The sequence below is a fragment of the Tistrella arctica genome (assembly GCF_039630945.1).
In the GTDB taxonomy this organism is placed as follows: Bacteria; Pseudomonadota; Alphaproteobacteria; order Tistrellales; family Tistrellaceae; genus Tistrella; species Tistrella bauzanensis.
The window spans coordinates 1-115,343 of record NZ_JBBKTV010000004.1; the positions used below are offsets into that span (position 1 = coordinate 1).

101 protein-coding genes and 1 pseudogene (1 of these 102 running past the window's edge) are annotated in these 115,343 nt (G+C 67.0%); 63 read left to right on the forward strand and 39 right to left on the reverse strand.

Annotated elements, in window-relative coordinates:
* The first annotated feature begins 248 nt into the window (after positions 1-248).
* The 3 genes from WG924_RS09645 to WG924_RS09655 are packed head-to-tail and all read left to right on the forward strand — an operon-like array spanning position 249 to position 1,173.
* Positions 249-503, forward strand: coding sequence for a type II toxin-antitoxin system Phd/YefM family antitoxin (locus tag WG924_RS09645; RefSeq protein ID WP_345932817.1), 255 nt, complete (start codon positions 249-251; stop codon positions 501-503).
* Positions 500-958, forward strand: coding sequence for a type II toxin-antitoxin system VapC family toxin (locus WG924_RS09650; protein WP_345932818.1), 459 nt, complete (start codon positions 500-502; stop codon positions 956-958). The genes WG924_RS09645 and WG924_RS09650 overlap by 4 nt, the downstream gene beginning before the upstream one ends.
* Positions 955-1,173 (forward strand): antitoxin of toxin-antitoxin stability system, encoded by a 219-nt coding sequence (locus tag WG924_RS09655; protein ID WP_345932819.1) that lies wholly within the window; start codon positions 955-957, stop codon positions 1,171-1,173. Before WG924_RS09650 ends, WG924_RS09655 begins: the two co-directional genes overlap by 4 nt.
* An 18-nt stretch (positions 1,174-1,191) precedes the next feature.
* Here WG924_RS09655 and WG924_RS09660 read toward each other — a convergent pair whose 3' ends face one another.
* The 6 genes from WG924_RS09660 to WG924_RS09685 form a co-directional block, all read right to left on the reverse strand.
* Positions 1,192-4,836, reverse strand: a complete 3,645-nt coding sequence (locus WG924_RS09660; protein WP_345932820.1) for a hypothetical protein — start codon at positions 4,834-4,836, stop codon at positions 1,192-1,194.
* Positions 4,837-4,848: 12 nt separating this feature from the next.
* Entirely contained in the window at positions 4,849-9,549 is a 4,701-nt protein-coding gene (locus tag WG924_RS09665; protein ID WP_345932821.1) for a hypothetical protein, read from the reverse strand.
* 279 nt (positions 9,550-9,828) lie between these two features.
* Positions 9,829-10,545, reverse strand: a complete 717-nt coding sequence (locus tag WG924_RS09670; protein ID WP_345932822.1) for a TetR/AcrR family transcriptional regulator — start codon at positions 10,543-10,545, stop codon at positions 9,829-9,831.
* A gap of 137 nt (positions 10,546-10,682) precedes the next feature.
* Entirely contained in the window at positions 10,683-11,900 is a 1,218-nt protein-coding gene (locus tag WG924_RS09675) for an ABC transporter substrate-binding protein (protein ID WP_345932823.1), read from the reverse strand.
* Between the two features lie 111 nt (positions 11,901-12,011).
* Complete coding sequence (locus WG924_RS09680; protein ID WP_345932824.1) at positions 12,012-15,410, reverse strand: acetyl-CoA carboxylase family protein; 3,399 nt, start codon at positions 15,408-15,410, stop codon at positions 12,012-12,014.
* A gap of 3 nt (positions 15,411-15,413) precedes the next feature.
* Positions 15,414-17,081, reverse strand: a complete 1,668-nt coding sequence (locus WG924_RS09685; RefSeq protein ID WP_345932825.1) for an AMP-binding protein — start codon at positions 17,079-17,081, stop codon at positions 15,414-15,416.
* A gap of 275 nt (positions 17,082-17,356) precedes the next feature.
* On the opposite strand from WG924_RS09685, the gene WG924_RS09690 reads away from it, so the two are divergent.
* The 4 genes from WG924_RS09690 (at position 17,357) to WG924_RS09705 (ending at position 23,911) form a co-directional block, all read left to right on the forward strand.
* Positions 17,357-20,662, forward strand: coding sequence for a DUF4114 domain-containing protein (locus WG924_RS09690; protein ID WP_345932826.1), 3,306 nt, complete (start codon positions 17,357-17,359; stop codon positions 20,660-20,662).
* A 281-nt stretch (positions 20,663-20,943) separates the two neighbouring features.
* Complete coding sequence (locus tag WG924_RS09695; RefSeq protein ID WP_345932827.1) at positions 20,944-22,074, forward strand: CaiB/BaiF CoA transferase family protein; 1,131 nt, start codon at positions 20,944-20,946, stop codon at positions 22,072-22,074.
* A gap of 104 nt (positions 22,075-22,178) precedes the next feature.
* Positions 22,179-23,090, forward strand: coding sequence for a restriction endonuclease (locus tag WG924_RS09700; protein ID WP_345932828.1), 912 nt, complete (start codon positions 22,179-22,181; stop codon positions 23,088-23,090).
* Between the two features lie 266 nt (positions 23,091-23,356).
* Positions 23,357-23,911: a hypothetical protein gene (locus tag WG924_RS09705; protein ID WP_345932829.1), complete on the forward strand. Its 555-nt coding sequence runs from the start codon at positions 23,357-23,359 to the stop codon at positions 23,909-23,911.
* Positions 23,912-23,932: 21 nt separating this feature from the next.
* On the opposite strand, the gene WG924_RS09710 is transcribed toward WG924_RS09705, so the two are convergent.
* Positions 23,933-24,631, reverse strand: a complete 699-nt coding sequence (locus tag WG924_RS09710; RefSeq protein WP_345932830.1) for a fumarylacetoacetate hydrolase family protein — start codon at positions 24,629-24,631, stop codon at positions 23,933-23,935.
* A gap of 99 nt (positions 24,632-24,730) precedes the next feature.
* Here WG924_RS09710 and WG924_RS09715 point away from each other — a divergent pair, with 99 nt between their 5' ends.
* Positions 24,731-25,534 carry an IclR family transcriptional regulator gene (locus tag WG924_RS09715; protein ID WP_345932831.1) on the forward strand — a complete coding sequence of 268 codons (804 nt, stop codon included), beginning with the start codon at positions 24,731-24,733 and terminating at the stop codon, positions 25,532-25,534.
* Here WG924_RS09715 and WG924_RS09720 read toward each other — a convergent pair.
* A complete protein-coding gene (locus WG924_RS09720) occupies positions 25,494-26,762 on the reverse strand; it encodes an NAD(P)/FAD-dependent oxidoreductase (protein ID WP_345932832.1) in 1,269 nt (422 codons plus the stop codon). The two genes, WG924_RS09715 and WG924_RS09720, sit on opposite strands and share 41 nt — an antisense overlap.
* Positions 26,763-26,912: 150 nt before the next feature.
* On the opposite strand from WG924_RS09720, the gene WG924_RS09725 reads away from it, so the two are divergent.
* The 6 genes from WG924_RS09725 to WG924_RS09750 all read left to right on the forward strand — a co-directional run bounded on the left by WG924_RS09725 (position 26,913) and on the right by WG924_RS09750 (position 32,172).
* Positions 26,913-28,157: an aromatic ring-hydroxylating dioxygenase subunit alpha gene (locus WG924_RS09725; protein WP_345932833.1), complete on the forward strand. Its 1,245-nt coding sequence runs from the start codon at positions 26,913-26,915 to the stop codon at positions 28,155-28,157.
* 2 nt (positions 28,158-28,159) lie between these two features.
* Complete coding sequence (locus tag WG924_RS09730; protein ID WP_188580926.1) at positions 28,160-28,648, forward strand: aromatic-ring-hydroxylating dioxygenase subunit beta; 489 nt, start codon at positions 28,160-28,162, stop codon at positions 28,646-28,648.
* A 41-nt stretch (positions 28,649-28,689) separates the two neighbouring features.
* On the forward strand, positions 28,690-29,043 hold the full coding sequence (locus tag WG924_RS09735) for a non-heme iron oxygenase ferredoxin subunit (protein ID WP_345932834.1): 354 nt from the start codon (positions 28,690-28,692) through the stop codon (positions 29,041-29,043).
* Positions 29,040-30,092 carry a gentisate 1,2-dioxygenase gene (gtdA, locus tag WG924_RS09740; RefSeq protein WP_345932835.1) on the forward strand — a complete coding sequence of 351 codons (1,053 nt, stop codon included), beginning with the start codon at positions 29,040-29,042 and terminating at the stop codon, positions 30,090-30,092. The genes WG924_RS09735 and gtdA overlap by 4 nt, the downstream gene beginning before the upstream one ends.
* A gap of 109 nt (positions 30,093-30,201) precedes the next feature.
* Complete coding sequence (locus WG924_RS09745; protein ID WP_345932836.1) at positions 30,202-31,554, forward strand: MFS transporter; 1,353 nt, start codon at positions 30,202-30,204, stop codon at positions 31,552-31,554.
* A 189-nt stretch (positions 31,555-31,743) separates the two neighbouring features.
* On the forward strand, positions 31,744-32,172 hold the full coding sequence (locus WG924_RS09750) for a VOC family protein (RefSeq protein WP_345932837.1): 429 nt from the start codon (positions 31,744-31,746) through the stop codon (positions 32,170-32,172).
* A 9-nt stretch (positions 32,173-32,181) separates the two neighbouring features.
* Here the strand turns inward: WG924_RS09750 and WG924_RS09755 are convergent, their stop codons facing one another.
* Positions 32,182-33,228: an AraC family transcriptional regulator gene (locus WG924_RS09755; protein ID WP_345932838.1), complete on the reverse strand. Its 1,047-nt coding sequence runs from the start codon at positions 33,226-33,228 to the stop codon at positions 32,182-32,184.
* A gap of 339 nt (positions 33,229-33,567) precedes the next feature.
* Here WG924_RS09755 and WG924_RS09760 point away from each other — a divergent pair, with 339 nt between their 5' ends.
* The 10 genes from WG924_RS09760 to WG924_RS09805 all read left to right on the forward strand — a co-directional run bounded on the left by WG924_RS09760 (position 33,568) and on the right by WG924_RS09805 (position 44,416).
* Positions 33,568-34,749 carry an ABC transporter substrate-binding protein gene (locus WG924_RS09760; RefSeq protein ID WP_345932839.1) on the forward strand — a complete coding sequence of 394 codons (1,182 nt, stop codon included), beginning with the start codon at positions 33,568-33,570 and terminating at the stop codon, positions 34,747-34,749.
* A gap of 73 nt (positions 34,750-34,822) precedes the next feature.
* On the forward strand, positions 34,823-35,680 hold the full coding sequence (locus WG924_RS09765) for a branched-chain amino acid ABC transporter permease (protein ID WP_345932840.1): 858 nt from the start codon (positions 34,823-34,825) through the stop codon (positions 35,678-35,680).
* Entirely contained in the window at positions 35,677-36,633 is a 957-nt protein-coding gene (locus WG924_RS09770; protein WP_345932841.1) for a branched-chain amino acid ABC transporter permease, read from the forward strand. Before WG924_RS09765 ends, WG924_RS09770 begins: the two co-directional genes overlap by 4 nt.
* Positions 36,630-37,379: an ABC transporter ATP-binding protein gene (locus tag WG924_RS09775; RefSeq protein ID WP_345932842.1), complete on the forward strand. Its 750-nt coding sequence runs from the start codon at positions 36,630-36,632 to the stop codon at positions 37,377-37,379. Before WG924_RS09770 ends, WG924_RS09775 begins: the two co-directional genes overlap by 4 nt.
* Positions 37,376-38,077: an ABC transporter ATP-binding protein gene (locus WG924_RS09780; protein ID WP_345932843.1), complete on the forward strand. Its 702-nt coding sequence runs from the start codon at positions 37,376-37,378 to the stop codon at positions 38,075-38,077. The genes WG924_RS09775 and WG924_RS09780 overlap by 4 nt, the downstream gene beginning before the upstream one ends.
* A gap of 9 nt (positions 38,078-38,086) precedes the next feature.
* Entirely contained in the window at positions 38,087-39,319 is a 1,233-nt protein-coding gene (locus WG924_RS09785; RefSeq protein WP_345932844.1) for a thiolase family protein, read from the forward strand.
* Positions 39,320-39,328: 9 nt separating this feature from the next.
* Positions 39,329-40,879, forward strand: coding sequence for an AMP-binding protein (locus WG924_RS09790; protein ID WP_345932845.1), 1,551 nt, complete (start codon positions 39,329-39,331; stop codon positions 40,877-40,879).
* A 9-nt stretch (positions 40,880-40,888) separates the two neighbouring features.
* Positions 40,889-42,412: a class I adenylate-forming enzyme family protein gene (locus tag WG924_RS09795; protein WP_345932846.1), complete on the forward strand. Its 1,524-nt coding sequence runs from the start codon at positions 40,889-40,891 to the stop codon at positions 42,410-42,412.
* Between the two features lie 16 nt (positions 42,413-42,428).
* On the forward strand, positions 42,429-43,610 hold the full coding sequence (locus WG924_RS09800; protein ID WP_345932847.1) for a lipid-transfer protein: 1,182 nt from the start codon (positions 42,429-42,431) through the stop codon (positions 43,608-43,610).
* A gap of 20 nt (positions 43,611-43,630) precedes the next feature.
* The gene (locus tag WG924_RS09805) at positions 43,631-44,416 is read left to right on the forward strand and encodes an SDR family NAD(P)-dependent oxidoreductase (protein ID WP_345932848.1); all 786 of its coding nucleotides are present in this window, start codon (positions 43,631-43,633) and stop codon (positions 44,414-44,416) included.
* Between the two features lie 75 nt (positions 44,417-44,491).
* Here the strand turns inward: WG924_RS09805 and WG924_RS09810 are convergent, their stop codons facing one another.
* The 7 genes from WG924_RS09810 to WG924_RS09840 form a co-directional block, all read right to left on the reverse strand.
* Positions 44,492-45,985: an amidase gene (locus tag WG924_RS09810; protein WP_345932849.1), complete on the reverse strand. Its 1,494-nt coding sequence runs from the start codon at positions 45,983-45,985 to the stop codon at positions 44,492-44,494.
* 64 nt (positions 45,986-46,049) lie between these two features.
* Positions 46,050-46,742, reverse strand: a complete 693-nt coding sequence (locus tag WG924_RS09815) for an ABC transporter ATP-binding protein (protein ID WP_345932850.1) — start codon at positions 46,740-46,742, stop codon at positions 46,050-46,052.
* On the reverse strand, positions 46,736-47,506 hold the full coding sequence (locus WG924_RS09820; protein ID WP_345932851.1) for an ABC transporter ATP-binding protein: 771 nt from the start codon (positions 47,504-47,506) through the stop codon (positions 46,736-46,738). The genes WG924_RS09815 and WG924_RS09820 overlap by 7 nt, the downstream gene beginning before the upstream one ends.
* Positions 47,503-48,525, reverse strand: coding sequence for a branched-chain amino acid ABC transporter permease (locus WG924_RS09825; protein WP_345932852.1), 1,023 nt, complete (start codon positions 48,523-48,525; stop codon positions 47,503-47,505). Before WG924_RS09825 ends, WG924_RS09820 begins: the two co-directional genes overlap by 4 nt.
* Before the next feature lie 4 nt (positions 48,526-48,529).
* Entirely contained in the window at positions 48,530-49,390 is an 861-nt protein-coding gene (locus WG924_RS09830) for a branched-chain amino acid ABC transporter permease (protein WP_345932853.1), read from the reverse strand.
* Positions 49,391-49,487: 97 nt separating this feature from the next.
* Positions 49,488-50,693 carry an ABC transporter substrate-binding protein gene (locus WG924_RS09835; RefSeq protein WP_345933238.1) on the reverse strand — a complete coding sequence of 402 codons (1,206 nt, stop codon included), beginning with the start codon at positions 50,691-50,693 and terminating at the stop codon, positions 49,488-49,490.
* Between the two features lie 170 nt (positions 50,694-50,863).
* Complete coding sequence (locus WG924_RS09840; RefSeq protein WP_345932854.1) at positions 50,864-51,652, reverse strand: FadR/GntR family transcriptional regulator; 789 nt, start codon at positions 51,650-51,652, stop codon at positions 50,864-50,866.
* 167 nt (positions 51,653-51,819) lie between these two features.
* Between WG924_RS09840 and WG924_RS09845 the strand changes: the two genes are divergently transcribed.
* From WG924_RS09845 to WG924_RS09865, 5 genes are all read left to right on the forward strand, one after another.
* Complete coding sequence (locus WG924_RS09845; RefSeq protein WP_188580907.1) at positions 51,820-52,008, forward strand: DUF3008 family protein; 189 nt, start codon at positions 51,820-51,822, stop codon at positions 52,006-52,008.
* A 38-nt stretch (positions 52,009-52,046) separates the two neighbouring features.
* Positions 52,047-52,232: a hypothetical protein gene (locus WG924_RS09850; RefSeq protein WP_345932855.1), complete on the forward strand. Its 186-nt coding sequence runs from the start codon at positions 52,047-52,049 to the stop codon at positions 52,230-52,232.
* 65 nt (positions 52,233-52,297) lie between these two features.
* Complete coding sequence (locus tag WG924_RS09855; protein WP_345932856.1) at positions 52,298-52,516, forward strand: hypothetical protein; 219 nt, start codon at positions 52,298-52,300, stop codon at positions 52,514-52,516.
* 39 nt (positions 52,517-52,555) lie between these two features.
* Positions 52,556-52,804 carry a hypothetical protein gene (locus tag WG924_RS09860; RefSeq protein WP_345932857.1) on the forward strand — a complete coding sequence of 83 codons (249 nt, stop codon included), beginning with the start codon at positions 52,556-52,558 and terminating at the stop codon, positions 52,802-52,804.
* On the forward strand, positions 52,801-53,313 hold the full coding sequence (locus WG924_RS09865) for a CinA family protein (protein WP_345932858.1): 513 nt from the start codon (positions 52,801-52,803) through the stop codon (positions 53,311-53,313). Before WG924_RS09860 ends, WG924_RS09865 begins: the two co-directional genes overlap by 4 nt.
* 36 nt (positions 53,314-53,349) lie before the next feature.
* On the opposite strand, the gene WG924_RS09870 is transcribed toward WG924_RS09865, so the two are convergent.
* The 5 genes from WG924_RS09870 to WG924_RS09890 all read right to left on the reverse strand — a co-directional run bounded on the left by WG924_RS09870 (position 53,350) and on the right by WG924_RS09890 (position 57,551).
* Complete coding sequence (locus tag WG924_RS09870; RefSeq protein ID WP_345932859.1) at positions 53,350-54,192, reverse strand: metal ABC transporter permease; 843 nt, start codon at positions 54,190-54,192, stop codon at positions 53,350-53,352.
* The gene (locus tag WG924_RS09875) at positions 54,189-55,064 is read right to left on the reverse strand and encodes a metal ABC transporter permease (protein WP_345932860.1); all 876 of its coding nucleotides are present in this window, start codon (positions 55,062-55,064) and stop codon (positions 54,189-54,191) included. The genes WG924_RS09870 and WG924_RS09875 overlap by 4 nt, the downstream gene beginning before the upstream one ends.
* Positions 55,058-56,056: a manganese/iron ABC transporter ATP-binding protein gene (locus tag WG924_RS09880; RefSeq protein ID WP_345932861.1), complete on the reverse strand. Its 999-nt coding sequence runs from the start codon at positions 56,054-56,056 to the stop codon at positions 55,058-55,060. Before WG924_RS09880 ends, WG924_RS09875 begins: the two co-directional genes overlap by 7 nt.
* Entirely contained in the window at positions 56,053-56,976 is a 924-nt protein-coding gene (locus WG924_RS09885) for a metal ABC transporter substrate-binding protein (RefSeq protein ID WP_345932862.1), read from the reverse strand. The genes WG924_RS09880 and WG924_RS09885 overlap by 4 nt, the downstream gene beginning before the upstream one ends.
* Positions 56,977-57,164: 188 nt before the next feature.
* Complete coding sequence (locus WG924_RS09890; RefSeq protein WP_345932863.1) at positions 57,165-57,551, reverse strand: winged helix-turn-helix transcriptional regulator; 387 nt, start codon at positions 57,549-57,551, stop codon at positions 57,165-57,167.
* A 127-nt stretch (positions 57,552-57,678) separates the two neighbouring features.
* On the opposite strand from WG924_RS09890, the gene WG924_RS09895 reads away from it, so the two are divergent.
* From WG924_RS09895 to WG924_RS09925, 7 genes are all read left to right on the forward strand, one after another.
* The gene (locus tag WG924_RS09895; RefSeq protein ID WP_345932864.1) at positions 57,679-58,512 is read left to right on the forward strand and encodes an enoyl-CoA hydratase/isomerase family protein; all 834 of its coding nucleotides are present in this window, start codon (positions 57,679-57,681) and stop codon (positions 58,510-58,512) included.
* A 144-nt stretch (positions 58,513-58,656) separates the two neighbouring features.
* Entirely contained in the window at positions 58,657-59,550 is an 894-nt protein-coding gene (locus WG924_RS09900; RefSeq protein ID WP_345932865.1) for a helix-turn-helix domain-containing protein, read from the forward strand.
* A gap of 268 nt (positions 59,551-59,818) precedes the next feature.
* A complete protein-coding gene (locus WG924_RS09905; protein WP_372044703.1) occupies positions 59,819-61,936 on the forward strand; it encodes a TonB-dependent siderophore receptor in 2,118 nt (705 codons plus the stop codon).
* A 10-nt stretch (positions 61,937-61,946) separates the two neighbouring features.
* On the forward strand, positions 61,947-62,732 hold the full coding sequence (locus tag WG924_RS09910; protein WP_345932867.1) for an ABC transporter ATP-binding protein: 786 nt from the start codon (positions 61,947-61,949) through the stop codon (positions 62,730-62,732).
* A complete protein-coding gene (locus WG924_RS09915; protein WP_345932868.1) occupies positions 62,722-63,651 on the forward strand; it encodes an ABC transporter substrate-binding protein in 930 nt (309 codons plus the stop codon). The genes WG924_RS09910 and WG924_RS09915 overlap by 11 nt, the downstream gene beginning before the upstream one ends.
* A complete protein-coding gene (gene fhuB / locus WG924_RS09920) occupies positions 63,644-65,617 on the forward strand; it encodes a Fe(3+)-hydroxamate ABC transporter permease FhuB (protein ID WP_345932869.1) in 1,974 nt (657 codons plus the stop codon). The genes WG924_RS09915 and fhuB overlap by 8 nt, the downstream gene beginning before the upstream one ends.
* Positions 65,618-65,691: 74 nt before the next feature.
* Positions 65,692-67,425 carry an ABC transporter ATP-binding protein gene (locus WG924_RS09925; RefSeq protein ID WP_345932870.1) on the forward strand — a complete coding sequence of 578 codons (1,734 nt, stop codon included), beginning with the start codon at positions 65,692-65,694 and terminating at the stop codon, positions 67,423-67,425.
* On the opposite strand, the pseudogene WG924_RS09930 reads toward WG924_RS09925, so the two are convergent.
* A pseudogene (locus WG924_RS09930) lies at positions 67,389-68,340 on the reverse strand (DMT family transporter). The gene WG924_RS09925 and the pseudogene WG924_RS09930 overlap by 37 nt on opposite strands.
* Positions 68,341-68,572: 232 nt before the next feature.
* Positions 68,573-69,052, reverse strand: a complete 480-nt coding sequence (locus WG924_RS09935) for a MarR family winged helix-turn-helix transcriptional regulator (RefSeq protein WP_345932871.1) — start codon at positions 69,050-69,052, stop codon at positions 68,573-68,575.
* A gap of 97 nt (positions 69,053-69,149) precedes the next feature.
* Here WG924_RS09935 and WG924_RS09940 point away from each other — a divergent pair, with 97 nt between their 5' ends.
* Positions 69,150-70,634 (forward strand): FAD-dependent oxidoreductase, encoded by a 1,485-nt coding sequence (locus WG924_RS09940; protein WP_345932872.1) that lies wholly within the window; start codon positions 69,150-69,152, stop codon positions 70,632-70,634.
* On the opposite strand, the gene WG924_RS09945 is transcribed toward WG924_RS09940, so the two are convergent.
* A complete protein-coding gene (locus WG924_RS09945; protein ID WP_345933239.1) occupies positions 70,565-71,449 on the reverse strand; it encodes an AraC family transcriptional regulator in 885 nt (294 codons plus the stop codon). The two genes, WG924_RS09940 and WG924_RS09945, sit on opposite strands and share 70 nt — an antisense overlap.
* Positions 71,450-71,578: 129 nt before the next feature.
* On the opposite strand from WG924_RS09945, the gene WG924_RS09950 reads away from it, so the two are divergent.
* Positions 71,579-72,301 (forward strand): hypothetical protein, encoded by a 723-nt coding sequence (locus WG924_RS09950; protein ID WP_345932873.1) that lies wholly within the window; start codon positions 71,579-71,581, stop codon positions 72,299-72,301.
* A gap of 28 nt (positions 72,302-72,329) precedes the next feature.
* Here WG924_RS09950 and WG924_RS09955 read toward each other — a convergent pair whose 3' ends face one another.
* Complete coding sequence (locus WG924_RS09955; protein WP_345932874.1) at positions 72,330-73,007, reverse strand: FMN-binding negative transcriptional regulator; 678 nt, start codon at positions 73,005-73,007, stop codon at positions 72,330-72,332.
* A 113-nt stretch (positions 73,008-73,120) separates the two neighbouring features.
* On the opposite strand from WG924_RS09955, the gene WG924_RS09960 reads away from it, so the two are divergent.
* The 3 genes from WG924_RS09960 to WG924_RS09970 all read left to right on the forward strand — a co-directional run bounded on the left by WG924_RS09960 (position 73,121) and on the right by WG924_RS09970 (position 76,301).
* Positions 73,121-74,116, forward strand: a complete 996-nt coding sequence (locus WG924_RS09960; protein ID WP_345932875.1) for an alpha/beta hydrolase — start codon at positions 73,121-73,123, stop codon at positions 74,114-74,116.
* Positions 74,117-74,211: 95 nt separating this feature from the next.
* Positions 74,212-74,937, forward strand: a complete 726-nt coding sequence (locus WG924_RS09965; protein WP_345932876.1) for a response regulator — start codon at positions 74,212-74,214, stop codon at positions 74,935-74,937.
* A 44-nt stretch (positions 74,938-74,981) separates the two neighbouring features.
* Positions 74,982-76,301 (forward strand): ATP-binding protein, encoded by a 1,320-nt coding sequence (locus WG924_RS09970; RefSeq protein ID WP_345932877.1) that lies wholly within the window; start codon positions 74,982-74,984, stop codon positions 76,299-76,301.
* Positions 76,302-76,349: 48 nt separating this feature from the next.
* Here WG924_RS09970 and WG924_RS09975 read toward each other — a convergent pair whose 3' ends face one another.
* On the reverse strand, positions 76,350-77,504 hold the full coding sequence (locus tag WG924_RS09975; RefSeq protein ID WP_345932878.1) for a fumarylacetoacetate hydrolase family protein: 1,155 nt from the start codon (positions 77,502-77,504) through the stop codon (positions 76,350-76,352).
* A 192-nt stretch (positions 77,505-77,696) separates the two neighbouring features.
* On the reverse strand, positions 77,697-78,602 hold the full coding sequence (locus WG924_RS09980; protein ID WP_345932879.1) for a LysR family transcriptional regulator: 906 nt from the start codon (positions 78,600-78,602) through the stop codon (positions 77,697-77,699).
* Between the two features lie 159 nt (positions 78,603-78,761).
* On the opposite strand from WG924_RS09980, the gene WG924_RS09985 reads away from it, so the two are divergent.
* On the forward strand, positions 78,762-79,475 hold the full coding sequence (locus WG924_RS09985; protein WP_372044689.1) for an SDR family oxidoreductase: 714 nt from the start codon (positions 78,762-78,764) through the stop codon (positions 79,473-79,475).
* 52 nt (positions 79,476-79,527) lie between these two features.
* On the opposite strand, the gene WG924_RS09990 is transcribed toward WG924_RS09985, so the two are convergent.
* A complete protein-coding gene (locus tag WG924_RS09990) occupies positions 79,528-80,559 on the reverse strand; it encodes a LysR family transcriptional regulator (RefSeq protein WP_345932881.1) in 1,032 nt (343 codons plus the stop codon).
* A 253-nt stretch (positions 80,560-80,812) separates the two neighbouring features.
* Between WG924_RS09990 and chvE the strand changes: the two genes are divergently transcribed.
* The 20 genes from chvE to WG924_RS10090 all read left to right on the forward strand — a co-directional run bounded on the left by chvE (position 80,813) and on the right by WG924_RS10090 (position 105,417).
* Positions 80,813-81,856 carry a multiple monosaccharide ABC transporter substrate-binding protein gene (chvE, locus tag WG924_RS09995; protein WP_345933240.1) on the forward strand — a complete coding sequence of 348 codons (1,044 nt, stop codon included), beginning with the start codon at positions 80,813-80,815 and terminating at the stop codon, positions 81,854-81,856.
* A 51-nt stretch (positions 81,857-81,907) separates the two neighbouring features.
* On the forward strand, positions 81,908-83,518 hold the full coding sequence (gene mmsA, locus WG924_RS10000; protein ID WP_345932882.1) for a multiple monosaccharide ABC transporter ATP-binding protein: 1,611 nt from the start codon (positions 81,908-81,910) through the stop codon (positions 83,516-83,518).
* 10 nt (positions 83,519-83,528) lie between these two features.
* Positions 83,529-84,767 carry a multiple monosaccharide ABC transporter permease gene (gene mmsB / locus WG924_RS10005; protein WP_372044702.1) on the forward strand — a complete coding sequence of 413 codons (1,239 nt, stop codon included), beginning with the start codon at positions 83,529-83,531 and terminating at the stop codon, positions 84,765-84,767.
* A gap of 13 nt (positions 84,768-84,780) precedes the next feature.
* Positions 84,781-85,797, forward strand: a complete 1,017-nt coding sequence (araD1, locus tag WG924_RS10010) for an AraD1 family protein (protein ID WP_345932884.1) — start codon at positions 84,781-84,783, stop codon at positions 85,795-85,797.
* A gap of 64 nt (positions 85,798-85,861) precedes the next feature.
* On the forward strand, positions 85,862-87,604 hold the full coding sequence (gene araD, locus WG924_RS10015) for an L-arabinonate dehydratase (RefSeq protein ID WP_345932885.1): 1,743 nt from the start codon (positions 85,862-85,864) through the stop codon (positions 87,602-87,604).
* Between the two features lie 45 nt (positions 87,605-87,649).
* The gene (locus WG924_RS10020; RefSeq protein WP_345932886.1) at positions 87,650-88,621 is read left to right on the forward strand and encodes a Gfo/Idh/MocA family protein; all 972 of its coding nucleotides are present in this window, start codon (positions 87,650-87,652) and stop codon (positions 88,619-88,621) included.
* A 241-nt stretch (positions 88,622-88,862) separates the two neighbouring features.
* A complete protein-coding gene (locus tag WG924_RS10025; protein ID WP_345932887.1) occupies positions 88,863-89,198 on the forward strand; it encodes a hypothetical protein in 336 nt (111 codons plus the stop codon).
* A gap of 15 nt (positions 89,199-89,213) precedes the next feature.
* Positions 89,214-91,736 (forward strand): leucine--tRNA ligase, encoded by a 2,523-nt coding sequence (gene leuS, locus WG924_RS10030; protein ID WP_345932888.1) that lies wholly within the window; start codon positions 89,214-89,216, stop codon positions 91,734-91,736.
* Positions 91,723-92,247, forward strand: a complete 525-nt coding sequence (locus WG924_RS10035; protein WP_345932889.1) for a class-II aminoacyl-tRNA synthetase family protein — start codon at positions 91,723-91,725, stop codon at positions 92,245-92,247. The genes leuS and WG924_RS10035 overlap by 14 nt, the downstream gene beginning before the upstream one ends.
* Before the next feature lie 3 nt (positions 92,248-92,250).
* Complete coding sequence (locus tag WG924_RS10040) at positions 92,251-93,453, forward strand: hypothetical protein (RefSeq protein ID WP_345932890.1); 1,203 nt, start codon at positions 92,251-92,253, stop codon at positions 93,451-93,453.
* Between the two features lie 18 nt (positions 93,454-93,471).
* Positions 93,472-94,182, forward strand: coding sequence for an SDR family NAD(P)-dependent oxidoreductase (locus WG924_RS10045; protein WP_345932891.1), 711 nt, complete (start codon positions 93,472-93,474; stop codon positions 94,180-94,182).
* 59 nt (positions 94,183-94,241) lie between these two features.
* Positions 94,242-95,027, forward strand: a complete 786-nt coding sequence (locus WG924_RS10050) for a class I SAM-dependent methyltransferase (RefSeq protein ID WP_345932892.1) — start codon at positions 94,242-94,244, stop codon at positions 95,025-95,027.
* Positions 95,024-96,007, forward strand: a complete 984-nt coding sequence (locus tag WG924_RS10055; RefSeq protein ID WP_345932893.1) for an amidohydrolase family protein — start codon at positions 95,024-95,026, stop codon at positions 96,005-96,007. Before WG924_RS10050 ends, WG924_RS10055 begins: the two co-directional genes overlap by 4 nt.
* The gene (locus WG924_RS10060) at positions 96,004-97,128 is read left to right on the forward strand and encodes a S66 peptidase family protein (protein ID WP_345932894.1); all 1,125 of its coding nucleotides are present in this window, start codon (positions 96,004-96,006) and stop codon (positions 97,126-97,128) included. The genes WG924_RS10055 and WG924_RS10060 overlap by 4 nt, the downstream gene beginning before the upstream one ends.
* Positions 97,125-99,287, forward strand: coding sequence for a radical SAM protein (locus WG924_RS10065; RefSeq protein ID WP_345932895.1), 2,163 nt, complete (start codon positions 97,125-97,127; stop codon positions 99,285-99,287). Before WG924_RS10060 ends, WG924_RS10065 begins: the two co-directional genes overlap by 4 nt.
* A gap of 4 nt (positions 99,288-99,291) precedes the next feature.
* On the forward strand, positions 99,292-100,503 hold the full coding sequence (locus tag WG924_RS10070; RefSeq protein ID WP_345932896.1) for a DUF455 family protein: 1,212 nt from the start codon (positions 99,292-99,294) through the stop codon (positions 100,501-100,503).
* A complete protein-coding gene (locus tag WG924_RS10075; RefSeq protein ID WP_345932897.1) occupies positions 100,500-101,069 on the forward strand; it encodes a nucleotidyltransferase family protein in 570 nt (189 codons plus the stop codon). Before WG924_RS10070 ends, WG924_RS10075 begins: the two co-directional genes overlap by 4 nt.
* A gap of 104 nt (positions 101,070-101,173) precedes the next feature.
* The gene (locus tag WG924_RS10080) at positions 101,174-102,340 is read left to right on the forward strand and encodes a tyrosine-type recombinase/integrase (RefSeq protein ID WP_345932898.1); all 1,167 of its coding nucleotides are present in this window, start codon (positions 101,174-101,176) and stop codon (positions 102,338-102,340) included.
* Positions 102,341-102,525: 185 nt separating this feature from the next.
* On the forward strand, positions 102,526-103,662 hold the full coding sequence (locus tag WG924_RS10085; protein ID WP_345932899.1) for a tetratricopeptide repeat protein: 1,137 nt from the start codon (positions 102,526-102,528) through the stop codon (positions 103,660-103,662).
* A gap of 69 nt (positions 103,663-103,731) precedes the next feature.
* The gene (locus tag WG924_RS10090) at positions 103,732-105,417 is read left to right on the forward strand and encodes an AMP-binding protein (RefSeq protein WP_345932900.1); all 1,686 of its coding nucleotides are present in this window, start codon (positions 103,732-103,734) and stop codon (positions 105,415-105,417) included.
* Positions 105,418-105,445: 28 nt separating this feature from the next.
* Here the strand turns inward: WG924_RS10090 and WG924_RS10095 are convergent, their stop codons facing one another.
* Positions 105,446-106,066, reverse strand: a complete 621-nt coding sequence (locus WG924_RS10095; protein WP_345932901.1) for a glutathione S-transferase family protein — start codon at positions 106,064-106,066, stop codon at positions 105,446-105,448.
* A gap of 154 nt (positions 106,067-106,220) precedes the next feature.
* Positions 106,221-107,447: an NAD(P)/FAD-dependent oxidoreductase gene (locus tag WG924_RS10100; protein WP_345932902.1), complete on the reverse strand. Its 1,227-nt coding sequence runs from the start codon at positions 107,445-107,447 to the stop codon at positions 106,221-106,223.
* 117 nt (positions 107,448-107,564) lie between these two features.
* Between WG924_RS10100 and WG924_RS10105 the strand changes: the two genes are divergently transcribed.
* A complete protein-coding gene (locus tag WG924_RS10105) occupies positions 107,565-108,224 on the forward strand; it encodes a TetR/AcrR family transcriptional regulator (RefSeq protein ID WP_345932903.1) in 660 nt (219 codons plus the stop codon).
* Here WG924_RS10105 and dmpG read toward each other — a convergent pair.
* From dmpG to WG924_RS10150, 9 genes are all read right to left on the reverse strand, one after another.
* Positions 108,215-109,303, reverse strand: a complete 1,089-nt coding sequence (gene dmpG / locus WG924_RS10110) for a 4-hydroxy-2-oxovalerate aldolase (protein ID WP_345932904.1) — start codon at positions 109,301-109,303, stop codon at positions 108,215-108,217. The genes WG924_RS10105 and dmpG overlap by 10 nt on opposite strands.
* Before the next feature lie 3 nt (positions 109,304-109,306).
* A complete protein-coding gene (locus tag WG924_RS10115) occupies positions 109,307-110,251 on the reverse strand; it encodes an acetaldehyde dehydrogenase (acetylating) (protein WP_345932905.1) in 945 nt (314 codons plus the stop codon).
* Positions 110,252-110,255: 4 nt separating this feature from the next.
* A complete protein-coding gene (locus WG924_RS10120; RefSeq protein ID WP_345932906.1) occupies positions 110,256-111,047 on the reverse strand; it encodes a 2-keto-4-pentenoate hydratase in 792 nt (263 codons plus the stop codon).
* On the reverse strand, positions 111,044-112,066 hold the full coding sequence (locus WG924_RS10125) for an NAD(P)H-dependent flavin oxidoreductase (RefSeq protein WP_345932907.1): 1,023 nt from the start codon (positions 112,064-112,066) through the stop codon (positions 111,044-111,046). The genes WG924_RS10120 and WG924_RS10125 overlap by 4 nt, the downstream gene beginning before the upstream one ends.
* 38 nt (positions 112,067-112,104) lie before the next feature.
* The gene (hcaB, locus tag WG924_RS10130) at positions 112,105-112,911 is read right to left on the reverse strand and encodes a 3-(cis-5,6-dihydroxycyclohexa-1,3-dien-1-yl)propanoate dehydrogenase (RefSeq protein ID WP_345932908.1); all 807 of its coding nucleotides are present in this window, start codon (positions 112,909-112,911) and stop codon (positions 112,105-112,107) included.
* A 17-nt stretch (positions 112,912-112,928) separates the two neighbouring features.
* The gene (locus WG924_RS10135; protein WP_345932909.1) at positions 112,929-113,489 is read right to left on the reverse strand and encodes a 3-phenylpropionate/cinnamic acid dioxygenase subunit beta; all 561 of its coding nucleotides are present in this window, start codon (positions 113,487-113,489) and stop codon (positions 112,929-112,931) included.
* A gap of 11 nt (positions 113,490-113,500) precedes the next feature.
* Entirely contained in the window at positions 113,501-114,889 is a 1,389-nt protein-coding gene (locus WG924_RS10140; RefSeq protein ID WP_345932910.1) for an aromatic ring-hydroxylating oxygenase subunit alpha, read from the reverse strand.
* Positions 114,890-114,968: 79 nt separating this feature from the next.
* Positions 114,969-115,292 (reverse strand): Rieske (2Fe-2S) protein, encoded by a 324-nt coding sequence (locus WG924_RS10145; protein WP_345932911.1) that lies wholly within the window; start codon positions 115,290-115,292, stop codon positions 114,969-114,971.
* 16 nt (positions 115,293-115,308) lie between these two features.
* Positions 115,309-115,343, reverse strand: partial view of a DODA-type extradiol aromatic ring-opening family dioxygenase gene (locus WG924_RS10150; protein ID WP_345932912.1) — the 3' end only. Its footprint extends 793 nt past the window's final position; the window shows 35 of its 828 coding nt (coding positions 794-828); its start codon lies beyond the right edge, outside the window; its stop codon occupies positions 115,309-115,311.

Genomic DNA, 115,343 nt, shown 5'->3' on the forward strand with positions numbered 1-115,343 from the left:
TTGGACAAAGTTTGGCGACTTCATCCTAACCCACTTCCGAGGGCGGCATGGCCACACCCGATCCCGGCATGCCGGGATCGGGTGTGGCGACAACTGTCAGGTAAATACCGTCACATCACAGGTGGGGGATGGTGGGACCGCACTGTGGTGTCCACGGAACGGCCATTCTGCGGCCGGCGACAGAGTTGCATTTCTCGTCTTGAGTAGTAACATACCTATATAATAATCGTCGTTTTATAGAGGCACGCATGACCATCACGACCCTGTCCAGTAGAGAGCTGAATCAGGACGTCACCCGTGCCAAGAAGGCGGCCAGGAATGGCCCTGTCTTCATCACGGATCGCGGTCGGGTGGCGCATGTTCTGTTGACCATCGAGGCGTACCAGAAGCTTACCGGGCAACGCCGCAACATCGCAGATGCACTCGCAATGCCGGGGGTTGCCGACATCGATTTTGATCCACCGCGCGTGACGATCGGCGCGACGCCGGCCGATCTCTCATGATGTATGTCGTCGATACCAACGTGGTGTCCGAACTGCGAAAGGTCCGGCCTGGCAAAGCCGATCCGAATGTCGCAGCGTGGTCCGAAACCGTTGATGCGGCTGACCTGTTTGTATCGGCCATCACCATCATGGAGCTTGAACTCGGCGTCCTTCTGCTTGAACGGAAAGACGCGGGGCAAGGGACCGTCATGCGGTCGTGGTTGGAGCGGTATGTCTTGCCCGAATTCTCAACCCGGACACTGCCTGTCGATACAGCCGTGGCGCAGCGATGTGCCCGGCTGCACGTCCCAGACAGGCGTGGCGAACGTGACGCATTGATCGCGGCAACGGCCCTTGTGCATGGCATGGCGGTCGTCACCCGCAACGTCGCAGACTTTCAGCCGACGGGTGCCACCATCATCGATCCCTGGCAGCCGGGGCCAGATCTATGTCAAACAAAGCGGTTTTCACGATGACGCTGGAACCGGAGCTGCGTGACATGTTCATGGCCGAAGCGGCCGCCGATGATCGGCCGGCGGCACGGAATTACGACGAATTTGTGCGCCGCAAGGTGGCGGTCGCGCGCAGGCAGCGCGATGCCGGCCTGCACGTCTCCAATGATGAGGTGGAAGCCGATGCGGCCGCGCGCCGTGCGGATCTGCTCCGTCGCATTGGCGAGGCCGGCGTGTGACAACCGGCGGCATACGCCCTACACGTCCGGCGGGCAGCAATCGCCGTCGATGGCGATGAGCGGGGAGCTGCGCAGGATGCGGACCTCGCCCAGATCGCCGGCCAGCGGGTCGGTGAAGGCGCCGTTCGGTTCGGGCAGCAGTTCCACCGCCAGCGCCGTCAGCGGGGTTGCGGGGTCGAAGCCGATCTCGTCGAGCCGGGCGGTGATATCGGCGGTGGACCAGACGGCGCGGCCGACCGGCGGCCGGATGCTCCGCCGGCCATGGGATGGGCGGTCGATCACCGGCTGGGCGCGCCGCATGTCGATCTGGATATTGCGCCAACTCGCGCCATCGGCCTGCATCACCCGGCCATAGAGCACGAACCAGATATCGGTGTTGGGCTGCGCCATCCGGATCAGGCGTCCGCCAAGAACCGGGGTGGCATAGCCGGCCTGAAGTGCCAGATGGCCACGGGTGCGGCGGGCGGCACAGCCCATATCCGGCGCCGGATGCTGCACGCCGTCGAGCACGAGACCCGGACCGAAGCGGGCCTGCGCCGTGGACCAGAACGGGGCATCGACCGTGCCTTCGGGGTGGCCGAGGCGCAGTTCATAGGTGAAGAACCCGAACAGTTCGGCCGATTGCCGCGACAGATGCGCCGGCAGCGGCAGGGCATAATGGCGGTCGGAATCGGTGGCCTTGATCAGCGGCTGCATGGCGCCAAGGCCGGCATGATCATCGCCCTGGCCCGGACGGATCACCCGCACGGTTTCAGGGTCGAGATCCAGATCGCCATGCGGCGCCGGGTCGGCCGCCGGCTCGTGGCCCGGCATCAGCATCGGATCGGGGGTCGAGGACAGCATCCGGGCATAATAGATGTCGCGCGGATCCTTGCGCGGATCGGCATCGAATTCCAGCCACAGCAGCCGCTGACGGCGGCCGGTGCCCTCATAATCGCCGAGAATGGCATAGTCCGAGAAGGCATGTCCGGCCGAGACCACCCGTGGCACCGCCTCGGGCGCGGTCGCCACCGGCAGATGGCCGTCGAGGGTGATCACCTCGGTGGTGGCGTCGGAGAAGCGCGCGGTCAGGGTATAGGTGACCAGCACCTCGTGGGGGAAGCCCTGGGCATCGAGCGGCGGTTCCAGCGCATCGACGAACACGATGTCGATGCCGTCGCGCTGGGGGTTTGCGCGGAAGGCCTGCTGATTGACCGCGTGATCCATCGAGATGCGGCCAACGGCACTGGTGGCGATCTGGCCGGTGCCGCGCAGTTCCACCCGACGGTGGATCTGGATTGCCGGTGCCGACAGCCCGATCCAGCTCCAGTCGCGGTCGAGGGTCAGGCGGATCACGTTCAGCCACACCCGTTCCAGTTCGATGGCGCTGGTCAGGGTCAGGGCGCCGTAATCGGGCGCCAGATGATGCTTTAACCCGGCGCAGCCGAACACCGTCCGCCGGCCCGGCGCGCCATAGAGCGTGCCGTCATCGGCGACCAGCCGGACGGCAGCGGCAAGCCGTTCGGCCATCAGCGGCGAGGCGGCGGCCTGGGCGGCGGAGACCGCGGTTGCCGCCGCGCGTGGGCCATCGGGTTGCAGGAACACCGATGCCAGCCGCTCCTGCGGGGTCGTCGGCCGCAGCAACGGTGCCTGAACCGCCGCGGGCACGGTGACGCTGCCCGCCCACATTTCGCTGACCGCGCCATGGCGCGCCGCATCGCTGCCGAAATAGGTGGGATCGTTGCGGCCCAGCGCGCGGATCTCGATCCGCACCTGCCGGTCGGTGGGCAGGCGCAGCGGCCCGGTTTCGGTGCCGGGCGGCGTGCCGGCGGCGGGCCAGGCCAGATCGGTCAGCCGGGCGCAATCCACCCAGTCGAGGGTGATGTCGAGCGGGTCGGGTGCCGCCAGATCGACCAGCGGCGGGAAGGCGCGGTGGGTGCGGTACAGCTCGGTGAAACCGGTATGGCCGCCGGCCGGATCGAAGCGCGGCGCCGCCACCAGCACCCGGATTTCCAGATGATCGGCATCCGGATCGGGCATCGCCGGCATCACCCGGTTCGCGGGTGCCGCAAGCTGATTGGCCCGGGCGATGTCGCGGAGATGGATGTAGGCACCGGGCGCGCCGGTGAACACCGCCTGCGGATACAGGATCACCGGCCGGGTGATCCGGAACTGCCGGGGCGTATGGGCGCCGGCGCCGTCGACATCGCGCAGGGTGACCGGGCCGGGGGCGATATGGCGCCGGAAATGCCAGCCCGCGACCGGCGCCGGCGCCGGATTGATGCCGGCATCCTGCACGGCCGGCCCACCACCAGTGGTATCGGCCAGCCGCACGCGGAATTCGTAATGGCGGCCATAGCGCAGCGGCACCGCATCGGCGCCGATGCCGGCATAGGGCAGGGGAGCCGTGCGGGCGGGGCCACGCAGCATGATCTCGTCGTCATCGGGAGCGGTGAGCGATCCGCCCGCCCAGCGGGTGAAGAAGGCCGGCAGCCAGAACTGGCCGCCCACCGTCATCGGATGCACCTCGACCTGCTGTTCGGCGGCGAAGCCCGGCACCATCGCGGCACCGACGCTGAAGCCGGGCGAGGTGATGGCGGTGAGCGAGGTCCAGGCAGCATCTCCGGCGGCGCGGACATCGATCCGATAGCCGAGCACGGCGCTTGGCGCATCGGGCGGCAGGCTGCCATCCATCTCGGTGCCGACGGCGCGGTTGGTGGCGACCAGCGTGTCTTCGTCGTCCCAGGCGAGCTGGATGCCGGGGTCGAGTTTCAGCGGCGGGCCGCCGGCCTCGTTCTCGGCGGCGCTGTCGGCATGCACCGGCTGGCGGGCATGAACGATCTTGGCGAAACCGTCGTCGAAGGCGGCCGCTTCCGGAAACACCCGGTCCAGCGCGCCGAAGCCGGCCGCCGCCGCCGCGTCCACCGCCACCGGAAACAGGGTGGCGGTGAACACGGGCCGGGCGATGCCGCGGGAGAGCGCCGGCACGCGGGTTGCAAACAGCTTCAGGTATTCAGCATCGGCCGCGGCCACGGCGCCGAAATCATGGGCGGCATCCAGGCTGAAGAACAGCCAGCCGCCGGGGAAGCTGTCGGGCAGGTCGATGGTCAGGCTGTGGATCAGCCCGGCGGCGCGCGCCACGACGGGCTGGCGCATGATCACGGCGAAGGCCTCGCCCCAACTGATCTCGTCGGAGGGCGGCTGAAGCGGCCGGGTCGCCGGTGGCGGGCAGTTCAGCAGGCAGTGATAGGTATCGTCGATCGAGGCGAGCGCGGTTTTCGGCGCGACGAAGCCATGGGACCGGCGATAGCTGAGCGGCAGATATTTGCGCACCCGGTAGTCGGTCGACCGGACATGGGCGACCGCCGGCTGAGTGATGCTGAATTCGGCGCGCAGCCAGTCGAAGATCGCGGCCTGGGTGGGCGGCGGCGCGAGCTGAGCGGTCTGGGTGGTGGCAGGCGTGCTGGCCAGGGTCGCCACATGGGCGGCATCATCCGACAGCCGTGCCACCACCATGGGTGCGGCACCCTGGAAGGCGGGTGCGACGGGCGCGCCGCCTGCCAGCGACGACAGCGGCAGCGCCGGATCGCCGACCGGGATCAGCAGCAGGTTGACGGTCAGCCGCGCCGTGGCGGCATCATAGGACTGAAGGAACGGCAGGATCGTCAGACGGGGTGTCGGCATCGACGTCGCTCCTCAGATCTCGTTCTCGTGGGAAATACCGACGCTGACCTTGATGCTGAAGAACAGGACTTTGGCATAGATGCCAACCTCTCCTTCGTATTTCGCATAGTCCGCATCGGCCTTCTTGACGATCATCAGCGAGAATTCGCCATAGACACCCACGGTGATGACCTTCAGATCGACCTTGGCGTCGAAGAACACGAAGCCGCCGAAGCCCCAATCGCCTTCATAGACGATGATCGGCCCGATGCCGACCGAGACCTCGGCCTTGAACGGGCCGATCCGGCCACCCAGGCCGAAGCCGATATAGGCCTTCAGCTCGAAGCTGGCCTTCGAGAAGGTGCCGGTGATCGCGGTGCCGCCGCCGGGGCCGCCGGGCGGGCCGCTGGTCAGCGAGGGCATGTAGGTCTTGCCGCCCAGGCCGAATTCGGCGCCATAGACCACCATCCATGGCGTGAGCGGGATCGATCCGTCCAGCCCCAGGCTGATGCCGCCGCCGACGAAACTGACCTCGGCCTCGGTGGCCGGGCTGCCGGGCGGCAGCAGGTCTGGCGGGATGTCGACCTCGTCGGTGCCGGCCTCGAACACCGCGCCGACCTTCAGATGCAGGGGGCCGAGTTCGACCTCTTTCTCGGCCACCGTCTTCAGCTTGGCCTTGTATTTCACATTGGTGGCGGCAAGGTCGATCGGCGCCACATCGGGCCTGCCGGTGAAGCCGGGCAGGAAGGTGAGGATGGCATCCAGCACCGGATGCATCAGCGAGGCGATATCGACCAGGCGCGGGGTCTGATGGCTGCCGCCGATGATGCTGGCACGCATGCCGGTGACGTCGGTCAGCCCCAGCATGTCGGTCCACAGCTTCAGCCGCGGCATGTCGAGCGACCATGCGGCCTCGTCGATGGTCAGGGTGATGGCGCTTTCGCCGTAATCGATCCGGGTGCTGGCATCGGCGTCGTCGGACAGCATGATCTGCAACGCCCCCGGCACCATCGCCACCGGCGGCATCAGCCGGAACAACCCGTTCGCCGGGTTGACCCGCAGCCGATAGCTGCCGGCGCCGCCGAGCGTGATGGTGGCGTCGGGCGGCGGGAAGATGCCCGAGGCGCCACTGCGCGCGAACACGTCGGCCAGCAGGGCCGGCAGACCCGCCGTGATGTCGTGGCCGCCGATGCCGATCTGCGGGCGGCGGAAGGCGAAGGAATGCGTGGGCGTGGTCTGGATGAAGGCATAGTCGACCAGGGGTGCCGCGCCGGCGAAAAGGTCGCGCGGATCCTGGAAGCGGATCACCGCCGCCGGTGCCGGCACATGCACCCGGTCGTTCTGCGGAACACCGGCCTCGCCGGCGCGCAGGATGGCGACACCATCGGCCACCGGTGCCGCATCGGGTGGCGTGGCCAGATCGCCGGGGCCGGGGAAGGCCGCCACCGACCATGCGCCGTTGCCGCTGCCGAAATGCGGCGTGCCACGAAGTGCGCCCACCACCACCGGGCTGCCGGCGTCACGCGACGGTGCCGCTTCGATGCGCCGGATGCGGCAGCGGAAGCCGGTGGTGTCGAGCGGCAGGCTGACATCCACCGGGCCGCCGGGGGCGCCATAGGTGGCCAGCAACTGATCCAGATCGTCGGGGCTGATCGGGGCGCCGACGGGTTCCAGATGCAGATAGCCCAGCATGCCGCGCGCCGGCGTGCGGGTGTCGGCGGCATTGGTGCCGATCAGGGCCGTGCAATCGAAATACATCGGCTGCACCCGGCCGCCGCCGGGCAGGCCGATCGATGGCCGGTCGGCCGGGCGGATGCGGCCGACGTCGTACAGGCCCCGGATCAGGCCGGGATGGATGTCATAGGGTGTGGCGATGGCGGCGCCGCCGCCGGCAGGCTGGCGGCGGAAATCGAACAACCCGGCCGATGCCGCCTGCCAGCCGCTGTCGCGCCGCAGCACGCCGCCGCCGCCCTGGCGTTCGATGGTGACGGTGCGGGTGGCGCGGATGCCCCAGGGATAGATCACGCTGACGAATTTCACCACCTCCAGCGCGGTGCGCCCCACCATCACCTGGAACTGCACCTTCGCCGCTTCGGCAAAGGCCGCGAACGGATTGCCCCAGTCGCTGAAGCTGCTGCTGCCATAGCCCGACAGGTCCAGCCGGGTGACCGGCACGCGGGGCTTGTGGAGGGTGAATTCATTGTTGAACATCGCCTCCACCGCCGCATCGGGCCCGAGCGTCGCGCCCAGCACCGAAATGTTGAGCGGCGCGCCGCTGGCCAGATCGACGCCATTGGCGGTCTGGGTGGCGATGCCCTGGAAGCCGGCGCTTTCGCGCGGCGCCGTGGCGGTGGGCGTGCCGGCGCGCAGGGTGAGCTGCAATCCGCCGGTCAGCGGCTGGCCATGATCGAAACGCGGGCGGGTGAAGCGGGCGGTATCGGCCGCCGATGCGCCGTCGGCGGCGGGCTTCAACGCCAGCCGCGCCCGGATGCCGAAGGGCAGGGTGGTCAGGATGTCCAGCGGGTCGCCGGCCTCGAAGCCGGCCACCAGATCGTCGAGCGCCAGATCGGGGATCGCCACCCGCAATACCGCCTGGCGACCGGCGATCACCGCCCGCCCGCCATCGCTGGCCGAGGCGAGGGGGGTTGGGAAATAGCCCAGCGTCATCAGATCCTGATCGGCATCCAGCGTGCGGACCGGTTCCCACTGGATCTGCGGCAGCGCGAACACCCTGAGCCGGGTTTTCACCCGCAGACCGTCGAGCATGAAGCCGTTCTGGCCCAGCGGATCGGCGTGGGTCAGAACCGGACGGGCTGCCTCGAACTCCACGCCGATCTGGTGGCGGGCGGTCGACACGTCGAGCAGCGCCACGCCGGCGCGGCGCGATATATCGCCGGTGTTGCTTACCCAGGCGTTCTCGGCCTTGCTGCGGTTGTCGGGCGTTCCCGCGCCATGGGCACGCTTGCGCGCCGCCGCCCAGGCCGCCGCCTCGTCGCGGCCGCGCAGGCCGGTGCCGGCCGCGGTCTGGCCGGGCAGGGGCGGTTGCTGGTCGCGCGACGGCTTTGGATAAGGCCGGCTGCCGCCCTGGCTGGCGGGGTTGCAGGCAAGCGTCGGCAGGTCGAGGGTGGCCGAGAAGCCGACCGTGGCGGCGGCGTCCATGGCCCAGTGGCAACTGGCCTTCATCGGTGTCGCTGCCGCACCGGCAGCAGTACCGGCAGCAGCGCCGGGCATGCGCCCGGATTGGTGGAAGCAGCTTGAGACATACGGGTCGGGCAGGGTCGGCAGCCAGTTGGCGACACCGAAGATCAGGTCGAGCGTGCCTTCGGCGATATCGCCCTGGGCATCGATCACCCCGGCCAGACGCTGAAGCAGCGGCGGCGTGACATGCAGCAGGGCATTTTCGACCACCAGGCGCAGATCGCCCGCCGCAGCACCAGCGGCGGCGGTGCCGGTGAGATCGATGCGGGTCTCGTCGCCGCTGCGGGTGACCATCGCCACAACCTGGGTGGGCGCCATGGCCACCGGCCGGCCGCGATGGTCGACCGGCCGCGACAGCACCCCGCCGACCACGCCGAGGGTGGCGGCGATATGGCGGGCGTGGCCGACACAGCCGATCACCACCATCGGCGCCGCCGGCAGATCGACCACCAGCGGCTGACGGCCCGGTCCGGTGCCGGGCATCAGCGGCCACAGGCCCAGCCGCATCGCCGATCCGGCGTCGGCCCGGGCGTCGCGATCGGTCAGCAGGAAACGGCCGGCGCCGATGGTCAGGCGGGGATCGGTGATCGCCACCCCGCCATCCAGTCCCGACCAGCGAACCCGTGCCGCCCCCCTCAAGGCCATCAGCCAATGTCCGGCGCCGCTGGCCTCGGGCAGCGATTGCGGCGCGGTGCCGGTCGCCACCGGCAGCAGCCAGCCGGCGCGGGCGACGGTGAAGCGGCCATCGATCTCGGCCACCCGCCAGTCGATGGCCTTGGCATCGACCACAGCCGGGGTGACCGTGGTGGTGAACCACAAGCCCCGGTCATCCGGCGACCAGACAACCCGATCGGCCGGGTCGAACGCGAAATGCGTGCCGGCGAGATCGGCGCCGCCGCCATCCAGCGCCACCGTGACCGTGCCGCCGTCGATGGTGATCACCAGCTTGGCGGGTGGGGCGATGACGGCATCCTGGCAAGGATCGGCCGGCATCGGCGGAGCGTCGAGATCGAGCGTGATCTGGCCCACGGGTGGTGCTGCAATGGTGGTGCCGACGGGGCCGGCGGCCTTGAACCGGGCGTTGCCGCCGGTGATCCTGAGCCCGGCATAGCCGTCGGCCGGCGCCTTGGCGGAGAACAGCCCCGCCGCCAGCCAGATGCTGCCGGCACCGAATTTGAAGGTGACCTGACCGCGCAACTGGCGCGCCGAGCCGGCCGATACCAGCAGAAGTGGCCGGGCCTGGCCCTTGGGCGTGACCGGTGTCAGGGTCGCCGGGTCGAACACGTCGAACAGAAACCGGCCGCCGGCGGGGTCGCGGAATGGCCCGATGATCCGGCTGGGCTTGAAGGCCAGACTGTCGGCTGCGGGACCGAGCCCCACCACCGCCAGATCGAGAAAGGCGTCGCTGGCACGGATGGGCAAATCATCGGCCGCGGCACGGCGCAGCGCCTCGATATCGGTGGCGGCGGTACGCTTATCCGGTGTCAATCCCAGAATAGCAAGGGACAGGCCGGCCTTGAAGTCAGCCGTGGGCATGGGGTTCCTCCCGAAGCGGCGTGACAATCAGAGATTATGTGAAGAGCATTTCAACAAGGGAAAATGTGACATACGTCACGCGCAAGAGTAGCGTAGCCCACGCCTGCCCGGAAGCGGATTCATCACGGTTTCAGACGAAAAAATGGCCTGAAATATGCACTTAGCCGATATGGGGCGGAGATATGATCATCAGGCGCCACATATTAATGGCGCAATTCACCGTTCAATCATAAATCCTGGTCAATCGAGGCGATTTACAGGTGTGCAAAAGCTCTCTGATCAGTCGCGCGCCGGCGCGGCCGGCATCAGCCCGTTGAACAGGATATCGATGAAACTGTCGGCATAAGAGGCGCTGCCCTCAGGATCGGTCAGCGGCGTGCCGTACATCTTCTCGACCGCGCCGGAAAAGGTGAAGATCAGCGAGGCGCCGAAGACGATGATGCAGGTGACGTCACGAACCGGCATCTCGCGGATGGCACCGGCGGCCATGGCGTCGCGGATCGCGGCTTCGAACTTGTCGAAGGCGGTTTTCATATAGCTGTCGACCAGCCACTGCATGCGGTCGCCCGGAACCGAGCCTTCATGCACCGTCATCCGCGCGAAATCGGGATTGTGGGCGTTGGCGGCGATCAACCCCCTGGTCAGCAGCTTCAGCCGGGTCAACGGGTCGCTGCCGCCCGGACCGGTCGTGCCGGGTTTTTCGGCAAGCGTGTCGTAGAAGGCGATGCGTTCCACCATCAGCCGGTCGATGGCGGCTTCCCAGATCTTCTGCTTCGATCCGAAATGATAATGCACGATCGATTGCGTCACCCCGGCCTCGGCCGCGATGGCGCCGGTGGTGACCGGTTCATAGCCCAGCCGCGCGAACAGCCGGGTCGCCGCATCGAGCAGCGCATTGCGGGTGGCATCGGGCGCCGAGGCATCGGCCGGCGGCCGGCCCTGGCGGCGCCGACGGGGGGCCGCCTTCTGGGGAGTGTCGCTATTGCTTCGGGCCATTCACCTGTCCGGTCGCGGGTTCATGCCTGTCGGGGCGCGACAATAGCGGGCGCCGGCGCCGTGGCCAAGATGTCGTTGCGGCACCACCCGGGCGGTTACGGCAACATCCTGGCGGTCACGGCACCGGTTCAGGATTGTCAGGACTTCAGCAGCGGGCAATCGCTTTCGGCCGCCGGGCGATAGGCCTCGGCGCCGGGGATGGTGGTCTTCTGTTCCAGATAGTCGTGATCATGGGTCGAGGCATCGGCGGCCTTGACCTCGAAGTAATACATGTCGCGCATCAGCCGGCCATCGGCGCGGATGCGGGCACCACTGGTCATGAAGTCCTCGACCGGCATCGCCTTCATGGTCTCGACCACGGTTTTGGTGTCGGCGGTGCCGGCCTGCTTCACCGCCTTCAGATAATGCAGCACCGAACTGTAGACGGTGGCTTGAACGTCGGTCGGCAGCTTGCCGTGGCGGGCCTTGAAGCGTTCGGCGAAGGCGCGGGTGCCGTCGGTCTGGTCCCAGTAGAAATCGGCGACCACCGGCATGCCGTGGGTGGCGTCCAGCCCCAGCGCCTGGATGTCGTTGACGGTGAAGAACAGCGGCGCGATCCGCTGGCCGGCGGCGGCGATGCCGAATTCATCGGCCTGCTTGATCATGGTGCGGACATCCGATCCGCCGGCGACCAGGGCGATCACATCGGCGCCCGAGCCTTGCGCCTGCAACAGGAACGAACTGAAATCATTGGTGCCGAGCGGGAAGCGCACCGCACCCTTGACCGAGCCGCCGAGCTTTTCGATCACGCTGATCGTATCGGCTTCCAGCCCGTGACCGGATGCGTAGTCGACGGTGAGGAAGAACCAGGAACTGCCGGGGTTGGCCTTGAAGATGCCCTCGACATTGCCCTTGGCCAGCGCATAGCCGTCATAGCCCCAGATCATGCCATTGGTGGTGCATTTGTCGCCGGTGAGGCTTTTGTTGTTGGCGCCGGAAAACACCGCGATCTTGTCGCGCTTCATCACGATGTCCTGAAGCGCCAGCGAGATGCCCGAGTTCGACACGTCGAACAGCGCGGTGACCCCATCGGAATCGAACCATTGCAGGGCGGTGGCCACGCCGATATCGGCCTTGTTCTGATGATCGGCGGAAACCACCCGCACCGGCTGGCCCAGCAGGCTGCCGCCGATATCCTCGACCGCCAGTTCGGCCGCGACCACCGATCCGGGGCCGCCGAAATCGGAATAGACCGACGACATGTCGGTCAGCACGCCGACCTTGACCGGGGCGTCGGCGGCCGCAAAGGCGGCGATCGACCAAAGCCCGGCCGCTCCCGCCGCGATGCCCGCGGCAAGTCTGCCTGTAATGCGCATGTCTGTATCCTCCCGATCCCGGCGCTTGCGGCCGGGTTGGTGGTGGGGGTGTTGTTGGTGGCGGTGGGGGGCCGGCGCATTGGCGCGCCTGGCCCCCCTTGTGTCGGCAGGTCAGCGCGTGGGCACGAAGGCCCGGCGCTTGGCCCCGCCGGCGGGGGCCGGCGGGCAGGGGAAGATGTCGAGCCCGCGGCGGATCCAGTCGCGCGACAGGGCGGGGTCGATGACGCCGTCGATCTCCAGGAACGCCGCCATGTTCGCGGCCTTGCCGCGCTGATAGAGCGCCGCCACCAGTTCCTGATACCGCGCCTCACGCGCGGCCGGGTCGGCGATGGCTTCCAGATCGCGGCGATAGCCAAGCCGCACGGCGCCTTCCAGCCCCATGCCGCCGAACTCGCCGGTGGGCCAGCTTACGGTGAAGGCCGGGCTGTGCATGTTGCCGCCGGCCATCGCCTGCGCGCCCAGGCCATAGCCTTTGCGCAGCACGATGGTGAACATCGGCACGGTCATGTTGGCGGCCCCCACGAACATCCGCGACACCCGGCGGACCAGTGCGGTCTTTTCGGCCTCCGGCCCGACCATGAAGCCCGGCGTGTCGCACAGCGTCAGGATCGGAAGACCATGGGCCTCGCACAATTCCATGAAGCGCGCGGCCTTTTCGGCCGCCTCGCCGTCGATGGCGCCGCCCAGATGGCGCGGGTTGTTGGCGAGCAGGCCCATTGGCCGGCCCTCGATCCGGATCAGCGCCGACAGGATGCCGATGCCGTAATCGGGCCGCAATTCCAGCACCGATCCGGCATCGGCCATCAGGTCGATCACCTGACGGATGTCATAGGCGCGCAGCCGGTTCTCAGGGATGGTGTTGCGCAGCGCCCGCTGATCGGCGCAATCCCAATCGGCGATCGGTCCCTGGAAATAGGACAGATACTGTTTTGTCGCGGCGACGGCGGCTTCCTCGTCGTCGACCAGAATGTCGATCACGCCGTTCGGGGCCTGGACGTCGACCGGGCCGACCTCTTCCGGCTTATAGACGCCAAGCCCGCCGCCCTCGATCATGGCCGGGCCACCCATGCCCAAATTGGTGTTGCGGGTGGCGATGATTACGTCGCAGACCCCGGCGATGGCGGCATTGCCGGCAAAGCAGCGGCCCGAGACCACGGCGACGGTCGGCGCCTTGCCGCTCATCTGCGCCAGCAGCTTGAAGGTCGGCACGTCCAGGCCCGCGACGCCGATATGATCGGTATCGCCCGGCCGGCCGCCGCCACCCTCGGCGAACACCACCACCGGCAGCTTCCAGTCATTGGCCAGATGGAACATGCGGTCCATCTTCTTGTGGTTCATGAAGCCCTGGGTGCCGGCCAGCACGGTGTAGTCGTAAGACATCAGCATGCAGCGGCCGCGATCGGGGCCGAAGGCGGCGCCGTTCACCTGGCCCACGCCGGCGACCAGCCCGTCGGCCGGGCTCATCTTCTTCAGCGTCTCGAAATCATGGCGGCTGCGCTGAGCGGCCAGGGCCAGCGCGCCATATTCCATGAAGCTGCCGGGATCGGCCAGATCCTCGATATTCTCGCGCGCGGTGCGCTGGCCGGTCTTGCGCCGCCGGGCGACCGCATCGGGCCGGCGGGCATCGGTCAGCTCGTCATACAGCTCAAGGATCGACGCCAGATCGGGGCGGATATGGTCGGGATCGATCGTGGCCACCGCTTCCACCGCCTCGGCATCGACCGCGCCGGGTTCCACGAACAGGATCGGCTGATCGCCATAGACCGTGTCGTCGACCGCGGCCACCACCGCGCGCACGATGCCGGTCCGGCCGGCGGCGATGGTGTGCTCCATCTTCATCGCCTCGATGATCGCGACGATGGTGCCGGGGCGCACGACATCGCCGGCGGCAACCTCGATCGAGACCACGCGCCCGGTCATCGGGGCGGCGACCGGCTCGGTGCCCTCGGGCGCCACCGGGCCGGCGGCGGCCTTCGCGGCGCCACCATTGCCGGCTTCGGGATAGAGCTTCGGATGGCTGCCGGCGGTTGCGACCAGTGCCGCCGCATGGGCGGTGATGAAGCCGGTGTCATAGCGCCCGGCGCGCACCGCCTCGTCGCGGATCAGGCTTTGCAGGAAGCCGATATTGGTGGCAACACCGGCGATCTGGAATTCAGACAGCGCCCGATAGGCGCGGTCGAGCGCCACGTCCAGCCGGTTGCCCGGCACGTGCACGATCAGCTTGGCCAGCAGTGAGTCGTAATGCGGCGAGGTGGCATAGCCGGTATAGCCGAAGGTTTCGACCCGGATGCCGCGCCCGCTCGGCACCTCGAAGGCGGAGATGATGCCGCCGGTCGGCACCGCGACCGCATCGGCGCCGATGGTTTCCATGTTGATGCGCACCTGCACGGCGATGCCGTCGGGCTGGGGCAGGCTGTCCGCGCGCAGGCCCAGATCGGCCAGGCTGCGGCCGGCGGCCAGGGCGATCTGGGCCTGGACCAGATCGACGCCGGTCACCTCCTCGGTGACGGTGTGCTCCACCTGAAGCCGGGGGTTGGCCTCCATGAACACGAAGCGCTGTTCACCGGGGCGCTGGCCATGTGGGTCGCGGCCGTCGAGCAGGAATTCCATGGTGCACAGGGTGTGGATGCCGGCCGCACGGGCCAGGGCCACGGCGGTATCGGTGATCCGCGCGCGCAAGGCCGGGTCGAGGCCGGGGAAGGGCGCGATCTCGACCAGTTTCTGATGCCGGCGCTGAAGGCTGCATTCGCGTTCATGCAGATGGATCACCTGCCCGCCGACATCGCCCAGGATCTGGACCTCGATATGGCGGGCGGGGGAAATCAGCTCCTCGACATAAAGCGCATCGGACCCGAAGGCGCCCAGCGCCTCGGCGCCGGCGCGGGCATAGGCATCAGGCAGCTCGGCCACATCGCGCACCATGCGCATGCCGCGACCGCCACCACCGGCCACCGCCTTGATCATGATCGCGCCGCCGTCGCCCAGGCCTTCCAGAAAGCCCAGGGCCTCTTGAAGCGAGGTCGCATGCTCGGTGCCACGGGCCAGCGGCGCGCCGGTCTCGCGCGCCAGCCGGCGCGCGGCGCCCTTGTCGCCGAACAGGTCGAGCGCTTCAGGGCGCGGGCCGATGAAGGTCAGGCCGGCTTCGGCGCAGGCGCGGGCGAAACCGGCGTTCTCGGCCAGAAAGCCATAGCCGGGATGGATGGCGTCGCAATCATTGTCGAGCGCCGCCTGGATGACGGCGGCGCCGTTCAGATAGGCGGCGGCGCCGGTGCCGGGCAGGTCGACCGAGGCATCGGCGCGGCGCGTGTGCAGGGCGCGGGCATCATCCTTGGGGGCCACGGCGACGGTTGCAATGCCCAGATCGGCGGCGGCGCGCGCGATGCGGATGGCGATCTCGCCGCGATTGGCGATCAGGATGCGCCTGAACAGGGGCGCTGTCGGCGCGGGAGAGCCGGTCGAGGGGGAGGCGGCTGAGGGGGCGGTGGGCGAGGGGGAGGCGGTGGCGGTCATCTGTCAGGTATGCCCGATCTTTTCGCGTTTCACCACGATGCCGGCGGCATCGCGATCCCAGGTATCCGCCGTGACGCCGTCTTTGCGGATCAGGTACTTCTCGACCTTGTTGGTCGGCGTCTTCGGCAGGTTCGCCAGCATACGGACATAGCGCGGGATCATGAAGTGGGCCATGCGCGGGCGCAGATGCTCGATCAACTCCTGGGGTGAGAGGGTGGCGCCATCGGCCAGCGACACCGCGACCAGGATCTCGTCCTCGCTCTCTGCCGCCGGCACCGCGACCACGGCGGCCTCGCGCACCGCCGGATGGGCGCAGATCTCGGCCTCGACCTCGAAGGACGACACGTTCTCGCCCCGCCGGCGGATGGAATCCTTGAACCGGTCGACGAAGAAATAATTGCCGTCGCCATCCACCCGGAAGGCATCGCCGGTGTGGAACCAGCCATTGCGCCAGACGGCGGCGGTGGCATCGGGATTGCTCTGATAGCCATGGGTCAACTGCCAGGGCAGATCGGTGCGGATGACCAGTTCGCCGGTCTCGCCCGGTGCGACCGCGCGGTCATGGGCATCGACCAGTTGCACGGTGACGCCGTCGCGCGGGCGGCCGCAACTGGCAATCACGGTCGGGTTGTCCTCGGCGACCAGCGGGCACGACACCTCGCTCATGTTGAACAGGGTGTGCAGGGTGACGCCGAAACGCCGGCGGAAGGCGATGCCATCCTCGGTCAACGGGATGGCGATGACATGGGCGAGGGGGCTGCCCTGCGCGTCGCCGCGATGGCTGTCCTTCAGCAGAAACGCCGCCATCACCCCCAGCAGGATGACCGCGGTGGTGCCGGTGGCATCCACCACCTGCCAGAAGCGCCTGGTATCGAAACCGTCGACCAGCACCACGGCGCCGCCACGCGCCAGCATGGCATAGACCGGCGCGGTGCCGCCGACATGGAACAGCGGCAGGTTGATCATGAACCGGTCATCCGGTCCCAGATAGGGCACGCGGCGCGGATCGGCGATCAGCGACGTGCCCATGGCATGCAGATGGGCATAGCTCGACAGCACCCCCTTCGACGGGCCGGTGGTGCCGGAGGTGTAGATGACGCTCTGGGTGTCCCAGGGCTCCACCGACACAGACAGGGGCGTGGGATCGGCGGCACTGTCCAGCGCGGGGCCGCCGCGCCAGGCGATACCGTCCAGCGCCGGCATCGCGACGATGGCGGCGACATCATCGGCGGCATCGGCCACGATCACGCTGTCGATCCGGCTGCGGTCGATGATCGCCAGCCGCTGGGCCAACTGCCCGATGGTGATCATCAGCCGGGCGCTCGAAACCCGGATCACATGCTCAAGAATCCCGCCCCGATAGGCGGTGTTGATCGGCACATAGACGGCGCCGGCGTAATTGATCGCGAACCACGCGGTCAGGCACAGCCCGCCATTGGGCAGCCAGACCACGACGGGATCGCCCGGCCCGACCCCCAGCGCCTGCAGCGCGGCCGCCATCCGCCGCACGCGGCCGCGCATCTCGCCATAGCTCCACTGCGCGCCGTCGGGAAACACCGCGAATGGCCGCTCCGGGCAGCCGGCGGCCCATCGGTCCAGCAGATCGGGCAGCACACAATCGGCGCGGGCAGCCAGCGCGGCCTGCCCCGGTATGGGCGAAACGTCAGACATGCTTCCTCCAGTTCGGCAGCTCGACCGGCGCCGTTGCACGCTATGGTGCCTTTATCAATAGAGCTATTCAATAGGAGAATTGACACTGTGATCTTGTCGGCCGGCCCTTCCCTTCATGCCGTAGCGCGTATCGTCGGCAGGCCATGGGAAGGCATGGCAAAAAGATGTCATGCATATAGATGACACACCGATTATTTTATCGGACGAAAATAGTCACATTGGAGGGACTTCGAGTAATCTGGTTATGAAAAAACACCAGACGGGACGGGGGGAAGATGGCTGGCCAAACCACGAATGACGGCGTGCTTCTCGGCTATCAGATCGGTTGCGCGATCATCCACTGGAATTCATATAATCTGACGCAATTTCCGACATTTCTTCCAGGCGTTGTGCCTGCGATCGGTGCGGATTGGCGTCAATATGCCAGATTTCCCAGTGAGGACTCCGATTTTACCGCGGACTTCATGTATGACTTAGGGAAATCTTTAGGGCAAATACAGTCCGCATTGGATATACAAGGCGGTCCAGCAGCAAGTTACGCCAGATTTATCAACATAATTAATAACTCTGCGGCAGTAATGGTTGCGCTTGATTTCTCGTTGACCTTTGCAAGTGAGGTTGAGCGGTGTGTCATTCAGCATGCCTATCCGGACTGGCTGCCCGACATCAATGAAAGCGACAAGATTGCCTATCGGGCGAGCCCGGCGTTGATTATGGAATACATCGATCAGGCCAGGGATATGTCCGCGGGTGACACCGCCAGTGATGATGGCGACGCGACGGACGATGCTCAATCGGGCGGCACCAGCGGTGAGCGCAATGACTGGCGCATCAACAAGGGGATCGCCGGTACCCATGAGAACGACACCATTGAGGTCGGTGATGGACAGGTCACCATCATCAATGCGCTTGCCGGCGACGACACGATCATCGGTGGTGGAAAAAGTGACCGGATATTCGGGGGTGCTGGAGATGACATCATCTCCGGCGGTGCCGGCCCCGATATCATCTCAGGCGGGATTGGCACCGACACTTATGTGATCGCGCCGTTCGGTGGCAGTGACGTCTATCAGGACCAGGGGCAGGCGAATGAGTATGATCGTATCGTCATCACGGGCTTCTCGCCCGACGATATCAGGTTCGTCTTTTCGCCGATCGAAGCTGACAACCTTCTCGTCCGCAATCTGAGTGATGGCAGCCTCAATATCTTTGTCGGCGCACTTGAGGATGGCGGTGCCGACCAGATTGAGGCCATCACTTTTGATGACGGAACTGTCCTGACCCGACAGGACATCGTTGCGGCACTTGGTGATGAGGCGCGCAAGGCGCTTGGCGACGCCGACAGTCCTGCTGAAGCGCCGGTCAGCCTGCCGACGGTTTCAAGTGATGTGGATGTGAGCGGCGGGGGGAACGGGACGGCTGACGTCATCATTCCGATCTGCACCGACATGCATGACGGCATGAGTGACTATGAGCGCGAGATGATCAATCCGGAGGGGGCTGTCACTCAGGCCGATGCGACAGGCCGCCTGAGCCTTGCGCCCCAATTGGGCGATGATGACGACAATCAGTTGAACGGCACGAGCGGTCACGACGTTATCCTGGGTGGTGATGGAGACGACATATTACAGGGTCTGCTGGGCGATGATCGGCTTGATGGTGGCGCAGGAGACGACGTTCTTCAGGGCGATACGGCGGGTGCGGGCCCCCAGCTTGCCGACGGGGAACCCTATCGTGTCGGCTATCATGGCGGCTCGTCGACGCTTTCTGCCACGGCGGTCGAAGTCTATATTCGCGAGGGAGAGACAGCGCGTCTGGACATTGCGATTACACTGGATGACGCCCTCGATAACCTGATCGGGCGTCAAAATCTTCAGGGCGATGGCGAGAAGACAGCGACCGTCCGGTTCGTTGATGAAACGGCCGGGTTCAGAAATACATTCGGCTCTTACATCGTCATGCCGGATGGCCAGATCAGCGACGTCAAGATCCTGTTCGATGATGCTTCTCTGAATCCGCTGACCAGTGGTGATGTGGTCGACGCCGGACTGATTGCCGAGGGCGCAGAACTCGGATTCTTTCTCATCGCCGACGGATTTTCCACCTATGGTGCCCTTGATGGCTCCTTGTCGTTTGTCAATCCGATTACGGGGTGCGTTGCAACTGTATTTGATGATGTGCCACCAGTATTGATTGAGGATGGGGTTGTTCGTAACCGTGCCGATATCATTCATATGGCGCGGGATTCCCTCAACATTGATGGATTGAATCGAACCCGTTATTTTATTGACGAGACGGCAGGCAGTATTTCTTTCGGAATTGAGGATGATATTGATTTCGATCTTACGGATATCGTTTTTGAGGTCGATACTCATTCTGAGATCGATAGATCATTTGATCTCGTGGCATCAATTATTGGTGATGAACTGGATTATGCATCTCTTCCTATTAGTTCTTATCACGATGTAGAGGCCGCGACATATGTTTTTCAGGTAGACATAGATGCAAGCAACAATATCGGATATGAGACATTTGTTCTGGATGTGAATGGTGTCGGACGAACGGAATTTTCTGTCGCAATACTTAGCGACGATGCTGATATATTGTCGGGAGGAGATGGAAATGACCGGCTTATTGGATTTCGGGGCGAGGACATCTTTGATGGCGGGGCTGGTGATGATCAGATTCGTCCAGGGACAGGTGTCGATACCATAACGCTGGGCTTCGGAAAGGATATCATCGAGGCGACTCTGGCCTCCATCACCGGCGACACGATCACGGACTTTTCAAGCGGCGATTCTCTGGTCCTGACCGGCCATACTGTCTCGCGCGAGCTGATGGAATTCAATGCTGACGACAGCCGGTTTGCTGTGGAGAATGGCACGGAGGCGTCATGGATGATGGCGGGCGATTTTACGTCTGGCGACTTCATGGCGGTGGCCGGTGAGGCACAGACGACGATCACGTTTGAACGGTTTCTACCGATGCTGACGGATCGTCAGGCTGTGGATACGACTTCTGTTAATGGTGTCATTAATCCCGATTTTCTGACAGGCGATGGCAAGACTGACTTTACCGTCAGCTTGCTTGATATCGGTGTCGCAGACTATGACAACGCCCTCGGCGTCTACGAAGTCAATACGGTCGGCGATCTGGTTGATGCCCGACTTCTGGCCGCGAATACAAAAACGGCGATGGACGAATCGTTCCTGATAACGGATGTCGACAGAGGTCACCAACTGGGTTTTTTCATTCTGCAGAACGGTGCTGGATTCGCCGAAGGATTGGCGGATGATGCCGTTCTGCGTCTTGTCGATGCGACAGGACGATCTGCCAATATCGATGGGGTGCGGGATATCATGCTCTCGGCCAATGGTGCGACAGTTGATCATGCGGTTTTTCAGACCACGGCAGATGCGCTGAACAATGATGGCGTTCGGCACGTTCTGTCGGGGGTCGAGGCAGGTGGCAAGGCAATTCTGATTGGATTTGAGGATCTGACTGGCGGAGGCGACCGCGATTATGAAGACGTCGTCATGCGTGTGGAGGCCCTTGGAAGTGCCGCCGCATTCCTTGCCTGATCATCTGCGGAAGAGTGCTGTGGCGCCTGTCTTTCCAGGGGTGGTTGTCAACCGGTCGCAGTGCCGTCCGGATTTCCGGGACAGGCTGCCGGCCCAGCGGAGCGCGTGGGCAGCGCGCGACATCCCCCGCTATTCTTTGTGGTCAGGGGGCTGACCCGACGGATACATCAATACCCACCGGTCAAAAACCGGTTGCGGATCGGCCCGATCGCTTCAATCATACGCACCGGCCAGCCGGCGCGCCACAACCGCCAGGGCCGCAACCGACAGGGAGATATCATATGGGTCCGCTTCAGGGGATCAGGGTCGTCGAGATCGCAGGGCTGGGGCCGGGGCCGTTCTGTGCCATGCTGCTGGCGGATATGGGCGCCGATGTGCTGCGCATCGAACGGTCGACCGGCAGCGGGCTGTTCGAGCCGAAATTCGACCTGACCAATCGCGGCAAGCGGTCGGTGGTGATCGACCTGAAGAAGCCCGAGGGCATCGCCGCGGTGCTGAAGCTGGTGGAAAGCGCCGATATCCTGACCGAAGGGTTCCGCCCCGGGGTGATGGAACGGCTGGGTCTGGGGCCCGAGGCCTGCCTTGCCCGCAACCCGAAGCTGGTCTATGGCCGCATGACCGGCTTCGGTCAGACCGGGCCGCTGGCCAAGGTGGCCGGCCACGACATCAACTACATCGCCATGTCGGGCGCGCTGCATGCGATCGGCGGTGCCGACAAGCCGGTGCCGCCGCTCAATCTGGTGGGCGATTTCGGCGGCGGCGCGCTGTATCTGGCCTTCGGGCTGGTCTCGGCGCTGCTGGAAACCCGCCGGAGCGGCCAGGGCCAGGTGGTTGACGCCACCATGATCGACGGTGCCGCCAGCCTGATGACCATGATGTATGGCATGGCGGCGGCCGGTGGCTGGGAAGATCGCCGCGAGGCCAATCTGGTCGATGGCGGCGCCCATTTCTATGACACCTATGAAACCGCCGACGGCCTTCATGTCTCGATCGGCTCGATCGAGCCGCAATTCTATGCCGAACTGGTCCGGCTGGCCGGGCTCGACCCCGAGACCTTCGCGCCACAGAACGACAAGGCGCAATGGCCGGCGTTGAAGGCGAAACTGGCCGAGGTGATCCGCACCAAGACCCGCGACGCGTGGTGCGCGATCATGGAAGGCACCGATGTCTGCTTCGCGCCGGTGCTGTCGATGTTCGAGGCGCCCGAACACCCCCATAACCGCGCCCGAGGCACCTTCATCGAGATCGACGGCGTGCTTCAGCCGGGCCCGGCGCCGCGCTTCAGCCGCACGGTGCCGGACCAGCCGACCCCGCCGCCGGCCCCCGGCAGCCATACCGACCAGGGCCTCGCCGATTGGGGCTTCTCGGCCGGCGAGATCACGGCGCTGAAGGCATCGGGGGCGGCTGCCTGAGGCAGGCGGCTCGACCACGGCCGGGCACGCCCAATCTTGTGGCGTGTTCCCGGCCGCTGCCGCTATCCTGCGTGGCGCTGTTGTGACACCCAAGGATGCGCCTGATGCCGATCCCCGATTATCAGACCCTGATGCTGCCGGTGCTGCGGATCGCGGGCCAGGGGGAAGCCAGGGTCGCGGCGGTGGTCGACCAGATCGCCGATGAGTTCGGGCTGACCGCGGATGAACGCGCAGCCCTGCTGCCGAGCGGCCGGCAGCGGGTGATCCACAACCGCCTTCATTGGGCGAAATTCTATCTGACCAGGGCCGGATTGATCGAGGCCCTGGGCAAAGGGCGCTTCATTGCCACCCCGGAAGGGCTGCGCGTGCTGGCGACGCGTCCTGAGCGGATCGATACCCACAGCCTGAAGGCCTATCCGGCCTTCGCGGCGTTCTATGGCAAGCCGGCGGCGACGGTCGATGACGGCGCGGTAGCATCGCCGCAGGACCAGACGCCGGAAGAGCTGATCGACAATGCCTGGCAGGCGCTGCAATCGGCGCTGCGTGACGATCTGATCGCGCGCATCCTGCTGAACACGCCCGACTTCTTTGAACGCGTGATCATCGACCTGCTGGTGGCGATGGGCTATGGCGGGTCGCATGCCGATGCCGCCACCAGGCTTGGGCGTAGCGGCGATCGTGGCGTCGACGGCGTGATCAATGAAGACCGGCTGGGGCTGGACCGGGTCTATGTCCAGGCAAAGCGCTATGCGCCGGAAAACAGCGTCGGGCGGCCCGATGTGCAGGGCTTCCTTGGCAGTCTGGTCGGGTTCGGCGCCACCAAGGGCGTGTTTGTCACCACCTCCAGCTTTTCAAGCGGTGCCCGCGACTTCGTGCGCCATCTGCCGCAGCGGATCGTGCTGATCGACGGCGCCCAACTGGCCGATCTGATGATCGAGCATGATGTGGGCGTGCGCACCAGCCGGATGATCGCGGTCAAGCGGCTGGACGAGGATTTCTTCACCGAGGCCGACTGACTTGTCGCCCATGCCGCAGGGCGTGGGCGGTGGTTGCAGCAAGCGGCAACATTATCGGTCTTTGATAGGGAAGACGCTAAAGCGGTCCCAAACCGCGGGATACGGGCTGAGGCCATGCCCCGGCAATTCCGGCCGGAACCGGCCAGCCAGGACGAGGGGGCAAAGGGCATGCCATGAGCCGGTCCGTGCGGCCGTGGCCGTGCCGGAACCCATCGGCGGGGGAGGGGTTGTCGGCATAAGCACCCGACAATCGAGGAGGCCCCGCCATGGCGAGCCCCAACCCCCGTTCCGACGATCCCCGTTCCGAGACCGACCGCCGTCACGATCCCGAACCCCGCGCGGCCGCGCGGCCGATGCCCGATCCGCAGCCGTCGACGACGCCGCGGCCGATGGATGATCCGCGCCCGGCAGCAGCGGCGGCGACGCCAGCCGGTGGGGCGCCGCAGCATCCGCCGGGGCCGGTGGAGCCGGTCGATCCGGCCGACCCGGCGGGGCCATCACCGCTCGGTCCCGGCCCGCTCGGTCCCGGCCCGGTCGGCCCCGAGCCGACCGACCCCACGCCCGGCGGCCCGGCCGATCGTCCGGAGATGGTGGAGCCCAGCATCACCGGCACCCGTCGCGGCACCGCATCGGGCACCGCGCAGGAGCCGCCGATCGCGGCCGATCCGGCGATGGAAAGTCCGACCGCCGCGCGGCCGGCTTATTCGGGTGAGGACACCAGCCAGGGCGAGATCATCCTGCGCACCCGCCAGCGCCGCCGCATCTTCATCGGCGGGCTGGTGGCGTTGGTGGTGATCGTGATCCTGGCGGCGATCTGGTAGCGGCGGCCGCTGGCGCGGCGCTTATTCCGGATCGCCGATGGTGAGCGCGATGGTGCCAAGGCCCGCGATCGAGCCCTCGATCCGGTCGCCCGCCACCACGGCGCCGACCCCTTCGGGCGTGCCGGTATAGATCAGGTCGCCCGGCGCCAGATGATAGAACCGCGACAGATGGGCGATCAACGGCGCCACCGGCCAGATCAACAGGCCGAGATCGCTCGACTGGCGGGTGACGCCATTGACCCGCAGCTCCAGGGCACCGGCCGAGGGGTGGCCGCAGGTCGCGACCGGCACGATGTCGGACAGCACCGCCGATTGCTCGACATCCTTGCCCAGATCCCACGGGCGCTGAACCGCCCGGGCGGCCAGTTGCAGGTCGCGCCGGGTCATGTCGAGCCCGCAGGCATAGCCGAACACGGCCTCCAGCGCCGATGCCGCATCGACCCGGAAGGCCGGACGGCCGATGGCGACCACAAGTTCCATCTCGTAATGATAATTCGCCGTGCCCGGCGGATAGGGAGCGGTGGTGCCCGATGGCTGAAAGGCCAGGGCCGATTTGGTGAAATAGAACGGCGCCTCGCGGTCGACCTCCACCCCCATTTCGCGGGCATGGGCCTCGTAATTGCGCCCGACGCAGAAAATCCGCCGGATGGGAAACAGGCGCGCGTCACCCTGGATCGGGGCTGCCGGCCAGGCCGGCGCCGGAAAAGCATAACTGGTCATCGATATCCCTTATGGCGGGTGTGGGCTTCATTGTCGGGGCGGTGCCGACCGGCTATGGTGCCGGCCGATATCGGTGGTCGGGCATCAGGAGCAGGCGGCATGGCTGAACGGTCGGGCGTGGTGGAGCGGTCGGGCGTCGGAGAGCGGCGCAAGGGCATCCAGTCGGTGGAAATCGGGCTGGGCGTGCTCGATGCCCTGGTCAGGCTGGGCCGCCCGGCGGCATTGTCGGATGTGGCGCGGGCCGCCGGCCAGTCGACCAGCCAGACCCATCGTTATCTGGCGAGCTTCGTCAATGCCGGCTATCTGCGCCAGGATGCGGCGACCGCGCTGTATGACCTGCACACCGGCGCACTTAGGCTGGGGCTTGCCGCCATGGGCCGGCTCGATGTGTTCGAACAGGCGGGGCAGGGCGCCGAGGCGCTGGTTGCCGCCACCGGCCGCACGGTGCTGATCGCGGTCTGGGCCGATAGCGGCCCCACCATCATCCGCTGGTATCCGGGCAGCCCGCCGGTCTACACCACACTGGCCATCGGCTCGCATCTGTCGCTGACCCAATCGGCCACCGGCCGGATCTTCCTGGCCTTTCTGAACGAGAGTTTCGTGTCGGACCTGCTGCAACGCGAGTTGGTCGCCGAGCGCAGCGACGGCCCGGTGGATATCGATGCCCTGCGCCAGCAGGTGCGCCGCGATCTGGTGGCCTGGGTCGACGGCACCACGGCGCCGGGCCTGCGCGCCTTTGCCGCCCCGGTGTTCAACCTTCAGGGGCAACTGGTGCTGGCGCTGTCGGTCATCGCCTCGCAGAATTTCGGCACCAGCGGCGACGACGCGGCGCGCGCGCAGTTGATCGACACCGCCCGCGCGATCACGCATCGACTAGGCGGGCGCTGGCCGGGCGGGGATTGAGGACGGCGCGGGCGGCGCGGCCATCGAAGGTGGCGGCGCCGATCAGCGCATCGGGCAGCATGGCGCCGGCCGTGACCAGCCGGCGGCAGATGCTCATCTCACGCCCGGCATTCACCGCGGCGGCACCGATCAGCCGGTTGCCGTCGAGCACCAGAAACAGCCGGCCGTCGATGGCCGCCTGGTTTTGGGCCCCTGGCTGCTGCTCGACGATCCGCGCGCCATCGGCCTCGGGTCCGGTGATGCCGGCAAGCTGAACGTTCAGATCATACTGATCGGTCCAGAACCACGGCGCCTCGGCCACAGGCGGCGCGGCGCCAAGGATCGCCGCCACCGCATGGGCGGCGGTGACATTGGCATTCTGCCAGGTCTCGCAACGCATCGCCCGGCCCATCGGCCCCGGCTGGGCCGCGACATCGCCGATCGCGAAGATCGCCGGGTCGCTGCTGCGCATCCGGTGGTCGACCACGATGCCGTCATCGACCGCCAGCCCCGCCGCCTGGGCCAGCCCGCTATCGGGCACCACGCCGATGCCGGCCACCGCGACATCGGCCGATAGAATGCTGCCATCCGACAGGGTGGCATGAATGCCGCCGGTATCTTCGTGCAGGGCGCGCACCCGGGTTGCGGTGCGGATCGCCACGCCGGCTGTGGCATGGCGGGCGGCAATCAGGGCCGCGACCGGCGCCGGGAAGTTGCGCCCCAGCAGCCGTGAGCCGATCTCGACCACGGTGACGGCCAGCCCCTTGGTGGCCAGTGTGGCCGCGACCTCCAGCCCGATCACACCGCCACCGACGATCAGCACCGAACGCGCCCGCGCCGCGTGCGCCGACAGCGCGGTCACGTCGTCGATCGTGCGCAGGTCGTGCAGCCGGTCGAGCGTGAAGGGCAGGCGGCGGGGCCGGCTGCCGGTTGCCAGCACCAGATGCGCATAGGGCAGATCTGTGCCGTCGTCCAGCCGGATGCGGGCGGCGCGCCGGTCGATGGCGGTGGCCTGGTGGCCCAGAACCAGACGGATGCCGGCCTGCTGATACCGCGTGGGATCGGCCAGCCAGGTCGGTGATGTGGCAGGGTCGCTCAACATGTCTTTCGACAGCGGCGGCCGCTCATAAGGCGGCAGGGTTTCGGCCCCGATCAGGGTCACCGGGCCGTTATAGCCGCCCTCGGCCAGCATCAGCGCCGCGCGCCCGCCGGCATGTCCGGCACCGATGATCACCGCGCCTGCCGTCATCGATTTCTCCTTGGGGGATGGCTGTCCGTTGGGGGGGCCGCATCTGCCGGCTCACGAACCGGCTTGACGGCTGTTATTCGCACAGTATACAACGAATAACACAATATGCAACAAGCCGCGCCATCAGCGGCGGGGCGAGGGAGGCTGAGGATGACCGTGCAGACGGATCACGCTTGGGCCGGCCGGGCTTGGGGAACCGACGACGCCGGCAAGGTGCCCTATTGGGTTTATACCGATCAGGCGGTCTATGACCGCGAGCTTCAGCGCATCTGGTATGGGCCGCACTGGCTGTATTGCGCGCTGGAGGCCGAAATTCCGGCGGTCGGCGACTTCAAGACCACCACGCTGGGCGCGCGGCCGGTGATCGTGGTTCGCAGCGCCGAAGACGAGATCAGCGTGGTGGAGAATCGCTGTGCGCATCGCGGCGTGAAGTTCTGCCAGGCGCGCCAGGGCCATACCCAGGATCTGCTGTGCCCCTATCACCAATGGGCCTATGACCTGCGCGGCAATCTGGTCGGCGTGCCGTTCCGCCGGGGCGTGAAGCGCCAGGGTGGCATGCCGCAGGATTTCGACCCCGCCAATCACGGCCTGCGCCGGTTGCGGGTCGAGGTGGTCAACGGCGTGGTCTGGGCGACCTTCTCGGACCAGACGCCTCCCTTCCGCGACTATCTGGGCGAGAAATTCTGGGCGCATTACACGAGGGTCTATGACGGCCGCAAGCTGGAGGTGCTGGGCTATAACCGCCAGCACATTCCGGCGAACTGGAAGCTGATGATGGAGAACATCAAGGATCCCTATCACGCGGGATTGCTGCATGTGTTCTTCGCGACCTTCGGCCTGTTCCGCGCCGATCAGAAATCGGCGGTGGATATCGACGAGACCGGCCGCCACGGCATCCTGATCAGCCGCAAGGGCGAGCAGGAGGTGAACGACGTCACCGCCGGGATGCGCAACTTCCAGGGCGATCTGACACTGGCGGACCCACGTATTCTCGACGTGGTGAAGGAATTCCCCGGTGACGAGACCGTGGGCATGATCACGGTGTTTCCCAGCGTGATCCTTCAGCAGCAGGTCAATTCGCTGACCGCGCGCCAGATCGTGCCCACCGGCCCCGGCGGCTTCGACTTCCACTGGACCCATTGGTGCTATGCCGACGACACGCCCGAGATGAAGCTGCGGCGCACCCGGCAGGCCAATCTGTTCGGCCCGGCCGGCTTCGTGTCGGCCGATGACGGCGAGATCATCGAGATGAGCCAGCAGGGCTTCTCTCCGGTGCCCGACGAGGATGCGCTGGTGATCATGGGCGGCCGGGATATAGCGCCCACCGATTACATGGTCACCGAAACCGCGATCCGCGGCATGTATCGCTATTGGCGGGAGATGATGGGGCTGTGACCATGATCGCAACCGATGCGGCACCGGCGGTCGATATGCGCGCCCGGGTCCGTGACCTGTACGACGCCTATTACGACACGCTCGACGATGTGCGGCTGGCCGACTGGCCGGATTTCTTCACCGTGGACTGCCTGTATCGGGTGATCCCGCGCGAGAATGCCGAGCGCGGCTATACCCTGTGCACGATGCAGGCCGAAAGCCGCGGCATGCTTCAGGACCGGGTCACCGGGCTGACCACCACCCAGATGTATGCGCCGCGCTATTACCGGCGGTTTCCCGGCCCGATCCGGATGACGGTCGATGACCGGGGGGTCCGCACCCGCCACAATCTGCTGGTGGTGCAGACCCTGATCGACCGCCAGTCCGAGATCGTGCTGTCGGCGGTGTGTCACGATCTGGTGGTGGAACAGGCCGGTGGCCTGCTGCTGGCCGAACGGGTGGTGGTGATCGACAGCGAGATGATCCCCAACAGCCTGATCTATCCCGCCTGAGCCGGCCCGCCTGAGCCAGACCTAGCTTGAGGGCATGAACCATGAGTTGGATCAAGACCATACCGGCCGCGGCGCTGGCGGGCGAGGGGGTTGCCTGCGCCGAGGCCGGTGGCCATCGCATTGCGCTGTATGACGTGGACGGCGCCTATTACGCCACGGCCGATATCTGCACCCATGGCCGCGCCTTTCTGTCGGACGGCTATCTCGACGGCCATCTGATCGAATGCCCGCTGCATCAGGGGCTGTTCGATGTCCGCACCGGCGCACCGGCGGGCGCACCCTGCACCGTGGCGGTGCGCAGTTTTCCGGTGAAGCTGGAGGACGGGATGCTGTATGTCGAGGCCGGCGGAGGAGAGGTTGATGGAGGAGAGGTCGGCGGAGGAGACGGGGTATGACGCGGAGCAACGACAATGCGGCCCAGCTTCAGCAGCTTTATAACGAGATGCGGCCACAATCGCTGTATCCGTTATGGGAGGTGCTGGCGGATCTGGTGACGTCGCAGCCGCGATCGCCGGCCCTGGCCTGGCGGTGGGAGTATGCCGGTGCCCGCGATTATCTGCTGCGTGCCGGCGACCTGATCAGCGCGGAAGCGGCGGAGCGGCGGGTGCTGATCCTGGAAAATCCGGGGCTTGCCGGCAGCTCCGGCATCACCACCAGCCTCTATGCCGGGCTGCAACTGATCCTGCCCGGAGAGGTGGCGCCCTGCCACCGCCACACCCAATCGGCCCTGCGCTTCGTGATGGAGGGTGAGGGCGCCTATACCGCGGTGGATGGCGAAAAGGCGGTGATGGCGCCGTTCGATCTGGTGCTGACCCCGAACTGGCAATGGCATGACCATGGCAATACGTCGGGCCGGCCGATGATCTGGCTCGACGGGCTGGATATTCCGACCATCCGCCATTTCGATGCCAGCTTCGCCGAACGGCTGCCGCAGGCCGCCCATCCGGGAACCGTGCCGCCGGGCGACAGCCAGCGGCGCTATGGCCGCAATCTCAGGCCGATGCGCGCCAGCACCGCCGACCGGCGGCCGGCGGGGCAACCCCTGTTCCATTACCGCCATGCCGACTGGCGGCCGGCGCTGGCCGATCTGGCCGCCGCCGAAGCGCCCGATCCGGTGCTGGGTCATGCGCTGGAATTCCTCAACCCCGCCGATGGCGGCGCGATCATGCCGACCATTTCGGCCCATCTCCGGCATCTGCCGGCGGGGTTCGAGACCCGGCCCCGGCGGTCGACCGATGGCACGGTTTTCGTGGTGGTCGAGGGCCGCGGCGAGGCGCGGATCGACGATGAGGTCTTCACCCTCGATGACCGCGACATCCTGGTGGTGCCGTCCTGGCGCGAACTGACGCTGCGCGCCACCACCGATCTGGTGCTGTTCGGCTATTCCGACCGCACCGCACAGGAGAAGCTGGGCCTGTACCGCGCGGCCGCAGCCGGCGGCTGAGCCGGGCGCCGCACCTCCGGACGCGCTGGCCCAGACGCGAGCGATTGCCGGCAAAAAGAACAATCAAGATCAATCAAGATCAATATCGAGACATGGGGGAGGGATCGTCATGGACCGGAGACCGGCCATCGACATCGTCACCGCGATCGAACGCGCGCGGTTCGGACCATTTCAGTTCACCATCACCGCGCTCTGCGCGCTGATCGCCCTGCTCGACGGCTTCGACACCCAGGCGATCGCCTATGTGGCGCCGGTGATCGCCGAAGACTGGCAGATGAACATGGCCAGCTTCGGCCCGATCTTCGGCGCCGGTCTGGCCGGGTTGACGGTGGGCGCGTTCGTGTTGAGCCCGGCCGCCGACCGTTTCGGCCGCAAGAGCATCATCCTGGCCTCGATGCTGGTGTTCGGCGTGTTCTCGCTGGTCACGGCCTGGGCCGACAGCTTCAACGACCTGTTGTTGTATCGCTTCCTGACCGGGGTCGGGCTTGGCGGCGCCATGCCCAATATCATCGCGCTGACTTCGGAATATGCGCCGGCACGGTTGCGGGCGACGCTGGTCACGATCATGTTTTGCGGCTTTCCCTTCGGCTCCACCCTGGGCGGGCTGGCCAGCGCGCCGTTGATCGAGGCGTTCGGCTGGCGGTCGGTGTTCATTCTGGGCGGCATCGCGCCGCTGGTGGTGCTGGCGGTTCTGGTGGTCATGCTGCCGGAATCGCTGCGCTATCTGGTGGCGCGCGGGGCGCCGGCCGCACGGATCAACCGCATCCTTGTTCGGCTCGATCCCACCCACCGGCCGGCACCCGATGATGTCTTCGCGCTGAACGAGCCGGTCTCGCGCGGTTTCCCGGTGACGAAGCTGTTCCAGGACGGCCGGGCGCGAACGACGCTGCTGTTATGGGCGGCGTTCTTCATGAACCTGCTGGTGATGTATTTCCTGGTGAGCTGGCTGCCATCGCTGCTGCGCGGCACCGGCCTGCCGATCGGCATCGCCATCCTGTCGACCGCGATCCTCAACCTTGGCGGCGTGGTCGGCGCCATCGCGCTGGGCCGGATGATCGACCGGATCAACCCGCATCTGGTGCTTGGCAGCGCCTATGCCGCCTCGGCGCTGTTCATCGTGATCGTGGCGCAAGGGGCATCCAATCTGTGGATCCTGATGCCCGCGACCTTCCTCGCCGGCTTCGGCGTGGTCGGCGCCCAGATCGGCATGAACGCGCTGACGGCGGGCATCTATCCGACCGCGATCCGATCGACCGGCGTCGGCTGGGCGCTGGGCGTGGGCCGGATCGGATCGATCATCGGCCCGGTCGCCGGCGGCCTGCTGCTGGGCGCCGGCTGGGATGCGCGATCGGTGGTGATGGCCGCCGTCCTCCCGGCCCTGCTGGCCTCGGCCGCGGTCTTCGCCCTGCGCCGCCATACCAGCCGCACCACCGCCGCCGAGGCGCCGGCACTGGTGCATTGAGGCCCGCAGGGATACCGGCATGGCGCGCGTGACCATATCACACGCGCGCCATGCGTTTGCGCCGGCGCCACGCGCCTGGCGACGATCAGCCGTCGGTAAACACGGCGCGTTTCAAGGCGCCTGCCTGTTATCATCCGCATCGCCGCTCAAGATAAAGCGCCATAAGCCCATTTTGCGGGGAGAACCGACATGGACGCCACCCGACTGCATCGTGGCCGGCTGATCGACCACATCCAGCTCGTCGTGCGCGATCTGGAGGCCAGCCAGGATTTCTATACGGCGGTGTTGGCCGTGTTGGAGATCCCCGTCATCGGCACGACCGACGGCTATTTCTGGGCGGATGAACTCGTCGTGTCCTCGGCGGAAAGCCCGGCGGCACTAGGAGCCCTGACAGGGCGCCATCACCTGGCCTTTCAAGCCAAAGATCATGCGACAGTGGACGCATTCTATCGCGCGGCGCTGGCCCATGGCGGGCGAGATAACGGGGCACCAGGAGAACGGCGCTATCATCCTGGATATTACGCCGCGTTCGTGCTCGACCCCGATGGCAACAACATCGAGGCTGTGTACCACGGCGAGGCACGACGCAACGCGCCTTCAGTGGTGATCGAATTCTAAGGATCGGTCCTAACTCGACGCGGCGACGATGCGCAGACCGTTCTTGCGATAGTTCGAGGGCGGCACGCCCGCGACCCGGCGGAAGAACCTTGAGAAGCTGGCCATTTCGGCGAAGCCCAGGCGGTCGCTGATTTCCGACATCGGCAGATCCGTGGTGTCGAGCAACTCGCGCGCGCGGCGCAGCCGGACATTGTCGAGCGCCTGACGATAGCTGGTGCCGGTCTCGGCCAGTTTGCGGTGCAGCGAACGTTCCGAGACGTTCAGCGCCTGTGCCGCCTCTAAAGCGTTCGGAAAAGCCCCGCGCGACTGCATCAGCAATTGATAGACCGATTTCACGATGCCGGCATGCGTCGGGCTGGTGTCGAGCATGTTCTGGCAGAGCCGGCGATAGTTCTCGGCCAGCGACGGGTTCGCCAGCGGCAGCGGCAGGGCACCGGCGCCGTCGGCAAAATGGAAACAGCTCCGCGGCGCGCGGTAGACGATCTCGGCCTGCCAGCGGTCTTCCAGGCCCATCCAGCCCCTGGGCCGGTCGAGCCGGCTTTCGATCAGGCGCACCGGCAGACTTTCCTGCCGCATGTCGCGAAAGAAGGTCAGCGCCGAGCCGAGCAGGCGCTCGTGCAGGAATTCCATCAGGCCGGCCGGCACGTAGTCGTCATTGGCCAGGAAGGCGACGGCGACGTCGTTCTTCATCGGGATGTCGTATTCGAACAGCGCATATCCCAGCCCCTGCATCGCGGCGAAGGTGCACAAGCCCTCGGTGACATCGCGTGAGACCAGCACGGCCAGCCCGAGCGGGCCATAGGCGAGCAGGCTGTAGCGCAGCCCGGTCAGGAAGCCGATGCCCGGAATATGCTGCGTCGCACGCCAGAACAGCCGCTGAAACGCCAGTTCCTGATAGCCGTTGAGGGTGCCCCAGGGGTCGTGCAGGATGTCACGGGCAAGGCCCGCCTCGCTCACCAGCGGCACGGGATCGATGCCGTGTTCGGTCAGCATTCCGGCCATGATCTGAATGCTCTGGCTCGGCAGGCGTATGCTCTGAATCAGACCGACCTTCATGGCATGCTCCGACCATTTCACACCGGTGGCCAAGATGACCGATTGGCAGTAAAAGTCAAATTATTGGCATGCCCGAACATTCTCAATCGGACGGAAGCCCGTCATCCTGGCTTCTGGGAGACAAGATGTCGGAAGGCTCATCTCGTTGAAAAACGGATGATTTGACGCACACGGCGCCAGCCGGGAGACCGGCTTGCACGAGTGACGATCAATTGGCCGAAACTGACAACTCCTATCATGCCTGCGCATAGATCGACAGCAGACGCCCGCGGATGACCCCGGGCCGGCTCTCGCGCATGTCAGGCGGATCATTCGAGGGTTACATCCCTGGGAGGAAACATGAAACGTCGAGATTTTCTGCGCATGGCCGGTGCCGCGGCTCTTGCCAGCACGCTGCCTGTGCCGATGCTGCGCGCCAGGACGATGGACGAGTTCCATATCGCCGCCATTCTCGCCTTTTCGGGCGCCTATGGTCTGATCGGCAACGACATGCGCAAGGGCGCCGAACTGGCCGTCGCCCAGCGTGGTGGCAAGGTGCTGGGCAAGCCGATCCGCTTCAGCTGGGAGGATGACGAAACCAAGCCGCAGCCCGCGGTGCAGAAGGCCAGCCGCCTGCTGGCGGAAGGCGCGCAGATGATGTTCGGCGCGGTCGGCTCGGCCTCGACATTGGCGCTGCAAAGCCTGTCGACACAGCGCAAGGTGCCCCATCTCGTCACCATCTCGGCCGACGACGCGATCACCAAGCCGGGCGGCGCGCCCTATTCCTTCCGCACGTCGAATACGCTCGGCATGGAAATCAAGATGACGATGGAGTTCGTCAAGTCGCGCGGGCTGAAGAAGATCTATGCGGTGACCGCCGACTATCAGGCGACGCGTACCGGCTTCGAGCAGTTCGCCGAGATGGCCAAAGCCGCCGGGGTCGAGATCGTCGGCAATGATTATGCGCCGCTGGGCAACCGCGACTTCTCGGTGATCATCGACAAGATGGCGCGGTCCGACGCCGACGGCATCGCGGTCATGGCCACCGGCAATGACGGCATCACCTTCGTCAAACAGGCCGGGCAGGTCGCGCTGGGCAAGGACAGGGTCATCTTCGGCCCGGTGCTGCAGGACGACGTCTTCGCCGCCGCGACCGGGCCGGCCGCGCTGGGGGTGAATTCCGGCGTGCGCTATCACTACAGCCTCGACAATCCGGCGAACAAAGCCTTCGTCGCGGCCTATCGCGACGCGCATGGCACGTTTCCGTCGAGCTTCGCGGGCGAAGCCTATGACGGGCTGCGCTGGTGGCTGGACGTGGTCGAGCAAACCGATAGCTGGGATGCCGATGTCTGGGCCGAGGCCTTCGCGACCAGCGTCTATGAGGACTCGATCGAGGGCCGCAAGGAGATGCGCGCCTGCGACCATCAGGCCTCGCAGGTCGGGCTCTGGGGCGAGGTGGTCAAGGGCGAGGCACCGATGCCCGAACTGACCATGAAGATCACCGAAATCTTCCCGGCGGACCGCCTGTTCAGCGCCTGCTGAACGGGCTGAGACACTTGAACGGCGGCGGGCCTCCGGTCCGTCGCCCGTCCGCTGTTTTCGGGATGACGCAGGTATGTCCACGATCATTATCGGGCTGAGTCTGAGCTTTCTTCTGTTTCTGCTGTCGGCGGGTCTGACGCTGATCTTCGGGATGCTGGGCGTGATCAACTTCGCCCATGGCGCGCTGTACATGCTGGGCGCCTATGCCAGCTTTCAGATCGTCCAGACGACCGGATCGTTCTGGCTGGGGCTGCTTATGGCGCCGGTGGTCATCGCGGGATTGGGCGCGCTGATCGAGATGTCGACGCTGAAGCGGGTCTATTCCCGCGACCATATCTTCCAATTGCTGCTGACCTTCGGCCTGATCCTGGTCATCGACGACGCCACCAAGCTGATCTGGGGCCTGGACTATAAGCAGGTGCCGACGCCGGATCTGCTGTCGGCGCCGGTGGCCCTGTTCGGCAGCCAGATTCCGGCCTATCGGCTGTTCGTCATCGTCTTCGGCGCGGCGGTGTCGCTGGGATTGTTCCTGCTGCTCGATCGCAGCAAGTGGGGGATGATCATCCGCGCGGCCAGTTCGGACCCCGACATGGCGCGGACGCTGGGCGTCGACGTGAACCGGGTCCGCACCGGCGTCTTCGCGCTGGGCGCCTATCTCGCGGCACTTGGTGGCGCGATCACCGCACCTCTGGTGCCGATCGAGCTGGGCATGGGGTTCAGCGTGATCATCGACTGTTTCGTCGTGGTCATCATCGGCGGGCTGGGCAATATCCGCGGCGCGATCTTCGCCTCGCTGCTGCTGGGGATGACGCGGGCCGCCGGCTATACCTATGCCACCGAATGGGTCGAACTTCTGACCTTCGCTCTGCTGATCGGAACGCTGATGTTCCGCCCCGCGGGCCTGTTCAGCTATAAGGGGCGCGCGGCATGACACGCAGAGCCATGGGCCGCATGCTGATGGCCCTGATCATCGCGGCGATGATCGCCGTGCCGTTGGTTCTGCCCGGCGAGCAATGGGTGAACCTGGTCAGCCTGATCCTGATCTGGGCGCTGTTCGCCATCGGCTTCGATCTGGTCTTCGGCGTGACCGGAATGCTGTCGTTCGGCCATGCGGCGCTGCTGGGAACCGGTGGCTATACGATGACCGTGCTGATGCTGAGCTACCAGGTCAGCTTCCTGCCGGCGCTGGCCGCCGCCGCCCTGGGCGGCGCGCTGCTGGCCTTCGCCATGGGGTTGTTCGCGCTTCGGGTGTCGGGCCTGTTCTTCGCGCTGCTGACGCTGGCGCTGGCGCAGATGATGTACATCCTGGCCTCGAACAAGCTGCGCGCGATCACCGGCGGGCTGGACGGGATCGCCGGCGTGCCGCGCCCCGACCTGTTCGGCATCGATTTCTATGACAACCGCAACTATTACGGCTTCATCGTCGTGGTCTTCCTGATCGGCCTTGCGATCATGGCTCTGCTGCGGGCCTCACCCTTCGGCCGGGCGCTGCGGGCGGTGCAGGCCAACGACACCCGTGCGGCACAGCTTGGCTATAACGTGCACGTCCTGCGGCAGCAGGCCTTCGTGGTGTCGGGCGCCTATGCCGGCGTGTCGGGCGCGCTGCTGGCCTCGCTGATGTTCTATATCAGCCCGCAGATGCTGCATTGGAGCACCTCGGGCGATGTGCTGATCATGACCGTTCTGGGCGGCAAGGGCACCCTGCTGGGGCCGATCCTGGGTGTCGCGGTATTCGAGCTGCTGAAGGAGGAACTGAGCCAGGTCACCCAATACTGGTATGGCATCCTGGGGCTGATCTTCATCCTGGCGACGATCTTCCTGCGCAACGGCATCGCCGGGCTGTTCGACGGCGCCCGCGACCGCGACGAGGGGGGCGCGCCATGACCGCGGGTTCGCTGAGCTGCGAGAACATCCAGGTGTCGTTCGGCGGGCTGAAGGCGGTCAACGACGTCAGCTATGACTTCAAGCCGGGGCGGCTTTACGGGCTGATCGGGCCGAACGGCGCGGGCAAGACCACGCTGATGAACGCGCTGTCGGGCCATGCCGCCTTGAGCGGCGGACGTGTCCGGCTCGACGGCCGCGATGTGACGCATCTGTCGGTGCACCGCCGCACGCGCGGCGGGCTGGGGCGCAGTTTCCAGATCACCAAGATCTTCGCCGGCATGTCGGTGCTGGAAAACCTTCAGATCGCGGCCTTCGCCCATCGCTATCGGTTGCAGCCCTTCTGGCTGCCGGCCAGCCGGTTCACGGCGGTGCGCGAACAGGCCGAACGGGTGCTGGAAGAGGTGGGGTTGACCGCGCTGGCGCATCGCCCGGCCGAATATCTGTCGCATGGCGACCAGCGCGCGCTGGAGGTGGGCCTGTCGCTGTTGAGCGAGCCGCGGGTGCTGCTGCTGGACGAACCGCTGGCGGGGGTCGGGCATGATCAGCTCGACCGGGCGATCGGCCTGATCAGGCAGATCGTGACGGGCCGCACGGTGCTGCTGATCGAGCACAACATGGATGTGGTGATGCAGGTCTCGGACGAGATCGTCGTGATGGTGCAGGGGCAGTTGCTGGCCTCGGGCAGCCCCGGGGACATCCGCGCCAATGCGGCGGTGCGGGCAGCCTATCTGGGAGACGAGGCATGACGCTGCTGGCGCTGGAGGGCTGCGATGTCTTCTATGGCAAGGCGCAGGCCCTGCACCGGGTGTCGCTGGGGATCGAGCCGGGCGAGGTGGTGTCGCTGATCGGGCGCAACGGCGCCGGCAAGAGCACCATTCTGAAAACCATGATCGGCCTCAACCGCGCGACCGGCGGGCGGCGGCTGTGGAAGGGCGGCGACGTGACCGCGCTGCGCCCGGACCAGCTCGGCCGGCTGGGCATCGCCTATGTGCCCGAGGACCGGCGGATCTTCTCCAATCTGTCGGTGGACGAAAACCTGCGCATCGCCACGGTGATGGGCCGGAAGGGTGGCTGGAACGCGGCCCGCGTCCACAAGCTGTTTCCGGTGCTGCGCGAGCGGGCGTCCCAGCCCGGCGACACGCTGTCGGGCGGCGAGCAGCAGATGCTGGCCATCGCGCGCGGGCTGCTGACCAACCCCGAGGTGCTGCTGCTGGACGAGCCCACCGAAGGGCTGGCGCCGTTGATCGTCGATCAACTGGTCGAGGCGATGCGCCTGATCAATGCCGAGGGCATGGCGCTGTTGCTGGTCGAGCAGAACCTGCGCGTGCCGATGAAGCTGGCCCACCGGCAATATGTGATCGACCACGGTGCCATCCGGTGGACCGGGACGACCGCCGACTTGCAGGCCAACCGCGACGACATTGAAAAACTGATCAGCCTTTGAGGGAACGACATGGAAAAGACGTATATCGTCGGGGTCGGGATGTCGCATTTCGGGCGCTTCCTGAACCGCAGCCTGGCCGACCTTGCCGGTGACGCGGTGACCGAGGCGCTGGCCGATAGCGGCCTTGCGCCGGGCGACATCGGGGCGGCCTATTTCGCCAATGCCTCGCAAGGCGTGGTCGAGGGCCAGCATCTGGTGCGTGGCCAGCTTGCCCTGCGCAAGCTGGGATTTCAGAACCTGTCGATCACCAATGTCGAGAATGCCTGCGCCAGCGGCAGCACCGCGCTGAATGCGGCGGTGGCCTATATCGCCTCAGGGCAGGGCGATGTGGCGCTGGCCGTGGGCGCCGACAAGATGAACGCGCCCGATCGTGCCCTGTCCTTCGCCATCTTCGACGGCGCCTGGGATGTTAGCGATGTCGAGGGCCAGATCGCGCGGCTGGAACGGCTGGGGCAGGCGATGCAGCCGCCGGAGCGCGCGGTGGAACCCGGGCAGCGCAGCGTGTTCATGGATGTCTATGCCGCACTCGCGCGGTTCCATATGGGCACCTTCGGCACCACCCAGGCGGATATCGCCCATGTCGCTGCCAAGAACCACAGCCATTCGGTGCTGAACCCCAAGGCACAGTACCGCCATGCGATGACGGTGGACGAGGTGCTGGCCGCGCGCGAGATTTCCTGGCCGCTGACCCTGCCGATGTGCGCGCCGATCAGCGACGGCGCGGCGGCGGCGATCGTGGTGTCGGAGAAGAAGGCGCGGCAGATGGGCCTGACCCGGGCGGTGCGGATCGCCGCCAGCGTGCAGGCCGCCGGCTCGGACCGGGCGCCCGAAGACCTCGATCGCCATATCTGCCGGCGGGCGGTGGACCGGGCCTATGAGCTGTCGGGGATCGCGCCGGAGGATGTCTCGGTGGTCGAGGTGCACGACGCGACCGCCTTTGCCGAATTGCAGCAGGCCGAGCTTCTGCGGCTGTGCCCGATGGGCGAGGGCGGTCGGCTCGCCGCCTCGGGTGCTACCACCCTTGGCGGGCGCGTCCCGATCAACGTGTCGGGCGGGCTCGAATCGCGCGGCCATCCGATCGGGGCGACCGGTCTGGCGCAGATCTATGAACTGGTCACGCAGTTGCGGGGTGAGGCCGGGCCGCGCCAGGTTGAGGGCGCGCGCGTCGGGCTCGCCGAGAATGGCGGCGGTTTCCATGGATACGAGGAAGCGGTGGCGGTGATCACGCTGCTGCAGCGATAGGAGGGCCTCATGCGCCTGATCGACTTTTTCGACCGCGGCGTCTCGATCAACCCCGACGGTGTCTGTCTGGAGGATGACGGGGTCAGCCGGAGCTATCGCTGCGTGCGGACGCGCAGCTTCCGCTTTGCCAATGCCATCGCGGCCGAGGGCTTCGGCCCCGGACACATGGCCGGCATCTACAGCCCCAATTGCGTGAGCGGTTTCGAGGCGATGCTGGGCCTGTTCCGCTCGGGCACCGCCTGGGTGCCGGTGAACGCCAAGAACGGCGTCGACGAGAACGCCTATATCCTCGATCACAACGACGTCGAGATCCTGTTCTATCACAGCAGCTTCGAAGCTGTTCTGGGCCGGATCAGGGCGCTGTGCCCCAAGATCCGGCGGTTCATCTGCCTCGACCGGGCGGGGTCGGATGGTCCCTGGCTGGAAGACTGGCTGGCCGATGCCGCCGACACCGATCCGGACGTCAAGCTGGGGCCGGACGATCTGGTCGGCATTCTGTCGTCGGGCGGCACCACGGGGCGGCCCAAGGGCATCATGCTGACCCAGCTTAACTGGGGCACGATGATCGCCAATTTCTATGCCGGTGTGGATCCGGGCCCGGCGCCGGTGCACCTGCTGATCACGCCGATGACCCATGCCGCCGGGGTGATGGCGGTCGTTCTGATGGCCGCCGGCGCGCGCAACATCATCCTGCCGGGGTTCGATGCCGCGCGGGTGCTCGACACGATCGCGCGCGACGAGGTCACGCATCTTTTCCTGCCGCCGACGGCGATCTACATGCTGCTGTCTGAGCCGGGGATCGGGGATCGCAGCTTTCCGTCGCTGCGCGGCTTCATCTATGCGGCGGCGCCGATGGCGGTCGACAAGCTGCGGCAGTGCCTGAAGATCTTCGGCCCGGTGATGATGCAGAGCTTCGGCCAGGCCGAATCGCCGATGTTCTGCACGCTGCTGACGCCCGAGGACCATCTGGTGCTGGGCGATCCGGCGCGCGAACACCGCCTTGCCAGTTGCGGACGGCCGACATTGCTGACGCCGGTGGCGATCATGGACGATGACGGCAGGCTGATGGCCCGGGGCACGCGCGGCGAGATCGTGGTGCGCGGCAATCTGGTGATGAAGGGGTATTACAAGAACCCCGAGGCGACGGCCGATGTCTCGCAGCATGGCTGGCATCACACCGGCGACGTCGGATATCTCGACGCGGAGGGCTATCTCTACATCGTCGACCGCAAGAAGGACATGATCATCTCGGGCGGGTTCAACGTCTATCCGTCGGAAGTCGAACAGGTGATCTGGGCGCATCCCGCCGTGCAGGATTGCGCGGTGATCGGGGTGCCCGACGAGAAATGGGGCGAGGCGGTCAAGGCGGTGATCGAACTCAAGCCTGGCGCCCGGCTGGACCCCGACGAGATCATCCGCATCTGCAAGCAGCAGCTCGGCAGCGTGAAGGCACCGAAATCGGTGGCGATCTGGGACGAGCTGCCGCGCAGCCCCGTGGGCAAGGTGCGCAAGAAGGACATCCGGGATGTCTTCTGGCAGGACCAGACGCGGAAGATCTGAGGGCGCGACATGAATATCTCCGAACTTCTGGCGCAATCCGCCCGAACCTTCCACGACCGGCCCGCCGTCTGCCTGGGCGATGCCACCGTCCTTACCTATGCCGGGCTGCGCGATCGCGGCGCGGCGCTGGCCGCCGGCCTGCGCACACGCGGCGTGCCCCGGGGCGGGCGTGTCGTGATCTACATGGGCAATCGTCCGGAATATTTCGAGATGCTGTTCGGCATCTGGGCGGCGGGCTGTGTCGCGGTGCCGGTCAACGCCAAGCTGCATCCGGCCGAGGTGGCCTTTGTCGTGGAGAACAGCGGCGCCAGCCTGCTGTTCACCGACAAGGCCGGGGACATGGCCGGTTTCGCCGGAACGGTCGCGGTGGATGGCCCCGACTATGCGGCCCTGACGGCCGGGCCGCCAGACTTCGCGCCGGCCGCCTTCGCGCCGATCCGGGTCGCAGCCGAGGATCCCGCCTGGATCTTCTATACCTCCGGCACCACCGGCCGGCCCAAGGGCGCGGTGTTGAGTCACCGCAATCTCTGGGCGATGACGGCGAGCTTTCTGGCCGATATCTGCCCGGTCGGGGAGGGCTCGGCCGCGCTGCATCCCGCGCCGCTGTCCCATGCGGCGGGCCTGTTCGCCCTGCCATTCGTGCGGCGGGGGGCCGCCAATGTCGTTCCCGAAAGCGGCGGGTTCGATCCCGACGAGCTGGTGGCGCTGCTGCATCATTTTCCGCGAGCGTCCTTCTTCGCCGCGCCGACGATGCTTAATCGCTTCATCGCCTGTCCGGCGCTGGACGCGCGCGCGATCGCCGGTATCGATCTGATCTTCTGCGGCGGCGCGCCGATCTATGTCGAGGATCTGCGCCAGGCGCTCGGTCTGTTGGGGTCGCGCATCTGGATCGGCTATGGCCAGGGTGAGGTGCCCTGCACGATCAGCTATCTGCCGCCGGATGTGCTGGGGCTGGACACGCCCGAGAGCTGGCTCGGCTCGGTCGGCATCGCCCGCACCGGCGTTACCGTCCGCGTGGTCGACGACGCCGGCGCCGACTGCGCGCCCGATATGCCGGGCGAGGTGATCGTGTCCGGCGACGTTGTGATGTCCGGCTATTGGCAGAACCCTGAAGCCACCGCCGCGGCCCTGCGCGACGGGTGGCTCTATACCGGCGATATCGGCAGTCTCGACACCCAAGGCGTGCTGACGCTCAAGGACCGGTCCAAGGATGTGATCATCTCGGGCGGGTCGAACATCTATCCCCGCGAGGTCGAGGAGGTGCTGCTGCGTTATCCCGGCGTCACCGAGGCCAATGTGACCGGCCGCCCGCATGCCGACTGGGGCGAAGAGGTCGTGGCCTTCGTGGTTGCCGAGGACGGGGTGACCGCCGAGGCGCTGGACCGGTTCTGCCTGGAGCGGATCGCCCGGTTCAAACGCCCGAAATCCTATCGCTTCGTCCCGTCGCTGCCGAAAAGCAGCTACGGCAAGATCCTGAAGACCGAACTGCGCCGCATGCTGGCCGAGACCGAGCCGGCCCCGAAGACGCTTTGACCCAAGGAGGCGTGACATGACCACACTCATTGCCGGCGTCGGCATGATTCCCTTCGCCAAGCCCGGCGCCTCGGCGCCCTATGACGTCATGGGCGAGGCGGCGATCCGTCTGGCGCTCGACGATGCCGGGATCGGCTTCGAGGCCGTGGAGCAGGCCTATGCCGGCTATGTCTATGGCGACAGCACCAGCGGCCAGCGGGTGATCTATCGCGTCGGCATGACCGGCATTCCCATCGTCAACGTGAACAACAACTGTTCCAGCGGCTCGACCGCGCTGTTCCTGGCGCGGCAGGCGGTGGAAAGCGGCGTGGCCGACTGCGTGCTGGCGGTGGGGTTCGAACAGATGACGCCGGGCGCGCTGGGCGCGGTGTTCACCGACCGGCCCTCGCCGCTGGGTGAGTTCGACGCGGTCACCGATGCGCTGATCGGCGCGTCGGATCTGCCGATGACGCTGAAATATTTCGGCGGCGCGGGCAAGGCGCATATGGAGCGCCATGGCACCCGGCTTGAAACCTTCGCGGCCATCCGCGCCAAGGCCAGCCGCCATGGCGCGCGCAACCCGCTCGCGGTGTTCCGCCGGGAGATGAGCGTCGAGGAGGTGATGAACGCCCAGACCATCTGGCCCGGCGTGATGACCCGCCCCATGGCCTGCCCGCCGACCTGCGGTGCCGCGGCGGCGCTGGTGGTGTCGGAAGACTTCGCCCGGCGCAACGGGCTGGACGCGACGGTGCGCATCCGCGCGCAGGCGATGACCACCGACCGCCCCGGCAGCTTCGACAGCCGCGACATGATCGAGGTGGTCGGCGCCGATCTGACGCGCAAGGCGGCGCGGACGGTCTATGAGGCGGCGGGTATCGGCCCCGAGGATATCGACGTCATCGAACTGCACGACTGTTTCGCCCAGAACGAGCTGATCACCTATGAGGGGCTGGGTCTTTGCGGAGAGGGCGCGGCCGAGGCATTGGTCATGGACGGCGACAACACCTATGGCGGGCGATACGTCACCAACCCCTCGGGCGGGCTGCTCTCGAAAGGCCATCCGCTGGGGGCGACGGGGTTGGCCCAGTGCTATGAGCTGACGCAGCAATTGCGCGGCCGCGCCGGGGACCGGCAGGTCGAGGGCGCGCGGCTGGCGTTGCAGCACAATCTGGGGCTCGGCGGCGCGGCGGTCGTAACCCTTTACGAGGCCGGCGCATGATGGCGGGGGGAGGCGGGATCATGGACTATGGCGTTGCCCTGGTGACGGGGGCGGGTTCGGGGATCGGGCAGGGGGTGGCGAGACGGCTGGCCCGGCTCGGCGCCCGGGTCGTCGTCACCGATATTTCCGAGGCCGGCATCGACGAGACCCTGGGTCTGATCGCCGCGGAGGGCGGCAAGGCGATCGGCCAGCGGCTCGACGTCGCCGACGCGGCCTCGGTCGAGGCGGCCTTCGCCGCCGCCGAAGCCTGGGACAAGCCGGTCGACGTGCTGGTCAACAATGCCGGCATCGCATCGCTGCATGCCTTCCTCGATTTCCCGACCGAGGACTGGACCCGGGTGATGACGGTGAATGTCACCGGCACCCTGCTATGCGCGCAACGCGCCGGGCGCGCGATGGTGCGGCAGGGCTATGGCCGGATCGTCAACATCGCCTCGGTCAGCGGCATCCGCGCCGGGGTGGGGCGGACGGCCTATGGCACCTCGAAGGCGGCGATGATCGGGCTGACCCGTCAGATGGCGCTGGAGCTTGGGCCTTACGGGGTCACCGCCAACGCCGTCGCACCTGGCCCGATCGTGACCCCGCTGACGCAGGCGAATTATACCGAGGCGACGGTCGCGGCGTTTCTGCCGATGATCCCGGCGCGACGCATGGGCCAGTCCGCCGATATCGCCGCCGCGGTCGCCTATCTCGCCAGTCCCGAGGCCGGTTATGTCAATGGCGACGTGCTGGTGGTCGATGGCGGCTATGTCGCCGCCGGGGTGACCCAGACCGGGCATCTGGATTTGGCCGGACGTGGCGGATAGCAAGCCGTCATGCGCCGCGAACCGCCCGGGGATGTCTTCTGTCCTCAGGGGTTCGCGGCGCGGGCGGGGCCGGCGTCAGCGCGCCTCCAGATCCTCGACCGGGGCCGCCGGGAAGCGGGGCGGGCGGGCCGATTCGAAGGCGTGGGCGGCGCGAAACACCAGATCGTCACGGAAGCGCGGCCCCACGATGTGCAGGCCCACCGGCATGCCGTCATCGCCGAAACCGCATTGCACCGATGCCGCCGGCTGCTGGGTGAGGTTGAACGGATAGCTGAACGGCGTCCACTGCATCCAATGGTCCAGCCCCGACCCCGGCGGCACGTCATGGCCGGCGGCGAAGGCGGTGATCGGCAAGGTGGGGGTGATCAGCAGGTCGTAGGTGCGGTGGAAGGCGGCCATCCGTTCACCCAGCGCCACCCGGGCATCGACCGCGCGCAGATAATCGACCGTGCCGATCGCGGCACCCAGCTCCGCCACCCGGCGCAGGCCCGGATCGACCAGCGCGCGCTGATCGGGGGCCATATTGGCCAGGATCTTGGCGGCACCGGTGAACCAGTGGGCGTTGAAGATCTCAAGCGGGTCGTCGAAGCCCGGATCGACCTCGTCGATGATCGCCCCCAGATCGGCCAGCACCGCCACCGCCGCATCCACCGCGCGCGCGACATCGGGGTTGACCGACACATAACCCAGCGTGCGGCTATAGGCGATGCGCAGGCCGCGGATGCCGCGTTCCAGCGACAGGGTCCAGTCCTGCGCCACCGGCGCGCCCATATACCAGTCGCGGTCATCCGCCTGGCCGACCACGGTCATCATCAGCGCGCTGTCGGCGATGGTGCGGGTCATCGGCCCCAGATGCGATGTGGTGCCCATGGCGCTGGCCGGCCATTGCGGGATGATGCCGAAGGTGGGCTTGATGCCGGCGGTGCCGGTGAAGGCGCAGGGGATGCGGATCGATCCGCCGGCATCCGAGCCCTGATGCAGCACGCCCATATTCAGCGCCGCCGCCGCCCCGGCGCCACCGCTGGAGCCGCCGGCGGTGGTGGCGGTGTTCCACGGATTGCGGGTGATGCCGGTAAGCGGGCTGTCGGTGACACCCTTCCAGCCGAATTCCGGTGTCGCGGTCTTGCCCAGGATCACCGCACCCGCCGCCCGCATATGGGCGGTGAACGGCGCGTCGACATCCCACGGGCCATCGGCCGCGATGGTCTTCGATCCCTTGCGGGTCGGCCAGCCCCGCGTGAAGGTCAGATCCTTGATCGAGGACGGCACGCCATCGACCGGGCCTGCCGGGGCACCCGCCATCCAGCGGGCTTCCGAGGCGCGGGCATCGGCCATGGCCGCGTCCTCATCGACCAGCACATAGGCGTTGACCGCGTGGTTGAACCGGCTGATCCGGTCGAGCGCCGCGCGGGCAGCCTCAACCGGCGAGGCGGCCTTGCGGCGATAGAGCCGGAGCAGGTCGCCGGCACCCAGCGTGCCGAGATCGGTTGGATCCTGAGCGACGGAAGCCGGCGGAGCGACGGAAGCCGGCGGAGCGACGGGAGCCGGCACGACAGGATGTTCGGACATGGGGTATGACCTTCTTCTCGTTGGCGGACAGTGGCTTCTCGTTGGCGGACAGTGGCTGCTGTGGCTATTGGCTGAGGGCGAGATAGCGGTCGCGCACCGCCCGGTCGGCCTTGAAGGCCTGGGCGCTGCCGGTATAGACGATCCGGCCCTGTTCCAGAATGTAATGACGATCGGCCAATGCCTCGCAGACCGCCAGATTCTGTTCGACCAGCAAGACCGGCATGCCGCTTTCGCGGATGGCCTTCAGGATCCGGACGATCTCGTCGACGATCACCGGCGCCAGACCCTCGGTCGGTTCGTCGAGCAACAGGATGCGCGGGTTGTTGACCAGGGCGCGGGCCATGGCCAGCATCTGCTGTTCGCCGCCCGACAGCGCCCGGCCGCCATTGCGGCGGCGTTCGCGCAGCCGCGGGAACATGGCATAGACATCGTCCAGCCCCCAGCGGCCGCCCTTGCGCAGCGCGATCTTCAGGTTCTCTTCCACTGTCAGCACGCCGAAAATGCCGCGATGTTCCTGCACCAGCGCCACGCCCCGCCGGGCGATCTCATAGGGTTCGCGGCCGCGCAGATCCTGATTGTCGAAGGTGATCCGGCCGGTGGTGGTGGTGATGCCGGCGATGGAGCGGAGCGTGGTGGTCTTGCCGGCGCCGTTGCGGCCGAGCAGGGTGACCAGCTCCCCCGCCCGCACCTCCATGGTCACACCTTCCAGCACATGGCTTTTGCCGTAATAGGCGTGGACGTCGTCGAGCGTCAGCATGCCCCCGCCTCCCCCAGATAGGCACTGCGGACCCGGTCGTCATTGCGCACCAGATCGGGCGGACCTTCCACCAGAACCCGGCCCTGATGCATCACCGTGATCACGTCGCTGATCGACATCACGATGCTCATATTATGCTCGATCAGCATCACGGTGTAGTCGTGGCCAAGCTCGCCGATCAGCCGGGTCATCACCGGGATGTCGTCGATGCCCATGCCGGATGTCGGCTCGTCGAGCAGCAGCAGTTTCGGGCGCGCCGCCAGCGCCATGCCCACTTCCAGCACCCGTTGCTGGCCATGCGACAGCTCGCCCGCCGGCAGATGGGCGCGGCCACCCAGTTGCAGGCGGTCGATGATCTCGTCGGCAACCCTCAGATGATCGGGGCGCGACGTCACCGGCCGCCAGAAGGCCAGCGCCCGGGCGCCGTCGCGGCCCTGCGCCGCCAGCCTGAGGTTCTCGCGCACGCTCAAGGTCTGGAACAGGCTGGTGATCTGGAACGAGCGCGACATGCCAAGCCCGACCCGGGCTTCCGGCGGGCGGTTGGTGATGTCCTGGCCCGCGAACCTCACCCGGCCGGCGGTCGGCCGGCGTTCCCCGGTCAGGCAGTGAAAGGTGGTGGTCTTGCCGGCGCCGTTGGGGCCGATGATGGTGTGAATGGTGCCCTGGCGCACGGTCAGGTCCACACCATCCACCGCCTTGAACGCGCCATAGGCAAGCTCAAGCCCGGTGGTCTGCAACAGGATGTCGCCGGATGGCGTGGTCATGGCCGGTCCTCCGCCCTGGAACCGCCGCGGCGCTGGCGCCAGCGGTCGATCAAGCCTTCGATGCCGCCCCACAACCCGCCGCGCATCACGATCACCACCGCGATCAGGGCAACGCCCAGCAGCAGATGCCAGCGCGGCCAGATCGCCGACAGCCAGTCGCCCAGCAGCACGATGCCGGCCGAACCCAGGATCGAGCCCAGCAGCGACCCGGTGCCGCCGATGATGGTCATGATCAGGATGTTTTCCGACATCGGCAGCTCGATGTTCGACAGCGGCGCGAAGTTCAGCAGCATGGCATAGAGCGCGCCGGCGATGCCGGTCAGCGCGCCGGAAATGGTGAAGGCCAGGATCTTGAACTGGCGGGTGTCGTAACCGACGGCGGCGGCGCGGTCGGTGTTCTCGCGGATCGCGACCAGGGTGCTGCCGAAGGGTGAGTTGATGATCCGCCGCGCGCCCACGAACATCGCCATATAGATCGCGGCGACGAAACCATAGAAGGCGAGCGGTGACGACAGATCGGCCAGCACGATGCCGGCGATGGCCAGGGGCGGGCGCGGCACGTCCAGCAGGCCGTTATCGCCGCCGGTCCAGTCGCTGAGGGTATAGGCCGCGAAATAGGCGAGCTGGGTGAAGGCGAGGGTGAGCATGACGAAATAGATGCCGGTGCGCCGGATCGCCAGCGTGCCGACCAGGGCCGCCGCCAGCGCGCCGCCGGCGCCCGCGATCAACAGCGCGCCGATCAGCCCGACATCCAGATGGATCATGGCCAGCGACGCCAGATAGGCGCCGGTGCCGAAGAAGATCGCCTGACCGAAGGACAGCAGCCCGGTATAGCCAAGCAGCAGGTTGCAGGCCAGCGCCGCCATGGCGAAGATCACGATCTCGGTGGCCAGCGTCGCCGAGGGCAGCACCACCGGCAGGATGATCACCGCGGCCAGCGCCGCCAGGGTGATGCCGCCCAGGATGCGCGGGTTGCGGATCGCGGCCGTGGCGGTCGTGGTGGATGATGGCTGGGCCATGGCCTCAGGCCCTCCCGAACAGGCCATAGGGGCGCCACAGGATCACGGCGGCCATGGCGCCATAGATCATCAGGCTGGCCCCTTGCGGCCACAGGCTGGTCATCAGGCTTTGCACCAGCCCGACCAGCAGGCTGCCGACCAGCGCGCCGGTGAACGAGCCCATGCCGCCGATCACCACCACCACGAAGGCGATGCCCAGCACCTCGGCGCCGATGAACGGATGCGCGCCGCGGATCGGCGCCGACAACACCCCGGCGATGCCGGCCAGCGCCACGCCGAGGGCGAAGGTCAGCGAGAACAGCCGGTAGATATTGGTGCCGAGCAGCGCCACCTGCTCAGGGTTTTCCGACCCGGCGCGGACCAGCGCGCCGAAACGGGTGCGTTCCAGCAGCAGCCACAGCGCCAGGCCGATCACCGCCGCCAGCGCGATCATGAACAGCCGGTATTCCGGATAGGCGAAATTGCCGAAGCGGACCACGCCGCGCAGCATCTCGGGCGCCGGCACGCTTTTGCCGACCGGACCCCAGATCATGATCGCGCTTTCCTGGATGATCAGCGCGATGCCCAGGGTGATCAGGATCTGGAAGGTGTGGGGCAGGTGATAGACCCGCTTGATCAACGCCCGTTCGGTGACCCAGGCGATGGCACCCACCACCAGCGGCCCCGCGACCAGAGCCAGCCAGAAATTGCCGGTCAGGCTGACGGCGGTATAGCAGACATAGGCGCCGACCAGAAAGAAGGCGCCATGGGCGAAGTTCACGAAATTGAGCAGGCCGAAGATGATCGTCAGCCCCACCGAGATGAGGAAATAGATCATCCCCAGCCCCAGACCGTTCAGGATCTGGAACAGATAGACGTTGAGCATCGGGTGCTGCCTCTGACCGGAAAGCGGACGGGCGGCGGGCGGTCTATCCCGTGACCGCGCCGCCCGCCCGCCATGCGTCGTGCCGGCGTGATGCCGGTCAGGCCATCTTGCAGACGATGGCGTCGCCTTCCGGGAACGACCGGCCACTGCTGACGATGTCGGCCAGATCGTCGTCATCGGCCTTGGCCGAGGCCGCCTTGCCCTTCAGCAGATAATAATCCTTGATCACCTGATGGTCTTCGGCGCGCACGGTCTCGGTGCCGGTCGGGCCTTCATAGGTCATGCCCGACAACGCCTTGCGCACGGCGGCGCCATCGGTGCTGCCGGCCGCCTTGATCGCGTCCAGGATGACCCTGGTTCCGATATAATCGGCCGCCAGCGGATAGTTCGCGGTGATGCCATAGGCCTCGCGGACCTTCTTGACCAGCTCGACATTCATCGGGCTCTCGACCTGATGCCAGTACTGGGCGCCCAGATAGACATCCTCGATCACGTCCGAGCCCAGTTCCTGGAACTGATCCAGCCCCGCCGACCAGGCGAGCAGAATGGTCATCTGGCTTTTCAGGCCGAAATTCACCGCCTGACGCAGCGTGTTCGACGACTGGCCGCCGAAATTCAGGATCAGCAGCACATCCGGCGACTGGCCCATCGCGTTGGTCAGATAGCCCGAGAATTCCTGTTCCTGCAACGAGTGATAGCTGTTGCCGACATGCTCGATGCCCTTCTCGGCGAAGATCCGCTTGGCATTGTTGAGCAGGGCCTCGCCGAAGACATATTGCGGCGTGATCGTGTACCAGCGCTTCGCGTCGGGCATCGCCTCGATCAGCGGCCGCACGGTCTGTTCGATCGCGCCATAGGTCGGCACCGACCAGCGGAAGGTGCCGGGGTTGCAGTCGCTGCCGGTCAACTCGTCGGCGCCGGCCGGGGTCATGAACACGCCACCCGCCTGATTGACCTCCTTGCCGACCGCGAGCGCCGATGACGACAGCGTGCAGCCGTTGAAGAAGCGGGCGCCGTCCTGCTGGATGGCTTCCTGCACCTTGCGCACCGCCTTGCCGGCATTGCCTTCGGTATCGATGGTCTTATAGCTGGCGGGGCCGCCCAGCACGTCGCCATAGCTGCCGACCGCCAGTTTCGAGCCCATCTCGGCGAATTTGCCATAGCTGGCGAAACCGCCCGACATCGACTTGACGCCATGGATGGTGACGGGGTCCGCGGCGAAGGCGCGGCTGCGGATGATGGCCGGGGCGGCGAGCAGCGAGCCGGCGGCAAGGCCGGTCTTCAGAAAAGTGCGGCGCTTCATGATCATGGGTCTGGGCCTCCATGTCCCGTGGATGGTCTTGTGCCCCGCGATGGGGGCTGGTTGTCGAACCGTCCGGCTTCTGGGGGATTTATACGGCCCGCAACGCTCCCCGCGCGGGCTGTGGCCGGATCGGTCGTCTGTGGTCTTCGGCGGTCAAGGCACCGGGGTGGTCAGGCCGCCCCCGGTTCAAGCAGAAAGCGGCGCGCCACCTCGGCCTCCAGGGCGTCGAGATGGTCTTCGGCATCGCACATGTGGTCGGTCATCAGCCGGCGGATCGCGCCCGCATCCTCGCGGCGATAGGCGTCGACGATCTGGCGGTGGTAGTCGACATTGGCCGCGCCGAACTGGTGGCGCTCGGGCACATAGACCTTCTTCAACACCACCACATCGCGCAGCAATTCGTTCAGGAACCGGCCGAGGAAGCCATAGATCGGGTTCGGGCAGGCATCGGCCAGCACGTTGTGGAACTCGATCTCGGCGATGCGCTGGACGCGCTGTTCGTCCTCGCTCACCGGCTCGTGGGCGCAGAGCGCGATGTTGTCCTCTAGCGCCGCGTAATCGGCCTCGGTCAGCCGGCCCACCGCCAGCACCGCCACCTCGGGCTCGATCAGTTTGCGCAGGGCATAGATCTGGTGGCTGTCGGGGTGGCGGAAATGCAGGAAATTGCGCAGGGCGCGTGAGGCGTGGTCATGGGTGGGCTCGGCCAGATAGGCGCCGCCGCCGGGCCCTGTCCGGCTGACCACCAGCCCTTCCACCTCCAGCCCCTTCAGCGCCTCGCGCACCGTGGCCTTGGCGCAGCCGTGCTCTGCGATCAACTCGGCCTCGCCCGGCAGCCGGTCGCCGGGCTTCAGCTTTTCGGTGACGATGCGGCGCTTCACATCCTCGACGATCAGCTCCGACAGCTTCTGGCGGCGGCGCAGGGTCTGGCTGGGGCTGCGTCGCGCCGGCGTCACCGTCATGCATGGGCCTCCGTGCCACGGGCCGCCGAAGCGGCGATTGATGCTATTTATTATGATAATTAGGATCGAATTTTCCGGCCCCGTCAAGCGCCGGTGAAACCTTCGCGGCCGTCGGGTGTTGAAAGGCTGATGGCCGGACCAGGCCGACAGACGGAGGGTCATGAACCATGCCCGCGAAATCGAAAGCCCAGCAGAAAGCCGCCGGGGCCGCCTTGTCGGCCAAGCGCGGCGACACCAAGGTCAGTGACCTGAAGGGCGCGTCGAAATCGATGGTCAAGTCGATGAGCGAGAAGGAGCTGCACGACATGGCCGCGACCGACCGCAAGGGAAAGCCCGAGCACGCGTCGAAGTCGTGATCGCGCCCGCCATGCCCCAACCGACCGGGATCCGAGCAATGTCGAGCAAACCGCCGCCGGTGCCACCGGCCAATCGCAGCCCCAAGGGCACCGGTGAAGACCCGCATATCTCCACCGATGATGCCCCCAAGGGCACGCATGGCGCGCCCAACCCCGACAAGCAGGGGCAGCAGGGCGCCAGCCGCCAGGGCACCACCCATCAAGGCTATCAGCAGGACCGCTGAGGGGAAGGGCGGTGCGCCACCAAGACGAAATCAGGTTCCGGACACAGTCACCGGAGGCAGACGAGATGTCGAAACATCCCAAGACCGAACGGCCGAGCGATGCCGATCTGCGCGGCAACCCGATGATCGGCGGCAGTCGCGGCACCACCCGTGCCGGCGTCGATGCCAACGAGCTGGCGCAGGATCAGGGCCGCAACACCATGGAGGGCGATGTCGGCAACGACACCACGCCCCAGGGCGGCATCGCCAAATCCCCCCAGGCCGACCGGACCACCCGGCGTTGACGCAGGCCTGACGACACATCCAATCAGGGAGCCACCCCCGTGGCCAATGCAAGCAAGAAACACATCGGCACGGGCGCCCAGGGCAAAGGCTCTGGCGCCGGTGCCATGACCGACCTGCCGCCCGAGGGTATCGAGGAAGGCAAGGTATTGTCGAACCGCGACAAATCGCGCCATACCGACGCGCGCGGTCGCGATGGAAAGGCCATTCAGTCCGACCAGTATCAGGACAATGAGCACGACCAGCGGCCGGCGCCGGAGCCTGGCCGTGAGGGCGGAGCGCGGCAATGACCGAGACCGTGGCCCTGCCGGCCGATCTGGACACCCGGGTGCGCCGGTTTCTGACGGCGGCCTGTGCCCGCAATCTTAGGCTGGCCACCGCCGAAAGCTGCACCGGCGGGTTGCTGGCATCGCTGTTCACCGATGTGCCGGGCTGTTCGCACGCCTTTGAACGCGGCTTCGTGGTCTATAGCAATGCCGCGAAGCATGAACTTCTGGGCGTGCCGCAGGCACTGCTGGACGATCCGGGGCCGGTGTCGGAACCGGTGGCGCGGGCGCTGGCCGAAGGCGCGCTGGCGCGGGCGATCGCGGATATCGCGATCGCCACCACCGGCTTCGCCGGTGCCGGCGCACCCGGCGACGAACCCGGTCTGGTGCATGTGGCGGTGGCGGCCCGCAACCGCCCGACCCGCCATCGCCGCGTCAACTTCCCTGAAACCGATCGCGGCGGTGTGCGGCTGCGGGCCGTGGAATTGTCGCTGGATCTGTTGGAGGAGGTGCTGGACGGGTGGGGGCGATAGAGGAATTTCCGTTTGCCATGGCTCACGGAAATTTCTCTAACTTGTTGTTTCAGATAGAATCTTCGCGCGCCGGATGGTGCCGGCGAAGGCCAGCACGAAGCCGATCGAGAGCACGAGCACGATGGCCGGCGCCGGCGCGCTGTCGATGAAGAACGACAGATAGACGCCGAGCAGCGATCCGGCGACGGCGATGCCGGTGGCGAGAAGCAGCATGGTGCTGAAGCGGCGCGTCAGAAGGAAGGCGATGGCGCCGGGGGCGATGAGCATGGCGACGGCCAGGATGATGCCGACGGCCTGCAGCGCGCCGACGATGGCGAGCGCGATCAGGCAGAGCAGGCCGTAATGCAGCCTGTGGACCCTGAGCCCCACGGCCCGTGCCTGGGCGGGGTCGAAGGCATGCAGCAGAAAATCCCGCCATTTCAGGCCGATGATCCCGGCGGTGGTCGCGGCGATCGCGGCTGCGGTGGCGATATCGCGCGTTGAGATGCCGAGCATGTCGCCGAACAGGATATGGTCGAGATGGACGTCCGACTGGATCGCCACATACAGAACCAGCCCGAAGCCGAACATGCCCGAGAACACGATGCCCATGACCGTGTCCTGTTTGATCCGGCTGTTGTCCTTCAGGAATCCGCTGGCCACGGCGCAGACCATGCCGGCGGTGAAGGCGCCGATCGCCAGGGGAATGCCCAGAATATAGGCGATCACCACCCCCGGAAACACGGCATGCGACATGGCGTCGCCGATCAGCGACCAGCCTTTCAGAACCACGAAGCACGACAGCAACGCCATCGGGATCGCGACCAGCACCGAGATTGCCAGGGCATGACGCATAAACTCGAACTGGATGGGGGCGAGCAGGGTATCGACGATGCTCATTGCCCGGCCTCCAGCGCCCGTGTCTCCAGCGCCCGGGCCGCGCGGCGGCGGGCGGCAAGCAGGCCGTGCCGGGGCGCGAACAGAAACGCCGTCAGGAAGACCAGCGTCTGAAGGCAGACGATGATGCCGCCGGTGGCGCCGTCGAGGAAATAGCTGGCATAGGCGCCGGTGAAGCTGACGATCGCGCCGATGGCAACGGCGATGGTCAGCAGCCGGGGAAAACGGTCGGTCAGCAGATAGGCGGTGGCGCCGGGTGTGACGACCATGCAGATCACCAGAAAGGCGCCGACCGTCTGAAGGGCCGCGACCGTTGAGGCCGACAGCAGCGCGAAGAACATGATCTTGAGCGCCGTGGGATTGAGGCCGACCGCGCGCGCATGGCTTTCGTCGAAGAACACCACCATCAGATCCCGCCATTTGACCAGAAGGATCACCAGCGAGACGATACCGATGATGGCGAGCTGGATGGTATCGCCCGGCGTGATCGCCAGGATGTTGCCGAGCACGATGGTCTGGATGTTCACCGAGGTGGGCGAGATCGATACCATGAACAGGCCCAGCCCGAAGAAGGCCGAGAAGATCAGGCCGATGATGGCGTCTTCCTTCAGCCGGGTGCGCTGGTTGAGAAACAGCATCGCCGCGGCCGCCAGCCCGCCTGAGAAGAAGGCGCCGAAGGCGAAGGGGAGGCCCAGCATATAGGCGCCGGCGACCCCCGGCACGATGGCGTGGGAGAGCGCGTCGCCGATCAGCGACCAGCCCTTGAGCATCAGAAAGCACGACAGAAACGCGCAGACACCGCCGACCAGCGCCGACACCCACATGGCGTTCAGCATGTAGTCATAGGTGAAGGGTTCGAGCAGGCTGGTCAGCATGCGCCGCTCCCGCCGCCCATTTCCGTCCCTGTCTCCGTCCCTGTCTCCGTCCCTGTCTCCGTCCCCGGCCTGCGCAGCGCGACCTTGCCGTTCCGGAGCACCAGCGGACGCTCGTCATCGGTGATGACCCCGATCGCGTGCCGCGTGCCGCCGGGGGCGTCGTTCAGCACGATATGGCGGAGCACGCCGCCGAAGGTCCGTTCCAGGTTCTGTTGCGTGAAGACCAGGGCGGTCGGGCCACAGGCCAGCACCGTGCCCTTGATCAGAATGGTGCGGTCGCAGAATTCCGGGACACTGCCGAGATTATGGGTTGAGATCAGCATGACGCGGCCCTCGTCGCGCAGCGCGCGCAGCAGCCGGATGATCTGGTCCTCGGTCTTGACGTCGACGCCGGTGAAGGGTTCGTCGAGCAGGATGACCCGGCTGTCCTGAGCCAGCGCTCTGGCGAGAAACACGCGCTTTTTCTGGCCGCCGGACAGCTCGCCGATCTGACGCTTGCGGAACGCGGTCATGTCGACCCGGGCGAGTGCCGCCGCGACCGCCTCACGGTCGGCCGCTCCGGGTCGGCGCATCAGGCCCATCCGGCCATAGCGGCCCATCATGACCACATCCTCGACCAGCACCGGGAAATTCCAGTCGACCTCCTCGGCCTGCGGCACATAGGCGATCAGATTGCGGCGCATCGCCGCGCCGACCGGCATGTCGAGCACCCTGATATCGCCGCGGGCGAGCCGGACGAAGCCCATGATCGCCTTGAACAGGGTCGATTTGCCGGCACCGTTCACGCCCACCAGCGCGGTGATGGTGCCGGTCGGGATCTGGAAACTGGCATCGCGGAGCGCGGTATGACCATCGCGATAGGTGACGGTGGCGCCGGTTACCGTGATACCAGGTTCCGTGATTTCCTGGCCCGTGATATCCGGTCCTGTGGCCTCCGACGACGCGATATCCCGCCCCGCTTCGGCCATGGCCGCCGCAGCCTGCGCGTTCATGGCATCAACCCCCTGGCGATGGTGCCCGACGTGACGCGGAGCAGGTCGATATAGCTGGGCACCGGGCCATCGGCGTCGGTCAGCGAGTCGACATGGAGCACGCCGCCATATCGGGCGCCGGTTTCCCGCGCCACCTGGCGGGCCGGCGCCGGGGAAATCGTGCTTTCCGAGAAGACGACCGGAATCGCGTGCTGGCGCACCGCATCGATGACCTTGCGAACCTGCTGCGGCGTGCCCTGCTGGTCGGCATTGATCGGCCAGAGATAGAGTTCCGTCAGGCCGAAATCGCGCGCCAGATACGAGAAGGCGCCCTCGCTGGTGACCAGCCAGCGCCGCGCGTCCGGCACGGCGGCAAGTGCCGTCCTGATCGGATCGATGGTGGCGGTGATCTTCTGCTTATAAGCCTCGGCATTGATCTTGTAGGTCTCGGCATTCCGCGGGTCGTGTTTTACAAAGGCGTCGCGGATGTTGTCGACATAGATCAACGCCGCGCTGGGTGACATCCAGGCATGCGGGTTGGGCTTGCCGGCATAGGGGCCATCGGAAATGCTGATCGGATCGATGCCGGTCGATACCACCACGCCCGGCACATCGTTCAGGTTGTGAAAGAATTTCTCGAACCACAGTTCCAGATTGAGCCCGTTCCACAGGATCAGCCGCGCGCCCTGTGCCCGCCGGATATCGCCCGGCGTCGGCTGATAGTTATGGATCTCGGCGCCGGGTTTCGTGATCGATGTGACGATCGCGGCGTCGCCGGCGACGTTCCGGGCCATGTCGGCAATCACGGTGAAAGTGGTTACCGCCTTGAATTTCTCGCGCGGCGCTTCCTGGGCCACCGCCGCCGGCACCACTGCCAGCACGACGGCTGCCGCCGCCCCGATCATCCCGGCCAGAACCGACCGCCTTCCCCTGCCGAGCATCGCTGCCTCCTGTCGCCGGCCGGATGGCCCTGCATACCGCTGCGGTGTTCAGCATTTATGCAATTAAGAATGAATTGCAATATAAATTCGGCACGATGGTCTAAGAAGGCTGAGGCAGCCCACTGGGCCCGACAGCGTGACGGGCGGGCACCATCCGTCTTCAGGGCCTGCCATCTCCCGCCAGCCGTTCAGGCTGCTCCCTGATCTTCGCGCGCGTCATAGCTGCGCCGGCAGTTCTGAATCACGTCAATGTTCTCGACGGTCCAATCGAACAGGATCGAGAACGGCCCTTGCAGCGATCGCCCAAGTGGCGTCAGCGCATATTCGACGCCGAGCACGCGCCCATCCAGAACCCGCCGCGTCACCATGCCGTTACGCTCCAGCTTGCGTAGCGTCTGGGTCAGCACGCGTTGGGTGACGCCATCGAGGCGACGCTTGATGGCGTTGAAACGCCGGGGCTCGCGCAGCACCTCCAGCACCATCATCGACCACTTGTCCGCGATCTGGTCGAGGATCACGCGGCTCGGGCAGTCTGCGCGGTAGATCGGGTCATTGTCACTGATCGATTTATCCATCGGTATCCTCCGGCATCCCTGGGATGCTTCAGGTGCGTAATTGACGCCAGGTATTCAAAGAATACTTTACGGTGGATGGTGCGAAACACCAGTGCCAGAGTTTCCCCGAAGAACAGAGATTTCGCGTATGACAGACACAGACTTCGGCCGGCTGCGAATGTCCCGGGCAGACGGTATCGCGACGATCACGATCGACAATCCGCCGGTAAACGTCCTCGATGTCGGTCTGATGAGCGAGATTCGTCGCTTGCTTCTTTCCATCCGCGACGATGCGGACATCCGCGTGTTGGTTTTCCAGAGCGCGGATCCGGAATTCTTCATTGCGCATGTCGACATGACATTGATCGATCAGCCGCATGCCTTCGACGATTTCATCCGCGAGGCTCCGGAAGGTCTCAATCCGTTCCAGGCCTTCGGCGAGTTCTTACGCGAACAGCCGCAGGTGACCATCGTCAAGCTCGCCGGGTTGGCGCGCGGCGGCGGAGCGGAGTTCGTGGCAGCGGCCGACATGGTGTTTGCCGCGGAGGGGCGAGCTGGGCTCGCCCAATGCGAGGCGTTGATGGGCATCACACCCGGAGGCGGCGCCACCCAGTATCTGTCCAGCCGGATGACGCGCGGGCGCGTTCTTGAAGTGATCCTCGGCGCTGATCTCATCGATGCGGCGACGGCGGAACGATATGGATGGATCAATCGGGCGCTGCCGGCTTCAGATCTCGACGATTTTGTCGATCAACTGGCGCGCAACATTGCGGCGTTGCCCGCAGGCGTCATCGCCGCGGCCAAGAAGGCGCTGCCTCCGGTCGATCTGCGTGAGGGCTTTCGCCGCGAGCACGACGCCTGGGCGGGACTGTTTGAACGCCCCGCGGCCGGAACGCTCATCCGCGCAGGGCTCAAGGCCGGCGCGCAGACCAAAGACGGTGAGCGAAATCTGGAAGGTCTGCTCCGCGCGTTGCAGGCGTAACGTCCCCGAGCGTTGGCAAACGGCGAAACCATGCGCAGCCCACGCAAGGCTTTTATTGAGACTGATTGTCATGCGCAGTAAACTTAAGGGACCGGCCGGCGCCGGATATCCGTGGGCCGGGGCAGGTTGGTTGAGGAGGCGGGCATGGCAGTCAGCGGCTTTGTTCCGCGTATGGACAGCACCATCGATGGCGTGTCGGTGATCGGTGAGCTGCGCTGCCGGTCGTGGGACGGGGTGGTGGCGGATGTGTGGGACGTGGCCTGCGCGGCCGATGCCCGCGGCAGCTATGTGTCGGGCCATCCGCGGCTGTTCATTCCGCTTGAGAAATCGGGAGCGGGGGATTTCGTGGTGGCGGCGCGGCCCGATCTGCCGCCGCCGCGTGATGCCATAGCGCCCTGCCAGATCAGCTATATTCCGGCCGATATGCCGTTATGGGGCCGGGGCAGCGGCGCGCATCGGCTGCGCCATCTGGACCTGCATTTCGATGTCGACGCCCTGGCGCGCCGGCTGGGCGAGGATCTGGACGCGGTGGCGCTGGCCACCCCCCGGCTGATGTTCAGCGATGACCGGCTGCTGGCGCTGGCGCGGCTGATCGCCACGGAATGCGACCGGCCGCAGGGGCTGCACGATCTGTATGGCGACGGGCTGGCGGTGGCGCTGTTCATCGATCTGATGCAGATCCAGCGCCGGCCGCAGCGCCAGCGCAGCCCGCTGGCCCCCTGGCAGTTGCGCCGGGTGACCGCGTTCATCGAGGATAATTGCCAGGGCAGCATCCGGCTTCAGGAACTGGCCGGGCTGGTGGGGCTGTCGCCATCCTATTTCAGCCATGCCTTCAAGGCATCCACCGGTATGCCGCCGCATCAATGGCAGATGGCGGCGCGCATCCGCCGGGCGCAGGCCCTGCTGGCCCGCCCCGGCGCCACCCTGGCCGGCATCGCCGCCACCACCGGCTTTTCCGATCAGGCGCATTTCACCCGTGTGTTCAAGCGGATGGTGGGGGTGACCCCGGCGATCTGGCAGCGCAACCGCGATTTGTGACCGGAACCACCCTCCTGGCATGACGTCGCACCAAAAACGTTCAAAACCCCGCCGATCGGATCAATCCCGGTCCAGATTGCGAATGATATACACTCGCAGTCAACAATCGGATGGGGCAGCGGGCATGGCCAGGATCAGCACGGCGGCGGCACGGATACACTGTTATGGCAGGCCGGGGCAGTCATATGGCGGGCTGGGGCGGGCGTATGGCCGCCAGGGGCTGGCCTGCGGCGTAGCGATCGCGGCCCTGCTGTCGGCCGGCGGCGCCATGGCCCAGGCGGCCGGCGGCACCGAGATGCTGCCGGCCCTGTCGATCGAGGATCAGGCGGCCAGCGCCACCGGCCCGATCGACGGTTTCGTGCCCAGCCGCAGCCTGACCGGATCGAAGACCGATGCGGCGATCACCGAGATCCCGCAATCGGTGTCGGTGATCGGCCGCCGACAGTTGGATGACCTGCCGGGCAACAAGGTCGATGAGGTGCTGGGCTATACCGCCGGCGTCCAGGCCGGCCAGTTCGGCACCGACAGCGACACCGACTGGGTGATGATCCGCGGCTTCGATGCCGGCCAGACCGGCATCTTCATGAACGGGCTGGGCCTGTATCAATATGGCTTCGGCGGCTATCTGATCGACACCTTCACGCTTGAGCGGATCGAGGTGCTGAAGGGCGCGAGCTCGGCGCTGTATGGCGGCGCCAATATCGGCGGCATGATCAATCTGGTCAGCAAGCGCCCGACGGGTGAGCGGCTGCGCCATGTGGAAACCGGCATCAACAATTGGGGCAATGCCTATCTGGGCTTCGACCTGGGCGACGCGCTGGGCGAGGATGGCGCCGCCAGCTATCGCATCACCGGCAAGATCTCGGGCGGCGACTGGGAAACCGATCAGGCCGAGGATCTGCGCGGGTTGATCGCGCCCAGCATCTCGTGGGCCTCCGACCGCACCCGGCTGACCGTGCTGGGCCTGTATCAGAACGAGGACAAGACCCATACCGGCGGCTTCCTGCCCTATGAGGGATCGGTGGTCGATGCCTCGTTCGGCAAGATCCCGCGCGATTTCTATTACAGCGAGCCGGATGAAGACAGCTATCGCCGCCAGCAGGTGATGATCGGCTATGAATTCGCCCATGACGTCAGCGACGACGTGACCCTGCGGCAGAATTTCCGTTACAGCCGCAGCCATGTCCGGGAGAGCTATCCCTATCCCTATGGCTGGCGGATCCCCGGCGCGCCGTATGAAGGCGGCGGCACCACGCCGGCGGCCGGCAACGAGCTGTTCCGGATCGCTTTCGACCACAAGACCACCGCCCAGTCGGTGGCGCTGGACAATCAGGCCGAATGGCGCTTCGCCACCGGCGATGTCGGCCACACCCTGCTGGGCGGCATCGATTACCGCTATTACACCATCGATCATCGCCAGGGCTCGGCCACCGGCACGCCGATCAGCGTCACCAACCCGGTCTATGGTGCAGCCCAGCCCGACACCGTGCCCTATCTGGACCAGCGCCTGACCCTGCATCAGCTTGGCGTTTATGCCCAGGATCAGATGCGGATCGATCAGCGCTGGATCCTGACCCTGACCGGCCGCTATGACCGGATCTGGACCAAATCCGACGACGAGGTGGTCAGCCCCTGGGCGCCGGAAGGCTATAACTATTCCGGCAAGGATGGCGCGTTCAGCGGCCGTGCCGGGCTTGGCTATGAATTCGCCAACGGCCTGACCCCCTATGTCAGTGTCGCCAGCGTGTTCAATCCGCTGATCGGCGCCAGCGCCGAGGGCCAGCCGTTCTCGCCGGAAGAAGGCATGCAGTACGAGGCGGGCGTGAAATATGCGCCCGATGATGTCAACGGCCTGTTCACCGCGGCGGTGTTCCAGTTGACCCGCGAGAACGCCCTGGTCAACGACCCGACCAATGCGCTGTACAAGGTTCAGCGCGGCGAGGTCCGCTCACGCGGCATCGAGTTGGAGGCGCAGACCGATATCGGCGCCGGATTCAGCCTGCTGGGTCAGGTGACCATCCAGGATGTCGAGGTGACGGAAGACGGCAATCCCGCCCTGGTCGGCAAGACCCCGGTGCTGGTGTCGGACAGGAGCGCCTCGCTGTGGATCGATCACGCCTTCCAGGCCGCCGTGCTCGACGGCGTCAGCGCCGGCATCGGCATCCGCTATCTGGGCGAAAGCTGGGCGGATGAGGCCAACACCCTGAAGGTGCCCGACGCCACCCTGTTCGATGCGGCGCTGCGCTACAAGAAGGCGGGCTGGGGCGTGTCGGTGGATGTTGCCAATCTGGCCGACAAGGATTATGTCGCGGGCTGCGGATCGGTCTATCAGTGCGGCTATGGCCCCGGCCGGACGGCGACCCTCACCCTCAGCCTGGACTGGTGACATAGAGGTCATGGCCGACCCCCTGTTCATGCTCGACAATGTCCGGATCACGATCGATGACCGGGTGATCGTCGACGGATTGAGCCTGGATCTGGGCGGCGGCACCGCCGGGCTGCATGCGCTGGTCGGCCCCAACGGCTCGGGCAAGAGCACGATCCTGCGTGCCCTTGCCCGCCAGACCACGCTCGCATCCGGCCGTATCCATATTCAGGGGCGGCCGATCGGCGATCATGGCGACCGCGGCTTCGCCCGGCTGGTCGCCTATATGCCCCAGTTCACCCCGGCGGCCGAGGGCATGACCGTGGCCGAGCTGGTGGCGCTGGGCCGGTTTGCCTGGCATGGCGCGCTGGGCCGGTTCGGCGCCGCCGATCAGGCGCGGGTCGACGACGCCATGGCCGGCACCGGTGTTGCCGGCTTCGCCGACCGGCTGGTCGACAGTCTGTCGGGCGGCGAGCGCCAGCGGGTGTGGCTGGCGATGATGCTGGCGCAGGACACGGCCTGCCTGCTGCTGGACGAACCGACATCGGCGCTGGACATCGCCCATCAGACGGGGATGCTGGCGCTGATCCGGTCGCAAGCTCATGCCCGTGGATTGTGCGTGGTGATCGTGCTGCACGACATCAACATGGCGGCGCGCTTCGCCGACGAGATCCTGGCGCTGCGCGACGGCCGGATCATCGCCCGGGGCACGCCCGACCGGATCATGACCCCTGAGACCCTGGGCGCGATCTATGATCTGGAGATGGGGGTGTTCGGTCATCCCGATACCGGCGCGCCGGTGGCCTATGTCCGGTGAGATCAGCCGGCGGCGGGTGCTGGCCGGGCTGCTGGTGACGATGGCGGGTGCGGGCATGTCGGGTGTGAGGGCCATGGCCGCGCGTCCGGATCGGATCGCGGTCATCGACTGGGCGCTGCTGGAAACCCTGCTGGCCATCGGCATCACGCCGGTGGCGGCGGCCGAACTGGTGCAGTATCGCCAGACCGTGATCGAACCGCCGCTGCCCGCCGGCGTCATCGATCTGGGCCTGCGCGGCGCGTTGAATTTCGAGGTGCTGCGGCTGGCGGCACCCGATCTGATCCTGAATTCCGGCTTCCATGCCTGGGCCGATCCCAACCTTGCCCGGATCGCGCCGGTGCTGTCGCTGTCGATCCACCGGCCAGATGCCGCACCCTATGCGGCGGCCGAGGCGGCAACGCGCATACTGGGCGCCCGCTTCGACCGGATGGCGGCGGCGGAAGCCTGCATCGCCGCCACCGCGCGGGCGATCGACGTTGCCGCCGAGGGCTTGGCGGCGCGGGCAGGGGGCCGGCCGGTGTTTCTGGTCAGCCTGGGCGATGCCCGCCATGTCAGCGCCTTCGGGGCGGATGCGATGTTCGGCCAGGTGCTGGCGCGGATGGGGCTGGCCAATGCCTGGACGGGGCTGACCCGCTATAGCGGCAATGCCCCGGTCGGCATCGAGGCGCTGGCCGAACGGCCGGATGCCTGGATCGCGATCATCGGCCCGACCGCGCCGGATGCCCTGCGCGGGCTGTTTCGAAGCCGGTTGTGGCAGGCGCTGCCGGCGGTGCGCGAGGAGAGGGTGGTGATCCTGGACCCGGTCAACCCCTTCGGCGGCCTGCCATCGGCGGCACGCTTCGCCCGGCTGCTGGCGGCCGGCATCCATGCCGCCGGCATCCATGCGGTCGGCGCGGACGGGCGGCGGGCCGATGGCTAGACCGGCTTTCATGATCTGGGCCGGGCTGGCGATGCTGGCGGCCGGGCTGTCGGTGCTGGCGGCCACGGCGCCGTTCTCGGCCGATCCGGTGCTGGATGCGATCATCCGCTGGCATGGCGTGCTGCCACGGGTGGCGATCAGCATCATTGCCGGCGCGGCGCTTGGCCTGTCGGGGCTGCTGCTGCAACGGGTGCTGCGCAACCCGCTGGCCGAGCCGACCACGCTGGGCATCTCGTCGGGCGCGCAACTGGCGCTGGTGGCGGCGACCCTGTTCGCGCCGAAGCTGCTGGCCGGTTCCCGCGAGCCGGTGGCCTTCGCCGGCGGCATCGCGGCGGTGACGCTGGTTCTGGCGCTGACCTGGCGGCGGGGGTTGCAACCGGTATCGGTGGTGCTGGCGGGGATGATGATCACGCTGGTGGCCGGCGCGGCCAGCGCCGCGCTGATTCTGGGCCAGGGGCAGTACATGATGTCGCTGTTCATCTGGGGCGGCGGCGCGCTGGGCCAGCAAAGCTGGGGGCCGGCGCTGGGCCTGCTGCTGCGGCTGGTGGTGGCGGCGCTGGTGGCGCTGCTGCTGTTGCGGCCACTGGCGGTGCTGGGGCTGGATGATGCCGCGGCGCGGGGTCTGGGTCTGTCGATCACCCGCGCCCGGCTGGCGGTGGTGGCGGTGGCGACGGCGCTGGCCAGTTCGGTTGTGGCCGAGATCGGCATCATCGGCTTCGTGGGGCTGGCGGCGCCGGCGCTGGCCCGCACCGGCGGCGCCCGCACCCCGCGTCAGATGCTGCTGGCGGCGCCCCTGATCGGCGCCGTGCTGCTGTGGCTGACCGATGGTGTGGTGCAGTGTCTGGCCGCTCATGACCTCGACGGCCTGCCGACCGGGGCCGCGACCGCGCTGCTGGGCGCGCCCCTGCTGCTGTGGCTGCTGCCGCGCCTGCGGATGATCGAGCGGCCGGCCGATCGGGCGCCCGCCCGCACCGGCCGCACCAGCGGCCATCCGCCACGGGTGCTGGCCCTGCTGGGCGGGCTGGTGCTGGGTCTGGTGGCGCTGGGGCTGGCGCTGGGCCGGAGCGGCACGGGGATGGATGGCGCGGGTGGCGGCCTGCATCTGGCGACCGGCGCGCTGTTCGCCGATCTGCTGCCCTGGCGGCTGCCCCGGCTGGCGGTGGCGGCGGCGGCCGGCGCGATGCTGGCGGCGGCCGGCACCATTCTGCAACGCGTCACCGCCAATCCGCTGGCCAGCCCCGATGTGCTGGGGGTGGGCGCCGGCGCCGGGCTTGGCCTGGCGGTGGTGCTGCTGACCCTGCCCGCGGCCGGGATGGGCGCGCGGCTGGGCGGGGCCGCGATCGGCGCCGTGCTGGTGCTGGGCTTCATTCTGTGGCTGGCACGGCGGAGCGGCTTTGCCGCCGAACGGCTGCTGCTGGCCGGGCTCGCCACGGCGGCCTTGTGCAACGCGGTGCTGATCGCCGTCGTCGCCACCGGCGGCTTCCGGGCCTTCGCGCTGCTGGGCTGGCTCAGCGGTTCCACCGCCGCCGCGACCCCCGGCGATGCCTGGATGACCGGAATTGCCGCCGTGGTGCTGATCCTGCCACTGGCGCTGGCCGGTCGCTGGCTGGCGCTGCTGCCGCTGGGCCCGGTGGTCGCGCGCGCGGCCGGGCTGGATGTCGGGCAGAGCCGCATGGTGCTGGTGCTGGCCGCCGCCCTGTTGACGGCCGCCGCCGCCCTGCAGATCGGGCCGCTGGGCTTCGTGGGGCTGATCGCCCCCCATGCCGCACGCCTGCTGGGCCTGCGCCGGCCGCTGCATCAACTGGCGGGTGCGGTGTTGATCGGTGTGGCGCTGATGGTGGTTGCGGATTGGCTCGCGCGGATGGCCGCTTTCCCGTATCAATTGCCGGTGGGGCTTTTTGCCTCGATCCTGGGTGGCCCGTATCTGATCTGGCTGCTGGGCCGTGGCCGTGGCGGCGGGCCGTGAGGTCGCCGCCGATCGATTGCCGTCCCCGTCCCACGCCTGCCGCCAGTGTCCCCGCATCCTTCTGGTATCATGTGATGATCCGACAGTTCTTTGCCTATTACGTGCCCTATCGCGGGCTGTTCCTGCTCGATTTCTCGTGCGCGGTGCTGGCCGGGCTGCTGGAATTGGGCTTTCCGATGGCGGTCAAGCTGTTCGTCGACGAGCTTCTGCCCGGCCAGGACTGGACCCTGATCATCCTGGCGGCGGTGGGGTTGCTGGCGATCTATCTGCTCAACACCGGGTTGATGGCGATCGTCACCTATTGGGGGCATATGCTGGGGATCAATATCGAGACCGACATGCGCCGCCGCAGCTTCGACCATCTGCAGAAGCTGTCATTCCGGTTCTATGACAACAACAAGACCGGCCATCTGGTCGGCCGGGTGACCAAGGATCTGGAGGAGATCGGCGAGATCGCCCATCACGGGCCCGAAGATCTGTTCATCGCGGTGATGACCTTCATCGGCGCCTTTCTGCTGATGCTGTCGGTGAATGTGAAGCTGGCGCTGCTGACCGCGGCCGTCGTGCCGGTGATCATCTGGGTCAGCGGCCGCTATGGCGGACGGATGACCAGGAACTGGCACGCGCTGTATGGCCGGGTCGGCGATTTCAACGTCCGGATCGAAGAGAATGTCGGCGGCATGCGGGTGGTGCAGGCCTTCGCCAATGAAGACCATGAACGCCGGCTGTTCGAGCGCGACAATGCCGGCTATCGCGAGACCAAGCTTGGCGCCTATCGGATCATGGCCGCCAGCATGTCGTTGAACTATATGAGCATCCGGCTGGTGCAACTGGTGGTGATGATCGCCGGCAGCTATCTGGTGATCCGGGGTGAACTCAGCTATGGCGGTTTCGTGGGCTTTCTGCTGCTGGTCGGCGTGTTCGTGCGCCCGATCGAGAAGATCAACGCGGTGATCGAGCTTTACCCCAAAGGCATCGCCGGCTTCCGGCGCTATCTGGATCTGCTGAAGACCGCGCCCGACATCGCCGACCGCCCCGATGCCCGCCCCGCGCCACGTCTGGCCGGCCATATCCGGTTTCAGGATGTGAGCTTCGGCTATCATGGCCCGGATGGCGGCCAGACCGGCCGGCCGGTGCTGGACCATGTCAGCTTCGAGATCCGCGCGGGCGAGACCGTGGCCTTCGTCGGGCCGTCGGGGGCCGGCAAGACCACGCTGTGTTCGCTGCTGCCAAGGTTCTATGACGTCGCGGAGGGCGCCATCACCATCGATGGTGTCGACATCCGCGACATGACCCTGGCGTCGCTGCGCGGCCAGATCGGCATCGTGCAACAGGACATGTTCCTGTTCGGCGGCAGCATGCGCGACAACATCGCCTATGGCCGGCTCGACGCCTCGGACGAGGATATCCGCCAGGCCGCCCACCGGGCGCGGCTGGACGATCTGATCGCGCAATTGCCGCTGGGGCTCGACACCATCGTCGGCGAACGCGGCGTCAAACTGTCGGGCGGGCAGAAGCAGCGCATCGCGATCGCGCGCATGTTCCTGAAGGATCCGCCGATCCTGATCCTGGACGAAGCCACCTCGGCGCTGGATACCGAAACCGAACGCGAGATCCAGCGCGCCTTGAGCGAGTTGTCGGTCGGGCGCACCACGCTGGTGATCGCCCATCGTCTGGCGACCATCCGGGGGGCGCATCGGATCATGGTCGTCGACCGGTCGGGCATCGCCGAACAGGGGGCGCATGACGAGCTGCTGGCCAGCGGCGGGCTCTATCGGCGCCTGCACGAGGCCCAGTTCGGCACCTGACCGGGTGTGAGGTTCAACCCCGCCACCGCCGCCAGCACGCAGGCGATGCCGGCCAGCCGCACCGGGCCCACCGGTTCACCCAGAACCAGCGCCGCCAGCACCACGGCCGAAACCGGGGCAAGGCTGGTGAACAGGGCGGCCTCGCTGCCGGTCACCCGGGCGGCGCCGGCATACCACAGCACGAAACCGGCGACGGTGGGCACCAGGGCGTAATAGAGCACGGCGAGCAGGGCCGTGCCCGAGGCAGCCGCGATGGCGGGATCGAGGATCGAGGATCGGGGGCCGGGCCTCGAAAACCGCCGGGATCGCGGCGGCGATCAGCCCGAAACCGGTCATGATCGTCGACAGGGCCAGGGGCTGGATGGCGGTACGGATGCGCTTGTTCAACAGGATGAACAGGCCCTCGCAGACGACCGCGCCCAGGATCAGCGCATTGCCGGCCAACCGGTTCCAGCCACCGTTGGCGTCGCCGTCGTTCTGCCCGCCGCCGGCGATCGCGATGGCGGCCAAACCGGCGGCGGCAAGGGCGATGGCGACCAGCAGCCGCCGGCCGGGACGTTCCCCCAGCACCACCACCGAAATCGTCGCCGCCACCACCGGCAGGGTGCCGATGATCACGCCGGCATCGGCGGCGGATGTCAGCCGCGTGCCCATGATCAGCAGCACGGTATAGCCGACGCTGCCGGCCACCGCCTGCACCGCCAGAACCGCCCAGTCGCGGCGCCCCAATGCCGGCAGCCGCGCGCCGGTGGCGGCCATCGCCACCACGAACACCGGCAGCGCGATCGCGAAGCGCAGCGCCGTGGCGGTGAACGGCGCCAGCCCTGCGCCGATCAGCCGTGCCGCCACCACCGTGCTGCCGACCAGCAGCATCGCCGCCGCCAGATAACAATATCCCTCGATCCGTTTCGACATCGCCTGCCCGGTCCGCTGTTGTTCGCTAAGGCGGACAGCAAAGGCGATCGGCGCACGCCGGGTCTTGAACGGAATTGCGGCACCGCCAATCCGGCATCGTCGGGCTGAGCAGGCTTCGCGTGATATCCGTGCATTATACACGTTTTTGCTCGACAGCGGCGGGGCAGGCTATTATGTGTATTATGCACTTAAAAGCCGGCAACCCTCGGAGACGACCATGAACCTGGCGCCATCAGGGTGTCGGCTGATCACGGATGCTATCGACCAGCTTCCGCATCAACCGCACCAGCTCGTCGACATCATCGGGCCGCCAGGTCTTGAACAGCGCCAGGGCCATGCGCTCACGCGCGGCATCGACCAGATCGGTGCCGGCCTTGCCGCGCGGCGTGATCACGGCTTCCCGCGATCGCCGATCGGCGGCGCTGGTCCGGCGCTCGACCAGCCCGAGGTCATGCAGCCGGGCAATCTGACGGCTGACGGTGGTGTGGTCGCGCCCGACATGCCCCGCCAGGTCGACGACCCCGATCGGCCCCAGCCGTTCGACCAGCACAAGCAGCGGAAACAGGGCGCGCTCAAGCGTCAGCCCGGCCGCCTCAAGCATCATCGTGTCGCGCTCAGGCTGGTTCATCAGGCCGGCGAGGTCGATCAGCGCGCGGTGAAGCTCGGGCAGCACCGCGCGAATATGGGCATCACGCCTGTTGTCATCCGACATCTCTATGACCCGACCTCTCTGTGACCGCGCATTTCTGTGACCCCACATCTCTCAGGCCACCCATGAACCCTGTGTATGTTGCACATAAGGAGCCGACGTGAAAGATCCGACACCGGTCGACGTTCTGATCTGCGGCGCTGGCGCCGCCGGTCTGACCCTGGCAATCGATCTGGCGCGACGCGGCGTGCGGTTCCGGCTGATCGACAAGCTGGACCAGCCCTTCGCCGGATCACGCGGCAAAGGCATTCAGCCCCGGACGCAGGAGGTGTTCGAGGATCTGGGCGTCATCGACCGGCTGACGGCGATGGGCGGCCATTATCCGGCACAACGGGTGCATCACGCCGACGGCACCTGGCGCGACGGGCAGGGCCTGGTGGTCGAGGCACCGTCGGCGGGCGAGCCCTATCGTATGCCGCTGCTGGTGCCGCAGAACCGCACGGAAGCCGTGCTGCGCGCGCGGCTGGCCGCGTTTGGCCATGCCCCCGATCAGGCACATGAACTGGTGTCGTTCACCCAGGATGCCGCGGGTGTCGAGGCCACCATCCGCACGCCCGATGGCGTTGAGGTCCGGCGCTGCCGGTATCTGATCGGCGCGGATGGTGGCCGGTCGACGATCCGGCAGGCGCTGAAGATCGACTTCGCCGGCCGCTCGCTGGGGGTTCGGGCGATCGTGGCCGACATTCAGCTTGACGGGCTTGCCCGCGACGTCTGGCACCAGTTCAATCCCGGTGACATGCAGAAGCATGTCTCGTTCTGCCCGCTGCCACAATCCGACCTGTTCCAGCTTCAGGCACCGGTTCCGACCGGCGGCGATGTCGATCTGTCGCCCGGCGGGCTTCAGAGCTTCATCGACGCGCGGGTGCCGCAGACCGGGCTGGCGGTGCTGGGCGTGGCCTGGGCCTCGGCCTATAGCATGAGCGCATGGCTGGCGGCGCGGTTCCGGGTGGGGCGCGTCTTCCTGGTCGGCGATGCCGCCCATGTCCATCCGCCGACCGGTGGCCAGGGCCTGAACACCAGCGTTCAGGACGCCTATAACCTGGGCTGGAAGCTGGGCGCCGTGCTCGCCGGCGCGCCTGAGACATTGCTGGATACCTTCGAGGAGGAACGCCGCCCGATCGCCGGCGACATGCTGCGCCTTGCCTCGGATCTGCTCGATGCGGCGAAGCGCGGCGAGATGCGCCGGGGCCGCGAGGTCCAGCAGCTCGATCTGGGTTATGGCGCCTCGTCGCTGTCGCTGAACGCAACCGCCGGGCCGCGTGCGCTGCGTGCCGGCGATCGCGCGCCCGACCTGCCGCTTATCGGTGCTGGCGGCCAGCGCCGGCGGCTGTTCGACCTGCTTCAGGGACCACACTGGACCCTGATCGCAAGCGGGCCGGCCCCCGTATCATTGGCGCGCAAGGGCCTGCACATCCACGAGATCGGCACCGGTCTGGCACTGCGGGATCCGATCGGCCAGTTCAGCGCCAGCTATGGCCTGGCCGATGGCGACATGGTTCTGATCCGGCCCGACGGCTATGTCGGGGCGGTTATGGATGCGACCGGTCTGGCGCGGTTCCCGGCATATTCGGCCTGGCTCCGCTGACATGACCGCGCGCGGGCGAGGTCCGACGGCGACAGGCCATGGCAGCGGCGGAACAGCCGGGTCATGTGGCTCTGATCGGCGAAGCCGGCGGTGGCGGCGGCATCGGCCAGGGCCATGCCGCCGGCGATCAGCCGGCGGGCCAGATGCAGGCGGCGCTGGATCAGATAGGCATGCGGCGGCAGGCCGGTCGCCCGTGTGATGCCGCGCAGCACCTGAAACCGGCTGAGGCCGCTTACCCGCGCCAGATCGGCCAGGGTGGTGGGGGCTGCGGGATCGTCGTCGATCAGCGCCCGGGCGCGAGCGATCGCGGCCGGTATGGCGGTATCCGCGGCGGCCCGGTCGGCGATGGCATCCGCCAGCAGGTCGAGCAGCGCTTCATCGCGCGCCAGGGGGGCCGCCCTGGCGGCCGGGGCGGTCATCAGGTCGAACAGCCGGCTGGCGCGGGCGGCGGTGGCGGGAGCAGTGATCACCGGCCGGCTGAATTCCATCACCTGAGCGCCGCCACCATCGATATCGCCCAGCGCGTCCACCACCACCACCGGGTCCAGATACAGCATCCGCCAGTGGCGCGCGCCATCGCCCAGTGGGGCGCCGTCATGCACTTCCCCCGGATTGACGGTGATGGTATCGCCGGCCATGGCCTCGACCATGCCGCGGCCGCTGCGTGAACGCTGGGCGCCATGATGGATCACGCCGATGCCGTATTGATCGTGGGTGTGGCGTCCGAAACTGTGGCCGGTCTGGGCGATGATCGCGGTCACCCCCGGTGCCGTACAGCGAATGACCTTGAACGGCCGGGTCCGGCTGGTCATCATCATGGGGTCTCCGTCGGCGGATGGCGGCCGGTGCCATGGTGACGCCGCCGGCCGCCGCCGGCAAGGCCGATCGCAAGCCTGCAACTCGCAGACCTCCGATCGCCGGCCCCTTCGAAGGACCGATCGACCATGCCGGGCATCCGGATATCGCTGACCGCGCTGTTGATATCACTGACCGGTGCTGCCGCTCTGGCCGGCCCAACCCTTGAGAGGATGACGGCGCCCGAGATGGTTCCGATGCGCTTCCACATGCCGGCCGTCGCCGGGGATGCGGCGGCCGGCTGGTCGGCCATGCCGCTGGGTCGCGACATGCAGCCGGAAGCCTGGGCCACGGTCGACGATCTGCCGGTGGGCGAGGCGGAGCTTGAGCCTGGCCCCTATCTGGTCGAGGCCTATCTGGAGGAGGGGCGCCGCCTCGCATCGCTGGTGACCGTCATCCCTGGCATGGCTCCGGATGTGACGCTGTCGGCGGTCGCGGTCGCCGATGCGCTGGTCACCTGCGACCGGCCCGACGGTTGCGGCTATCGCGACCCGCAGACCGGGCTTGTCGCAACGCTGCCGGGCGGGTGGAGTGTCGACCAGCCGATGTTTTATGAAACCGCCGGCGGCCATGTCGCCGATCTGCCGACGACCCGCTTCACCCGTCCCGTCCCGGGCGGCGATACCGGCATGGGCGGCGCGCCGGCGGGCACCGTCATTGTCCTGAACCCGCGCCAGTGGCGGACCGCCCTTGGCCCCTGCATGGAAACCGCCGCCGGCGCCCTGTGCCGGCCGGCCGACGCCAGCGCGGCGGTGCGGGCGGCGGTGGAGATGCTGGCAACAACGCTGGTCATCGACAGCCCCCTGGATTGAACATAGATTTATATCATACTAAAAGACACTAAATGACGGCATCCATCAGGGCCGCGACCGCCGGTGCCATCGAACCCGGCGTCGCGGTCGCACACAACCGCTTCTGGATGAGCGGCCGGTCATCGGGCTTGTTCTGGCTGAGCTTCTCCATGCAGTCGATCCGCTCGACCACGATCCGGAAGCCGATCACCCCCTGGATCAGCCGCTCGACATGGGCCGGCGGGGCGTCGTCGAGGCGCCAGGGGCGGGCAGGGCGGAGGCCGGCTTCAGTGGCACCGGCATCGGCGGCGCCGTGTTCGAAGGCGGCGATCGAGCGGTGCATCAGGTCGATCAGCCCGGCATGATCGTCGATCCGCGCCAGCCGGCCGCGGAATTGCAGGCCGACATAGTCCCAGGTCGGCACATTCTGCGCGCTGTCATACCAGCGTGGCGAGATATAGGCGCTGGGGCCGTTCACGACCACCAGCGCCGGGTCGCCATCGCGTAGCGCCTGCCCGTGTGGGTTGCGTCTTGCCATATGACTGATCAGAACGGTGGTACTTGTGGCTGTGTCTCCATCGCCTGCCGGTTCGGCGATGAACGGCAGCGAGGTGGCATGGATGTGGCCGCCGGCATCGGTGGTGACCAGCGTGCCGAAGGGATAGCGCGCCAGCCAGCGCAGGGCATGGGCGGCGTGGGGGTTGCGATAGTGGTCGGGCACGAACATCGGCGGTCGATTCCGGTGTGAAGGGGCCAAGGGTCATCAGGTCTTTATTGTATTTCATAACATCAAAATCCACAATACCGACCTCGACCCCGGAACAGAAGGACATGCCGGCGATGGCCGATGTGATCGATGCCGACCTGAAAGCCATGCTCGATGCCGCCGCTGCGGCGACGGCTGCCCCCAGCATCCGCGACCTGCCGGTTGCCGAGGCCCGCGCCGCCTATCGCGAGCGCTATCTGATGCGCGGCATCCGCGCGCCCGACGCCGCCGTCACCATGGACGAGTTGGTGATCGGCCTGCCCGGCCGCGATATCGCCGCCCGGCTCTATCGCCCGGCCGTCACCACGACGACCACCGCCGCCGTCGACGCGCCGCTGCCGCTGCTGATCTATTTCCATGGCGGCGGTTTCGTGGTCGGCGATGCCGCCGCCTATGATGCGCAATCCCGCTATCTGGCCGTGGCCACCGGCGCGCTGGTGCTGACCCCCGATTACCGGCTGGCGCCCGAACATCCATTCCCGGCCGCCGTCGATGATGCCTGCGACATCTTCGATCACGTGGCCGCCACCGCCGCGGCGCTGGGCGCCGACCCGGCGCGGATCGCTGTTGGCGGCGACAGTGCCGGCGGCTGTCTGGCGCTGGTGGTGTCGTTGACCGCGCGCGATGCGGCACGCAGTCGGCCGGCAGCACCCAGGCCGTCGCTGTGCCTGTCGCTGTATCCGGTGACCGATTTCAGCAGCTATCGCGGCGGCACCGGCTATCCGTCGATGGCGGCGTTCGGCAAAGGGTTCTTCCTGGATGCCGACACCATGGACTGGTTCATCGAACACTATCTGCCTCAGGCCGATGACGCCGGCGATCCGCGCGCCTCGCCGATCCTGTGGCCGGATCTGACCGATCTGCCGCCGACCATTCTGGTCACCGCCGGCCATGATCCGCTGCGCGACATGGGCAACGCCTTCGCACTGCGGATGATGGCGGCGGGGTGCGTGGTCGATCATGTCCGGCTGCCATCGATGATCCATAATTTTCCAGGCTATGCCGGGCTGTCGACAGGGGCGGCGCGCGCCTTCGCCGATGTCGCGGCCCGGCTGGCGGCGCGGATCTGAAGGAGGCCGCGTTAACAAAACATAATCGACGCCGGCCGGCCGGCCATCGGGCATTGTGCTAACGTTCAGGCGACAACCACCTCAGGACTTGCACCATGCCCAATGGCTTAACCCCGCCGCCCGCCATTCTGATCGTCGAGGACGATGCGGAAATCGCGGGCATGCTTGCCGAGGGCTTTGAAGCCGCGGGCATGAGCGTGTCCATCGCCGCCGACGGGCGCGAGATGGACCGGCTGATCGGCGTTGAGAGCTTCAATCTGATCATCCTCGACATCATGCTGCCCGGCGAGGACGGCCTCAGCCTGTGCCGCCGGCTGCGGGCCGACGCGATGGTGCCGATCATTATGCTGACCGCGCTGAACGAGGAACTCGACCGGATCGTCGGCCTGGAAATCGGCGCCGATGACTATATCTCCAAACCCTTCAGCCCGCGTGAGGTGCTGGCCCGCGTCCGCAGCCTGCTGCGCCGTGCTGCCTATGCGCCGGCACCCGCGCGCCGGGGCCGGCCCTTGCGCTTCGAAGGCTGGCGGATCGACCCGGTGCGCCGTCAGCTACACGACCCGGCAGATATCCGGGTCAGCATGACGACCGCCGAATTCGATCTGCTTCTGGCCTTCTGCCACAATCCCGGCCGGGTCATCACCCGCGACGAGTTGCTGTCGCTGACCCATGCCGGGCTGGCGGGGCCGATCGAACGCAGCGTCGATGTCCATGTCAGCCGCATCCGCCAGAAGATCGAACCCGATCCCAAAAATCCGGTCCTGCTGAAAACGGTGCGACTGGGCGGCTATGTCTTCACGGCGGCGGTGGACGAGGGATGAGGCGGCTGTTGCGCGTGCTCTGGCCGTCGACGATCCGGCGCCAGATGACGATGATCATCTTCGGTGCCATCGTTCTGGTCCATGTCGTCGGTGGCGTCGCCGAAATCATGGCAAAATCCGGCCGGTTTGGTCTCGTGGATACCGAGACCCATATCGAGCGCGCCAGTACGATCGCCATGCTGATGGCGGTTCAGGAACCTGCCGGGCGGCCCGGCATGATAAAGCAGGCAGAGCGCATCGGCATCGATCTCATCATGATGCATCCGCAGGAGCTGGCCGCGGCGACCCATTTGGATGGCAGGGCGGTGCGGTCGGAATGGCTGATCGACCGCCTGTTTCCGCAGGACGCCATTCTGCCGCAGGGCGCGCGGCTTGCCTTGCTCGATCTTCCGGCGAGCGGGCGCCTTGCCATGGTCGGCGGTCGCTCGGTCGTGGTCTTTTCGGTCGATCCCGACACCGATCTGGTGCTGGCCTCGCTTCCGGCCACGATTTTCACCACGGATTTTGTCAATCCGCTCAGCTATTACGTCGTCGCCGCGGTGATTCTGATCACCTTTTTCTCGGTCTTTTCGGTTCGCGCGATCACCAGACCGCTCGACCGGATGTCGCGCACGCTGGAAAACACCGACGCCTTCCTTCGCCATGGCGACCCTGTCGATGAGCACGGCTCGGCCGAGATCGTCCGGATGGCGCACGCCCTGAACGACATGCAGGCGCGCATCCGGACGATGCTGGATGCCAGAACCCGCATGCTGCGCAGCATCAGCCATGATCTGCGCACGCCGCTGACCCGGCTTCGCCTGCGGGTCGAGCGGATCGGCGATCCGGCGCTGCGCAGTTCCGCGGTGTCGGATATCGACCATATCAATGCGTTGATCGAGGAAACCCTCGACTATCTGCGCGAGGACGGCCGCGACAACAACCGCGCCGAACGGGTCGATCTGCCAAGCCTGTTGCAGACGATATGCATCGACTTCGCCGATGTCGGCGCGAACATCGCCTATCACGGGCCCGACAACGTCGTGGCGCGCTGTTCCGCCAGCGAGATGACGCGCGCGGTCTCCAATCTCTGCGACAACGCGCTCAAATTCGGCACCGAGGTCGTGGTCAGCCTGCACAGGGTCGCCGACGACATCGTGATCGAGGTCAGCGACAACGGGCCGGGCATTCCGGATCACCTGTACGCCAAAGTGGTCGAGCCGTTCTTCAAGACCGACACGGCGCGGTCGGCGGGCGCGAAGCCGGGTTTCGGTCTGGGCCTGGCGATCGTCTCGGAAATCGTCGCCCGCAATGGCGGGCGCTTCGACCTGCTGGACAACACGCCGCATGGGCTGACCGCCCGGATCACGCTGCCCGCCGGGTGACGGCGCGTCGTCGACCGCCCGGGCCGGCACCAGCCCCGGAATAACCGGTCATGGCGCGATCAGATCGACCATCAGCGCGCCCATCGATGTCGAGAGATGTTCCACCCGGTCGCCGACCCGAAGATAGCGGCCGGCTTTGCGTTCATTCCTGACGAAGCGGTTCGCGACCGATGCGGATGCCGGCCGGCCGGTGAGGAACCGGCCGAGGGCCAGATGGTCGATGAGGCCGCCGACGATGTCCTCTCGCATCGGCGGCATGAAGATGACGCCGCCGCAGGTGCCCGACATCACGGCCGTGCCGCGCGGGATGATGCCGTTTGCCAATAGCGGGGTGGCGGTGCCGCGATAGACATAGGCACGACGGCGGCCATCCCGCAGCGCCTTCGCGACCAGTGCCTCGAAATCGAGGATCATCTCGCCCCCACGCGCATCCTGGCGGACCACGCCATTGACGCGGGTCACGATCCGCTCGTTGCGGATGAACGCGCGCCAGTCGCGGGGGATGACCAGGAACGGGCCGGTGGGGAACCGGTCGGAGCCGCTTTTGGCGTCGGTGAAACCACGGCCTGATTCGATGTTCTTCGGATCGATCAGCCGCGCGAGCGCCGCCCGGTCGGTGAAATCCCCGCAGACGAAGACGCCTTTCCGGGCCGCCTCGAAATCGGCGGTGCTGCGGATGTCGCGATCGAAGCGGATGCCGATCTCGACCTCGAAGTCCATCAGCGTGTCGGGCTGGACGACAAGCGTCGTGCGCGGCGGGGTCGGTCCACCGAATTTCGGGAAGTTGAAGACCCCCCGGCTGCCCGCCTCCGTCGCATGCCCGGCGAAGTTCGTGCCGGTCGCGATATGCCGGTCGGCGGCGGCGCCGGCGGCCAGCAGGGCCGGCACGTCATAGCGATATCGGGGCGTGCCATCGGTCAAGGCCGCCATCAGCCGCGTATCGCCCACCGCCGCGGCGGCATCGAAGATGTCCAGGTCGGGTCGGGCGCCCAGCCCGGTCAGGTCGATGGCGTCGATGGCGTCGCTGTCATAGGCGGTGACGAGCAGCGTCACCACCCGGCCCGCATCGTCCTGTGTCTGGGCGAAGGTCAGCGCATCGGCGGGTGCCGCCAGCCCTGGCACGATCGGCCGTTCGCCGGGCGAGATCCGGTTCGACCGGGTTGCCCTGTCGCGGCTCGTCGGCAGCGGGATTGAGATCGGCAAGCTGGAATGATGCACGGAACGCCCCGGATCGACTGGTGATGTGCAGACATTGCGGGCAGACGTCGCGGAGGACATGGGCCTCCGACGGCTGGTCACCAATATACGCCGTCGTGACCGACGCGATGTTGCGTTGCGTTAAGAAATATGGCGGAAGGTGGTCTGGTCTGACCTGGGAACGGCCCCGGTGGCTGTTCAAGCGGCTGCCTTGCAGGTTGCCACCAGCGTCTGGCGCAGCCACCGATGGGCGGGATCGGCATCTTGTCGCGGGTGCCACATCACGCTGATCGCCAGCTCCGGCGTCTTCACCGGCAGATCGAAACCGTCGAGACCCTGCGCCGCCACCGCCCCGTCGCGCAGGCAGGAGCGCGGCACCAGAGCGATCAGGTCCGAATGGCGCGCGATGTTCAACGCATCGAGAAAGCCCGGCACGATCGCAACGATCGTCCGCCGCAAACCGAGGTCGCGCAGCGCATCGTCGACCGGGCCTGTCGAAGCGCCGCGCCGCGACGTGACGACGTGCCCCCACGCCGCATAACGTTGCGGCGTCATGGACCCGTCAAGCACCGGATGATGCCGGCGCACCACGCCGATAAAGCGATCGCGGAACATGAGCTGGCTGCGCATCTCCGGTGCGGATGCGCCCATTGTGCCGATCTCCAGATCGATCGTTCCCTCGCGGAGCGGCGTCACATCCTTGTCGGGCTTGGGCGCGAAGCGAAGCCGGACATGAGGTGCCGCTTCGGCAATTGCCGTCACCAGCGCCGCGGCGAACAGGGCCACGAACCCTTCATTGGCGCGGATGGTGAACAGGCGGTCAAGCGCGGCCAGATCCAGCGGGGTCGTGCCCGGCGTCAGCACCGCCCGCGCCTCTTGGGCGAGCGCATGGACGCGCCCGGCCAACTGCTCCGCATAGGGCGTCGGCACCAGCGACCGTCCGGCCTGGACCAGCAGGGGGTCGCCCGTCGCCGATCGAAGCCGCGCCAGCGCCCGGCTGGTCGCGGAAACGCTGAGGCCGAGGCGTCGGGCGGCAAGGGTGACGCTGCGCTCGGCGAGCAGCACGTCCAGGGCGGTGAGCAGGTTCAGATCGATGGGCGTCATACGCCATAGATAGGCGTGCCTTCGGTCAACACAAGGCGTTCAACGCAATCATACATTGCTTCCCCTGCGTCTGGCGCGTTCCGTCGCCGGTGCCTAGTTTTGCCCTGACACTGTGAACCATGACCAACACTGTGAACCATGATCAAAGGAATGGCGGCCATGAACACGTCTTCGCAGCGGTTTCCTGCACGAATCCTGATTGCCGGCGCGTCGCGCGGCCTTGGACGGGCGATGGCTGAGGCGTTCGTGAAGAAGGGATCGCACGTCGTTGGCACGGTGCGCGGGAGCAGCCGGACCGAATTGCACGATGTCGCCGACGCGCATCCCACCCAGGTCACGATCGAGCGGCTCGACATCACCGAGCCCGATCAGATCGCAGACCTGCGCGAACGGCTCAGAGGCAAGGTCTTCGACATCGTGTTTGTCAACGCCGGCACGGCCAACCGCAATCCACACGAGACGATCGCGGAGGTTCCGACCGATGAGTTCGTGCGCGTGATGCTCACCAACACGCTGGGTGTGATGCGCGCGGTGGACGGGTTGGAAGATCTCGTGCCCCCCACTGGTCTGATCGGGGTCATGTCATCCGGCCAGGGCAGCATCGCCAACAACACCAGGGGCGGCTTCGAGGTCTATCGCGGCAGCAAGGCCGCGCTCAACCAGTATATGCGGAGCTATGCTGCCCGCCATGCCCAGGATCCACGAGCGATGGTGCTGATGGCGCCGGGCTGGATCCGCACGGCGATGGGCGGGCCGAATGCGACCTTCAGCATTGAGGAGACCGTTCCACAACTGGTCGACACGCTCATAGCACAGCAGGGCATCCCTGGCCTGCGCTTCATCGACCGACACGGCGAGACCGTGCCATGGTAACCGGGCAAGAGGCCGTGAGCGACCGGGACGACCACATGACGCGATCTCTCGGCTAGGTCATCTGCGTTTCGATCCCACCTGCGTCAAGCTGCCGGGTAACCATGTCGTAGAGCACCTGGGCGGCCGGGGTCAGGCTGTGGCCGGCGGCGATCAGCAGGGCATAGGGCTCGACCGCGATCGGCTCGGCGATGGCGAGGGTGCGGATCGGGCCGTTCAGGCCCTGCGGGTCGCTGAAGAACCGGGCCACCGCGCTCGCGACCGGTGCCACGGCATTGGTCTGGTTCACGGTGACCGCCGTCAACAGGATCGACGAGGTGTTGAACACCTTGGCGGGCAGGGGCACCCCCTGGGCGACCAGAACCGTTTCCAGCATGGTGCGCAGCAGCGCGCCTTCCAGCGGGAACACCCAGTCATACTGCACCGTATCGGCCAGCCGTACCGCCGGCCGCCGCATCAGCGGGTGGCCGGCGCGCACGATCAGGCTGATCGGCTCAGGCCCGAACACCCGCTCGGCGTAAAGCTGTGGCGCATGGTGGCGCGGGCGCCGCGCCAGGGTGAAATCGAGCGTCCCATCCAGCAGCTTTTCGGCCAGAACGTCACTGGTCGCGACCTCGACATTCACAGCGATCCCCGGATAGCCGATCCGCGCCTTGCGGATCGCCGGCAGCACATGTTCGACCGCCGGCCCGGTGACCGCGCCGATATTCACCGTGCCGGCGGTGCCGCCGGCAATCTCGGCCAGTTCGCGGCCGGCCTGGCCGACCTCGTCGATCATCCGGCGCGCCCGGCCGGCGAAGGCCCGGCCGGACACCGTCAGCGCGATGCCGCGGCTGGTGCGTTCATACAGCGTCACCCCGGTGATCCGTTCGGCCTCGGCCGCCAGCCGCGAGGCTGCCGGTTGCGAGATCGCAAGCCCGGCGGCGGCGGCACTCATCTGCCCGGTGCGCGCCAGCTCGGCCAGAAGCCGCAGATGCGACAGCTTCAACCCCCGGCGCAGCAGCCGGTCGGCGGTTGCGGCCGGCGTGGCCACCGCCATGCCGCGATCGATGCCGGCCGGCAGGCCATCCTCCTTGTCGTTGTCCATAGCCTGCGTCCCCGTCCCGGCCGCCAAATCATATAACGATCCTGGTATATCATCCTCAGAAAAGCAAATTTGACTTGCATAACAAGTGGCGGGATCGTGGTGCATCTCGCCGGCCAGGGGAATGAGGGCCGGTGACATGAACGCGGCCGTGGTGCTGCGCCCAGACAACAAGACGTGGCATCGCACCAGCGGTGACCGGACGTCGGGGGAGGATATCTTGACGATCTTGAAGCGTGGCCTGGCAGGCATCGCCATGGCGTCGGCAGTGCTGTTCGGCGCCGGTCATCTGACGGAAACGGCGCAGGCGGCCGATAAAGGCTATGTCGGCATCGCGATGCCGACCAAATCCTCGGCGCGCTGGATCGCGGATGGCGCCAACATGGTGACCTATTTTGAGCAGGCGGGGTATCGCACCGATCTGCAATATGCCGAAGACGACATCCCGAACCAGTTGGCCCAGATCGAGAACATGATCGTCAAAGGCGTGGATGTTCTGGTCATCGCGGCCATCGATGGCACCACCTTGTCGCAGGCGCTACAGAACGCCGCCGACAGCGACATCAAGGTGATTGCCTATGATCGGCTGATCCGCGACAGCGGCAATGTCGATTATTATGCCACCTTCGACAATTTCCAGGTCGGCGTGCAGCAGGCGACCTCGCTGGTCGACGGGCTGAAGGCGCGCGGCGCGCCGCCTTATCACATCGAACTGTTCGGCGGCTCTCCCGACGACAACAACGCCTATTTCTTCTATGACGGCGCCATGTCGGTGCTGCGGCCGCTGATCGACAAGGGCGATATCATCGTCACCTCGGGCCAGCAGGGCATGGACAAGGTGGGCACGCTGCGCTGGGACGGCGCCGTGGCCCAGGCGCGGATGGACAACCTGCTCAGCGCCTATTACGTCGACCGCAGGATCGACGGCGTGCTGTCGCCCTATGACGGGCTGTCGATCGGGATTCTGTCGTCGCTGAAGGGACTGGGCTATGGCTCGGGCGACCAGAAGATGCCGATCGTGACCGGCCAGGATGCCGAGGTCCAGTCGGTCAAGTCGATCCTGGCGGGCGAGCAGTATTCGACCATCTTCAAGGATACCCGCGAACTGGCCAAGGTGACGGTGGCGATGGTCACGGCGGTGCTGAACGGTCAGGAACCCGAGGTCAACGACACCAAGACCTATGACAATGGCGTCAAGGTGGTGCCGTCCTATCTGTTGAAGCCGGTGCCGGTCGATGCCGGCAACTGGGAAAAGATCCTGATCGGCAGCGGCTATTATACCGCCGACCAGATCCGCTGATCGCCCGACGGATCACACACTGGCCGCTTCGGCCCGATCGGGGGGCAGATCGTGGACGCTCTGCTTGAAATGCACGGGATCACCAAGGCATTCCCGGGCGTGAAGGCGCTCGACAATGTCGATATCCGTGTCGGCCATGGCGAAATCCATGCCATCGTCGGCGAAAATGGCGCCGGCAAATCGACCTTGATGAAGGTGTTGAGCGGGGTCTATCCCCATGGCAGCTATGACGGGCGCATCGTCTTCGATGGCCGGGAACGCGCCATCCGGTCGATCCGCCAGTCGGAAGCGCTGGGCATCGTCATCATCCATCAGGAACTGGCCCTGGTGCCGCTGCTGTCGATTGCCGAGAACATCTTCCTTGGCAATGAATGCGCCGAGCGCGGCGTGATCGACTGGCCGGAAACCTTCCGGCGCACCGATGATCTGCTGGCCAGGGTGGGGCTGGCCGAAAGCCCGGGCACGCTGGTGACCCATCTGGGGGTGGGCAAGCAGCAGCTTGTCGAGATCGCCAAGGCGCTGTCCAAGAAGGTGCGGCTGCTGATCCTGGACGAGCCGACATCCAGCCTGAACGAAACCGACAGCGACGCGCTGCTGAACCTGCTGGTCGGGTTCAAGGCCCGGGGCATCTCGTCGATCCTGATTTCGCACAAGCTGAACGAGGTCGCACGGGTGGCGGACAGAATCACCGTGCTCCGCGACGGCGGCTCGGTGCGGGCGATCGATTGCAGCGGCGGCCCGATCGCCGAAGCCGAGATCATCCGCGACATGGTGGGCCGGGCGTTGAACGACCGGTTTCCGCCACGCACCGCACCGGCGCTGGCAACCGACGCGCCGCCGGTGCTGGAGGTGCGCGACTGGACGGTTCGCCACCCGCAGCATGCCGGACGGATCGTGGTCGATCAGGTCAGCTTCAAGGTCGGGCGCGGCGAGGTGGTCGGTATCGCCGGGCTGATGGGTGCCGGGCGCACCGAACTTGCGATGAGCATTTTCGGCCGGTCATGGGGGCGGTTCGCGGCGGGCGAGGTTCTGGTGGATGGCCGGCCGGTCAACGCCACCACGGTGCGGGCGGCGATCGATGCCGGCATCTGCTATGTGACCGAAGACCGCAAGCATTACGGCCTGATTCTGGACGAAACCATCCGGCGCAACATCTCGCTGGCCAATCTGGCCGGCATCGCCCGGCGGATGGTGGTGAACGACCACGCCGAAAGCCGGATTGCCGGCCGCTATCGTCGGCAGATGAACATCAAATCGCCGACCGTGGAACAGAAGGTTATGAATCTGTCGGGCGGTAATCAGCAAAAGGTCGTGCTGTCGAAATGGCTGTTCGCCGATCCGCAGATTCTGATCCTCGACGAACCCACGCGCGGCATCGATGTCGGCGCCAAGTATGAAATCTACAAGATCATCAACGAACTGGCCGCGGCCGGGAAGGGTATTCTGATGATTTCCTCGGAAATGCCCGAATTGCTGGGCATGTGCGACCGCATCCACGTGATGAACGAAGGCCGGTTGGTGGGTGAACTTGCCGCCGCCGAGGCGACGCAGGAGCGGATCATGCATATGATCGTCGGCCAGGGCCGGCGTCCGGATCAGGACCGGGCACAGGGTCAGGACCGGGCGCAGGTTCAGGACCGGGCGCAGGGGCAGGGTGGGTAGAGGCATGGCGATGGCACATGAAACCCGCGCGCCCGCCGCCGCCACCCCGGCCAGCCAGCCGCAGAGCTGGGGCGGCGCCCTGCGCGGCAATATCCGTCAATACGGCATCCTGATCGCCCTGCTGGTGATCATGGCCTTCTTCCAGGTGGTGACCGACGGCATCCTGCTGAAGCCGGTCAACCTGACCAATCTGGTGCTGCAGAACAGCTATATCATCATCATGGCGCTGGGCATGCTGCTGGTGATCGTCGCCGGCCATATCGACCTGTCGGTCGGGTCGGTGATGGGCTTCATCGGCGCGCTGGCGGCGGTGCTGATGGTGCAGTTCGGGCTGCACTTCCTGGTCGCCTCGGCGATCTGCCTGGCGGTGGGCTGCGTGATCGGCGCCGCACAGGGCTATTGGGTCGCCTATTTCCGCATCCCGTCCTTCATCGTCACCCTGGCCGGCATGCTGGTGTTCAAGGGTCTGACGCTGGCGCTGCTGCAAGGCCAGTCGCTGGGGCCGTTCCCGCGATCGTTTCAGTTGCTGAGTTCGGGCTTTCTGCCCGATCTGTTCGAGAGCATCGGCTTAGGCGGCAGCGGTCTGGGGCTGGGGCGGTTCAACCTGTTCTCGTTCGTCATCGGCTGTGCCGCCGCCGTGCTGCTGGTGGTGCTGTCGATCCGCAACCGCAAGCGGGCGATCGCCTATGGCGCCGCCAGCGAACCGCTGCTGTTCTTCGTGCTGCGCAACGGTTTCATCGCCGGGGCGATCATCTATCTGTCCTGGCTGATCTCGGCCTTCAAGGGCCTGCCGAACGTGCTGATCGTGATGGCGCTGCTGATCGCGATCTATGGCTTCATCACCAACCGCACCACCATCGGCCGGCGGATCTATGCCATCGGCGGCAACGAGAACGCGGCGCGGCTGTCGGGGATCGCCACCGAACGGCTGACCTTTCTCACCTTCGTCAATATGGGTCTGCTCTCGGCCCTGGCCGGGCTGGTCTTCGCGGCGCGGCTGAACACGGCCACGCCCAAGGCGGGGCTGGGCTTCGAACTGGACGTGATCGCGGCGGTGTTCATCGGCGGCGCGTCGATGAGCGGCGGCGTCGGCACCATCATCGGTGCGGTGGTCGGCGCCTTCATCATGGGGGTGATGAACAATGGCATGTCCATTCTGGGCATCGGCATCGACTGGCAGCAGTTGATCAAGGGCCTGGTGCTGCTGGCGGCGGTGATCTTCGATGTCTACAACCGAAAACGGGTCTGAAGGGACAGGAACCATGTATATCTCACAGATCCGCGATGCATCCGGCGGCACCCGCGTGGTGGTGCGCGAGGGCAGCGAAGCCTATGCCGTCGCCGGCGTCGACAGCGTTCGTGCCCTGGCGCTGGATGCCGCCCGCGCCGGCACCAGCCTGGCCCGGCGGATCGCCAGCCTGGGCGCCGGCGAGGCGGTGGACCTGGAGGCCGCCGCCGAGGATGGCCTGCTGCTGCCACCGGTCACCCATCCCGACCCGGCGCATCTGCATCTGACCGGCACCGGCCTGACCCATCTGGGCTCGGCGGCGGCACGCGATGCCATGCACAAGATGGAGGCCGGACAGCCCGACATGTTGGCGGAGGATGGCCCGATATCGGATTCCATGCGCATGTTCCGCATGGGGCTGGCCGGCGGGCGGCCGGCGGCGGGGCAGGCAGGCGTGCAGCCGGAATGGTTCTATAAGGGCAATGGCCATGCGCTGGTGGCGCCGGGCGGGGCACTGGCCCAGCCGGCCTTCGCCGATGACGGCGGCGAGGAGCCCGAAATCGCCGGGATCTATGTCATCGGCGATGATGGCACGCCGTTTCGGATCGGCTTCGCGCTGGCCAATGAATTCTCCGACCATGTGATGGAACGGGTGAATTATCTGTATCTCGCCCATTCCAAGCTCCGGCCCTGCGCGCTGGGGCCGGAAATTCTGGTGGGTGCTCTGCCGCCCGATATCCGGGGCATGTCCCGCATTCGGCGCGACGGCGCGGTGGCGTGGGAAAAGCCGTTCCTGTCGGGCGAGGCCAACATGTCGCACAGCATCGCCAATCTGGAGCATCACCATTTCAAATACGGGCTGTTCCGCCAGCCCGGCGATATTCACGTCCATATGTTCGGCACCGCCACCCTGTCCTTCGCCGACGGGTTCCAGACCGATGCCGGGGATGTGTTCGAAATCGACGCGCCCGCCTTCGGCCTGCCCCTACGCAACCCGCTGGTGCGGATGGCGAAACCGGCCGACGCCATGGTCGCGGTCCGCGCGCTCTGACCGGCGCCGTTTCTCCGGCCGGGCCTTTCATCATCATGGCGTCTCAGGTGGGAACCCCCGCATCATGACCTTCACCAAAGCCCCCTGGCCACGCCGTCTGCGGTCGGCCGAATGGTATGGCGGCAGCAGCCGCGACAACATCTATCACCGGTCGTGGATGAAGAATCAGGGCCTGCCGGCCGATCTGTTCGACGGCCGGCCGGTGATCGGCATCTGCAACACCTGGTCGGAACTGACGCCGTGCAACGCCCATCTGCGCGATCTGGCCGAACGGGTGAAGCGCGGGGTTTATGAAGCGGGCGGGCTGCCGCTGGAATTCCCGGTGTTTTCGCCTGGCGAAAGCTCGCTCAGGCCGACCGCGATGATGTATCGCAATCTCTGCGCCATGGATGTGGAAGAGGCCCTGCGCGCCAACCCGCTCGACGGGGTGGTGCTGATGGCCGGCTGCGACAAGACCACCCCGGCCTTGATGATGGGGGCATGCAGCGTCGACATGCCGGCGATCGTGGTCAGCGGCGGGCCGATGCTGAACGGCAAATGGCGTGGCGGCGATGTCGGATCGGGCACCGCCTTGTGGCAGATGAGCGAGGCGGTGAAATCGGGCGAGTTGACCCGCGCCGATTTCCTTGAGGCCGAACAGGCGATGTCGCGGTCGCCCGGCAGTTGCAACACCATGGGCACCGCATCGACGATGGCATCGATGGCCGAGGTTCTGGGCCTGGCCCTGCCCGGCAATGCCGCGATACCGGCGGTCGACAGCCGCCGGCGCGCCATTGCTCAGTTCGCCGGCCGGCGGATCGTCGACATGGTGAAGGACGATCTGAAGCCATCGGATATCCTGACCCGGACCGCGTTCGAGAACGCCATACGCACGGTTGGTGCGATCGGCGGATCGACCAACGCGGTGATCCATCTGCTGGCGATCGCCGGCCGGATCGGCGTGCCGCTGACGCTGGACGACTGGGACCGGGTGGGCCGCGACATTCCGACGATCGTCAATCTGATGCCGGCCGGCCAGTATCTGATGGAGGAATTCTTTTATGCCGGCGGCCTGCCGGTGGTGCTGAAAGCCCTGCTGGATGCGGGTCGGCTGGATGGCGATGCGTTGACCGTATCGGGCATGACCATGGCCGAAACCCTGGATGGGGTGACCAACTGGAATCCCGATGTCATCCGGCCATTGGATCAACCCCTGACGCCTGAAGGCGGTATTGCCGTGCTGCGCGGCAATCTGGCGCCGGCCGGCGCGGTGATCAAACCGTCGGCGGCATCGCCGCATCTGATGCGCCATCGCGGCCGGGCGGTGGTGTTCGCCGATATCGACGACTACAAGGCGCGGATCAACGATCCGGATCTGGATATCGACGAGACCTGCGTGATGGTGCTGCAGAATTGCGGGCCGCGCGGCTATCCGGGCATGGCCGAGGTCGGCAATATGGGGCTGCCGCCCAAGGTGTTGAAAAAAGGCATCAAAGACATGGTGCGGATATCGGATGCGCGCATGTCCGGCACCGCCTATGGTACGGTGGTGCTGCACACCGCCCCGGAAGCGGCGGTGGGCGGGCCGCTGGCGATCGTGCGCGATGGCGACATGATCGAGCTGGACGTGGCGGCGCGCCGGCTGCATCTGGACGTGCCCGATGACGAGATCGCCGCCCGTCTCGCCGGCTGGGAACCGGCGGTGGCACCGCCGGCCAGCGGCTATGCCCGGCTGTTTCACCAGCATGTTCAGGGCGCCGATACCGGTGCCGATTTCGATTTCCTGATCGGTGGTCGCGGGCGCGCGGTGGGCAAGGACTCCCATTGAGCGCGCCTCGCATTCCGACCCGTCACAACAGGGACACATGCTGTCATGTCCGGTAACACCTCCGCAACAACGCCCGGCACCGCCGGCCCGCGCCTTGGCCTGATCGTGGCCGGGCTGGGCAAGATCGCCCGCGACCAGCATCTGCCGGCCCTGGCCGGTTCGACGGCGGTGGATCTGGTGGCGACCGCCGATCCGCAGACCGCGGCCATACCCGGCGTGCCGCATTATCCGTCATTGGCCGCTGCGCTGGGCGCACATCCGGGCGCGGATGCGGTGGCGGTGTGCACGCCACCGCAATATCGCCATGCCGTCGCGGCCGAGGCCATCGCCGCCGGCCGGCATGTGCTGCTGGAAAAGCCGCCCGCGGCCACCCTGACCGAGATGGACGATCTGGTGGCACGTGCCGATGCGGCAGGTGTCAGCCTGTTCGCCACCTGGCATTCGCGCTTCGCCCCGGCGGTGGCACCGGCGGCCAGTTGGCTGGCGGGGCGGCACATCCGGCGGATCGCGGTGACCTGGAAAGAGAATGTCCGCCGCTGGCATCCGGGACAGGCCTGGATCTGGCAACCCGGGGGCATCGGGGTTTTCGACACCGGGATCAATGCCTTGTCGATCCTGACCGCCTTGCTGCCCGGCCGGCTGCATCTGCGTGCGGCCGATCTGGACGTGCCTGACAACTGCGCCATGCCGGTCGCAGTGCGTTTGCGCTTCGTCGACATCGATGGCGCCGAGGTCACGGCCGATTTCGACTGGCTGCTGCCCGATCCGCCGGTTTGGGAGATTGCGATCGACACCGATGATGGCCCGCTGGTGATGTCGGGTGGCGGCCGCCGGCTGATGGCCGGCGATCGGCTGCTGGTCGATGCGCCGGATGGCGAATATGCCGCGATCTATGACCATTTCGCGGCGCTGGTCGCGGCCGGTCGCTCGGATGCCGATGTCAGCCCGTTCCGGCTGGTTGCCGATGCCTTCATGATCGGCCGGCAGCGGCAGGTGGCCAGCTTTTCCGATACGTGACGAGGCCGTCCGACGTGTGACCGGGCCAACGGGGCCGTTCCGGGGGCCCGGCCCCGTTGCGGCAATAACTCACAATAAGGTAAGCTTATTGGACCTTACTGTCGCGGCGACCATGAGGGCTGCCGGTGGACATGGAGGTCCGCGATTATCGATCCTGGTGGGGTTGTTTGGGGTGGTATGTTCATGTGTGCTACATGCGTTTGACGGTGCCGCGTGCCATACCACTGAGCCGCCATCGCGGATGGCATGGCGCACCTCGAAGCGGCGGCGGCACGCGGCGGAGATGATCAGTCGCATCCGTTTCGACGAATTCTCGCGAGGCGTGCCGCCGACCACCCGCGAAGGCAGGCACCGGCTCCCCCCTGAGACGGTGGATGCCTATTGCGCGCGCATCCTGCAACGCCCGCATCTCACCAGCCTGAATGCGGCCGCGCGCGCGATGCTGGAGCGGAAATATCGCGCCTACATGGAATTATTCCGTAACAATCTGTCCTTGATGGGCTATACGGTCATGATGCTGCGCAAGAGTTCGTTCATTGAGGACGAAGAGCTTTTCGTGGGCGAACGCGCATCCTGACTCAACCGAGGATAGATGATGACGGTAACCGCGATCCCCGATACGTATGATCACCGCAACCGCGACCGGTTCTGGCAGGACCAGTGGCAGGCGGCGGGCAGCTTCGCCTGGCGCAACGACGCGTCCCGGCCGAAGTATTATGTCCTTGAGATGTTTCCCTATACCTCCGGGCGGCTTCATATCGGCCATGCCCGGAACTATTCGATGGGCGACACTCTGGCGCGCATGCAGCGGGCCCGCGGTTTCGACGTGCTTTATCCGATGGGCTGGGATGCCTTCGGACTGCCGGCCGAGAACGCCGCGGTGAAGTTCGGCACCCATCCCGGCACCTTCACCGCCCAGGCCACGGTGTCGATGAAGCGTGCCATGCACGATCTGGGGTTGAGCTATTCCTGGGCCAACGAGCTGTCGACCTGCAGCCCCGACTATATCCGCGCCCAGCAGGTGCTGTTCCTGCGCCTGCTCGACAAGGGCCTGATCCTGCGCGACACGGCTTATGTGAACTGGGATCCGGTGGAGCAGACGGTTCTTGCCAATGAACAGGTCATCGACGGCAAGGGCTGGCGTTCGGGTGCGCCGATCGTGAAGCGCCGCATTCCGCAATGGTTCTTCAACATCCGGTCCTATGCCGCCGAACTGCATGCCGGGCTCGACCGTCTCGACGGCTGGCCGGATGCGGTGCGCAACATCCAGCGGTCCTGGATCGGGCAGAGCGACGGCGTGGAGATCGACTTTCCGCTGACCGGCCGTGACGACCGGCAGATCACCGTCTTCACCACCCGCGCCGACACCGTGGCGGGCTGCACCTTCCTGGCGCTGGCGGCCGAACATCAGGCGCTCGACTGGCTGATCGACGATCCGGAGCGGCGCGAGGCGGTCTACCGGTTCCGCGACGACATCCTGAAGCAGACGGCCGAGGAACGCACCACCCAGGACAAGCGCGGGGTCGACACCGGCGTGACGGCGATCAACCCGCTGACCGGCGAGCCTGTGCCGGTGCTGGTGGCAAATTACGTGCTGGCCGATTACGGCGTCGGCGCCATCATGGGTGTGCCGGCCCATGACGAACGCGATCTGGATTTCGCCCGCGCCTATGACCTGGACGTCCGGCCGGTGATCCGTGCCGACGATGGTGATGGCGACGGCGATGCCGGCGTCCACACCGGCGAGGGCGTGATCGTGGCGCCGGGCACGCCGATCGACGGGCTGACGACCGAAGCCGGCCGCGCGGCCGTGGTCGATTGCCTTGCGCCGTCGGGCCGCGCCCGCCACAGCCGGCAGTACCGGTTGCAGAACTGGAGCATTTCCCGCCAGCGCTATTGGGGCAACCCGATCCCGATCATCCATTGCGCCGATTGCGGCGCGGTGCCGGTGCCGGAACGGGATCTGCCGGTGCTGCTGCCCCAGACGATCATCACCAGCGGCGAAGGCAGCCCCCTGTCACGCGACCAGGACTTCATGACCGTCGCCTGCCCGTCCTGCGGCAAACCCGCCCGGCGCGATCCCGATACCATGGATACCTTCGTCGACAGTTCCTGGTATTACATGCGCTTTCCCAGCCCCTATGCCACCGAACCGGTCGATAGCGCGATCTGCAACCGCATGCTGCCGGTCGACGTCTATATCGGCGGTGTGGAGCATGCGACGCTGCATCTGATCTATGCCCGCTTCATGACCAAGGCGCTGCGCGATCTGGGGCTGGTCGATTTCGACGAGCCGTTCCTGCGGCTGTACAATCAGGGCATGGTCAACGACGAGCTTGGCCGCAAGCAGTCGAAATCGCTCGGCAATGTGGTCGAGCCGATGAAGGTCATCGAGGAATTCGGTGCCGACGCGCTGCGGGTCTATCTGCTGTTCAAAACCAGCTACAACGCCGCGATCAACTGGGAAGACACCGGCCCGCGATCGGCGCGGCAGTATCTGGAACGTGTTCAGCGGCTGGTGCTTCGCCATCAGCCGCTGCTCTCGGCCTGTCCGGATGTTCTGGCGCCACCTGCCCTGGCCGCCGGCGGCGATCTGCGCCGCAAGGCGCATGAGACGATCGCCAAGGTCACCCGCGACGTCGAGAACTTCCAGTTCAACACCGCCATCGCGGCGCTGATGACCCTGACCAACGAACTCTATGCCGTCTCGGCCGATATGACGGAGGCGTCCGAGGACGCCCTGAAGAAAGACGGGCCGGTTTCAGACGATGCGCGGGTCTTCGCCGGCACGCTGCGCCTGCTGATCCGCCTGCTCGCCCCCTTCGCGCCCCATATCGCCGAGGAGCTGTGGCAAAGCGCCGGTCAGGACGGCCTGCTCGCCGATCTGCCCTGGCCCGAGGTCGATCCCGCGGCCCTGGTGGCGACGGTGATCCGTCTTCCGGTTCAGGTCAACGGCCGCACCCTGACCACGGTGGAATTCGCCCCCGATGTCAGCGTCGACGACATGGTGGCGACCCTGGTCGCCCGCCGTGACGTTCAAAGACGCGTCGGCGGGGGCCAGATCCGTAAGGTGATCCATGTCCCCAACCGCATCATCAACCTTGTTGTCGCCTGACCATCCGGCATGCGGCGCCCTGCGCCGCATCCTCGACGCATCGGGGTTCGAGGAGGTCGCCCCCTGTTTTCTGGTGCCGGCCCCCGGCCATGGCACGACCGCCGATGCCACCGCACCCTATTATCCGATCGAGACCACCACCCGGCGCGGCGGCCGGGTCTGCCTGCGCAGCCACGGCCGGGATTTCAACATCATTCCCGGCCGCTGGCGCCGGACCGGTCTGGTCCGGGTCTATTCGATCGGGCCGGCCGTCGATCATGATCTGATCGAGACCACCCTTGTGCTGGCCCAGTGCCTGCGCCCCGAAGCCGATCTGATGCGGCGGCTGACCACCGGCCTCGCCGCCGCCGGCCTTGAGGCGGAGATCCGTACCGGGCATCACGGCGACACGCCGTGCCTGTGGTTGTCGGCCGTGCTGCCACCACACCGCCCGGACGATGGCGCCGCGTCGGCGCGGATCTGGTCCCGGCCGGCCAGGACCGGCGCCGGCCTGCCGCACCGGGCGATCTGAGCCATGTCCCAGACCGGCAGTTCCTATGTGCCAGACCTGGTACGCGGCGGCGTCATCGCCGATGGCGGCTATGGCAAGGGCATGCCGATCATGCGCGCCTGGGGGCTGAAGCTTGCCGAGCGCATGGTCGCCCTGTTCGCCGACCGGATGGCCATGGGTCGCCCGATCCTGGTCAACCGCCCCGGCATGCTGGTGGAAGGCGACCGCTATCGGGCCGAGGTCGACACCTTCGGCGGCTTCGACTTTCTGTATGAACTGAACTGGGCCGGCCATGACGTGGTGGCCCGGCCGGATGGCGCGGTGGCCAATCTGGCCATGGCGGTGCGGTCACGGGCCGGCGGCGGGCCGGCGACGGTGCTGTCGTGTTTCCAGGGCTTCCGCGAGATCCGCGGCTGGACCCCACCCCTGTTCCGCGACCGGCTGATCTGGCCCTTCGTCCAGTTCAACGATCTGGTGCCGGCGGCAGAGGCCGGGGCCGAGACGGCGGCTTTGCTCGACCGCATGATCGGCTTCTTCGACACCCTCGCCCTGCCGGTGCGGATCATCGACATGGGGCCGTGGAAGAACTATGCCCGCCGGCTCTATAACGTCGTCGGTCATCTGGGCGATGGCAGCCCGACCACGCTTGCCATGATCTTCATCGTCGGCGACGCCTATCGCCATCATGCCGGCGTGCCCGAGGGGCTGGAGGCGTTCGACGCCGGGCTGACCGAAAAGGTGCTCTCGATGGTGCTGATGCGGCATCGCGACCAGGATGGCCTGTGCCTGCCCTCGGCGCTGGCCCCGATCCAGATTGCGGTCGAGGGCGACCCCACCGCCCTGCCCGACTGGTTGCGCCCCGGACTCGACACATTGCGGGTCGCGACGCCCGCCGGACGGGGCAACGGGCCCTGGCGGCGCCTGTGGCGCCAGGGGGTGCCCCTGCATCTGCGGGCCGGACGGCGCGGATTGCGGCTGCGCGAACGCTGTGGCGGCTGGTCGGATCTGACCCCCTCGGTCGATCTGCACGACCGGCTGGCGGCGCATGACGCCACACTGGCCGCGCGCGCGGTGGCGAGCGATCTGGGGCGGGCGACGCCGCCGTTTCTGGATCACGGCTCCGATGCGGGCCGGGGACGGACGGTTCCGGTGGCCGGCGTCAGCCGGCTGATGCCGGCTGCGGCCCGGACGCAGGCATTCGTGCTGCCCGACCAGCAATTCTATTGAGGCGGAGGAGAGCGACCGATGGCCCCCCGGCAACATCCTTGCGCGCTGGTGATCGGCGGCGGACGCGGCATCGGTGCCGAAGCCGCCTGCGCGCTGGCCCGGCGCGGCCATGACGTGGTGGTCGCGGCCCGCACCGCCAGCGAGCTGGATGCGACCTGCGCCCGTCTTGGCGATATCGCGCCGGACGGGCACCATCTGGCGATCACCTGCGACATCCGCCGCGACGATCAGGCCCGGGCACTGTTCCAACGCGTCGAGGCCGTCATGGGCCGGCTCGATCTTCTGGTCAATGCCCAGGGCGCCGCCATGCTGGGCAACACCGCCGGCACCACGCCTGCCGTGTTCGACGAGATGCTGACGGCCAATCTGTCTGGCGTGTTCCGGGCGGTGCATCTGGCCCGCCCGGCCCTGGCCCGCAGTCGCGGCACCATCATCAACATCATCTCACGCGCCGGCCGCCAGCCCTATCCCAACGCTCTGGCCTATGGCACGGCCAAGGCCGGGCTGGTCTATCTGACCCGCGCACTGGCCATGGATCTGGGGCCGGCCGGCATCCGGGTGCTGGGCATCAGCCCCGGCGCCGTGGCCACCCGGCTGCGCCGCGATGTCTTCCCCGACGAAGACCCGTCCCGGCTGATGCGGCCCGAAGCGGTGGCCGCTGCCCTGGCCGGCCTGCTCGACCCCGCTTTCGCCGATGCCGGCGGCACCATCATCGACCTTCCCTGGTAACGCCCTCCCCGTAGACGCCCCCCTGGTAGACGCCCCCTCTGGCCGGAGCCAAGCCGCCGATGAACCAGATCGATCCGTCACAGCGCGCCGCCGCCCCACCTTACGAGGTGCTGGCCCGCATCTATGACCACTGGGTCCGCGATTTCGACCACGGCCGGATCATCGATCATCTGCGCCGGGCGGGCGGCATCGACCCGCAGGGGCGCCGGATGCTCGATATCTGCTGCGGCACCGGCTCGCTCGCCATCGCCCTTGCCGATGCCGGCGCCGAGGTCTGGGGCATCGACCGCTCGCCGGCGATGCTGGCACGGGCCCGCGCCAAGGCCGGCGCGCGGTCCGGGCCGATGCCCCGCTTCGCACAGGCCGATGCCGCCGGCAGTGACTGGCCCGCCGGCCCCTTCGATGCCGCCTTCTGCACCTATGACAGCGTCAACTATCTGTCCCCGGCCGAGCTGGCCCGTTTCTGCGCCAATCTGCGGGCGGTTCTGGCCCCGGGTGGTGCGGTGGTGTTCGACGTCAACAGCATCCACAAGCTGCGGACCGTGTTCGGCGACAGCGTCTATGGCGAGGTGCACGACGACTACGCCTATGTCTGGCGCAACCGCCTGAACGGCGCGGCCGGCCATATCGATTTCGAGATCGACCTGTTCATGCGCGAGGCGGATAGCGGCCTCTATCGCCGCCACAGCGAACGGCACCGCCAGTATCTGCTGGCGGAAGACACCATCGCGGCCGCCCTGATGGCGGCGGGGTTCGCGCCGCCGCTGGTCTCGGACGACTATGGCGCCACCGGCCCCACCCCGGAAACCGGCCGGATCGGCTTTCTTGCAAGGGTGCGGCCATGATCGAGGTGATCGACTGCTCGGTGCTCTATGGCAGCGATGCCTGGGCCCGCGACAACCGGCCGGATCTCGCCCATCACGTCGACGCCGCGATCTGGCAGGCCCATCGGAACCGCGCGGCGGCGGCCGGCATCCGGCTGACCGGCGCCGCGATCATGCCGTTTCCCGCGGCCGACCGGTCGGGTTCCGATACCGGGCCGGCTTTCGACGCCGAAAACGACATCGTGATCACGGCGGCCACGAGCGCCCGACAGGACGGCGCCGGCCTGCGGGCGGTCTGCGCGGTGGTGCCCGGCGACGCCGCCTCGGTCGAGGCACTGGCCCGCCGGCTGGCGGATGGCGCGCCGGTGATGGGGGTGAAGCTCTGGCCCTATCTCGGCCGGTTCGATCTCGATGCCCTGATCTCGGATACCGAACTGCTCCGCCTGGTGCGCGACCATCGGCTGGCGGTGTTCATGCATCCGGGCAATGGCCGCGAGGCTCATCACCGGCCCGGTTTCGCCGGCATCCGCGCCACGCCCGATGTCGCCATCGCGGTGGCCGAGGCCCTGCCCGACGTCACCTGCGTCATCGGCCATGTCGCGCGGCTGTGCCCCGACACGCTGGCCCGGGCCGGGCGGCTTACCTCGGTCTTCATCGATCTGAGCGGGCTGACCTCGCTGGGACGCTGGCGGGAAGGCGGGGTCGACGGCCTGCCGGTCGCGGGCGGCGCCGTCTTTGCCGGCATGACGCCCGCGCATATCCTGGCCCGGCTCACCGACGGCATCCCCGGCGACGAGGTGCCGGGGATGGGGCTTGGCGGGCGGTTGCTGTTCGGCACCACCTGGCCGTTCTGCACCTGGTGGGGCATCGATCTGGCCGATGACGTCGCCATGGTGACCCGGGCGCCGGTTTCCGCCGCGACCAGGGACGGCATCCTCCGCGACAATGCCCGCGCGCTGTTTGCCCGCTGCGGCGCGCCGACCGCAACGGTGCCGGCATGACCGCGTGGCCGCCGCCCCTGCTGACCGGGTCGTTATCCCGCCCGCCCCGGCTGTGTCCCGGCGACCGGGTGGGTGTGTTCGCGCCCTCGCTGCCCATTGCCGCCCATTATCCCGACCGGCTGGCGCAGGGACTTGCGGCCCTTGCCCGGACGCTGGCGGTGGAGGTGGTGCCGGCCGGCCATATCCATGATCCGGGCCAGGGCTTTCTTGCCGGCAGCCCCGCAGCGCGGGCGCGGATCTTCGAGGACATGGTCCGCGACCCGTCGATCCGGGCGATCTTCTGCACGCTGGGCGGGTTCAATTCGGCCGAGATCCTGCCCCATCTCGATGTCGATCTGCTGCGCCGGGCCCCCAAGATCCTGGTTGGCTACAGCGACGCCACCGCCCTGCTTCTGGGCATTCAGGCCCTGGCCGGCTGGGTGACCTTTCATGGCCCGGCGGTGATGACCCAGTTCGGCGAGCATCCGGAGCCGATGGCCTGGACCCTGGACAGCCTGCGCCATGCGATCGCCGGCGACACCACCGGTCTCCCGCTTGTGCCGCCGGCCGAGTGGACGGCCGAGCGGCTGGAATGGGGCAATGGCGACTGGCGCAGCCGCGCCCGGAGGCTGACCCCGGCCCCGCCCTGCGCCGTCTGGCGGCCGGGCAAGGCCCGGGGCCGGCTGTTCGGCGGCAATCTGGAAACCCTGAACATGATGATCGGCACGCCCTATCTGGCCGTGCCCGACCCCTGCCTGCTGTTCATCGAGGCGACGGAGGCCGAAGCCTTCCTGCCCCGCATCCGCCGGGCGCTGGTCCATCTGGATCAGGCCGGCATCCTGGACCGCGCCAGCGGGCTGCTGCTGGGCCGCATGCCCGATGCGACACCGGTTTTCGGCGCCGATCTGCGGGACACGGTGATGGAGGTCGTGGGCCACAGGGGCTTTCCGGTCGTCGCCGATCTGCCGTTGGGCCATACCGATCCGCTGGCGACCCTGCCGCTGGGCATCAGTGCCAGCCTCGATGCCAATGACGGCGGGGGGGCAAGTGACGACGGAAGGGCCGGTGAAGGCGGGGTCGCCCATATCGTTTTCGACGAGGCCGCGACCATGGCCCCGTCATACGAAGGAGGCCGTTCATGAACGCCATCACCAGCCAGTCCCGGCCGGCGCCGTTCGTCGACAGCACCCCCCTGATCGGCGATCCCGCCGCCCTGCGCACACGCCTGCGGACCAGCGGCTATCTGTTCCTGCGCGGCGTGGTGCCACGCCCGGCGCTGGATGCCGCTGCCCGCGACATGACGGCCGAGGCGGCGCGCGATGGCTGGTTCATCGACGGAACGCCGCCCGCCGCCCGCATCACCAACCCGGCCGCCGCCTGTGCCGAGCCGGAACCCGCCTTCCGCGCGGTCTATGACCGTGTGTTCATGCGCCAGTCCTTTCACAGCGTGGCGCATGAACCGGCTATGACCGGCCTGATGACCGGCCTGCTCGACACGCCGGATCTGCTGGTTCACCCCCGCACCATCGGCCGGATGATCTTTCCGGCCCGGCCCGGCCATGACGATTTCACCACCCCCGCCCATCAGGATTACTGGGCGCTTCAGGGCACGCCCGATACGCTGACCGCCTGGATTCCGCTGCATGACTGCCCCTATGAACATGGCAGCCTGATGGTGGCCGAGGGCACCCATCGCGAGGGCATCTTTCCTTATCGGCTGTGCCTGGGCGCCGGCGGTGTCGAGGTCGAAAACCCGTTGACCGGCCGTTGGCGCGGCGGTGATTTCGCCGCCGGCGACGTGCTGATCTTCTATACCCTGACAGTCCACCGCGCCTCGCCCAACCTGACCAACCGCCTGCGATTGTCGATCGATTGCCGGTTCCAGCCGGCGGCCGAAGAGGTCAACCAGGAATGCCTGCGGCTATCGGGCACACCTTACGACTGGGACCAGATCTATACCGGCTGGTCGCGCGACGATCTGCGCTATTACTGGCGCCGGTTCGATCTGAAGACCGTTGCCTATGATCCGAAATATTATGCCCGGCGCGACGAACTGGCCTTCATCGAAGGCCGGAAGGGCAACCGGGCGGCCATCTCGGCGCTGCAGCGGGTGGAAAAGGCCGATCCCGATCCGGAGCGCCGCGCCGCCGCAACGGCACTGCTCGCCCGTTTCACCGCCCCTGCCGCCACAACCGCCCAGACCATCCCGGCGACACCATCCGCGCCGGCCAGACAAGCGGTTCAGGCCAGGCAGGCGGTTCCGGCCAGGCAGGGGGTTCCAGATGGCGCAATCTGCGGCCGCCACCCTGCGATGGGGGTGAACAATGTTGCCCTGGAACTGACGGAAGCCTGCAATTACCGCTGCACCATGTGCGACTATTGGCGGATTCCCAACCCGAAATTCATGCCCCTGGCGGATGCCCGCGATTTCCTGGGGCTGTTCGGCGAAACCGGGCTCGCATCCGTGCTCCTGACCGGCGGCGAACCGCTGCTGCATCCGCAATGGCGCGAGATTGCCGGGATGCTGCCCGAGGGCGCGCGCCGCAGCCTGTGCACCAATGGCAGCCCGATCCTGAAGAAGAACCGCGACGTCGCCACCTTTTTCGATCGCCTGACGGTGTCGGTCGATGGCGCCACCGACGAGAATTTCGCCCGCATCCGCGGCTTTCGCCATCTGGAAGGCATCATGCGGGCGCTTGAGGAGATCAAGGCCGCGCGCCCGCAGATCCGCATCCAGATCAAGATGACGATCATGCGGCACAATTTCACCGACACGCTGCCGATTTTCGCCCGCTGCCTTGAGGGCGGCTTCGTCGACGGCGTGGGCTTCGGCATCCCCGACACCTCGCTGCTGGCCTTCGGCTTCGAGCAGACCGCCCGCGAACGCGCGGCCTATCTGGATGCGATGTTTCCCACCGCCGATGAACTGCCGCGCTTCGCCGCCATCGTCGACGACATCCACGACCGGTTTGCCGGCGCCATCGCCGCGGGCTTCATGTATGAGGGCGATCTCAGGCGCTATCTGGCGCGGTTCATGGCCCTGCGGGGGCTGGGCCCCGCGCCGGCTGGGCGCGCCTGCTGCATTCCGTTCCACAGCATGGTTCTGAAGGCCGATGGCCGGGTTTCCGGCTGCTATTTTCTGTCGGACACCACCACAATCGACGATCTGCGTGGCCCCGACGGGCTGCTGGCCCATATGAAGGCGCTGGACGGACATTCGGCCGCAGCCTCGCCGGTGTGCCGAAGCTGCGACCAGCTTCTGTTTCCCGGATCCCCCTTTGAAGCCCCAGCGGGAGCCTGAGCCCATGACCGCCCACCCCCGAGCCAACAATGCCGGCACCGCGCGACTGACCGAGACCGCACGACTGACCCCGGCGGAAAGCCGCGACCGTCTGTCCGAGACCCTGGATGGCGTGGTCGATCTGATCCAGGATGCGGCCGCGATCGCCATCGCCATCCCGTCGATGGAGGCCAAGCTGCTGCTGGCCCGGCAGATCGAGGCCGCGGCCGGCTGGGGTGCGCGGATCGCGGCGCGGATCGGCGAGCTGGACCGGGCACCGGTCGACCTGCCCGCCCGGCGGCGGCAGGCGGCGGCACGTTATCCGGCGCCATGCGACGCGGCCGCCGCCACCGCGCGGCTGACGGCCCGGGCCATGGAAACAGGGCCGGCGCTGATGGCACGGGCGGGCGATCATCTGGACCGGTTGCATCCGATCTGGGACGAGCCGACCCGCCGCATCCTCGACCACCTGACACACGGGATCGCCGACCAGATCGCCGACAGCCGGCAGTGCCTGACAACGATCGTGCCCGGCCCCGACGAGACCCCGGCGCATGCCGGCGGCATGCCCGGGCGCGACCGGCGGTTCACCGTCGTCGACAATGCCCGGCTGGTGCTCGACGCGCCCGATCATGACGGCCGCATGGCCGAATTGATGCACTACACCCTGATGGCCACCGAAATTCCCACGATCGAGGTCTGCTGCGGCATGCTGCGGGACTTCCCCGACATGCCCTGGGATTTCGTGTCCGACATGGGCCGCCAGCTATGGGACGAGGCGCGGCATGCCGAGGCCTGTATCGAACGTCTGCACGAAGCCGGCGGCCGGATCGGCGATCTGCCGGTCGATCATCGCAATTGGCGGCTGAGCGCCGACCACCCGTTGCCGGTGCGGCTGGCGGTGCATCAGCGGATCGGCGAATGGCTTGGCGTCGATGCGGCGATCGCCTGGATAGACCGGCTTGCCGGCCAGGGTGATGTGCGGACGACGACGCTGCTGGCCTTCATCGCGGAAGACGAGATCGGCCATGTCGCGATCGGCAATCGCTGGCTGCGCCGGCTGTGCGGTGATGGCGATGCCGCCGTCTGGGCGGTGCATCGCGATGCCGATGCCATCCGGCAGGCGGCGGCCGGCAACATCAACGGCCACATGCCGCTGCCGCTGAACGAGGCCCGATGCCTGCGCGGCGGCTTCAACCACACCGAAATCGCCGCGCTGCGCCGGCAGCGATCATGACCGGCCCCGACGACCGGGCGGACCGTCTGGCGGCGCTTGTGGCCGCCAGCCCGGCGCATCGGGATCTGCTGGCACGGGTGGCGGCACTGGGCCTGCGCGACGGCTGGATCGCGGCCGGCTTCGTGCGCGACGTGGTGTGGAACCATCTTCACGACCTGCCACCGGCCCTGCCGCGCGGCGATGTCGATGTCGTCTGGCATGATCCGTCGATGGTGGACCCCGCCATCGACGCGGCCCTGGAAGACCGGCTGCGTGCCGGCCGGTCCGACATCGACTGGTCGGTGAAGAATCAGGCCCGCATGCATCTCCGCAACCGCTCGGCGCCCTATCTCTCCACCGCCGATGCCATGAGCCGCTGGCCCGAGACCGCGACGGCCGTGGCGGTGCGCCTGACCACAGGCGGGGATGTCGAGGTGCTGGCGCCGCTGGGGCTGGATGATCTGTTCGCCATGATCGTCCGGCCGACGCCGCATTTCCGCAGCACCGGTCAGGTTCCGGTCATGCTGGACCGGGTGCGGGACAAGGGCTGGCTGCGGCGATGGCCACGGTTGCGACTGATGGCCTGATCCGCCGCTCACCCCCCGCTCGTCAGCCGCCGTGAAACATCCCTGGACATTTCACGGCCCGGCGCCACACTGGCAGGCATCCAAGGCCGCAGGTGATCAGCACCATGCCAGACCCGACCCGTCCGCCTTCCGCCATCGCACGCAGCACCCGCCGGGATGCGGCGCTGGTGCTGACCACGGATGAACGCGAGACGCTGGGTTTTCTGCTGGATGCGGCGATACCCGCCAATACCAGGCTGGCGCTGATCAGCGATGCCCGCTACCTCGACGCGTGGTGGCTGGCCTGCACCGGCGAACCGCTGCCCTGGCCGGCGGCGCCGGAGATGGTGGTGCGGTTCATGGTGCATCACCTCTACGACCCGGAAGAACGGCGCCGCAACAAGGCCCATGGCATGCCCGCCGATGTCGAGGCGCGATTGATCGAGCGCCGGATCAAGACCCGGCCGGGGCCGCTGGCGCCATCGACGGTTGAACGCCGGCTGGCGAGCTGGGCGACCCTGCACCGGATGAAGGGTCTGGACAATCCGCTGGCAGACGATCAGGTCCGCACGATCAAGACCCGGCTGCTGCGCGCCTCGCCCCATATTCCGGGGCGGAAATCGGCGCAGCCGGTGCTGGGCGACACCCTGACCCGGCTGCTGGCCGCCTGTGCGGGCGATGATCTGCGCGCCATCCGCGACCGGGCGCTGCTGGCGCTGATGTGGGCATCGGGCGGCCGGCGGCGCAGCGAGGTGGGCGCCATCCAGCGCCAGCATATCCGCGTCGAGGCCGACCAGCCGCTTGAGGTCGGCGGTGGCGGCGGGGGTGGTGGCGGCGGCGGGTCCGGGCCGCTGCTGCCGGCCCGCACCATCCTGCTGCCCCGCACCAAGACCACCCGGGCCGGCGATGCGGCGCGGGTCTGGCTGATCGGCCATCCGGTCACACTGCTGGATCAGTGGCTGTCGGCATCGGGCACGCGGGCCGGGCCGGTGTTTCTGCCGATCACCAAGGATGGCCGCATCCTGCGCCGCGATATCGGGCTGGGCGGGGCGGCGGTGGCGCGAATCTTCAAGCAGCGTGTGGCCGAGGCCGGACTGGACCCGGCGATGTTTTCAGCCCATGGCCTGCGATCGGGGTTTCTGACCGAAGCCGCCAACCAGGATGTGCCGATCCAGCAGGTGATGGCCCAGACCCTGCACAAATCGATCGCCGTCGCCTCGCGCTATTACGACGAAAGCGCCGCCCATCGCGGCCGGGCCGCACGGATGTATGCCCGCAAGGATGCCGGCTGACCGGTGCCCCCATGTCGCCATCGCATGCGCCATCGCATGACGGTTGTGGATGCCCCCTTGCGGCAACCGCACGGGCGGTGTGTCATAGGGTATATGGTGGCGCCTGCCTGGGTGGGTGCCGGCCAGCGTGAACCATGACTGCCGGCCCGTGCAGGCCGGGCGGCGCCCGAGGAGATGCCCCAGCGATGACCCATCAGATTGCCCCCACTCCCTCGGCGGTGCCGACGTCTCCCGAGCCCGGCTCCCCCCCATCCGCCGCGGCCGGCCTGCATCCGCTGCTGCCGGCCCTGCTCGCCGATGACTGGGCGTCGGTCGACCCGTCGCTGCCGCCGCTGCTCGACCTGCTGTTTGCGCGCAGCGCCGGCGAGGCCTGGCACAAGGCCGGCACCTTCAAGAACCATCTGCTCGACGTCTATCGCACGCTGGCGCTGTGGGATCAGCCGCGCGACGTGCGGATACTGGGCCTGTTCCATAGTGTGTATTCGAACGAATTCGTCGATCTGAAGCTGTTCGACGCCGACTCGAAGCGTGCAGAACTGGCCGCCGTGGTCGGCGACGAGGCGGAACGGCTGATCCACACCTTCTGTGTGATGCCGCGTACAAAATTCACCCGGGATCTGATCGAGCTGGACGCGATCCCGGCCGGCGGCATGGAGCTTGAAACCGCGGCCGGCCGGAAGCTGCATCTGTCGCAGAAGGATGCGGCGATCTTCGCCATCGTCTCGATCGCCGATCTGGCCGAGCAGTGGCATAGCTGGGTCGACGACGTCTTCCAGGGCTATCCCTATCAGACCCGCCAGCCGGTGAAGGCCAATTGGGCGGCATCGCTGTGGCCCGGACCGCTGATGCCCAGCGCCGAGGCCTGGAGCCTGGCGTCACGCATGGCCTGGCCGCTGCGCCTTCTGCCACCGGAACTGGGCCTGCCGGTACCGCCGGTCTTCGCCCGCTGCACCCGGGTGATCGACACGGCCGACGAGGTCGCGGCGGTGGCGCTGTACTGGCAGGTGGTGACCCGCGCCCACGCGATCTCCACCCCGGCGGCCGCGATCACGCTGTTGAAAACCGCCATCTCCCATAACCCGGATGTCGCGGAACCACATCTGATTCTGGCCCAGATCGCGCTGACTCAGGATGATTTCGACACCGCCGCCCAACATGCCCGCGCAGGCCTCGACATCCTCACCGATTGGGGCACGGCCTGGGACAAGCGCGTTGCCTGGTCGGGCTGGGTGGCCTGGGCGCGGGTGCTGCTGCAGGCCGGCCAGACCCGGCGCTGGCCGGACCATCTGGGCGGCATGATCGCGCTGGGCATGGTCGGCTGACCGGACCTGTCCCGGATCGTCCACCGCCCTCATCAGATCCCTGTTCCGGAAAACGAGACGACAGCCCCGATGTCCGACCTGACCATGAGCTATGTCTGCGGCACCAGCGATGTGCCGCTGTGCTATGAGACCATCGGCACCGCCCTTGCCAACACCGCCGCCGCCTTCCCCGATGGCGAGGCGCTGGTGGTGGTGCACCAGAACATCCGCTGGAGCTGGGCCGAATTCGACGCGCGGGTGACCGATCTGGCGGCGGGCCTGCTGGCGCTGGGCCTGAACCCCGGCGACCGCATCGGCATCTGGTCGCCCAATCGGGTGGAATGGGTGTTGACCCAGTTCGCGACCGCCCGCGCCGGGCTGATTCTGGTCAATATCAACCCCGCCTATCGCACCTATGAGCTGGACCACGCGCTGAAGCTCTCAGGCTGCCGCGCCCTGATTCTGGCACCGACCTTCAAGACCTCGAACTATGTCGACATGCTGCTGGAACTGGCGCCGGAATTCGCCCGGGCCGGCGACGACGGCGTCCGGTCGGCGGCGCTGCCGGATCTGGAATTCGTGATCACCCTGGGCCGCGACAGCCAGGGCGGCATGCTGGGCTTCGACGGTATCGCCACCGGCGCCGATGATGCCGCCCGCGCCCGGCTGGCCGCGATCATGCCCGATCTGCGGCCCGATGACCCGATCAACATCCAGTTCACCAGTGGCACCACCGGCACGCCCAAGGGCGCCACCCTCACCCACAACAACATCCTGAACAACGGCTTGTTCGTGGGCCGGATCATGGGCTTCACCGATGCCGACCGGCTGTGCATTCCGGTGCCGCTGTATCACTGTTTCGGCATGGTTCTGTCGGTGCTGGCCTGCATGACCCATGGCGCCACCATGGTGTTCCCGTCGGAAGCCTTCGAGCCGCGCGCGGTGCTGCAGGCGGTGCAGGACGAGAAATGCACCGCCCTGCACGGCGTGCCGACCATGTTCATCACCGAACTGGCCCTGCCCGATTTCAGCAGCTTCGACCTGTCGACCCTGCGCACCGGCATCATGGCCGGCGCGCCCTGCCCGATCGAGACCATGCGCGCGGTCATCGCGCAGATGAACATGCGCGAGGTGACGATCTGCTATGGCATGACCGAAACCAGCCCGGTCAGCTTCCAGACCCGCGCCGATGTGGATATCGAAACCCGGACATCGACCGTCGGCACCATCCATCCCTTCGTGGAGGTGCGGATCGTGGACGAGAACGACCGCGTGGTGCCGGTTGGCACGGTGGGCGAATTGCACACCCGCGGCTATTGCGTGATGAGCGGCTATTGGAACGATCCTGATCGCACCGCCGATGCCATCGACCCGGCCGGCTGGATGCGCACCGGCGATCTGGGGGTTCTGGATGCCCAGGGCCGCTGCCGCATCGTCGGCCGGTCGAAGGACATGATCGTGCGCGGTGGCGAGAACATCTATCCGGTCGAGGTCGAAAACTTCCTGATGACCCATCCGGGCATTCTGGACGTGGCGATCTTCGGCGTGCCCGATGCCAAATTCGGCGAGGCGGTCTGCGCCTGGATCCGCCGATCGGCCGATGACGACGGCGCCGGCCTGACCGAAGCCGCGGTGCTGGCCTGGTGCGATGGCCGGATCGCGCATTACAAAATCCCGCGCCGCATCCGCTTCGTCGACGAACTGCCGATGACCGTGACCGGCAAGGTGCAGAAATTCATGATGCGCCAGGCCGAGGAAGACGGCGCGGTCGCCTGAGCGGGACCGCGCCGCAACCAGGCGTTATTCACCCGGCCCCACCCGCCGCCGCGTCATCCAGTGCGCTGGCGCGGCGGAAGGCCTCGCGATCGCTGATCCGCGCCCAATAGGCGGTGAAGGCCGGGCGCGGCGCGATGCTGCCGAACTGCAATGCCCAGCCAAGCTGCGACCCGGTGTAGATGTCGGCGGCGGTGAAGCGCTCGCCCGCCAGATACATGCCGGCCTGCAGGACGGCGTCGAGGGTGTCGACCACCCGGTCGAAGCTGCCATAGCCGACCATCCGCTGGCGCTCGGGCGGGATCTCGACCCCCAGCGCCTTGTTGGTCACCGCCGCCTCCATCGGCCCGGCGCCGAAGAACAGCCAGCGGTAATAGGCGGCGCGTTCCTCGGGCCGGGGGCCGAGACCGGCGGCCGGGAAGGCATCGGCCAGATAGGCGCAGATCGCGGCGCCCTCGGTGACCACCGCCTCGCCATGACGAAGCGCCGGCACCTTGCCCATCGGGTTGATCGCCAGATAGTCCGCCGTCTTCATGGCGCCGTCATAGCCAAGCACCACCGTCTGATACGGCATGCCGATCTCTTCCAGCATCCAGCGCCCGATCCGGCCGCGCGACATCGGGTTGGTGTAATAGACAAGCTCATCGGTCATGGCGGGATACTCGCGGGAGAGGATCATGGGCCGACAGGTCAGCACGACCGGCCGGTACCCGCCAGTGACCATTTACCCACCAGTGACCATTTACCCGCCAGTGACCATTCGCGTGGCCATTCGCGTGGCCATTCGTCGGGCCCGAGGCGGCGGATCACATCGTCGCCAGCACCGCATCCTTCAACGGCACCGTCGCATCGGCGGCCCGTGTGGGATCGACGATCAGGCCGGCGCCGATCAGCCGGCGGGCCATGGCGATGTCGCGGGGGGCGTTGAGGGCGGCGATGCCGCGCAGCCGGCCGGCCGGGTCGCACCACAACAGGCTGCCGCGGCCGCCATCCGGATCGCCCCGGCGGATGGGTGATGCGACGGGATCGGGAGCACCCAGGATCTGAAGGGTCAGGTGATACTGGTCCGACCAGAACCAGGGGATCTCGGGCGCCGCATCGGGCAGGCCCAGCAGGGCGCGGGCGGCGGCCTCGGCCTGAAGATTGGCGTTCTGCCAGCTTTCCAGCCGCAGCTCGGCGCCGAGGAAGCCATGATGGAAGCGGGCGCAGTCGCCGATGGCGAACACGGCCGGATCGCCGGTGCGGCCGGCGGCATCGGTCAGCACGCCATCACGCACCGCAAGCCCGGCCGTCGCCGCCAGACCATCGGATACGGTGAGCCCGATGGCGATCACCCCCAGATCGGCCTGGATCAGTGTGCCATCGGCCAGCCGCGCGTGCATGCCATCGGCATCGGCGCCGATATCGGTCGGCGCCTCACCGATCCTGAGGTCGACCCCCTGGCTGGCGTGCAATGCGGCCAGGATATCCGACACCGCCGGCGGCAGCGCCCGGCCGCACAGCCGGGGCCCGGCCTCGATCAGGGTCACCGCCAGACCGGCCTTGCGGGCGCTGGCCGCCACCTCCAGCCCCAGCCAGCCGCCGCCGATGACCAGCATGGAACCGGCGTCGGCCAGCCGTTCGCGGATCAACCCGGCATCGCGGGCGGTGCGGATGGCGAACAGGCGCCGATCGTCGACCGGCACACCGGGCAGCGCGCGGGCGGTGCCGCCGGTGGCCAGGATCAGCGCGTCATAATCGAGCCGCTGGCCATCATCGGTCAGCACCTGGCGCGATGCCCGGTCGATCGCGGTGACCGCGACCCCCATGGTCAGCGTGATCCGCTGTTCGGCGGCCAGGGTTTCGGGCAGCAGAACCAGCTTGTCGAACGGGCTCGTGCCCAGAAGATAGCCCTTGGACAAGGCCGGGCGTTCATAGGGCGGCAGGGGCTCCTGACCGATGATCCGGATGGTGCCGGCAAAGCCATGGCGCCTGAGCGCCAGTGCCGCCGCCCCGCCCGCCTGCCCGCCACCGATGATCAGCACCGTGTTCATTGTTTGCGCCCCTTGCCGCATCCATATACAAAACCTTGGGGTATGGCGATTTGTGCGCCGCACAGTCGGCCACCCCTCCTGACCGTTCCGCGTTTTTTCCGAGTGCAGACGCCAGCCATGACCGAATCCGACGACGCCAGTCCCACCGTTGCCCCTGTGGCCGAGAAACGCCGCCGCGCGCCCACCAAACGGGTGAAGGAGCGGCCGTTGACCGAGAACGACTGGGTCGAGGCCGCGATCGATATTCTGGTCGAGGAGAATGTGCGCGGCATTCAACTGCACAAGCTGTGCACCGTGCTTGGGGTCACCAAGGGCAGCTTCTACTGGCATTTCAAGAAGCGCAGCGACCTGCTGGCCGCGATGCTGCAAACCTGGCGCAGCCGGATGACCCTGAACGTCATTCAGAACATCACCCGCACGGGCCCCCATGGCATGGACCGGCTGCGCCGGCTGCTGATCCTGCCCCGCCGGCCCAAATCCCGGGCCTTCGCCGCCATCGAGAGCAGCATCCGCGATTGGGCGCGGCGGGTGGAGATGCCGCGCAAGGCGATCTGGGAGGTCGACCAGATCCGCATGAGCTTTTTCGAGCAGATCTTCCGCGACCACGGCTTTGATGAAGACGAGGCGCGCAAGCGGTCGTATATCGCCTATTGCGCGATGATGGGCGACAGCGTGCTGCACAAGACCCTGGGGGATCAGGTCGACGAGGCCGCCTATGTCGACAAGGTGGTCGAACTGCTGACGGCCCCGCTTGCGCGCCCCGGAACTCAACCTTGAGGGGTAGTGCCCGGTTGTGGGGAGACGCCCGCCTCGCGCGCCAGATCCAGCGCCACATCGACGATCATGTCTTCCTGACCACCGACCATGCGCCGGGCGCCAAGCTCGGTGAGGATGCGGCGGACATCGACGCCATAGATGGCCGATGCGGTTTCGGCATGGCGCAGGAAGCTGGAATAGACCCCGGCATAGCCAAGGCTCAGCGTCTCGCGGTCGACCCGTACCGGCCGGTCCTGAAGCGGGCGGACCAGATCGTCGGCGGCATCCATCAGCGCATAGAGATCGCAGCCATGCGCCCAGCCATAGCGGTCGGCGGTGGCGATGAACACCTCCAGCGGCGCATTGCCGGCCCCGGCTCCCTGCCCCGCCAGCGAGGCATCGACCCGGATCGCGCCGCATTCCACCGCCACCACTGAATTGGCGACGCCCAGCGACAGATTGTGATGGGCATGAATGCCGATCTGGGTGTCGGGGTCCAGCACCTCGCGGAAGGCCCGCACCCGGTCCGCCACCCCGGCCATGGTCAGGGCGCCGCCGCTGTCGACGACATAGACGCAGTGCGCGCCATAGCTTTCCATCAGCATCGCCTGCCGGGCCAGGTTTTCGGGCGCGTTCATATGGCTCATCATCAGGAAGCCCGACACATCCATGCCCAGCTTGCGGGCATGGGCGATGTGCTGCTTCGCGATATCGGCCTCGGTGCAATGCGTGGCGACCCGGACCGAGCGCACACCCGCCGCATGGGCGGCTTCCAGATCATGGATGGTGCCGATGCCGGGCAGCAGCAGGGTGGTGAGTTTGGCGTTGGTCAGCACCGAGGCCGCCGCCTCGATCCAGTCCAGATCGGTGGTCCGGCCGAAGCCGTAATTGAACGATGACCCGGCCAGCCCGTCGCCATGGGCGATCTCGATCGCATCGACACCGGCGGCATCCAGCGCCGAGGCGATCGCAATCACCTGATCGCGGGTATATTGATGGCGGATGGCGTGCATACCGTCGCGCAGGGTGACGTCCTGGATATACAGACGGGTCGCGGCGGGCGTGGTGGGCGTTGCGGAGATGGTGGTGGTATCGGTCATGGCTCAGGCCGCCTTCTTGCGCCGCAGATCGACCAGACGCTCGGCGGTCTTCAGCGCCGCCGAGGTCATGATGTCGAGATTGCCGGCATAGGCCGGCAGGTAATGGCCGGCGCCTTCCACTTCCAGGAACACGCTGACCTTCAGCCCGGTCGCCGCCTCGGCGACACCGGGGATGCGCAACGGCGCGTTGTCGCCGATCACCTCGAACTGCACCGCCTGCTTCAGCCGATAGCCCGGCACATAGCTCTGCACTTCGACGACCATGGCCTCGATCGCCGCGCGCACCGCCTCGCGGTCGTGGGTCTGGGCCAGACAATACACCGTGTCGCGCATGATCAGCGGCGGCTCGGCCGGGTTCAGCACGATGATCGCCTTGCCGGCGCCGGCGCCCCCCACCTCGCGGATCGCGCGAGAGGTGGTTTCGGTGAATTCATCGATATTGGCGCGGGTGCCGGGGCCGGCGGAGCGCGACGAGATCGAGGCGACGATTTCGGCATAGATCACCGGCGCCACGCGCGCCACCGCCGCCACGATCGGGATGGTCGCCTGACCGCCGCAGGTCACCATGTTGACATTGGGCGCGTCCTGTATGGCATCCAGGTTCACCGACGGCACGACATAGGGGCCGATCGCGGCCGGGGTCAGGTCGATGACCTGCTTGCCATCCGCCTGAAGCAGCACGTTATGGCGGGCATGGGCGCCGGCCGAGGTGGCATCGAACACCATGGCGATGTCGCGATAGACCGGCAGCGCGCGCAGGCCGTCGATCCCGTCATGGGTGGTGGCGACACCCAGCCGGGCGGCACGCTTCAGCCCGTCGCTGTCGGCATCGATGCCGACCATCGCCGCCATGTCAAGCCGGTCGGACATGCGCATGATCTTGATCATCAGATCGGTGCCGATATTGCCCGAGCCGATGATGGCGCATTTGACCTTGGAACCGCTCATGGGATCAGTCTCCGAATGCGAAGGACAGAGGCGCGAAGCCCTGGATTTCAATCGTGCAGGCATCACCGGCGGCAACGGGCACCATCGGCCCGAGCGCGCCTGAGAGCACGATATCGCCGGCCTCCAGCGGCCGGCCGAGCGCCGCCATACGCCGGGCCAGCCACAGCGTCGCCCGCAAGGGATGGCCAAGACAGGCGGCACCGACACCGATCGAGGCCGGCCGGCCATTGCGGGTGAGGATCATGCCCCCCAGCCTGAGATCGACATCGCCGATCCGGCGCGGATCGCTGCCCAGCGCGAAGCCGCCACCCGATGCATTGTCGGCGACGGTATCGACCAGCCGGATGTTCCAGGCGGCAATCGCGCTGTCGACGATTTCAACCGCCGCATAGGCGCAGTCGACCGCGGCGGTCAGCCGGGTGAGGTCGATCATCGGATCGTCGATCCGCCTGCCGATCACGAAGGCAATCTCGGCCTCGACCTTGGGCTGCATGAAGCGGCTGACCGGCACAACGTCGCCATCGCCGAAGGCGTAATCGGCCCAGAGCGTGCCGAAATCGGGCTCCCCCACGCCAAGCTGCTCCTGCACCGCCTTCGAGGTCAGGCCGATCTTGGCGCCGATCGGGCGACGGCCGGCTTCGATCCAGCGCGTGGTGTTCAGCGCCTGCACGGCATAGGCGGCATCGACATCCGCAATGCCGTTCGTCTCGCGCACCGGTGCGATCTGGGTCAGGGTTTCGCGGGCGGTGAAGATCGCCTCCGCCGCCGCCGTGATATCATGGGTCGGGGTCATCATTCTGCGGCTTCCGCTGCGGCCTGCCAGCCATTGCGGCGGGCAAAGGCGGTGTGGGTGCTGCGTTCCGCCCGGAAGGCGGCCATGTATTCGCCAACCAGCCGCTCGGCCAGATCGCGGACCGGCATCACCCGATCCGCCATGCCGACGCCCTGACCGGCGCTCCAGACATATTTCCAGGCCTTGACGCCCGAATGCATGTCGCCTGAAAAATCGATCTTCGCCGCCGCCTGCATGGCATCGATCGGAATGCCGGCGTTCTCGATCGAGGCCCGCATCCAGTTGCCCAGCGCCCCGGTGATGGCACGCGAGGCGATCAGATCTTCCATCCGGCTCTGCACCACCATGGCGCGGTAGTCGTCGGAGACCAGACTTTCAGGGGTGGCGATGAAGCGGGTGCCCATATAGGCGAAATCGGCGCCGAGCAGCTCCACGGCGCGCACGCTGCGGCCATGACTGATCGCGCCCCCCACCACGATCGGCCCGTCGAAGAAGCGGCGGACCTCGTCGATGAAAGCCAGCATGGCATATTCGCCGGTATGGCCGCCGGCGCCCGAACAGACCAGCACCAGCCCGTCGGCGCCCTTGTCGACCGCCTTGCGCGCGAAGCCGGCGGAATTGACATCGGCAAAGACCAGCCCGCCATAGCCGTGCACGGCATCGGTCACCCGGTGCGGGCCGCCCAGCGCCGTGATCACCATGCCCGGCCGGAAATCACGCACCAGATCAAGCTCGGCATCGAACCGGCCATAACTGCCATGGGTGATCATGTTGAACGCCCAGGGCGCCGGCCGTTCACCGGCGCCACGCGCCGCATCCAGCCGGGCGGTGATATCGGTGAACCAGGCCCGCAGATCCTCGATTGTCCGACCGTTGGGGCCGGGCAGCGCGCCCATCAGCCCGGCTCGGCAGGCCTCGACCACCAGATCCGGGCCGGAGACCAGGAACATCGGGGCCACGATCACCGGCAGCCGCAGCCCCTGCTTCAGATTTGCAACCTGACTTGCCACATCATGCGTCATTTTATTCTCTCTGGGTGCAGTGGACGGATGCAGGCGCCTCAGCCGCGCCGGCGCCGGCCGCCGCCGCGCACCTCCAGCCCGCCATCGGATGGCAGGATGACCGCGGTCATGAAGCGCGCGGCCTCACGGCTGGCGAGCAGGACATAGGCGGCCGCGTGATCGTCCGGTTCCGACAGGAAGCCCAAGGGCACGGTTTTGGCCACCATCCGGTCGAACCCGTCGACCGCATCCAGCCGGGTTGCCTCGGCCCCGGCCGATGCAAGGCCGCCAAGCCCGGTGCGGGTGCCGCCGGGGGCCACCGCATTGACCCGGATTTCCGGCGCCAGTTCAAAGGCAAGCTGGCGCACCGTGCCGACCAGGGCATGTTTGGCGGTGACATAGAGCACCCCGCCGCCGCCGGCATGGAACGACGACGACGACAGGGTGAACACGATCGCGCCCCGCGATGCCCGGAGCGGTTCCAGCGCCGCACGCGCCGCCAGCAGATAGCCTTTGACGTTAACCGCCATCAGTTCGTCGAACCGCTCGGCCAGTTCGGGACCGGTCTGATCCTCGAACGGCACCGAGAAGTCATAGACCCCGGCATTCGGCACCAGCACGTCGAGCTTGCCGAAGCGGTCGACCACCGTTTCGACCGCGCGAAGATTGTCGTCCCACGACCGGACATCGCCGATGACCGGGGCCACCGCATCGCCATGGGCGGCGATCAGGTCATCGGCATCGGCGCCGGCGCGCACCAGCACGCCGACCCTGGCACCCTCGGCCACGAAACGGTCGACCACCGCCCGGCCGATGCCCTTGCCACCACCGGTGACCAGGGCCGCGTAATCCTGAAGGGCCTGCATGGCCGGTGCTCCCGCTATCAGAAGAAGGTGTTGAGATTCTTGGACAACAGCACGTTCTGCACCGTCAGAATCCGGCGCTCGGCCACGGTGATCGCGCCCTCGCCGATCTTCAGCAGATCCTCGCGGCGGCCATGGACGATGTCCTGATCCTTCTCGTTGCGGTTGCGCACGTTCTCGAAACACGAGAAGGCCCGCACCAGACCGGGGGTGCCGGTCTCCACCGCCTCGATATTGGTGATGATGTGCAGATGCCGTGTCGCCGGGTTGTCGGCCCAGGCGGATGGCTGCTCATAACGCGCGACACGCACCTTCAGCATGGCCAGATCGTCGTCGAAATAAGACATCTCGCCATCGGTGTAGCCGCCGCGCAGATCGCCGCGTTTGCGGGTCTCCATCGCCGGCATCCAATAGCGGATATCCGGGTCCATCAGGCCCAGCCAGACGGCATAGGCTTCCTGATCCAGCAGCCGCGCCTCGCGGTAATAGAACCGCTCGATCCGGCGCAACAGGTCGTCGGCAACCGGGCGCGCATCCGGGGCCGCGGTCTCGTCATGGGCGGGCATGGTCTGAACGGTCATGGCACGCCCCTTCACTCTGCCGCCTGCGGCACGGATTTCCGCGGCGGCGCGGTTTCCGCCCGCTGAAGATCGGCCCAGTTGTCATGGCGCATGAACTCGGCCCAGCGCTTGTAGAACAGGCGCTGATTGGCATCGTTGAGCGAGCCGCGATGAATATGGCCCGGCAGGTCCGACTCCGCCCAGGCGCTGTCCTGGCCCAGCCCGTAATGGAGTTTCTGATGGCGGGTCACCCAGCCCTGATTGGCTTTGGTGCAGTATTCCCAGTTCTCGCCATCATCCATCTCGAACACGCCGGCGGGCGAGAAGGTGATCATGGTGCCCTTGCGGTAGAGTTCCTTGATCCGGTCGGGCATGGCCTTGTTGACCAGGGTCCAGGTGTACAGGTCGATCTTGTCCGGCCCCTTGGGATGCCAGACCCGGAAGGTCGCCTGACCGGGCAGGAACGAGAAATTCGGGAACACGGTGCAGGACGAAACCGCCCCCACCATCCGCGCCCGCACCTCGCCCAGCCGCGCCTTCACCGCGTCATAGCGGCCCAGCACATACTCGTTGAGTTCGGGGAAACCCAGCGTGCGGGTGTTGCCGACCTTGTCCTGATTGGTCTCGATGCCATGGCCATAGATGCTGGCCTGAAAGGCGCGCTCGTCATAGCGCTTGCCCAGATCGACGGCGCCACCAAGAATTGCCTCGGCGCCCGATTGATGGGTCCAGAAGGCATGCAGGATGTCGCCGGCGAAGTTCTCCGCCGGGAACTTCCAGTTGCACTCAACGGTCGATTTGACGCAGCCGCCGATGAATTCGGTGCCACCCTCGTCATTGTCGAGCATGACATCGAGATACCAGGTGAACGGCCCGAAATACTCTTCCAGCGAAGGCGCGTCCGGGTCGAAGGTGCCGAAGACCAAGCCCTTGTAGGACGCGACCTTGGCAACCGGGGTCAGCCCGATCTCGGATTTCGCGAAGCCCGCGTCCTTGTCATAGACCTTGCCATCGGTACCGGCCAGCCTGCCATCGATGCCGAACGACCAGCCATGGTAATTGCAGATGAAGCCGCGCGCCTTGCGGCCGCTGTCGACCATGCACACCCGGTTGCCGCGATGCGGGCAGGAATTCAGATAGGCGCCGATGCTGCGGTCGCGCTGGCGGACGACGATGACGTCGTCCTCGCCCATATAGGTGCGCACGAAATCGCCCGGACTGGCGATCTGGCTTTCATGGGCCAGAAACAGCCAGGCCCGGCCGAAGATCTGGCGCAGCTCGGCGTCATAGATCGCCCGGTCGACAAAGACCCGGCGGTCGACCTGGGCGCGGGCATCGTCGACCAGATCGGCGAAATCAGGATAGCTGCCGGCCGTGGGGTAGACCGGCTGCATGTCGGGGCGCGCCTTGGCGTCGCACATGACGGGTTCCTCCGAATGGCGGACCGATAGGGAAATGGTGGTCTTGGTGGTCTTCTTGGGCGCCGTCGGGCGCCGGCGGTCAGCCGGCCGCCATGAACACAGCGCCGTCGCGGATCACGGCCGGATACAGCGTCAGCCGGCCGCAGCCGGCGGGCGCGTTGTGAACGCTGCCGTCGCCCAGATCGAATTCGGCGAAATGCACCGGGCACACCACCCGGCCATCCTCCACCCAGCCCTTGGACAGCGATTCCTCGGCATGCGGGCAGGTGTCGTCGAAGACATGGACGGTGCCGTCCAGCAGGGTCGCCGCCAGCGGCTTGCGGCCGTCGACGTCGATCTTCAGCACCGCGCCCTCGGCAATCTCGGCAAGGTCGCACAGGCGGATCAGGGTTATGTCGGTCATCTGGCTATCTCCCCGCTCAGGCTGCCTGAAGCTCGGCGAAGCCAAGACCGG

Coding starts and splice junctions, on each gene's coding strand:
- WG924_RS09645 (WP_345932817.1), top strand. CDS start 249: ATGACCATCACGACCCTGTCCAGTAGAGAGCTGAATCAGGACGTCACC.
- WG924_RS09650 (WP_345932818.1), top strand. CDS start 500: ATGATGTATGTCGTCGATACCAACGTGGTGTCCGAACTGCGAAAGGTC.
- WG924_RS09655 (WP_345932819.1), top strand. CDS start 955: ATGACGCTGGAACCGGAGCTGCGTGACATGTTCATGGCCGAAGCGGCC.
- WG924_RS09660 (WP_345932820.1), bottom strand. CDS start 4,836: ATGCCGACACCCCGTCTGACGATCCTGCCGTTCCTTCAGTCCTATGAT.
- WG924_RS09665 (WP_345932821.1), bottom strand. CDS start 9,549: ATGCCCACGGCTGACTTCAAGGCCGGCCTGTCCCTTGCTATTCTGGGA.
- WG924_RS09670 (WP_345932822.1), bottom strand. CDS start 10,545: ATGGCCCGAAGCAATAGCGACACTCCCCAGAAGGCGGCCCCCCGTCGG.
- WG924_RS09675 (WP_345932823.1), bottom strand. CDS start 11,900: ATGCGCATTACAGGCAGACTTGCCGCGGGCATCGCGGCGGGAGCGGCC.
- WG924_RS09680 (WP_345932824.1), bottom strand. CDS start 15,410: ATGACCGCCACCGCCTCCCCCTCGCCCACCGCCCCCTCAGCCGCCTCC.
- WG924_RS09685 (WP_345932825.1), bottom strand. CDS start 17,081: ATGTCTGACGTTTCGCCCATACCGGGGCAGGCCGCGCTGGCTGCCCGC.
- WG924_RS09690 (WP_345932826.1), top strand. CDS start 17,357: ATGGCTGGCCAAACCACGAATGACGGCGTGCTTCTCGGCTATCAGATC.
- WG924_RS09695 (WP_345932827.1), top strand. CDS start 20,944: ATGGGTCCGCTTCAGGGGATCAGGGTCGTCGAGATCGCAGGGCTGGGG.
- WG924_RS09700 (WP_345932828.1), top strand. CDS start 22,179: ATGCCGATCCCCGATTATCAGACCCTGATGCTGCCGGTGCTGCGGATC.
- WG924_RS09705 (WP_345932829.1), top strand. CDS start 23,357: ATGGCGAGCCCCAACCCCCGTTCCGACGATCCCCGTTCCGAGACCGAC.
- WG924_RS09710 (WP_345932830.1), bottom strand. CDS start 24,631: ATGACCAGTTATGCTTTTCCGGCGCCGGCCTGGCCGGCAGCCCCGATC.
- WG924_RS09715 (WP_345932831.1), top strand. CDS start 24,731: ATGGCTGAACGGTCGGGCGTGGTGGAGCGGTCGGGCGTCGGAGAGCGG.
- WG924_RS09720 (WP_345932832.1), bottom strand. CDS start 26,762: ATGACGGCAGGCGCGGTGATCATCGGTGCCGGACATGCCGGCGGGCGC.
- WG924_RS09725 (WP_345932833.1), top strand. CDS start 26,913: ATGACCGTGCAGACGGATCACGCTTGGGCCGGCCGGGCTTGGGGAACC.
- WG924_RS09730 (WP_188580926.1), top strand. CDS start 28,160: ATGATCGCAACCGATGCGGCACCGGCGGTCGATATGCGCGCCCGGGTC.
- WG924_RS09735 (WP_345932834.1), top strand. CDS start 28,690: ATGAGTTGGATCAAGACCATACCGGCCGCGGCGCTGGCGGGCGAGGGG.
- gtdA (WP_345932835.1), top strand. CDS start 29,040: ATGACGCGGAGCAACGACAATGCGGCCCAGCTTCAGCAGCTTTATAAC.
- WG924_RS09745 (WP_345932836.1), top strand. CDS start 30,202: ATGGACCGGAGACCGGCCATCGACATCGTCACCGCGATCGAACGCGCG.
- WG924_RS09750 (WP_345932837.1), top strand. CDS start 31,744: ATGGACGCCACCCGACTGCATCGTGGCCGGCTGATCGACCACATCCAG.
- WG924_RS09755 (WP_345932838.1), bottom strand. CDS start 33,228: ATGAAGGTCGGTCTGATTCAGAGCATACGCCTGCCGAGCCAGAGCATT.
- WG924_RS09760 (WP_345932839.1), top strand. CDS start 33,568: ATGAAACGTCGAGATTTTCTGCGCATGGCCGGTGCCGCGGCTCTTGCC.
- WG924_RS09765 (WP_345932840.1), top strand. CDS start 34,823: ATGTCCACGATCATTATCGGGCTGAGTCTGAGCTTTCTTCTGTTTCTG.
- WG924_RS09770 (WP_345932841.1), top strand. CDS start 35,677: ATGACACGCAGAGCCATGGGCCGCATGCTGATGGCCCTGATCATCGCG.
- WG924_RS09775 (WP_345932842.1), top strand. CDS start 36,630: ATGACCGCGGGTTCGCTGAGCTGCGAGAACATCCAGGTGTCGTTCGGC.
- WG924_RS09780 (WP_345932843.1), top strand. CDS start 37,376: ATGACGCTGCTGGCGCTGGAGGGCTGCGATGTCTTCTATGGCAAGGCG.
- WG924_RS09785 (WP_345932844.1), top strand. CDS start 38,087: ATGGAAAAGACGTATATCGTCGGGGTCGGGATGTCGCATTTCGGGCGC.
- WG924_RS09790 (WP_345932845.1), top strand. CDS start 39,329: ATGCGCCTGATCGACTTTTTCGACCGCGGCGTCTCGATCAACCCCGAC.
- WG924_RS09795 (WP_345932846.1), top strand. CDS start 40,889: ATGAATATCTCCGAACTTCTGGCGCAATCCGCCCGAACCTTCCACGAC.
- WG924_RS09800 (WP_345932847.1), top strand. CDS start 42,429: ATGACCACACTCATTGCCGGCGTCGGCATGATTCCCTTCGCCAAGCCC.
- WG924_RS09805 (WP_345932848.1), top strand. CDS start 43,631: ATGGACTATGGCGTTGCCCTGGTGACGGGGGCGGGTTCGGGGATCGGG.
- WG924_RS09810 (WP_345932849.1), bottom strand. CDS start 45,985: ATGTCCGAACATCCTGTCGTGCCGGCTCCCGTCGCTCCGCCGGCTTCC.
- WG924_RS09815 (WP_345932850.1), bottom strand. CDS start 46,742: ATGCTGACGCTCGACGACGTCCACGCCTATTACGGCAAAAGCCATGTG.
- WG924_RS09820 (WP_345932851.1), bottom strand. CDS start 47,506: ATGACCACGCCATCCGGCGACATCCTGTTGCAGACCACCGGGCTTGAG.
- WG924_RS09825 (WP_345932852.1), bottom strand. CDS start 48,525: ATGGCCCAGCCATCATCCACCACGACCGCCACGGCCGCGATCCGCAAC.
- WG924_RS09830 (WP_345932853.1), bottom strand. CDS start 49,390: ATGCTCAACGTCTATCTGTTCCAGATCCTGAACGGTCTGGGGCTGGGG.
- WG924_RS09835 (WP_345933238.1), bottom strand. CDS start 50,693: ATGAAGCGCCGCACTTTTCTGAAGACCGGCCTTGCCGCCGGCTCGCTG.
- WG924_RS09840 (WP_345932854.1), bottom strand. CDS start 51,652: ATGACGGTGACGCCGGCGCGACGCAGCCCCAGCCAGACCCTGCGCCGC.
- WG924_RS09845 (WP_188580907.1), top strand. CDS start 51,820: ATGCCCGCGAAATCGAAAGCCCAGCAGAAAGCCGCCGGGGCCGCCTTG.
- WG924_RS09850 (WP_345932855.1), top strand. CDS start 52,047: ATGTCGAGCAAACCGCCGCCGGTGCCACCGGCCAATCGCAGCCCCAAG.
- WG924_RS09855 (WP_345932856.1), top strand. CDS start 52,298: ATGTCGAAACATCCCAAGACCGAACGGCCGAGCGATGCCGATCTGCGC.
- WG924_RS09865 (WP_345932858.1), top strand. CDS start 52,801: ATGACCGAGACCGTGGCCCTGCCGGCCGATCTGGACACCCGGGTGCGC.
- WG924_RS09870 (WP_345932859.1), bottom strand. CDS start 54,192: ATGAGCATCGTCGATACCCTGCTCGCCCCCATCCAGTTCGAGTTTATG.
- WG924_RS09875 (WP_345932860.1), bottom strand. CDS start 55,064: ATGCTGACCAGCCTGCTCGAACCCTTCACCTATGACTACATGCTGAAC.
- WG924_RS09880 (WP_345932861.1), bottom strand. CDS start 56,056: ATGAACGCGCAGGCTGCGGCGGCCATGGCCGAAGCGGGGCGGGATATC.
- WG924_RS09885 (WP_345932862.1), bottom strand. CDS start 56,976: ATGCTCGGCAGGGGAAGGCGGTCGGTTCTGGCCGGGATGATCGGGGCG.
- WG924_RS09890 (WP_345932863.1), bottom strand. CDS start 57,551: ATGGATAAATCGATCAGTGACAATGACCCGATCTACCGCGCAGACTGC.
- WG924_RS09895 (WP_345932864.1), top strand. CDS start 57,679: ATGACAGACACAGACTTCGGCCGGCTGCGAATGTCCCGGGCAGACGGT.
- WG924_RS09900 (WP_345932865.1), top strand. CDS start 58,657: ATGGCAGTCAGCGGCTTTGTTCCGCGTATGGACAGCACCATCGATGGC.
- WG924_RS09905 (WP_372044703.1), top strand. CDS start 59,819: ATGGCCCAGGCGGCCGGCGGCACCGAGATGCTGCCGGCCCTGTCGATC.
- WG924_RS09910 (WP_345932867.1), top strand. CDS start 61,947: ATGGCCGACCCCCTGTTCATGCTCGACAATGTCCGGATCACGATCGAT.
- WG924_RS09915 (WP_345932868.1), top strand. CDS start 62,722: ATGTCCGGTGAGATCAGCCGGCGGCGGGTGCTGGCCGGGCTGCTGGTG.
- fhuB (WP_345932869.1), top strand. CDS start 63,644: ATGGCTAGACCGGCTTTCATGATCTGGGCCGGGCTGGCGATGCTGGCG.
- WG924_RS09925 (WP_345932870.1), top strand. CDS start 65,692: ATGATCCGACAGTTCTTTGCCTATTACGTGCCCTATCGCGGGCTGTTC.
- WG924_RS09935 (WP_345932871.1), bottom strand. CDS start 69,052: ATGTCGGATGACAACAGGCGTGATGCCCATATTCGCGCGGTGCTGCCC.
- WG924_RS09945 (WP_345933239.1), bottom strand. CDS start 71,449: ATGATGACCAGCCGGACCCGGCCGTTCAAGGTCATTCGCTGTACGGCA.
- WG924_RS09950 (WP_345932873.1), top strand. CDS start 71,579: ATGCCGGGCATCCGGATATCGCTGACCGCGCTGTTGATATCACTGACC.
- WG924_RS09955 (WP_345932874.1), bottom strand. CDS start 73,007: ATGTTCGTGCCCGACCACTATCGCAACCCCCACGCCGCCCATGCCCTG.
- WG924_RS09960 (WP_345932875.1), top strand. CDS start 73,121: ATGGCCGATGTGATCGATGCCGACCTGAAAGCCATGCTCGATGCCGCC.
- WG924_RS09965 (WP_345932876.1), top strand. CDS start 74,212: ATGCCCAATGGCTTAACCCCGCCGCCCGCCATTCTGATCGTCGAGGAC.
- WG924_RS09970 (WP_345932877.1), top strand. CDS start 74,982: ATGACGATGATCATCTTCGGTGCCATCGTTCTGGTCCATGTCGTCGGT.
- WG924_RS09980 (WP_345932879.1), bottom strand. CDS start 78,602: ATGACGCCCATCGATCTGAACCTGCTCACCGCCCTGGACGTGCTGCTC.
- WG924_RS09985 (WP_372044689.1), top strand. CDS start 78,762: ATGAACACGTCTTCGCAGCGGTTTCCTGCACGAATCCTGATTGCCGGC.
- WG924_RS09990 (WP_345932881.1), bottom strand. CDS start 80,559: ATGGACAACGACAAGGAGGATGGCCTGCCGGCCGGCATCGATCGCGGC.
- chvE (WP_345933240.1), top strand. CDS start 80,813: ATGGCGTCGGCAGTGCTGTTCGGCGCCGGTCATCTGACGGAAACGGCG.
- mmsB (WP_372044702.1), top strand. CDS start 83,529: ATGGCACATGAAACCCGCGCGCCCGCCGCCGCCACCCCGGCCAGCCAG.
- araD1 (WP_345932884.1), top strand. CDS start 84,781: ATGTATATCTCACAGATCCGCGATGCATCCGGCGGCACCCGCGTGGTG.
- araD (WP_345932885.1), top strand. CDS start 85,862: ATGACCTTCACCAAAGCCCCCTGGCCACGCCGTCTGCGGTCGGCCGAA.
- WG924_RS10020 (WP_345932886.1), top strand. CDS start 87,650: ATGTCCGGTAACACCTCCGCAACAACGCCCGGCACCGCCGGCCCGCGC.
- WG924_RS10025 (WP_345932887.1), top strand. CDS start 88,863: ATGGCATGGCGCACCTCGAAGCGGCGGCGGCACGCGGCGGAGATGATC.
- leuS (WP_345932888.1), top strand. CDS start 89,214: ATGATGACGGTAACCGCGATCCCCGATACGTATGATCACCGCAACCGC.
- WG924_RS10040 (WP_345932890.1), top strand. CDS start 92,251: ATGTCCCAGACCGGCAGTTCCTATGTGCCAGACCTGGTACGCGGCGGC.
- WG924_RS10045 (WP_345932891.1), top strand. CDS start 93,472: ATGGCCCCCCGGCAACATCCTTGCGCGCTGGTGATCGGCGGCGGACGC.
- WG924_RS10050 (WP_345932892.1), top strand. CDS start 94,242: ATGAACCAGATCGATCCGTCACAGCGCGCCGCCGCCCCACCTTACGAG.
- WG924_RS10055 (WP_345932893.1), top strand. CDS start 95,024: ATGATCGAGGTGATCGACTGCTCGGTGCTCTATGGCAGCGATGCCTGG.
- WG924_RS10060 (WP_345932894.1), top strand. CDS start 96,004: ATGACCGCGTGGCCGCCGCCCCTGCTGACCGGGTCGTTATCCCGCCCG.
- WG924_RS10065 (WP_345932895.1), top strand. CDS start 97,125: ATGAACGCCATCACCAGCCAGTCCCGGCCGGCGCCGTTCGTCGACAGC.
- WG924_RS10070 (WP_345932896.1), top strand. CDS start 99,292: ATGACCGCCCACCCCCGAGCCAACAATGCCGGCACCGCGCGACTGACC.
- WG924_RS10075 (WP_345932897.1), top strand. CDS start 100,500: ATGACCGGCCCCGACGACCGGGCGGACCGTCTGGCGGCGCTTGTGGCC.
- WG924_RS10080 (WP_345932898.1), top strand. CDS start 101,174: ATGCCAGACCCGACCCGTCCGCCTTCCGCCATCGCACGCAGCACCCGC.
- WG924_RS10085 (WP_345932899.1), top strand. CDS start 102,526: ATGACCCATCAGATTGCCCCCACTCCCTCGGCGGTGCCGACGTCTCCC.
- WG924_RS10090 (WP_345932900.1), top strand. CDS start 103,732: ATGTCCGACCTGACCATGAGCTATGTCTGCGGCACCAGCGATGTGCCG.
- WG924_RS10095 (WP_345932901.1), bottom strand. CDS start 106,066: ATGACCGATGAGCTTGTCTATTACACCAACCCGATGTCGCGCGGCCGG.
- WG924_RS10100 (WP_345932902.1), bottom strand. CDS start 107,447: ATGAACACGGTGCTGATCATCGGTGGCGGGCAGGCGGGCGGGGCGGCG.
- WG924_RS10105 (WP_345932903.1), top strand. CDS start 107,565: ATGACCGAATCCGACGACGCCAGTCCCACCGTTGCCCCTGTGGCCGAG.
- dmpG (WP_345932904.1), bottom strand. CDS start 109,303: ATGACCGATACCACCACCATCTCCGCAACGCCCACCACGCCCGCCGCG.
- WG924_RS10115 (WP_345932905.1), bottom strand. CDS start 110,251: ATGAGCGGTTCCAAGGTCAAATGCGCCATCATCGGCTCGGGCAATATC.
- WG924_RS10120 (WP_345932906.1), bottom strand. CDS start 111,047: ATGATGACCCCGACCCATGATATCACGGCGGCGGCGGAGGCGATCTTC.
- WG924_RS10125 (WP_345932907.1), bottom strand. CDS start 112,066: ATGACGCATGATGTGGCAAGTCAGGTTGCAAATCTGAAGCAGGGGCTG.
- hcaB (WP_345932908.1), bottom strand. CDS start 112,911: ATGCAGGCCCTTCAGGATTACGCGGCCCTGGTCACCGGTGGTGGCAAG.
- WG924_RS10135 (WP_345932909.1), bottom strand. CDS start 113,489: ATGACCGTTCAGACCATGCCCGCCCATGACGAGACCGCGGCCCCGGAT.
- WG924_RS10140 (WP_345932910.1), bottom strand. CDS start 114,889: ATGTGCGACGCCAAGGCGCGCCCCGACATGCAGCCGGTCTACCCCACG.
- WG924_RS10145 (WP_345932911.1), bottom strand. CDS start 115,292: ATGACCGACATAACCCTGATCCGCCTGTGCGACCTTGCCGAGATTGCC.